Source organism: Mesorhizobium sp. C372A (genome assembly GCF_030323245.1).
GTDB lineage: Bacteria > Pseudomonadota > Alphaproteobacteria > Rhizobiales > Rhizobiaceae > Mesorhizobium.
Genome location: NZ_CP100475.1, coordinates 4,813,733 through 4,927,347 on the forward strand (window position 1 = coordinate 4,813,733; position 113,615 = coordinate 4,927,347).

The 113,615-nt window shown below is 61.1% G+C and carries 108 protein-coding genes and 1 pseudogene (2 of these 109 running past the window's edge); 49 read left to right on the plus strand and 60 right to left on the minus strand.

All coding sequences use genetic code 11. The features are described 5' to 3' along the window. Positions 1-391, minus strand: the beginning of a protein-coding gene (locus NLY42_RS23140) for an aldo/keto reductase (RefSeq protein ID WP_023754390.1). Its footprint begins 677 nt before the window's first position; the window shows 391 of its 1,068 coding nt (coding positions 1-391); the start codon lies at positions 389-391; its stop codon lies off the left edge, out of view. A 114-nt stretch (positions 392-505) separates the two neighbouring features. Next, on the minus strand, positions 506-973 hold the full coding sequence (locus tag NLY42_RS23145) for a hypothetical protein (protein WP_023684909.1): 468 nt from the start codon (positions 971-973) through the stop codon (positions 506-508). A 94-nt stretch (positions 974-1,067) separates the two neighbouring features. Here NLY42_RS23145 and NLY42_RS23150 point away from each other — a divergent pair, with 94 nt between their 5' ends. Continuing rightward, a complete protein-coding gene (locus NLY42_RS23150) occupies positions 1,068-1,538 on the plus strand; it encodes a hypothetical protein (RefSeq protein WP_198022194.1) in 471 nt (156 codons plus the stop codon). Between the two features lie 58 nt (positions 1,539-1,596). Here the strand turns inward: NLY42_RS23150 and NLY42_RS23155 are convergent, their stop codons facing one another. After that, positions 1,597-2,103, minus strand: a complete 507-nt coding sequence (locus NLY42_RS23155; protein WP_023690171.1) for a DUF1993 domain-containing protein — start codon at positions 2,101-2,103, stop codon at positions 1,597-1,599. Between the two features lie 125 nt (positions 2,104-2,228). Here NLY42_RS23155 and NLY42_RS23160 point away from each other — a divergent pair, with 125 nt between their 5' ends. Continuing rightward, on the plus strand, positions 2,229-3,287 hold the full coding sequence (locus NLY42_RS23160) for a DUF1176 domain-containing protein (RefSeq protein ID WP_023754388.1): 1,059 nt from the start codon (positions 2,229-2,231) through the stop codon (positions 3,285-3,287). A 36-nt stretch (positions 3,288-3,323) separates the two neighbouring features. Here the strand turns inward: NLY42_RS23160 and NLY42_RS23165 are convergent, their stop codons facing one another. The 8 genes from NLY42_RS23165 to NLY42_RS23200 all read right to left on the minus strand — a co-directional run bounded on the left by NLY42_RS23165 (position 3,324) and on the right by NLY42_RS23200 (position 11,135). After that, positions 3,324-4,529, minus strand: coding sequence for an epoxide hydrolase family protein (locus tag NLY42_RS23165; protein WP_245261342.1), 1,206 nt, complete (start codon positions 4,527-4,529; stop codon positions 3,324-3,326). A gap of 74 nt (positions 4,530-4,603) precedes the next feature. Further along, positions 4,604-5,515, minus strand: coding sequence for an alpha/beta hydrolase family protein (locus NLY42_RS23170; protein ID WP_245260151.1), 912 nt, complete (start codon positions 5,513-5,515; stop codon positions 4,604-4,606). 185 nt (positions 5,516-5,700) lie between these two features. Further along, the gene (locus NLY42_RS23175; protein ID WP_023726915.1) at positions 5,701-7,311 is read right to left on the minus strand and encodes an NTP transferase domain-containing protein; all 1,611 of its coding nucleotides are present in this window, start codon (positions 7,309-7,311) and stop codon (positions 5,701-5,703) included. Next, on the minus strand, positions 7,308-8,012 hold the full coding sequence (locus tag NLY42_RS23180; protein ID WP_023669076.1) for an XdhC family protein: 705 nt from the start codon (positions 8,010-8,012) through the stop codon (positions 7,308-7,310). Before NLY42_RS23180 ends, NLY42_RS23175 begins: the two co-directional genes overlap by 4 nt. A 2-nt stretch (positions 8,013-8,014) precedes the next feature. Further along, positions 8,015-8,353, minus strand: a complete 339-nt coding sequence (locus NLY42_RS23185; protein ID WP_023734542.1) for an XdhC family protein — start codon at positions 8,351-8,353, stop codon at positions 8,015-8,017. A gap of 58 nt (positions 8,354-8,411) precedes the next feature. Continuing rightward, complete coding sequence (locus tag NLY42_RS23190) at positions 8,412-9,677, minus strand: vWA domain-containing protein (protein ID WP_023754386.1); 1,266 nt, start codon at positions 9,675-9,677, stop codon at positions 8,412-8,414. Positions 9,678-9,681: 4 nt separating this feature from the next. Further along, a complete protein-coding gene (locus tag NLY42_RS23195) occupies positions 9,682-10,611 on the minus strand; it encodes an AAA family ATPase (protein ID WP_023734540.1) in 930 nt (309 codons plus the stop codon). Continuing rightward, entirely contained in the window at positions 10,608-11,135 is a 528-nt protein-coding gene (locus NLY42_RS23200; protein ID WP_023690179.1) for a flavin reductase, read from the minus strand. The genes NLY42_RS23195 and NLY42_RS23200 overlap by 4 nt, the downstream gene beginning before the upstream one ends. A gap of 180 nt (positions 11,136-11,315) precedes the next feature. On the opposite strand from NLY42_RS23200, the gene NLY42_RS23205 reads away from it, so the two are divergent. After that, the gene (locus NLY42_RS23205; protein ID WP_023754385.1) at positions 11,316-12,386 is read left to right on the plus strand and encodes a branched-chain amino acid ABC transporter substrate-binding protein; all 1,071 of its coding nucleotides are present in this window, start codon (positions 11,316-11,318) and stop codon (positions 12,384-12,386) included. Further along, positions 12,386-13,405, plus strand: a complete 1,020-nt coding sequence (locus NLY42_RS23210) for a P1 family peptidase (protein ID WP_023754384.1) — start codon at positions 12,386-12,388, stop codon at positions 13,403-13,405. The genes NLY42_RS23205 and NLY42_RS23210 overlap by 1 nt, the downstream gene beginning before the upstream one ends. 7 nt (positions 13,406-13,412) lie before the next feature. Here the strand turns inward: NLY42_RS23210 and NLY42_RS23215 are convergent, their stop codons facing one another. Beyond that, entirely contained in the window at positions 13,413-13,667 is a 255-nt protein-coding gene (locus NLY42_RS23215; RefSeq protein WP_023711484.1) for a DUF2171 domain-containing protein, read from the minus strand. A gap of 137 nt (positions 13,668-13,804) precedes the next feature. On the opposite strand from NLY42_RS23215, the gene NLY42_RS23220 reads away from it, so the two are divergent. Genes NLY42_RS23220 through NLY42_RS23235 form a run of 4 tightly spaced genes read left to right on the plus strand, consistent with a single transcriptional unit; the run spans position 13,805 to position 17,056 of the window. Further along, positions 13,805-14,530, plus strand: coding sequence for a DUF2259 domain-containing protein (locus tag NLY42_RS23220; protein ID WP_023754383.1), 726 nt, complete (start codon positions 13,805-13,807; stop codon positions 14,528-14,530). A 56-nt stretch (positions 14,531-14,586) separates the two neighbouring features. After that, complete coding sequence (locus tag NLY42_RS23225) at positions 14,587-15,051, plus strand: hypothetical protein (RefSeq protein ID WP_023726917.1); 465 nt, start codon at positions 14,587-14,589, stop codon at positions 15,049-15,051. A gap of 59 nt (positions 15,052-15,110) precedes the next feature. Beyond that, positions 15,111-16,412: an adenylosuccinate lyase gene (gene purB / locus NLY42_RS23230; protein WP_023754382.1), complete on the plus strand. Its 1,302-nt coding sequence runs from the start codon at positions 15,111-15,113 to the stop codon at positions 16,410-16,412. A gap of 8 nt (positions 16,413-16,420) precedes the next feature. Beyond that, on the plus strand, positions 16,421-17,056 hold the full coding sequence (locus tag NLY42_RS23235; protein ID WP_031244664.1) for a metallophosphoesterase family protein: 636 nt from the start codon (positions 16,421-16,423) through the stop codon (positions 17,054-17,056). A 108-nt stretch (positions 17,057-17,164) separates the two neighbouring features. Here the strand turns inward: NLY42_RS23235 and NLY42_RS23240 are convergent, their stop codons facing one another. Beyond that, positions 17,165-17,980 carry a VOC family protein gene (locus NLY42_RS23240; RefSeq protein ID WP_023754381.1) on the minus strand — a complete coding sequence of 272 codons (816 nt, stop codon included), beginning with the start codon at positions 17,978-17,980 and terminating at the stop codon, positions 17,165-17,167. Between the two features lie 195 nt (positions 17,981-18,175). On the opposite strand from NLY42_RS23240, the gene NLY42_RS23245 reads away from it, so the two are divergent. Beyond that, positions 18,176-18,730, plus strand: a complete 555-nt coding sequence (locus tag NLY42_RS23245) for an RBBP9/YdeN family alpha/beta hydrolase (protein ID WP_023754380.1) — start codon at positions 18,176-18,178, stop codon at positions 18,728-18,730. Between the two features lie 19 nt (positions 18,731-18,749). Here the strand turns inward: NLY42_RS23245 and NLY42_RS23250 are convergent, their stop codons facing one another. Further along, positions 18,750-19,523, minus strand: coding sequence for an HpcH/HpaI aldolase family protein (locus NLY42_RS23250; protein ID WP_023690189.1), 774 nt, complete (start codon positions 19,521-19,523; stop codon positions 18,750-18,752). A gap of 127 nt (positions 19,524-19,650) precedes the next feature. Continuing rightward, positions 19,651-19,971 carry a DUF1476 domain-containing protein gene (locus NLY42_RS23255; protein WP_023669091.1) on the minus strand — a complete coding sequence of 107 codons (321 nt, stop codon included), beginning with the start codon at positions 19,969-19,971 and terminating at the stop codon, positions 19,651-19,653. Between the two features lie 47 nt (positions 19,972-20,018). Between NLY42_RS23255 and NLY42_RS23260 the strand changes: the two genes are divergently transcribed. From NLY42_RS23260 to NLY42_RS23285, 6 genes are all read left to right on the plus strand, one after another. Then, the gene (locus NLY42_RS23260; protein WP_280790911.1) at positions 20,019-20,141 is read left to right on the plus strand and encodes a hypothetical protein; all 123 of its coding nucleotides are present in this window, start codon (positions 20,019-20,021) and stop codon (positions 20,139-20,141) included. A gap of 105 nt (positions 20,142-20,246) precedes the next feature. Next, positions 20,247-21,041 (plus strand): phosphoribosylaminoimidazolesuccinocarboxamide synthase, encoded by a 795-nt coding sequence (gene purC, locus NLY42_RS23265; protein ID WP_013532127.1) that lies wholly within the window; start codon positions 20,247-20,249, stop codon positions 21,039-21,041. A gap of 88 nt (positions 21,042-21,129) precedes the next feature. Continuing rightward, positions 21,130-21,372: a phosphoribosylformylglycinamidine synthase subunit PurS gene (gene purS, locus NLY42_RS23270; RefSeq protein ID WP_023669092.1), complete on the plus strand. Its 243-nt coding sequence runs from the start codon at positions 21,130-21,132 to the stop codon at positions 21,370-21,372. Position 21,373: 1 nt separating this feature from the next. Next, positions 21,374-22,042, plus strand: a complete 669-nt coding sequence (gene purQ / locus NLY42_RS23275) for a phosphoribosylformylglycinamidine synthase subunit PurQ (RefSeq protein ID WP_023690190.1) — start codon at positions 21,374-21,376, stop codon at positions 22,040-22,042. A gap of 41 nt (positions 22,043-22,083) precedes the next feature. Next, on the plus strand, positions 22,084-22,494 hold the full coding sequence (locus tag NLY42_RS23280; protein WP_023754379.1) for a hypothetical protein: 411 nt from the start codon (positions 22,084-22,086) through the stop codon (positions 22,492-22,494). 5 nt (positions 22,495-22,499) lie between these two features. Continuing rightward, positions 22,500-23,144, plus strand: a complete 645-nt coding sequence (locus tag NLY42_RS23285) for a Pr6Pr family membrane protein (RefSeq protein WP_023754378.1) — start codon at positions 22,500-22,502, stop codon at positions 23,142-23,144. Positions 23,145-23,156: 12 nt separating this feature from the next. On the opposite strand, the gene NLY42_RS23290 is transcribed toward NLY42_RS23285, so the two are convergent. Then, the gene (locus tag NLY42_RS23290; RefSeq protein ID WP_023700852.1) at positions 23,157-23,402 is read right to left on the minus strand and encodes a DUF1127 domain-containing protein; all 246 of its coding nucleotides are present in this window, start codon (positions 23,400-23,402) and stop codon (positions 23,157-23,159) included. Between the two features lie 93 nt (positions 23,403-23,495). On the opposite strand from NLY42_RS23290, the gene NLY42_RS23295 reads away from it, so the two are divergent. Beyond that, positions 23,496-24,905 carry an aminotransferase-like domain-containing protein gene (locus NLY42_RS23295; protein WP_023669097.1) on the plus strand — a complete coding sequence of 470 codons (1,410 nt, stop codon included), beginning with the start codon at positions 23,496-23,498 and terminating at the stop codon, positions 24,903-24,905. Positions 24,906-24,935: 30 nt separating this feature from the next. Here the strand turns inward: NLY42_RS23295 and NLY42_RS23300 are convergent, their stop codons facing one another. Further along, a complete protein-coding gene (locus NLY42_RS23300; protein WP_023731163.1) occupies positions 24,936-25,100 on the minus strand; it encodes a hypothetical protein in 165 nt (54 codons plus the stop codon). A 187-nt stretch (positions 25,101-25,287) separates the two neighbouring features. Here NLY42_RS23300 and purL point away from each other — a divergent pair, with 187 nt between their 5' ends. The 3 genes from purL (at position 25,288) to NLY42_RS23315 (ending at position 28,373) form a co-directional block, all read left to right on the plus strand. After that, complete coding sequence (gene purL / locus NLY42_RS23305) at positions 25,288-27,519, plus strand: phosphoribosylformylglycinamidine synthase subunit PurL (RefSeq protein WP_023754377.1); 2,232 nt, start codon at positions 25,288-25,290, stop codon at positions 27,517-27,519. Next, entirely contained in the window at positions 27,516-28,040 is a 525-nt protein-coding gene (locus NLY42_RS23310) for a hypothetical protein (RefSeq protein WP_023751454.1), read from the plus strand. Before purL ends, NLY42_RS23310 begins: the two co-directional genes overlap by 4 nt. 99 nt (positions 28,041-28,139) lie before the next feature. Further along, positions 28,140-28,373 carry a BolA/IbaG family iron-sulfur metabolism protein gene (locus NLY42_RS23315; protein WP_023751453.1) on the plus strand — a complete coding sequence of 78 codons (234 nt, stop codon included), beginning with the start codon at positions 28,140-28,142 and terminating at the stop codon, positions 28,371-28,373. A 12-nt stretch (positions 28,374-28,385) separates the two neighbouring features. Here NLY42_RS23315 and NLY42_RS23320 read toward each other — a convergent pair whose 3' ends face one another. After that, complete coding sequence (locus NLY42_RS23320) at positions 28,386-29,219, minus strand: phosphodiester glycosidase family protein (RefSeq protein ID WP_023754376.1); 834 nt, start codon at positions 29,217-29,219, stop codon at positions 28,386-28,388. Between the two features lie 160 nt (positions 29,220-29,379). Here NLY42_RS23320 and grxD point away from each other — a divergent pair, with 160 nt between their 5' ends. After that, on the plus strand, positions 29,380-29,715 hold the full coding sequence (gene grxD, locus NLY42_RS23325) for a Grx4 family monothiol glutaredoxin (RefSeq protein WP_023669102.1): 336 nt from the start codon (positions 29,380-29,382) through the stop codon (positions 29,713-29,715). A 118-nt stretch (positions 29,716-29,833) separates the two neighbouring features. After that, positions 29,834-31,102, plus strand: a complete 1,269-nt coding sequence (locus NLY42_RS23330; protein WP_023684881.1) for a multidrug effflux MFS transporter — start codon at positions 29,834-29,836, stop codon at positions 31,100-31,102. A 57-nt stretch (positions 31,103-31,159) separates the two neighbouring features. On the opposite strand, the gene NLY42_RS23335 is transcribed toward NLY42_RS23330, so the two are convergent. The 4 genes from NLY42_RS23335 to rpsD form a co-directional block, all read right to left on the minus strand. Beyond that, a complete protein-coding gene (locus tag NLY42_RS23335) occupies positions 31,160-31,570 on the minus strand; it encodes a UCP034077 family protein (protein WP_023754375.1) in 411 nt (136 codons plus the stop codon). Positions 31,571-31,655: 85 nt separating this feature from the next. Then, positions 31,656-32,483 (minus strand): inositol monophosphatase family protein, encoded by an 828-nt coding sequence (locus NLY42_RS23340; protein ID WP_023754374.1) that lies wholly within the window; start codon positions 32,481-32,483, stop codon positions 31,656-31,658. Beyond that, complete coding sequence (gene ttcA / locus NLY42_RS23345) at positions 32,473-33,360, minus strand: tRNA 2-thiocytidine(32) synthetase TtcA (RefSeq protein ID WP_023754373.1); 888 nt, start codon at positions 33,358-33,360, stop codon at positions 32,473-32,475. Before ttcA ends, NLY42_RS23340 begins: the two co-directional genes overlap by 11 nt. A gap of 106 nt (positions 33,361-33,466) precedes the next feature. Further along, positions 33,467-34,084 carry a 30S ribosomal protein S4 gene (rpsD, locus tag NLY42_RS23350; RefSeq protein ID WP_023669107.1) on the minus strand — a complete coding sequence of 206 codons (618 nt, stop codon included), beginning with the start codon at positions 34,082-34,084 and terminating at the stop codon, positions 33,467-33,469. Between the two features lie 386 nt (positions 34,085-34,470). Here rpsD and NLY42_RS23355 point away from each other — a divergent pair, with 386 nt between their 5' ends. Beyond that, positions 34,471-34,671: a hypothetical protein gene (locus NLY42_RS23355; protein WP_023690200.1), complete on the plus strand. Its 201-nt coding sequence runs from the start codon at positions 34,471-34,473 to the stop codon at positions 34,669-34,671. 83 nt (positions 34,672-34,754) lie between these two features. Here NLY42_RS23355 and NLY42_RS23360 read toward each other — a convergent pair whose 3' ends face one another. Further along, positions 34,755-34,943: a DUF3008 family protein gene (locus NLY42_RS23360; protein WP_023684876.1), complete on the minus strand. Its 189-nt coding sequence runs from the start codon at positions 34,941-34,943 to the stop codon at positions 34,755-34,757. Between the two features lie 160 nt (positions 34,944-35,103). Here NLY42_RS23360 and NLY42_RS23365 point away from each other — a divergent pair, with 160 nt between their 5' ends. Beyond that, complete coding sequence (locus tag NLY42_RS23365; RefSeq protein WP_023754372.1) at positions 35,104-36,486, plus strand: RNB domain-containing ribonuclease; 1,383 nt, start codon at positions 35,104-35,106, stop codon at positions 36,484-36,486. A gap of 84 nt (positions 36,487-36,570) precedes the next feature. On the opposite strand, the gene murI is transcribed toward NLY42_RS23365, so the two are convergent. The 3 genes from murI to NLY42_RS23380 form a co-directional block, all read right to left on the minus strand. Next, positions 36,571-37,359 (minus strand): glutamate racemase, encoded by a 789-nt coding sequence (murI, locus tag NLY42_RS23370; protein WP_023684874.1) that lies wholly within the window; start codon positions 37,357-37,359, stop codon positions 36,571-36,573. A gap of 145 nt (positions 37,360-37,504) precedes the next feature. After that, the gene (locus NLY42_RS23375; protein WP_023690201.1) at positions 37,505-38,113 is read right to left on the minus strand and encodes a DUF805 domain-containing protein; all 609 of its coding nucleotides are present in this window, start codon (positions 38,111-38,113) and stop codon (positions 37,505-37,507) included. Between the two features lie 81 nt (positions 38,114-38,194). Then, a complete protein-coding gene (locus tag NLY42_RS23380) occupies positions 38,195-39,043 on the minus strand; it encodes an RNA methyltransferase (RefSeq protein WP_023669113.1) in 849 nt (282 codons plus the stop codon). A gap of 216 nt (positions 39,044-39,259) precedes the next feature. On the opposite strand from NLY42_RS23380, the gene NLY42_RS23385 reads away from it, so the two are divergent. Genes NLY42_RS23385 through NLY42_RS23395 form a run of 3 tightly spaced genes read left to right on the plus strand, consistent with a single transcriptional unit; the run spans position 39,260 to position 41,713 of the window. Further along, entirely contained in the window at positions 39,260-40,471 is a 1,212-nt protein-coding gene (locus NLY42_RS23385) for an NADP-dependent isocitrate dehydrogenase (RefSeq protein ID WP_023669114.1), read from the plus strand. A 10-nt stretch (positions 40,472-40,481) separates the two neighbouring features. Beyond that, the gene (locus tag NLY42_RS23390) at positions 40,482-41,096 is read left to right on the plus strand and encodes a glutathione S-transferase family protein (protein WP_023684871.1); all 615 of its coding nucleotides are present in this window, start codon (positions 40,482-40,484) and stop codon (positions 41,094-41,096) included. Between the two features lie 14 nt (positions 41,097-41,110). Then, on the plus strand, positions 41,111-41,713 hold the full coding sequence (locus NLY42_RS23395; RefSeq protein WP_023684870.1) for a demethoxyubiquinone hydroxylase family protein: 603 nt from the start codon (positions 41,111-41,113) through the stop codon (positions 41,711-41,713). Positions 41,714-41,812: 99 nt separating this feature from the next. Here NLY42_RS23395 and alaS read toward each other — a convergent pair whose 3' ends face one another. Then, entirely contained in the window at positions 41,813-44,479 is a 2,667-nt protein-coding gene (alaS, locus tag NLY42_RS23400; RefSeq protein WP_286461055.1) for an alanine--tRNA ligase, read from the minus strand. Between the two features lie 271 nt (positions 44,480-44,750). Next, positions 44,751-45,854, minus strand: coding sequence for a recombinase RecA (gene recA / locus NLY42_RS23405; RefSeq protein ID WP_023684868.1), 1,104 nt, complete (start codon positions 45,852-45,854; stop codon positions 44,751-44,753). Positions 45,855-46,137: 283 nt separating this feature from the next. On the opposite strand from recA, the gene NLY42_RS23410 reads away from it, so the two are divergent. Both NLY42_RS23410 and NLY42_RS23415 read left to right on the plus strand, forming a co-directional pair. Continuing rightward, on the plus strand, positions 46,138-47,082 hold the full coding sequence (locus tag NLY42_RS23410; protein WP_023684867.1) for a carbohydrate kinase family protein: 945 nt from the start codon (positions 46,138-46,140) through the stop codon (positions 47,080-47,082). A 70-nt stretch (positions 47,083-47,152) separates the two neighbouring features. Further along, the gene (locus tag NLY42_RS23415) at positions 47,153-48,070 is read left to right on the plus strand and encodes a pseudouridine-5'-phosphate glycosidase (protein ID WP_023684866.1); all 918 of its coding nucleotides are present in this window, start codon (positions 47,153-47,155) and stop codon (positions 48,068-48,070) included. A gap of 203 nt (positions 48,071-48,273) precedes the next feature. Here the strand turns inward: NLY42_RS23415 and NLY42_RS23420 are convergent, their stop codons facing one another. Beyond that, positions 48,274-48,597 (minus strand): TfoX/Sxy family protein, encoded by a 324-nt coding sequence (locus NLY42_RS23420; protein ID WP_023669120.1) that lies wholly within the window; start codon positions 48,595-48,597, stop codon positions 48,274-48,276. Positions 48,598-48,680: 83 nt separating this feature from the next. Between NLY42_RS23420 and NLY42_RS23425 the strand changes: the two genes are divergently transcribed. Further along, positions 48,681-49,178: a GFA family protein gene (locus NLY42_RS23425; RefSeq protein WP_023669121.1), complete on the plus strand. Its 498-nt coding sequence runs from the start codon at positions 48,681-48,683 to the stop codon at positions 49,176-49,178. 144 nt (positions 49,179-49,322) lie between these two features. Here the strand turns inward: NLY42_RS23425 and sufA are convergent, their stop codons facing one another. From sufA to NLY42_RS23470, 9 genes are all read right to left on the minus strand, one after another. Beyond that, the gene (gene sufA / locus NLY42_RS23430) at positions 49,323-49,703 is read right to left on the minus strand and encodes a Fe-S cluster assembly scaffold SufA (protein ID WP_013532156.1); all 381 of its coding nucleotides are present in this window, start codon (positions 49,701-49,703) and stop codon (positions 49,323-49,325) included. Positions 49,704-49,808: 105 nt separating this feature from the next. After that, positions 49,809-50,195, minus strand: coding sequence for an SUF system Fe-S cluster assembly protein (locus tag NLY42_RS23435; protein ID WP_023684865.1), 387 nt, complete (start codon positions 50,193-50,195; stop codon positions 49,809-49,811). Between the two features lie 21 nt (positions 50,196-50,216). Continuing rightward, on the minus strand, positions 50,217-51,458 hold the full coding sequence (locus tag NLY42_RS23440; protein WP_023684864.1) for a cysteine desulfurase: 1,242 nt from the start codon (positions 51,456-51,458) through the stop codon (positions 50,217-50,219). Positions 51,459-51,590: 132 nt separating this feature from the next. After that, positions 51,591-52,859: a Fe-S cluster assembly protein SufD gene (gene sufD, locus NLY42_RS23445; RefSeq protein ID WP_023684863.1), complete on the minus strand. Its 1,269-nt coding sequence runs from the start codon at positions 52,857-52,859 to the stop codon at positions 51,591-51,593. Positions 52,860-52,902: 43 nt separating this feature from the next. Then, complete coding sequence (gene sufC / locus NLY42_RS23450; RefSeq protein WP_023684862.1) at positions 52,903-53,658, minus strand: Fe-S cluster assembly ATPase SufC; 756 nt, start codon at positions 53,656-53,658, stop codon at positions 52,903-52,905. Continuing rightward, positions 53,651-53,938, minus strand: a complete 288-nt coding sequence (locus NLY42_RS23455) for a hypothetical protein (RefSeq protein ID WP_155929798.1) — start codon at positions 53,936-53,938, stop codon at positions 53,651-53,653. Before NLY42_RS23455 ends, sufC begins: the two co-directional genes overlap by 8 nt. Before the next feature lie 4 nt (positions 53,939-53,942). Further along, positions 53,943-54,107 carry a hypothetical protein gene (locus NLY42_RS23460; RefSeq protein WP_156033695.1) on the minus strand — a complete coding sequence of 55 codons (165 nt, stop codon included), beginning with the start codon at positions 54,105-54,107 and terminating at the stop codon, positions 53,943-53,945. Between the two features lie 306 nt (positions 54,108-54,413). Then, positions 54,414-55,931 carry a Fe-S cluster assembly protein SufB gene (sufB, locus tag NLY42_RS23465; protein WP_023700863.1) on the minus strand — a complete coding sequence of 506 codons (1,518 nt, stop codon included), beginning with the start codon at positions 55,929-55,931 and terminating at the stop codon, positions 54,414-54,416. A 187-nt stretch (positions 55,932-56,118) separates the two neighbouring features. Continuing rightward, entirely contained in the window at positions 56,119-57,282 is a 1,164-nt protein-coding gene (locus tag NLY42_RS23470) for a cysteine desulfurase family protein (RefSeq protein WP_023754370.1), read from the minus strand. A 255-nt stretch (positions 57,283-57,537) separates the two neighbouring features. Here NLY42_RS23470 and NLY42_RS23475 point away from each other — a divergent pair, with 255 nt between their 5' ends. Next, on the plus strand, positions 57,538-58,212 hold the full coding sequence (locus NLY42_RS23475; protein ID WP_023669128.1) for an alpha/beta hydrolase: 675 nt from the start codon (positions 57,538-57,540) through the stop codon (positions 58,210-58,212). A 212-nt stretch (positions 58,213-58,424) separates the two neighbouring features. After that, a complete protein-coding gene (locus tag NLY42_RS23480; RefSeq protein WP_023690215.1) occupies positions 58,425-59,072 on the plus strand; it encodes an FMN-binding negative transcriptional regulator in 648 nt (215 codons plus the stop codon). Positions 59,073-59,110: 38 nt separating this feature from the next. Here NLY42_RS23480 and NLY42_RS23485 read toward each other — a convergent pair whose 3' ends face one another. The 4 genes from NLY42_RS23485 to NLY42_RS23500 form a co-directional block, all read right to left on the minus strand. Next, positions 59,111-59,971, minus strand: a complete 861-nt coding sequence (locus NLY42_RS23485) for a phosphatase PAP2 family protein (protein WP_245263520.1) — start codon at positions 59,969-59,971, stop codon at positions 59,111-59,113. Between the two features lie 66 nt (positions 59,972-60,037). Further along, a complete protein-coding gene (locus NLY42_RS23490) occupies positions 60,038-61,681 on the minus strand; it encodes an ArnT family glycosyltransferase (RefSeq protein WP_023754368.1) in 1,644 nt (547 codons plus the stop codon). Between the two features lie 58 nt (positions 61,682-61,739). Further along, on the minus strand, positions 61,740-62,072 hold the full coding sequence (locus NLY42_RS23495; protein ID WP_023669132.1) for a lipid-A-disaccharide synthase N-terminal domain-containing protein: 333 nt from the start codon (positions 62,070-62,072) through the stop codon (positions 61,740-61,742). Further along, positions 62,065-62,799 carry a glycosyltransferase family 2 protein gene (locus NLY42_RS23500; protein ID WP_023734516.1) on the minus strand — a complete coding sequence of 245 codons (735 nt, stop codon included), beginning with the start codon at positions 62,797-62,799 and terminating at the stop codon, positions 62,065-62,067. The genes NLY42_RS23495 and NLY42_RS23500 overlap by 8 nt, the downstream gene beginning before the upstream one ends. Before the next feature lie 254 nt (positions 62,800-63,053). Here NLY42_RS23500 and tyrS point away from each other — a divergent pair, with 254 nt between their 5' ends. After that, complete coding sequence (tyrS, locus tag NLY42_RS23505) at positions 63,054-64,307, plus strand: tyrosine--tRNA ligase (RefSeq protein WP_023754367.1); 1,254 nt, start codon at positions 63,054-63,056, stop codon at positions 64,305-64,307. A 17-nt stretch (positions 64,308-64,324) separates the two neighbouring features. On the opposite strand, the gene NLY42_RS23510 is transcribed toward tyrS, so the two are convergent. Beyond that, on the minus strand, positions 64,325-67,711 hold the full coding sequence (locus NLY42_RS23510) for a YhdP family protein (protein ID WP_023756450.1): 3,387 nt from the start codon (positions 67,709-67,711) through the stop codon (positions 64,325-64,327). A 162-nt stretch (positions 67,712-67,873) separates the two neighbouring features. Between NLY42_RS23510 and NLY42_RS23515 the strand changes: the two genes are divergently transcribed. From NLY42_RS23515 to NLY42_RS23525, 3 genes and pseudogenes are all read left to right on the plus strand, one after another. After that, positions 67,874-68,341, plus strand: coding sequence for a peroxiredoxin (locus tag NLY42_RS23515; RefSeq protein ID WP_023697549.1), 468 nt, complete (start codon positions 67,874-67,876; stop codon positions 68,339-68,341). Between the two features lie 164 nt (positions 68,342-68,505). After that, a complete protein-coding gene (locus tag NLY42_RS23520) occupies positions 68,506-69,789 on the plus strand; it encodes a M23 family metallopeptidase (RefSeq protein ID WP_023734514.1) in 1,284 nt (427 codons plus the stop codon). 93 nt (positions 69,790-69,882) lie between these two features. After that, positions 69,883-70,140 (plus strand): annotated as a pseudogene (locus tag NLY42_RS23525) (ABC transporter permease); the annotation flags it as partial. Between the two features lie 47 nt (positions 70,141-70,187). Here NLY42_RS23525 and NLY42_RS23530 read toward each other — a convergent pair. Beyond that, positions 70,188-71,369 (minus strand): M24 family metallopeptidase, encoded by a 1,182-nt coding sequence (locus tag NLY42_RS23530; RefSeq protein ID WP_023754366.1) that lies wholly within the window; start codon positions 71,367-71,369, stop codon positions 70,188-70,190. Positions 71,370-71,578: 209 nt separating this feature from the next. Here NLY42_RS23530 and NLY42_RS23535 point away from each other — a divergent pair, with 209 nt between their 5' ends. The 5 genes from NLY42_RS23535 to NLY42_RS23555 all read left to right on the plus strand — a co-directional run bounded on the left by NLY42_RS23535 (position 71,579) and on the right by NLY42_RS23555 (position 76,528). Further along, a complete protein-coding gene (locus NLY42_RS23535; RefSeq protein WP_023754365.1) occupies positions 71,579-72,745 on the plus strand; it encodes an ROK family transcriptional regulator in 1,167 nt (388 codons plus the stop codon). Beyond that, the gene (locus NLY42_RS23540) at positions 72,742-73,506 is read left to right on the plus strand and encodes an ATP-binding cassette domain-containing protein (protein WP_023754364.1); all 765 of its coding nucleotides are present in this window, start codon (positions 72,742-72,744) and stop codon (positions 73,504-73,506) included. The genes NLY42_RS23535 and NLY42_RS23540 overlap by 4 nt, the downstream gene beginning before the upstream one ends. 41 nt (positions 73,507-73,547) lie before the next feature. Beyond that, positions 73,548-74,588 (plus strand): sugar ABC transporter substrate-binding protein, encoded by a 1,041-nt coding sequence (locus tag NLY42_RS23545; RefSeq protein WP_023684845.1) that lies wholly within the window; start codon positions 73,548-73,550, stop codon positions 74,586-74,588. A gap of 160 nt (positions 74,589-74,748) precedes the next feature. After that, the gene (locus tag NLY42_RS23550; protein WP_023754363.1) at positions 74,749-75,744 is read left to right on the plus strand and encodes an ABC transporter permease; all 996 of its coding nucleotides are present in this window, start codon (positions 74,749-74,751) and stop codon (positions 75,742-75,744) included. Positions 75,745-75,757: 13 nt separating this feature from the next. Further along, positions 75,758-76,528: an SDR family oxidoreductase gene (locus tag NLY42_RS23555; protein ID WP_023690227.1), complete on the plus strand. Its 771-nt coding sequence runs from the start codon at positions 75,758-75,760 to the stop codon at positions 76,526-76,528. Here NLY42_RS23555 and NLY42_RS23560 read toward each other — a convergent pair whose 3' ends face one another. Next, on the minus strand, positions 76,529-77,350 hold the full coding sequence (locus tag NLY42_RS23560; protein WP_050595682.1) for a M15 family metallopeptidase: 822 nt from the start codon (positions 77,348-77,350) through the stop codon (positions 76,529-76,531). It lies immediately after the preceding gene. A gap of 87 nt (positions 77,351-77,437) precedes the next feature. On the opposite strand from NLY42_RS23560, the gene NLY42_RS23565 reads away from it, so the two are divergent. The 5 genes from NLY42_RS23565 (at position 77,438) to NLY42_RS23585 (ending at position 81,942) form a co-directional block, all read left to right on the plus strand. Next, entirely contained in the window at positions 77,438-77,989 is a 552-nt protein-coding gene (locus tag NLY42_RS23565) for a hypothetical protein (protein WP_031244669.1), read from the plus strand. A gap of 243 nt (positions 77,990-78,232) precedes the next feature. Then, positions 78,233-79,489, plus strand: a complete 1,257-nt coding sequence (locus tag NLY42_RS23570; protein WP_023754360.1) for a tyrosine-type recombinase/integrase — start codon at positions 78,233-78,235, stop codon at positions 79,487-79,489. 284 nt (positions 79,490-79,773) lie between these two features. Then, the gene (locus NLY42_RS23575; protein WP_198022190.1) at positions 79,774-80,037 is read left to right on the plus strand and encodes a MerR family transcriptional regulator; all 264 of its coding nucleotides are present in this window, start codon (positions 79,774-79,776) and stop codon (positions 80,035-80,037) included. Positions 80,038-80,221: 184 nt separating this feature from the next. Continuing rightward, positions 80,222-80,911, plus strand: a complete 690-nt coding sequence (locus NLY42_RS23580) for a hypothetical protein (RefSeq protein ID WP_156933808.1) — start codon at positions 80,222-80,224, stop codon at positions 80,909-80,911. A 158-nt stretch (positions 80,912-81,069) separates the two neighbouring features. Beyond that, the gene (locus NLY42_RS23585; RefSeq protein ID WP_031244671.1) at positions 81,070-81,942 is read left to right on the plus strand and encodes a hypothetical protein; all 873 of its coding nucleotides are present in this window, start codon (positions 81,070-81,072) and stop codon (positions 81,940-81,942) included. 71 nt (positions 81,943-82,013) lie between these two features. Here the strand turns inward: NLY42_RS23585 and NLY42_RS23590 are convergent, their stop codons facing one another. The 9 genes from NLY42_RS23590 to NLY42_RS23630 form a co-directional block, all read right to left on the minus strand. Beyond that, positions 82,014-86,096 carry a hypothetical protein gene (locus NLY42_RS23590; RefSeq protein ID WP_023756451.1) on the minus strand — a complete coding sequence of 1,361 codons (4,083 nt, stop codon included), beginning with the start codon at positions 86,094-86,096 and terminating at the stop codon, positions 82,014-82,016. Positions 86,097-87,155: 1,059 nt separating this feature from the next. Beyond that, on the minus strand, positions 87,156-87,401 hold the full coding sequence (locus NLY42_RS23595) for a hypothetical protein (RefSeq protein WP_156933809.1): 246 nt from the start codon (positions 87,399-87,401) through the stop codon (positions 87,156-87,158). A 213-nt stretch (positions 87,402-87,614) separates the two neighbouring features. Next, entirely contained in the window at positions 87,615-87,803 is a 189-nt protein-coding gene (locus tag NLY42_RS23600; RefSeq protein WP_156933810.1) for a hypothetical protein, read from the minus strand. A 259-nt stretch (positions 87,804-88,062) separates the two neighbouring features. Further along, positions 88,063-89,064, minus strand: a complete 1,002-nt coding sequence (locus tag NLY42_RS23605) for a hypothetical protein (protein WP_023754353.1) — start codon at positions 89,062-89,064, stop codon at positions 88,063-88,065. A gap of 542 nt (positions 89,065-89,606) precedes the next feature. After that, complete coding sequence (locus tag NLY42_RS23610; protein ID WP_198022189.1) at positions 89,607-91,148, minus strand: aKG-HExxH-type peptide beta-hydroxylase; 1,542 nt, start codon at positions 91,146-91,148, stop codon at positions 89,607-89,609. Positions 91,149-91,254: 106 nt separating this feature from the next. Next, a complete protein-coding gene (locus NLY42_RS23615; protein WP_031244676.1) occupies positions 91,255-92,547 on the minus strand; it encodes an HEXXH motif domain-containing protein in 1,293 nt (430 codons plus the stop codon). Beyond that, positions 92,516-93,670 carry an FxsB family cyclophane-forming radical SAM/SPASM peptide maturase gene (locus tag NLY42_RS23620; RefSeq protein WP_023754349.1) on the minus strand — a complete coding sequence of 385 codons (1,155 nt, stop codon included), beginning with the start codon at positions 93,668-93,670 and terminating at the stop codon, positions 92,516-92,518. The genes NLY42_RS23615 and NLY42_RS23620 overlap by 32 nt, the downstream gene beginning before the upstream one ends. Further along, on the minus strand, positions 93,667-94,185 hold the full coding sequence (locus NLY42_RS23625) for a DUF483 domain-containing protein (RefSeq protein WP_198022188.1): 519 nt from the start codon (positions 94,183-94,185) through the stop codon (positions 93,667-93,669). Before NLY42_RS23625 ends, NLY42_RS23620 begins: the two co-directional genes overlap by 4 nt. A gap of 208 nt (positions 94,186-94,393) precedes the next feature. Next, on the minus strand, positions 94,394-94,627 hold the full coding sequence (locus tag NLY42_RS23630; protein ID WP_156933812.1) for a hypothetical protein: 234 nt from the start codon (positions 94,625-94,627) through the stop codon (positions 94,394-94,396). Between the two features lie 400 nt (positions 94,628-95,027). Here NLY42_RS23630 and NLY42_RS23635 point away from each other — a divergent pair, with 400 nt between their 5' ends. After that, a complete protein-coding gene (locus NLY42_RS23635) occupies positions 95,028-96,143 on the plus strand; it encodes a hypothetical protein (protein ID WP_156933813.1) in 1,116 nt (371 codons plus the stop codon). A 602-nt stretch (positions 96,144-96,745) separates the two neighbouring features. Here the strand turns inward: NLY42_RS23635 and NLY42_RS23640 are convergent. From NLY42_RS23640 to NLY42_RS23660, 5 genes are all read right to left on the minus strand, one after another. Continuing rightward, entirely contained in the window at positions 96,746-97,663 is a 918-nt protein-coding gene (locus NLY42_RS23640) for a restriction endonuclease (RefSeq protein WP_023754346.1), read from the minus strand. Between the two features lie 123 nt (positions 97,664-97,786). Then, positions 97,787-98,557 carry a M48 family metallopeptidase gene (locus NLY42_RS23645; RefSeq protein ID WP_069202672.1) on the minus strand — a complete coding sequence of 257 codons (771 nt, stop codon included), beginning with the start codon at positions 98,555-98,557 and terminating at the stop codon, positions 97,787-97,789. Then, complete coding sequence (locus NLY42_RS23650; RefSeq protein ID WP_031244679.1) at positions 98,554-102,048, minus strand: type I restriction endonuclease subunit R; 3,495 nt, start codon at positions 102,046-102,048, stop codon at positions 98,554-98,556. Before NLY42_RS23650 ends, NLY42_RS23645 begins: the two co-directional genes overlap by 4 nt. Then, positions 102,039-103,388 carry a restriction endonuclease subunit S gene (locus tag NLY42_RS23655; protein WP_050591094.1) on the minus strand — a complete coding sequence of 450 codons (1,350 nt, stop codon included), beginning with the start codon at positions 103,386-103,388 and terminating at the stop codon, positions 102,039-102,041. Before NLY42_RS23655 ends, NLY42_RS23650 begins: the two co-directional genes overlap by 10 nt. Beyond that, entirely contained in the window at positions 103,378-106,029 is a 2,652-nt protein-coding gene (locus tag NLY42_RS23660; protein WP_023754342.1) for a type I restriction-modification system subunit M, read from the minus strand. The genes NLY42_RS23655 and NLY42_RS23660 overlap by 11 nt, the downstream gene beginning before the upstream one ends. 862 nt (positions 106,030-106,891) lie before the next feature. Here NLY42_RS23660 and NLY42_RS23665 point away from each other — a divergent pair. Next, positions 106,892-108,625: a DUF262 domain-containing protein gene (locus tag NLY42_RS23665; protein ID WP_023754341.1), complete on the plus strand. Its 1,734-nt coding sequence runs from the start codon at positions 106,892-106,894 to the stop codon at positions 108,623-108,625. Further along, entirely contained in the window at positions 108,622-109,509 is an 888-nt protein-coding gene (locus NLY42_RS23670; RefSeq protein ID WP_023754340.1) for a hypothetical protein, read from the plus strand. Before NLY42_RS23665 ends, NLY42_RS23670 begins: the two co-directional genes overlap by 4 nt. Positions 109,510-109,722: 213 nt before the next feature. Here the strand turns inward: NLY42_RS23670 and NLY42_RS23675 are convergent, their stop codons facing one another. Beyond that, on the minus strand, positions 109,723-110,748 hold the full coding sequence (locus NLY42_RS23675; RefSeq protein ID WP_023754339.1) for a J domain-containing protein: 1,026 nt from the start codon (positions 110,746-110,748) through the stop codon (positions 109,723-109,725). Positions 110,749-111,325: 577 nt separating this feature from the next. Here NLY42_RS23675 and NLY42_RS23680 point away from each other — a divergent pair. Then, positions 111,326-113,615 carry the 5' portion of a TM0106 family RecB-like putative nuclease gene (locus NLY42_RS23680; protein ID WP_023754338.1) on the plus strand. Its footprint extends 1,109 nt past the window's final position, so only the first 2,290 of its 3,399 coding nucleotides appear in the window; it begins with the start codon at positions 111,326-111,328; the stop codon falls past the right edge of the window.

Below are 113,615 nucleotides of genomic sequence, written 5' to 3' on the forward strand. Positions count from 1 at the left end.
TCTGATAGAGATCGAGATAGTCGGTGCCGAGCTTGGACAGCGATTTGTCGATGGCGTCAAAGATATCGGCGCGCACCAATTTCGACGGACGGTCGCCACGAAACCAGCTGTTGGCGGTGCGGCCGACCACCTTCGAGGCCAGGATCACCTTGTCGCGGTTGCCCTTGGCCTTCATCCAGCTGCCGATGATCTTTTCCGTGCGCCCCTGCGTCTCGGCCTTGGGCGGGATCGGGTAGAGCTCGGCGGTGTCGATGAAATTCACGCCGCGCTCAAAAGCCAGATCCATCTGCGCATGGCCATCGGCCTCGGTGTTCTGCTCGCCCCAGGTCATCGACCCCAGGCAGATCTGGGTCACAAGAAGATCGGTCCGACCGAGACGGCGTTTATGCATCGAATTTTCTCCGGCGGGAATTGCGCGGCTACGCGGGAAGGAAGCCGCATCTATAGGGAAAGCGGCGCCGCTCTCCAACCCTTAGCGGACCGACTTTTGCGTGAACCCTGGAAGTCAGCGCCGGACGCCAGCCAAAGCCCGCCGCTTGGCTTCGTCGATCAACATGTTGGCCACCTGCATGCGGATCATGGCGCGCTGGCGCAGATGCGGCGCGACACGGTCGGGATGGTTGGCGAAAGCGAAGCTGCGGCGCATGCGGCCGAGATCGGCGTTCTTGACGGGATGATCGAGGCCGAGTTCGACCGCGATTGCGTCAGGATCGATCGGTGGCAGCTTCTCCTCGGGCTTTGCTTCCTCGCCGGCCAGTGCCAGCTTGGCCTGGTCGAGAAGGGCTGCGAATTCGGCGGCAAGATCGGACCCCGCTTCGCGATACTCGGCCGTGAAGGTTTCGCCGGAGACCTTGATGCGGCCGGAATGAAGCTCGTCGGCCACGGAGAGATAGTCGAACGGGATCGACGGCCGCGCGCCTGTCTCCCCGCCAGCCTCGTCCTTGTCGGAGGCGACGAACAGATCGTCGAGCAAGGAAGCGAAATCCCGCTTGGCGCCGATGTCAGCCTCCCCCTCGTTTTGCGCATGCGAACAGAGCCGGTCGCACCATAGAACCGGCTCGTTAAAAATGAATGCCACTGATCTTAACCAGTTTAGGCGTTCGCCGGGCTTGCGCGACCGGTTGATGGTGCAGCTCAACAAAAAGCCGGACTGCATTTGCATGCAGTCCGGAAATTCGCCAGGAGTGGCGAGGAAAAGCCGGCCATGTGCCAGCGTCTATGCATACGGTGGGGATGCGCCACAAGTTTCAGCGCACGCGGCAATTGTGCCGAAAAAAATTCGCTTGGAATGGCTGCCATGCAAATGCTGCACTGCACAATCTTCACAAATTTCCTATACTCGGCGCCGTGGAGGATCAACAAGGGGCCGAATCATGGGGTTCTTCACTGAAATGTTTGCCCGTCCGCGTCCGCAGGAGCATCTGCGTTATCGTTCCGCACTGGCGTTGCTGCATTCGATGAGCAATGCCGACCGCGCCGACATCGGCATCAAGCCGGCCGACTTCCCGCGCATAGCCAGCGAAATGTCCGTGCGCTGAACCAGCGCGAGACGAGGTTTCCCGGCAGCGACCGGGAAACCTCGGAATGCCGAATTCGTCAACGATTCCCGAGATAGGCACCCTTGGTCAGCGGCACGCCATTGTGGCGCAGGATGTCGTAAGCCGTGGTCACGTGGAAATAGAAGTTGGGCATGGCGACATGCAGCAGATACTGCATGCCTGGCATCGAGGCTTCGCGCTGGCCAAACTTCAGTTCGACCACCCTTTCATCCGAACCCTCGAATTCGGCGGCTGAGAATGACGCCAGCAGATCGAGCGTCTTGGTCAGGCGCGCCTGCAACTCGGCGAAGGTCGCTTCATTGTCTTCGTATTTCGGCACCTCGCGACGGGCCAGCCGTGATGGCGCGCCCTTGGCGTGGTCGGTGGCGACCTGCACCTGCCTGACCAGCGCGTACATGTCGGGCGCCAACCTCGCGGTCAAAAACACCTGCGGGTCGATCTTGCGCTCGGTTGCATTCTGTTCGGCCGCCGACAGCACGCCGGACAGCGCCTTCAGCCTGGCCGAAAACACCGGCACCGAGGCTTCATACATCGATAGTGTCACGTTCAAATCTCCATTGCGGCTGAAGCGCCGACGGCGGGACGTAGCGCCTTCCCGGAGGATTTTTCAAGCGTCACCACGTCGCCGCAATCTCTATGATAGACTCCTTTCGTGGTGGAGATTCTCCGATGAGACGCGTCTTTCTGGCAGCGGCCGCCTTTTGCTCCCTTGCCGCATCCGGCCAGGCTGTGTTCGCCGACGATGAACCGGCAGCCGATGACCAAGCCCCTTACGTCGATGACAGGTCGGACGCCGCAGCCGTCATCCGCTCGCTCTACAGCGCCATCAACCGGCACGAATTCGCCCGCGCCTGGGCTTACTACGGCGATACCAAGCCGGCAAAGGATTTTGATACCTTCGTCAAGGGCTATGACGGCACCGACAAGGTCGACGTCGAAACCGGCGCCATTTCCGATGAAGGTGCGGCCGGCAGCATCTATTACAGCGTTCCGGTCGCCATCCGCGCCACCGACAAGGACGGCAAGGAAGCAGTTTTCGCCGGCTGCTACACGCTGCGCCAGGTCAGCGCTCAGATCCAGGCCCCGCCGTTCCGACCGATCTTTATCGACAAGGGCGCGCTGAAGCCATCCAAGGCCGATTTCGAGGGGGCGCTGCCGCCAAGCTGTGGTGACGGGCCGCCGCCGCCGAAGAAGGACACCGCACTCGAGCACGTGAAGAAACTGTTCGCCGCTGATTATGGCGATCAGTGTGACAAGCAATTTCTCGGCGAGGAGCCGAACATCTTTTCGATCAAATACAAGGCAAAGGACGCGGCTGCCAGCGATCCCGACAAGGAAACGCGGCTTTTCGAGTTCTACTGCCAAGCGGCAGCCTATAACGCAAGTTCGGTCTACTACATGACCGACGAAGTATCGGGCGTGCGGCAGTTGCAGTTCACCGAGCCCGAAATGGATATCCGTTACGAGAACAATGACAGCGACGGCAAACTGCTGGGCATGGATATCATCGGCTTCCGCACAACCGGCTGGGCGGCCAATTCCGAATATGACGAAGAAGCCAAGACGCTGACCACGTTCAACAAATGGCGCGGCATCGGCGACGCCTCGGACAAGGGGATATACCTGTTCCGTAACGGCGATTTCTCCCTCGTCCAATATGATGTGGACGCGTCTTACGATGGCGAGGAGAACCCGCGGACGGTGGTCGACTACAACACCGCGCCGTAGGGGTCTTAGCAGGAACCGCCGCGCTCAAGCAGTCCTTCACATTCGCCTTCTCGTTTCAGGCCGGGAACGCATCGGCCGGAAGAAGGCGCGAATGTCTTCGACCAGAAGACTCGGTTCCTCCAGCGCAGCGAAATGGCCGCCTCGCGGCATCGATGTCCATCGCTGAACGTCAAAGACCCGCGCCACCCAGGATCGAGGCGGCATCGGCAACTCGCGAGGGAAAAGCGCTACCCCAAATGGCGGCGAAACGCGTTCCAGCGTCTCGAACGCAAGAGGGAACAGTCGATTCTCCTTGTAGAGCCGCAAGGACGAGGTGAGCGCGTTGCTGAACCAATAGAGCGAAACATCCGTAAGGAGCGTGTCCATGCCGAAGGTGCGCTCCACGTCACCGTCGCAATCGCTCCAGCTACGGAACTTCTCGATCATCCAGGCTGCGAGACCGATCGGCGAGTCTGTCAGAGCATAAGCAAGCGTCTGAGGCTTCGTGCCCTGCAGATGGGCATAGGCGCCCTCCGTTGCCGTCCAGGCCTCGGCGTTGTCCAGAAAGGCCTGCTCCTCAACGGTGACGGGTGGCAGACCTGCACCCAAGGGTGGCCGATAGCTCCCGGGAATGTAATTGACGTGGACGCCAAGCACGCTTTCGGAATGGAGCCGTGCCATCCAGGCGGAAACGCCCGCCCCGATGTCGCCTCCTTGGGAAGCGAAGCGGTCGTAGCCGAGCCCCCGCATCAACTGTACCCATAACTCCGCGATGCGGCCGGAATGGAAGCCTGGTTCCGTCGGCGCCTGGGAAAAGCCGTATCCGGGCAAGGAGGGAACTACCACGTGGAAAGCGTCGGCCGGGTCACCACCATGGGCAGCTGGGTCTGCCAGCAATGGAATGACGTGTTCCATTTCGATGAACGAGCCGGGCCAGCCATGCGTTATGATCAGCGGCAGCGGCGCCGGTCCGTTGCCTGGCTGGTGGACAAAGTGGACATCTAGGTTGTTCAGCCTCGTCAGATATTGCGGCAGCCGGTTCAGCCGCGCCTCTTGCACTCTCCAGTCGAAGCGGTCTCGCCAGTAATCCGCAAGGCGCTTGATGAACGGCAGGTCGGCCCCATCACTCCAGCCCGCTTCGCTTAGCGGAATTGGCCATCGTGTTGCGCTAAGCCGGCGCTGGAGATCTTCAAGTTGTTCGTTCGGAATTTGGATCTTGAAGGGGTGAGCGTCCATCGCTGTGCTTCCGATCTGTTGGATCATATCAGCCTACCCCAGTAAGGATATCGGCCGAACCATGATCGCCAAAACCAACGGGCACCTCTGGGCCATATGCCTCAGGGCGCTTTTGACAGCATCCAGTTCAACGTTTGGCGCCAGTCCACCATGCGGATCGGCGTGCCGTGGGTGCCCGTTTCAAAACGGACGAACCGGGTCGGATAGGCTTTCGAGTTCGCAATGATGGAGCGGAAGAAGGCTTCCTGTTTCTCCACGGGAAAGACCGGGTCCTTGCTGCCCTGGCCGAAAAACACCGGCACGTGACGCCTGTAAGCCGGGCTCGAAAGGAAGCTGTCATCCCATAGCGAGCCGAGCAGCAGCAGCCCGCTGATGCGCCGTCCGGTATCGTCGCGGCCGGCAAGTTTCCAGCACAGCGCACCACCCATCGAGCCGCAGGCGACGAAAATCTTCGCGTCCGGCGAGGCCTCGGCATAGTGGCCGATCAGGGCTGCGATCTGCGCCGCGCCCTTGTCGCCGAAATCGGTGAAATCGGGTGAGAGATAAAGGCCGCCATTGCCGGCCATCAGGTTCTTGATGCGGTTGAAATTGCCGCCGAAGGTGAAGTCGTCGACACCCTGCTTGCGGCTGCCGCCCTGCCCGTGCAGGTAAAGCACGATGATGCCGGCGCCATCGGTCTTGCCGACAGCGACATGCCTGACATCGCCGGCATCGGTTTTCAGCATCAAATCCTGCTGCACCTTGCGCACGCCGGTGTCGGTATACTGCGCATGCACGCGCTTTTCCGGCACTTCGTCGCGGTCGTTGATGTCGCGCATCTCGCGATAGTCGATGACGGTGTAGGCGCCTTTGTCCGTGGACGAGAGCGTCGCCGGATAGGCGAAGAGGTCATCCTTGTAGGGTTTTAGTTCGAGCGCGTCGGCGTGGGCGGCAGAGAACAGGAAAAAGAGCGAAATCAGAAGGCTATGGAGCGCGGCCGCCCCCCTCTGGGCTGCCGGCCATCTCCCCCTCAAGGGGGGAGATTGGATATCACGCCGCCTTCCGCCAATCTTCAAAGCTGCAGGATAGACGCCGCCATCGAGGCTGCTGATCTCCCCCCTTGAGGGGGAGATGGCCGGCAGGCCAGAGGGGGGTAGAAGCGCTGAGGCAAGTAAAGAGAGAGCCATGCTAAAGGCATGCGTTTTTCGGCTTCGCTTTGTCAATCCTGCAGCACGCCGCCGGCGTCTTCCAGCGCCTCGCGGGTGTCGACATCGATCGACGCGCCGTCGCCGATCTCGACGTCGATGACATCCAGTCCCTCGGCCTCGACCAGATGGCGGGCGCCGGTGTCGCCCTCGAGGTGAGCGATGCCTCCAAACAGCGCGCGTGGCAGCAGCACCGGATTGCCGCGGCGGCCGTCATGGGCGGCACGCACCACTGAGCGGCCGCCGTCCCTACGGAAGGCCTCGATCAACCGGTCGAGATCGGCCGATGAGATACCCGGCATGTCGCCGAGGACGATCATGGCGCCGGCCGCCTCGGCTCCAACGCGGGCAATGCCGGCTTTTAGAGACGAGGACAGGCCGTCGGCAAAATCCGGATTGTCGGCGAAGATCACGTCGAGGCCGGTCAAGGCTTGGTGCACCCGCTCACGCTGGTGGCCGGTGACGACAACGGTGCTGGTTGCCTTCGAGGCCAGTGCGCGCTCGACTGTCCGGCGCACCAGCGGTTTGCCGTCGAACAGCGCCAGAAGCTTGTTCGGCCCGCCCATGCGGCTGGAGCGACCGGCGGCCAGAAGCACGATCTCGACCTTCAGCCCGGCTCTCGCCGGCAGCGGCTCGCGCGGCTGCGGCCGGGTCGGGATTTCCATCAAGAGGCCGCCAACGCCCATGCCGGCGATGTCCTTGGCGGTGACGTCGAGGCCGGCGATCAGCCTGTCGAGCACCCAATCGAAACCGTTCTCCTTGGGGCTGCGGGCGCAACCGGGCGCGCCGATGACGCGCTTGCCGTCGAGCGTGCCCAGCACCAGCAGATTGCCGGGATCGACGGGCATGCCCGCGCGGATCACCGTGCCACCTGCTGCCTCGATCGCCGCCGGAACGACATCGTTGAAATCGCTCATCGCCGAGGCGCCGAAGATCACCACCATGTCGTTGTCGCGCGCCAGCGCGGCCGCTGCCTCGGCTACAGGCGCGATCTCGTGCGGCGTGCGGCGCTCCGTCGTCAGCCGGCCGCCGGAGCGTGCCAGCCGGGCCTCGGTGACGCGCAGCGTCTTGTCGAGCACGCTGGCCTTAATGCCGGGCAGCATCGTCTGAATGACGCCGATGCGCACCGGATGGTAGGCGTTGACGGCGAAGATCTCGCCGCCGGCGCAGATCTTCGTCACCTTGTCGACCAGAGCCGTGGCAACAGCGAACGGGATGATCTTGACCGTCGCCACCATTTGCCCCGTCTCGACAGGTGCGTGCTGCGCCAGCGTGGCGATGGTGATGGTCGGGTCGACCGCATTGATGGCGTCGATCATGGCGGCATCGACGGTGAAGAGACCGGCGGCCTTGGCATGGAGGTTGACGCGGCCGGTCGCGGCCGGTTTTGCCTCGATGTTGCGGTGGGCCATGCTGGCAGCAATCTTTTCGGCCGCCGCATCCTCGCTGAGGTCATCGGCGGCAAGCACCGCCACGACGATCTCGGTAATGCCGGCCGCCTTCAGCACCGCCACGTCCTGCGTGCTCAGCCTGTGCGCCTTGCGGAAACGCCGCTCGCCCGCCGTCGTGGCATGCGCCAGCACCGCGCCTTGCGCCTGATCGATCGGGATCGGCCCGAACTTCACGCCGCCGCGCCTTTGGCTTCGAGACCGCGCGAGCGAAAGGCGTGGATCGTCTGCGCCAGGATGGCGACGGCGATCTCGGCCGGGCTCGCCGCGCCAATGTCGATACCGATCGGTGCGTGGATGCGGGCGATCTGGTCGGCGCTGGCGCCGAGCGCCAGCAGGCGCTCGACGCGCCTGGCGTGTGTTTTGCGGCTGCCGAGTGCGCCGACATAGAAACAGTTGGCGTCGAGCGCGGCCTTCAGTGCGAAATCGTCGATCTTCGGATCATGGGTGACGGCGGCGAGCGCCGTATAGCTGTCGAGCGGCTGGCGTTTCAGCACATCCTCCGGCCATTCGGCATGGAGTGCTACATCGGGAAAACGGTCCGGGGTGGCGAAGGCGGTGCGCGGATCGACGATCTCCAGGGGATAGCCGGCGATCCTGGCCATCGGCGCCAGCGCCTGACTGATATGGACGGCGCCGACTACCACCAGGCGCGGCTGCGGCAAATGCGCGTTGAGGAAGAAGGTGCGCCCTTCAGCCTCGACCGAACCCGAATTGCCGGTGCGGAAAGCCTTGGCGATCGCTTGCCCGAGATCGCCGGCAACCTGGTCGCCTTCTCGCACGATGCGGTCGCGGCCGTCGCCGAGATCGGTGACCAGGATCGCGGCGCGGCGGGCCCGGCGTTCGGCATTGAGGGCTTTGAGAGCGTAGGGATCCATGCCTAACCGAGCCGCTCCACATAGACCTTGATGCGGCCGCCGCAGGATAGGCCGACCTGCCAGGCGGTCTCGTCGGCAACGCCGAACTCCAGCATTTTGGCCTTACCGCTGTCGATGACGTCGATCGCCTCGCTTACCACGGCGCCCTCGACGCAGCCGCCCGAGACCGAGCCGTGGAAATTGCCTTCGGCGTCGATGACCAGATGACTGCCGACCGGCCTCGGCGCCGAACCCCAGGTCTCGACCACAGTGGCGATGGCGACATCCTTGCCGTCCTTCATCCAGCCCTCCGCGATAATCAGCGGATCGCGGGCTTCATCGAGATAGATGCTGTTGTCCATGATCGCTTGCCTCAAAGTCTGTTTTTCTCTGGGAGCCTGTTTTCGGAATCCAATATGGCTATGCGGCGCGCCTGACACCAGCGTCCAGCCAGCGACGCGGATCGACCGAAGCGGCGGATTTCTTGTCCAGCGAGGCGCAGAGGTCGGCCAGCGCATCGAGATTGTGTACCGAGCGGAACTCGTCGACATGAGGCAGCATCGCTCTGACGCCGCGGGCCCGCGCCTCGAAGCCGCCAAAGCGCAGAAGCGGGTTGAGCCAGATCAGCCGCCGGCAGGATTTGTGCAGGCGATCCATTTCTTGCGACAGGCCGGAAACATCGTCGCGCTCCAAACCGTCGGTGATTAAAAGCACCACCGCGCCCTGCCCGAGCACGCGGCGTGACCAGTGCTTGTTGAACTCCGCCAGCGTATCGCCGATGCGGGTGCCGCCCGACCAGTCCTTGACCGCCGCCGAGCAGTCGGCAAGGGCGGCATCGGGGTCGCGATGGCGCATCTGCCGCGTGAGATTGGTCAGCCGCGTGCCGAAGACGAAGGTGTGCACGCGCCGCCGTTTTTCGGTCAGCGCATGCAGAAAGTGCAGGAAGATGCGCGTGTACTGGCTCATCGAACCGGAGATATCGGCGAGAACCACCAGCGGCGGATGCACTTCGCGGGCTGAGCGGAATTTCGGCAGGATCAGTTCGCCGCCGGTGCGCGCGGCCGAGCGCATCATGGCGCGTGGATCGATACGGCGGCCATGCAGGTCTGCCTTGAAGCGTCGGGTACGGACCATGTCGAACGGCAGCCGCAGCCGGGCAATCGCCTTCTTGGCGTCTGCCATCTCGTCGGCATTCATCTGGGCAAAGTCCTTGCCGCGCAGCACTTCATTCCCGGAGAAGGTTAGCCGGGCGTCGACTTCGATCTCCGGGATTTCCCTGACCGGCCGATTCTTCTCGTGGCCTTCGAACATGGCCTGGCTGACGCGGTTTTCTGCCGCGCGCGGCTTTTGCTTCTCCCTGGTGTCGGGCGCCACAGGCGAGAACATCGCCAGAAGTTTCTCGATCAGCTCGCGCGATTTCCAGAACAGCCGGAAGGCTTCGTCGAAAACAGGGTGATCCTCGTGCCGCGACACCAGCACGGCATGCAGCGTCCAGTAGAAATCGTCGCGCGAACCGATGCCGGCTGCCAGCACCGCCTCGATCCCATCCTTGACCGAAGCCGGCCCGACCCGCATGCCGGATTTGCGCAAGGTGCGGGCGAAATAGACGATGTTGTCGGCGATGCGCCCGTCTTCCGTCGCCTCTCTGGGGTCGGTCTCTTTGGGGTAAGCACCCGGCGCCTTCACTGCCCTACTCCGCCGCCGCCAGTTCGGCCTTGACCTCATCGAGGATGCGCCGGCCCTCGCCCGCGCCGATGCGGGCAATGTCGTCCTGGTATTTCAACAAAACGCCGATCGTGTCGGAGACGGTTTCGGGATCGAGCGCCACCTTGTCGAGTTCGGTCAGCGCGCCGGCCCAGTCGATGGTTTCGGCGACACCCGGCGCCTTGAACAGCTCGACCCGGCGCAGCTTCTGGATGAACGACACCACTTCCGCGGAAAGTCGGCTGTTGGCCTGCGGCACCTTGCGGCGCACGATCTCCAGCTCGCGCTCGGCATTGGGATAGTCGACCCAGTGATAGAGGCAGCGCCGCTTCAGCGCGTCGTGGATTTCGCGGGTGCGGTTGGTGGTGATGATGACGATCGGCGGCTCCTCCGCCTTGATCGTGCCAAGCTCGGGCACCGTCACCTGGAAGTCGGACAGAATTTCGAGCAGGAATGCTTCGAAAGCCTCGTCGGTGCGGTCGAGCTCATCGATCAGGAACACCGGGGCCGCACCCGCCTTGCCGGTCAGCGCATCGAGCACCGGGCGGCGGATCAGGTATTTTTCGGAAAAGACATTGCGCTCCATGTCGGAGGGGTCGACCGAGCCTGCCGCCTCCTCCATGCGGATCTCTATCATCTGCGCGGCGTAATTCCACTCATAGACAGCGGACGAGACGTCGAGCCCCTCATAGCATTGCAGGCGGATCAGCCGGCGGCCGAGTGCCTGCGCCAGCACCTTGGCGATCTCGGTCTTGCCGACGCCGGCCTCCCCTTCAAGGAACAGCGGCCGCTGCATGCGCAGGGACAGGAACAGCACCGTTGCCAGCGAGCGGTCCGCGACGTAGTCCGCGCCGGTCAGGAGATCGAGCGTTTCGTCGATCGTCCGCGGCGCGGGGCGCGGTTTCAGCTCGGTCATTCTTTCTCCGTTGCCGCCTCTGCTCCGCTCTGCAGCACGTGGTAGTCGCGGGCGTGGTAGATCAGCGGCCGCAAATTATCGCCCATGCGCAGGCCTGTCACCTTGCCAAAAAGCACACGATGGGTGGCGAGATCCTTGGTGTCGATCAATTCGCAGTCGAAAACCGCCAGAGCGCCCTTCAGGGTAGGCGCGCCCGTCGATATGACATCCCACTCGCCAAGCGCGAAACGCTCATCGGCCGACAGCCCGGTCAGGCCTGAAAACGCCACCGATAGCGGCTGCTGGTGCGAAGCCAGCGTGTTCAGCGCAAACCGGCCGTTTTGCACGAACAGCTCGTTCTTGGCATTCTCGCGGTTGAGACAGACGAGAACCGTCGGCGGCGTGTCCGACACCGAACAGGCGGCAATCACCGTCGTGCCGCGTTTGCCGGCGGGCCCGTCGGTGGTCACCACATGGACGTGGCCGGCAAAATGCGCCATCGCGTCGCGATAGGCCTGAGGCCCTATGTCGTTCAACTTCAACACCGATGATTTTCCATAAGCGGGAATCCAAGCGTTATATATGGCGGCACACAATAGGCCACAAGCGAAGTGGTTGACGCCAATCCGCAAATTCCCGTGTTGCGCCTGGGGCGGGCAGCCTTTAGGTCTTGGCGGAAGAGACGCTGGAAGCATGCGACCGGCACGGAGGAATTCGTCGTCAGAATGCGACCCCCAACAGCTGTAATAGCGGCACTGCTCTGGCTGCTGCCGGCAAGCGCCGGCGCGCAGACTTTGCTTGTCGGCGTCGCCGCACCCCTGTCCGGTCCGTCGGCGATCCTGGGCAAGCAGATCGAGGCGGGTGCTGCCCTGGCAGCAGAAGCCAACGGCGCCGAGATCAGGACGGTCGACGATGCCTGCACCGCCGATGGCGGGGCTGCCGCCGCCAGGGAATTCGCCGCTGCGAAGGTCGATATCGTCGTCGGCTTCCTCTGCACCGAGGCGATCCAGGCGGCGCTGCCGATCCTGAAGGATGCCAACATACCGGTCATCACCGTTGGCGTGCGCACCGAAAGCCTGACCGACCGCCGCGCCAAGACCGGCTGGCCGGTCTATCGGCTGGGGCCGCGCGGCGACGACGAGCGCAATGCCGTGGCCGGCATCCTGACCCGGCTGTGGCAAAGCGAATTGTTCGCCATCGTCGACGACGGCACCATCTATGGCCGCGAAATCGCCGAGACGCTGCGCGCCGCGGCCGAACAGGCGGCGCTGAAGCCGGTCTTCACAGACACGTTCCGGCCCCAGCTCGACAACCAGATCGGGCTGATCGGCCGGCTGAAGAAGGCGGGCGCGACGCATGTCTTTGCCGGTGGCGACGGCGACGACATCGCCATTATGGGCCGCGACGCCGGCCAGCTCGAGGCCGGCATCGTCTTTGCCGGCGGCGAGAATTTGCGCACGCCACCCGGCGATGTGCCTTACGCCATCGGCACGCTGATGATCGCGCCGCCGGAATGGGCCGATGTCGCCGATCCCAAGGTGCTGGCGGCGTTTACGGCCAAAAACATCGCGCCTGATGGCTATTCCTTGCCTGCCTATGCGGCGGTGGAGATCGCCAAGACGGCCTCGGCGGTGTCCGAGGGCTCCGGCAAGGGGCTGGCCGACGCGCTAACCGGGCATGATTTCACCACCGCGATCGGGCCGCTGCGGTTCGACGACAAAGGCGATCTGAGCCAAAACCTCTATCGCGCCTTCCGCTTCGACGGGACGCGTTTCGTGCCGGCGGAGACGAACTGATGTTTCGCACCGGACCGCGCAATCTGATCACCGATGTCGCCGGCCTGCGCGTCGGCAACGCGTCGGACGCGAGGTTGAAATCGGGCGTCACGACCGTGCTGTGCGATGAACCGGCGGTCGGAGGCGTGCAGATCCTCGGCGGCGCGCCGGGCACGCGCGAGACCGACCTGCTCGAACCGCACAATTCCATCGAGGCGGTCCATGCCGTGGTTCTCTCGGGCGGCTCGGCCTTCGGCCTCGACGCCGCATCGGGCGTGCAGGCGGCGTTGCGTGAAAACGGCATAGGGATCGATGTCGGCGGCTTTCGCGTGCCGATCGTGCCGGCAGCGATCCTGTTTGACCTGCGCAATGGCGGCGACAAGGATTGGGGCCAGTACCCCCCCTACCGTGACCTTGGCTACGAAGCCGCCCAGGCGGCAACAGTCGACTTTCCGCTCGGCACAATCGGCGCCGGCACCGGCGCGCTAAGCTCCGGGCTGAAGGGCGGCCTCGGCTCGGCCTCGACCGTGCTCGACAGCGGCGTCACCATCGGCGCACTGGCCGCCGCCAACCCGACCGGCTCGGTGACGATTGCGCGTACACGCTATTTCTGGGCGGCGCCATTCGAGATCGGCGATGAATTCGGAGGCCTCGGCTATCCCTCGCCGATGCCGGACGACGCCAGGCGGATCCTGTTGAAATACCGCAACAAGCGTGTCGGTGGACAAGCCGAGGCCGGAGGCAACACCACCATCGCCGTCATCGCCACCGACGCCGTGCTGACCAAGGCGGCAGCCAAGCGGCTGGCCATTTCAGCGCATGACGGCTTCGTGCGCGCCATCTGGCCGGTGCACACGCCGGCTGACGGCGATCTGGTGTTCGCGCTGGCGACGGGCAAGAGCGGCATAGAACTCAGCGCCGACGATGCCGTCGATTTCTTTGCCGCCGCCGGCGCCACCATGGCGCGCGCCATCAGCCGCGGCATCCATGCCGCGACGCCGGCCGAAGGCGATCTGTTTGCGGTGTGGTCGTCGCGCTGACTTTCAATCAGGTCGGGTCGGACTCTTCTTCCTCGAAGCTGACCGCGACATCCGAATTTGCCGACAGCCAGACTTTCTGGCCCTCGACCTCGGCAAGCAGGCTCAAGGGAATGTAGTGGTGATGCCCCTGATGGGCGCCCTCGCCGCTGTCGGCCTTGGTCAACTTGATCCGCTCGCCATCGACCCGGTCGACGGTGCCGATGTGAACGCCGTCGGCGCCGATCACTTCCATATGCTCGCGAATCTTGCTGGCCTCATTCATGGGGTGTTCTCCTTTTGAAAACGATCGACGATAACAAACAGAGGCGAAATTGGATGCATCGCCTTTTGAATAGCACGATGTTTTGACTGTCTCGTGATAGGGAACGATCGAACCAGGGCAGGCGGAGCGGAACCCCGATGCGAAATCTCGTCCTGATTGGCGTTTGCCTGCTGGTCCATCTGGCATCCGCCATGGCCGCCCGAGCGGGCGATGTCGCCGAGCTTGAAATCCTCGGCTTCAGCAAGGATGGCAGCGTCTTCGCCTTCGAGGAATATGGTGTGGCAGACGGTTCGGGCTTTCCCTATGCCAATCGCTACTACATCAACACCGCCGACGACACGTTCCTGAAGGGCACGCCAATCCGGGTCCGGCTGGAGGATGAGACCGCCTCGCTCGAGACGGCCCGTCAGCAAGCCAAGCAAAAAGGCGAAGCAATCATTGCCCAGGCCGAGCTTACCGCCAACCGCGGCATCACCGCCGGCTTCAACCCGGTGACCGAATTGTCGGCCGACCCGTTCCGCATGGTGGTGAACCCACGGCCGATCTTTTCGCCGGTCGACCCGCCGCTGGAATTCCGGCTGGACGAGATCGGCATGAATGACACCGAAAGCTGCCAGAGCCAGGGCGAGGTCAACGGTTTTCGCCTGCTGCGGATCGAGGCCAGGGATGGCGGCCGGACCCATCTGCTGCATGAGGATAAATCGATCCCGAAAAGCCGTGGCTGCCCGAACGGCTACAGGATCGGCGCGGTGCAGACGTTCTCGATGGACAGCATCAGCGCCTATGCGGTGCTGATCGCGGTGCGCCAATACGGCTTCGAAGGGCCGGATTTTCGCTGGATCGCCGTGACCGGACGCCTGTGACAGCGCTCGATCAATCCAGCTGGCGCAAGCGCGCCGGAAATCGCGTCAGCCGCGCCATACCATCGACGGGCGCGGCGCTTGTCGGCGCCTTGCTGTGGGCGATGGCCATGGGCGCCAGCGCGCTGACCGGTCTTTGGCTCGACAATTGGGAGACCCCGGAAAAGATCCGCTTCGTCGCCCTGCTGTTTGCGACCGGCGCGGCATTGGCCTTTCCCGTCGGGTTGTTCGCGGCGCGGCTGGTCTCGCTCGACCGGCACTGGGAAGTGGCGTTCGCCGCCGCCTTCGTCTGCCTGCTTGCCACGACGCTCGCCTTCACCGGCGGGTTGTTTGCGCTGCAATACCGCTCCTACTATGCCGAATGGCACGCGGAGGCCTTCACCGCCCGGTGGGCGTTCGAACTGGTCTTCACCTCGCTGACGGCGCTCTACCAATTCGTGGTGCTGGGTATCAGGCTCTATTTTCCGCTCGGATTCATCGCGCTTGCCGCCGCCAGCGTGTGGTTTGCGCGCCAGCAGCGTTGAGCATTCGGTCCGCCTCTGTTAGGACGCGCACTTAACCACGGACACATCAGGACTGACGGATGATCCCTCGCTATTCCCGGCCGGAAATGGTCGCCATCTGGTCGCCGGAAACCCGCTTCCGCATCTGGTTCGAAATCGAGGCCCATGCCTGCGATGCGCTGGCTGAGCTCGGCGTCATCCCCAGGGAAGCCGCCAAGACCATCTGGGAAAAGGGCAATGCGGTAAAATTTGACGTCGGCAAGATCGACGAGATCGAGGCCGTGACCAAGCACGACGTCATCGCCTTCCTCACCCATCTCGCCGAATTCGTAGGGCCGGATGCGCGTTTCATCCACCAGGGCATGACCTCGTCAGATGTTCTCGACACCTGCCTTGCGGTGCAGCTCGGCCGCGCCAGCGATATCCTGCTGGCCGACCTCGACGGCCTGCTCGCCGCGCTGAAGCGCCGGGCCTTCGAGCACAAGGACACCGTCACCATCGGCCGCAGCCACGGCATTCATGCCGAGCCGACCACGTTCGGCGTCAAGCTGGCGCAGGCCTATGCCGAGTTCTCGCGCTGCCGCGAGCGGCTGGTGCACGCGCGAGAGGATATTGCCACCTGCGCTATCTCGGGCGCGATCGGCACCTTCGCCAACATCGACCCCTATGTCGAAGAGCATGTGGCGAAAAAGCTTGGGCTGAAGCCGGAACCGGTGTCGACGCAGGTCATCCCGCGCGACCGCCATGCCATGTTCTTTGCCACGCTCGGCGTCATCGCCTCGTCGGTCGAGCGGCTGGCGACAGAGATTCGCCATCTGCAGCGCACCGAGGTGCTGGAAGTGGAAGAGTATTTTTCGCCGGGCCAGAAGGGCTCGTCGGCAATGCCGCACAAGCGCAACCCGGTGCTGACCGAAAACCTCACCGGCCTTGCCCGCATGGTGCGCTCCATGGCGCTGCCGGCGATGGAGAATGTGGCGCTCTGGCACGAGCGCGACATCTCGCATTCCTCGGTCGAGCGCATGATAGGGCCGGACGCCACGGTAACGCTGGATTTCGCGCTGTCGCGGCTCACCGGCGTCGTCGACAAATTGCTGATCTATCCCGACAACATGCTGAAGAACATGAACAAGTTCCGTGGCCTGGTGCATTCGCAGCGCGTGTTGCTGGCGCTGACCCAAGCCGGCGTCAGTCGCGAGGATGCCTACCGCCTGGTGCAGCGCAACGCCATGAAGGTATGGGAACATGGAGCTGATTTCCTTGAGGAACTGTTGGCCGACAGGGAAGTCACCGCAGCGCTGCCCGAAGCCGAGATCCGCGAGAAATTCGACTTGGGCTATCACACCAAGCATGTCGACACGATCTTCAAGCGGGTTTTCGGATAGGTTTTTCGATGCGGCTGGCCGTCCTTTCCGACATCCATGGGAATCTGCGCGCGCTTGAGGCGGTTCATGCGCAGATCAAAGACGCTTCTCCCGACATAATCGTCAATCTGGGCGATTGTCTTTCCGGGCCGCTATGGCCTGAAGAAACCGCGCAATATCTGATGGCGCAGAATTGGCCGACCGTGCGCGGCAATCACGACCGTGTGCTGGTCGAGCCGCCTGCTTCCGGGTTGGAAGACGTCGATGCTTTCACCCACCAACGCCTGTCCCAGGCGTCATTGACCTGGCTCTCCGCATTGCCGGTCACCCTGTCGCCTGCCCAGGACATCCTGCTTTGCCATGGCAGCCCCAGTGACGACGACGTGTTCCTGCTCGAGGAAGACGGAGGCAGCCACTTCCACCCGTCCAATGAAAAGCAGATCAGGCACAAGCTGGGCAGCGCCGGCGCCGGGCTGACCTTGTGCGGCCATACACATACGCCGCGCGTTGTGCGCTTGTCGGACAACCGGACAATCCTCAATCCCGGCAGTGTCGGCGTCCAGGCATTCCCAGGTTTGACTGTGACCGGCAGTCCGGATGCCCGCTATGCCCTTGCCACGCGCAAGGACAGACAATGGTCGTTCAGCCATCATACGGTCAGCTAGGACTGGACCGAAGCATCCGGCCGCGCCACGGCGACCGGATTCGACAGCTGGGCGCATGGGCTGCTGACGGGCTACGCCGCCAATTCCTTGTAAGAACAGAGCAGACGCTCAGCCTGGGGCGCCTGGTACGGTGCGGATCACCGTGCCCCACGGATCCTCCCGTGTGATGTCAGCGGTTGTCTTGTCCGAGCGCATCTCGACCCAGGCCAGCCCTGAGCGGGACGGATCGCGGCGCCCGGCGCCGGCGCTGTGCCACGAATTGCCACCGATATGATGGTGGTAGCCTCCCGACGACAGGAACACCGCCTGCCCTCCATACTTAGCGACCGTGTCGAAGCCAAATTCGTCGTGCCACCAGGCCTCGGCATCTTCCGGCCGGCCGACGCGCAGATGGACATGGCCGATAATGCTGTTTTGCGGCGCGCCCTGCCAGCCGGCGTCACCGGCCGGCACGCTGCCAACCACGGCGGCCAGATTCAGCCGCTCGGTCGCCATGGCGATCTTGTCGCCGTTCCACTTCCACTCCTGCGGCAGACGGTCCCTATAGATTTCAATGCCGTTGCCTTCGGGGTCGGTCAGATAGAGAGCCTCGCTGACCAGATGGTCGGAGGCGCCCTCGATGCGGATCTTGTTGGCGGCGGCATGGTTTATCCAACGGCCGAGATCGGCGCGGCTGGGCAGAAGGAAAGCGGTGTGGAAAAGGCCGGCGCTGCGCGGATCGTCGGGCTTGGCCGCTGCGTCAGGCTCGATGACCAGCAGCGGGCGCTCGGCAGCGCCCAGCGTGATGGCGCCATCGGCGCGGCTCAATTCCTGCAGGCCGACAACAGCCCGGTAGTAATCGGCAAGTCCTTCGGCGTCGCGCGCCTTCAGGCCCACGCGTGACACGCTGACGGGGGTCGTCGCGGCAAAAGGCAGTTCGCTCATAAGACTCTCCGTTCAGCGCGTTATCCCTAGGGCGCGCCACCAGCCTATTCTGTTGTCCATCTCTCCCCGCCTCAAATCGTCGATCCTGATCGTTCACACAAGATGGAAAGAATCGAACAGGTTGTTCACGATTGTGATGCACCGCATGCGTCAGCGCGGGTTGCACGAGACACGGCCGCTCGCTATCTCAGCGCCATGAAAGTCAAAGACGCAGATATTCTGATCGTGCCGGGCTACACCAATTCCGGCCCCGAACACTGGCAGACACGCTGGCAATCGAAACTGTCGACGGCGCGCCGGGTCGAGCAGGCGGAGTGGTCGAAGCCGGTGCGCGAGGACTGGACGACGAGCGTGGCGAACGCTGTCAACGAGGCCGAGCGGCCGGTGGTGATCGTTGCCCATTCCCTCGGTGTGGCGGCCGCGGTGCAGGCCATTCCGCAGTTCAGGAAGCCGGTCGCCGGCGCGTTTTTTGTCGCGCCGCCCGACGTCGCCAACCCGGAGATAAGGCCGCGTCACCTGATGACCTTTGGTCCCTATGCGCGCGAACCGCTGCCCTTCCCGTCCATCGTCATCGCCAGCCGCAACGATCCGTTCTGCGCCTTCGAGGTTGCCGAGGACATTGCCGCTGCCTGGGGTTCGCTGTTCATCGATGCCGGCGAAACCGGTCACCTCAATGAGGAGGCCGGCTTCGGCCCGTGGCCGGAAGGGTCGATGACCTTCGCCAAGTTCCTGACCGACCTCAAGGCCTGACCGGGCAAGGCACCACACCTCAGCCCTTGATCGAATCGTTCATGCTTTTGATGAGTGTCTTTGCGCCGAGCGAAATCAGCGCATGGTCCGAGCCCATCGCCAGCAGCCGGTAGCCCATCGCCACGACGCGGCCGGCAATCGCCGGCTCAACGACGTAGATTGCCGCATGCTTGCCCGCCTTGCGCGTCCGCTCGGCGATGGAGGTGACGGTTTCCATCATGCTTTCCAGCGTCGAATTGACGGTGGCGCCATTCGACCAGGCGATGGAGAAATCCGATGGGCCGAGGAAGATGCCGTCAATGCCCGGCGTGTCGAGGATGCCGTCCAGCGCATCGAGTGCGGCGCGCGTTTCGACCATAGCAAAGGCCATGGTGCGTTGATTGGTGTCGCGCAGCCATTCGGCGTGGTCGCCTTTGCCATGGCGCGGAAAAGCATAGGTCGGGCCCCAGGAGCGCTCGCCCATCGGCGGATATTTCATCGCCGCGGCAAAGAGTTTTGCATCGGCCACCGAATTCACCATCGGTGCAATCACCGCCTCGGCACCGAAATCGAGGGCGCGGCTGGCCATGTCGAAGCGGCCGACCGGAATGCGCACCAGCGCCGGCTTGTTGGCGGCCAGCACCGGCACCAGGCCGCGCAAGACCGAGTCTTCGTGGTGTCCGCCATGCTGCATATCGAGGGTGACGGCGTCAAAACCCTGCTTGGCGATGATTTCGACCGTCAAAGCGTCCGGAACGCCGGACCAGGCGGTGAACAGCGTTTCATCCGCCGCCAGGCGTGACTTCAGGGACATGGGTGCTTTCCTCGTTGGGTAGAGCCTTGTAACAGGCCTACGCACAGTTTCAGCCGGAAAAGGCTGAAAAGGCAAAGAAAAACCGCCCGGCTGGACCGGGCGGTCGATTGGTCCAGCGCTACTCGCTCTAGGTGTTCTTGATCTGCTCGATCGCCTGCGCCATCAGTTCGTCCATGGTGCGGCGGATCTGGTGATCCGACTGGTCGACGCCGGCGGCGTCGAAATCCTTGCGGATCTTGCGGAATACGTCGTGATCGCCGGCTTCCTCGATATCGGAAACCACAACTTCCTTGGCATAGGCGTCGGCGTCAGTGCCGGATTTGCCCAGCTTTTCGGCGGCCCACAGACCGAGCGCCTTGTTGCGGCGTGCGGAAGCCTTGAAGCGAAGTTCTTCGTCGAAGGCGAATTTGCGCTCAAAACCCTCTTCGCGGTCTTTCATGCTGCTCATGGCTTCCCTCCGATGAAATCGATTCGCGTTGGCGATGGATATGTGTGTTGCCGCAGCACAAACCAAAAGGGCGCGGGCCGGTCAATATGCTACATCACTTGCTGCGCTGCGGCATTTCATTCCTGAAAGCGGTCGATGGAAAGGATTTGCCGATTGAGCAAACGCTGTGATTGGGATAGACCCGGCATTGAACCCCACCCGTCGCCGCACCAATTTAGGCAGACGGACAGGAACTGGTCGCTTGCCGCCTGCCCGCAAATCCAGAGAAAAATCAGATGAAAAATCGCCGCCGTATTTATGAAGGCAAGGCCAAGATCCTCTATGAAGGACCGGAACCGGGCACACTTATCCAGTTCTTCAAGGATGATGCGACCGCATTCAACAAGAAGAAACATGAGGTCATCGACGGCAAGGGTGTGCTCAACAACCGCATTTCCGAGTACATCTTCAACCATCTGAACCGCATGGGCATTCCGACCCACTTCATCCGCCGGCTCAACATGCGCGAGCAGCTGATCAAGGAAGTCGAGATCATTCCGCTCGAAGTGGTGGTGCGCAATGTCGCCGCCGGCTCGCTGTCCAAGCGCCTCGGCATCGAGGAAGGCACGGTTTTGCCGCGCTCGATCATCGAATTCTATTACAAGGCCGACGCGCTCGACGATCCGATGGTGTCGGAAGAGCATATCACCGCTTTCGGCTGGGCCTCCCCGCAGGAGATCGACGACGTCATGGCGCTGGCCATCCGCGTCAACGACTTCCTCTCCGGCCTGTTCATGGGTGTCGGCATCCAGCTCGTCGATTTCAAGATCGAATGCGGCCGCCTGTTCGAGGGCGACATGATGCGCATCGTCGTTGCCGACGAGATCTCGCCGGATTCGTGCCGGCTGTGGGATGTGGCGACGCAGGACAAGCTCGACAAGGACCGTTTCCGCCGCGACATGGGCGGCCTCGTCGAAGCCTATCAGGAAGTTGCCCGCCGCCTCGGCATCATGAACGAGAACGAGCCGCCGCGCCCGACCGGCCCGGTGCTCGTCGCCTCGACCGATGGCCTCAAAGGCAAGCCGCACTAAGTCTTCATTTCTTGACGCAATTCCGGACGGAAAGCCGCTTCACACATTTCCTGGAATTGCTAAGTCTTCGAACAGGAACCTGTCCAGCATGATCAAGGCCCGCATCACCGTCACCCTCAAGAACGGCGTGCTCGACCCGCAGGGAAAAGCCATAGAGCACGCTCTGTCCGGACTGGGGTTCGGCGGCGTCGGCCAGGTGCGGCAGGGCAAGGTCTTCGACCTCGAGCTCTCAGAGACCGACAAGGCCAAGGCTGAAGCCGATCTGAAAGCCATGTGCGACAAGCTGCTGGCGAATACGGTGATCGAGAATTACGCGGTGGAGATCGCTTGATATGAAATCAGCTGTCGTTCTTCTCCCCGGCCTCAACCGCGACCGCGACATGATTGCGGCGCTGACCAAGATTTCCGGGCAGGCGCCGGCGACCGTCTGGCAGACCGACACCGAAATCCCCGATGTCGACCTGATCGCCATTCCCGGCGGCTTCTCCTTCGGCGATTATCTGCGCTGCGGCGCGATTGCCGCGCGGATGCCGGTGATGCGGGCAGTCGCTGAAAAGGCCGCCAAGGGCGTCATGGTCATTGGCGTCTGCAACGGGTTCCAGATTCTGGTCGAGGCCGGCCTGCTGCCCGGCGCGCTGATGCGCAATGCTTCGCTGAAATTCGTTTGCCGTGAGGTGAAGCTGCAGATCGCCAACGCCAACACCATGTTCACCCGCCGCTATCAGCCGGGCCAAATCATCCGCACGCCGGTTGCGCATCATGACGGCAATTATTTCGCCGACACCGACACGCTTGCCCGTCTCGAAGGCGAAGGACAGGTGGTGTTTCGCTATGCCGAGGGCACCAATCCTAATGGCTCGATGAACGACATTGCCGGTATCGTCAGCGAGAAGGGCAATGTGCTCGGCCTGATGCCGCATCCGGAAAACCTGATCGAGGCCGCGCATGGCGGCAGTGACGGCCGGGCGCTGTTCGAAGGCGCACTCGGCATCGCCGCCTGATATCTCTTCGAATTCCTTTAAAAACGCGGGGGCGGTTGACCATGAGACTGACGACTGTTCGCCTAGGTCCCCTGGCTGCTGCCGGCTTGGCGTTGGCGTCCTGCCAGTCCAGCCCGAAGAGCGCGCCGGTCCCCACGGGCAAGAGCGCTTCGCTGCTGGCCATGGAACAGGTAGCGATATCGGCCCACAAATGCTGGATCGCCAGCAAGGATCCCGCCTTCAAATCCTATCAGATGGCCAATGAGCTGAATTCGTTCAGCGGCACGCCCCGCTTCCTGCTGGTGCCGGCCAAGCATTATGGCGGCAAGCCGCTGCTGGTCGTCCAGGCGCAAGGCAATTCCAGCCGCGTCGACGTGTTCGGTCCGCTGATGGACGATCCGCTCGGCGCGCGCATCGGATCCGACGTTGCACGCTGGCAAACGGGCAATCCGTCGTGTAACGCGGCCGCCTGACGCCAGTGGGCCGCTTCCTGCAGATTGCGGGATTGATCATCGGTCTGGCCGGGCTTGTCCTGCAAGCGTGCATCACCATCCCGGCATCGATGGAAGCCGGCCGCAGTTTTCTCGGCTCCATCGTCTTTCTGTTCAGCTTCTTCACCATCCTGACCAACATCGGTGCGGTGCTGGTCCATGTTTCGCTGCTGTCGCCTTCGGGCTACGCCTGGCTGCCGGCCTTTGCCGGGCCGCGGATGCGGGCCGGCGTCGCCGTGTCCATCGCGCTTGTCTTCATCGTCTATGCGACGGTTCTGGCGCAGCTCTGGCAGCCGCAGGGGCTGTTGCTGCTCTGTGACGTGCTGCTGCACTATGTGACGCCGGTGCTGTTCGTGCTGTGGTGGCTTGTTGCAGGCGCTGACGGCAGGACACGCTGGAGCGACATTTCGTGGTGGATGGCCTATCCGATCGCCTATCTCGCCTATGCGCTGGCGCGCGCACCGATCGCAGGCGAAGTGCCCTACCCGTTCCTCGACGTTGCGAAAAACGGCGCGGCCAACGTCACCCTTGCGGCGCTGGCCGTCACCTGTGTTTTCCTGGTGCTGTGCATCCTCGCCGTGCTTGCCGATAAGGGCGTCTCACGCCTCAGGGCTCCGGGCACACGCCGCTGACCAGACTACAAGTTAGTCCCAGAATCGCCTGATGCCTTCGCGGTGAGCGTCGTCACGCGACACACCGATATCCCTGAGTTGCTCGTCGGTCATTTCGAGCAAAGCCAGGCGGCCGCGACGGCGCTCGATCAGCACGTCGATCCATCGCGCCAGCGATCTGACCACATGCACGATCCGGCCGACAAAGCCTCGCCGGCTGGACGGGCGCGGCCCGACCAATTCAATGCCCGCGCAGCGGATTGTCTCGATTGTATCCATTGTCTTTCTGCCAACCTTGCAAATTGTACCCATCTTGGTACGGTTCTGATATGCATTGACACCCGATCTGGTGCAATATACAGAATTGTCACCATGACAAATTGGCTCCCTGACCTCACCATCGGTTCCGGCCCGCTTTACCAGCGCCTTGCCGACAGCATCGAGTCGGACATCGACAAGGGCGTCATCGATGCCGGGGCAAAATTGCCGCCGCAGCGCGATCTCGCCTATGATATCGGCACGACGGTCGGCACGATCGGCCGAGCCTATCAGCTGCTGCGCGAGCGCGGCCTGGTGAGCGGCGAAGTCGGTCGCGGGACCTATGTGCTGGCGCAGCAATCGGAAGCGTCACCCGAATTCGCCGAGCCTGCCGTGCAAGGCACGCGCTATGTCGATGCGCCGCCCGGCAAACTGCGTTTCGACAGCACTGCCGCGCCCGACATCGGCCAGGGCGCCATTGTCGCTGACATGCTCTCGCGCACGGTGCAGGAACACCCGCACGAGATTTCGAGCTACACCAGGGATTTTCCGGAGCGCTGGTTCGAGGCCGGCGCCCGCTGGCTGTCGCGCAATTCGTTCCGTCCGGCGGCCGACACCATCGTTCCCACGCTTGGCACACATGCCGCGGTGATGGCGGCGATTGCGGCACTGACCACGCCGGGCGACTATGTCGCCTTCGAGCACCTCACCTATTCGCAGATCGCCCGCAGCGCCGGGCTGATCGGGCGGCGCATAGCACTGGTGGCATCGGACGAAGAAGGCCTCGATCCCGAGGATTTCGAACGCGTCTGCGCGCAAAAGCACCCGAAGATGATCTTCCTGATGCCGACGGTGCAGAACCCGACGCTGGCGATCCTGTCGGTTTCGCGCCGCGAGGCGATCGCTCGTGTCGCGCGCGCGTACAATGTCATCGTCATCGAGGACGATCTCTATGGCGGCCTGACCGAAGATCCGACGCCGCTCATCGCCGAATATGCACCCGAGCGCACCATTGTCGCCGGCGGTCTGTCGAAATCGGTCGCGGCAGGTGTTCGCGGCGGCTGGCTCTCCTGCCCGCCCGCCTATCGCCATCGCATCCGCGTCGCCCACAAGATGATGACCGGCGGGATGCCGTTCCTGCTGGCGGAGGTGAATGCGCGGCTGGTGCTGTCAGGGCAGGCTGGCGATATCCGCAAACGCAGCATTGCCGAAATTGCCGCCCGCATCGCCATCGTGCGCGAGACACTGGCGGGTTTCGCCTTCAAGTCACACGGCAGCGTGCCCTTCGTCTGGCTGACGCTGCCCGATCCCTGGCTGTCCGGCACGTTCAGGAGCGCATGCCTCGAAAATGGCGTGCTCCTCGACGACGAGGACGAGTTCAAGGCGGGGCGTTCCGAGCAGGTTTTTCACGGCGTGCGTTTCGGCGTCTCGCAACCAAGGCGGCGCGAGGACATCACCGGCGGCGTCGCGGTGATCCGGCGGCTGCTGGAGGAAGGCCGCGCCGGCTACGACAGTTCGTCCTGACTGGGTCCTCCTGTATCCCGATCTTCGGGTTCAGCCCTCTGCCTTGAAGTTTTTGGCTTCCTTTGCGCCCTTGTCCTTGCCGTGCTTCGCGGCCAGGTCCTTGGCCTGCTTGGGCGAAACGTCGGTGGTCTCGGCAATATGCATGGCCTCCTTGTCGGAGAGGCGATTGTCTTTCTTGCCTTGCTTGGTGGCCATGTCGAAATCTCCTGATTGGTTTGAGGCCTAACGGCCGGGATGCCATAGCGTTCCCCAACGGCGCCCCGCTACCATCGTCGCCTTGTGTTTTCCGGCGTTTTTCGTCATCCGATGGGGTGTATCACGCCAAAGCTTGCGATATGAGGGGACTCAAATTCCCCTCTCCCATGGACACCAATCGCCGCCCATGACCATTTCCAATTCCGTGCCGATCACCCCGGAACTCATTGCCGCGCATGGGCTGAAGCCCGACGAATACCAGCGCATCCTCGACCTGGTCGGGCGCGAACCGAGCTTTACCGAACTCGGCATCTTCTCGGCGATGTGGAATGAGCACTGCTCCTACAAATCCTCGAAGAAATGGCTGCGCACGCTGCCGACCACCGGGCCGCAGGTCATCCAGGGTCCGGGCGAGAACGCCGGCGTGGTCGATATCGGCGACGGCGATTGCGTCGTCTTCAAGATGGAGAGCCACAACCATCCCTCCTACATCGAGCCCTACCAGGGTGCGGCGACCGGCGTCGGCGGCATATTGCGCGACGTCTTCACCATGGGCGCGCGGCCGATTGCGGCGATGAACGCTCTGCGCTTCGGCGCACCCGACCATCCCAAGACCAGGCACCTTGTCAGCGGCGTGGTTTCCGGCGTCGGCGGCTACGGCAATGCGTTCGGCGTGCCGACGGTCGGCGGCGAGGTCAATTTCGACGCCCGCTACAATGGCAACATCCTGGTCAACGCCTTTGCCGCGGGCCTCGCCAAGACCGATGCGATCTTCCTGTCGGAAGCCAAGGGCGTCGGCCTGCCGGTCGTCTATCTCGGCGCCAAGACCGGGCGCGACGGCGTCGGCGGCGCCACGATGGCCTCGGCCGAGTTCGACGACAAGATCGACGAGAAGCGCCCGACCGTGCAGGTCGGCGATCCCTTCACCGAAAAATGCCTGCTCGAAGCCTGTCTTGAGCTGATGGCGTCTGGCGCCGTTATCGCCATCCAGGACATGGGGGCGGCCGGCCTCACCTGTTCGGCGGTCGAGATGGGCGCCAAGGGCGACCTCGGCATCGAGCTTCACCTCGACCAGGTGCCGGTGCGCGAAGAGCGCATGAGCGCCTATGAGATGATGCTGTCGGAGAGCCAGGAGCGCATGCTGATGGTGCTGCGCCCCGAGAAGGAAAAGGAAGCCGAGGCGATCTTCCACAAATGGGGCCTCGACTTCGCTATCGTCGGCAAGACCACCGACGATCTGCGTTTCCGCGTCATCCATCAGGGCGACGAGGTCGCCAATCTGCCGATCAAGGACCTTGGCGACAAGGCGCCGGAATATGACCGCCCCTGGGTCGAGCCGAAGAAGCCGGCGGCGCTCGCAGCCGGCGATGCGCCGAAGGCCGACGTTGCCGATGCGCTGTTGAAACTGCTCGGCGGGCCGAACCTGTCGTCGCGCCGCTGGGTGTGGGAGCAGTACGACACGCTGATCCAGGGCAATTCGCTGCAGCTTCCCGGCGGCGACGCCGGCGTGGTGCGCGTCGAAGGCCATCCGACCAAGGCGCTCGCCTTCTCCTCCGACGTCACGCCGCGCTATTGCGAGGCCGACCCGTATGAAGGCGGCAAGCAGGCGGTGGCCGAATGCTGGCGCAACCTCACCGCCACCGGCGCGCTGCCGCTGGCGGCCACCGACAACCTCAATTTCGGCAATCCGGAACGGCCTGAGATCATGGGCCAACTGGTCGGCGCGGTGAAAGGCATTGGCGATGCCTGCCGGGCGCTCGGCTTCCCGATCGTGTCGGGCAATGTCTCGCTCTACAATGAAACCAATGGCCAAGGCATCCTGCCGACGCCGACCATCGGCGGCGTCGGGCTGATCGCCGACTGGTCGAAGATGACCCGTATCGGCTTCGCCGCCGAGGGCCAGATGATCCTGCTGGTGGGCGCACCCGCAAGCTGGGGCAGCCATCTCGGCCAGTCCGCCTATTTCAGGGACATTCATTGCCGTACCGACGGGCCGCCGCCACCCGTCGACCTCGCCCACGAAAAGCGCGTCGGCGACCATGTGCGCGCGCTGATCGCGTCGGGCGTCGTGACCGCGGCCCATGACCTTTCCGATGGCGGCTTGGCGATAGCCCTGGCCGAGATGGCGATGGCGTCCGGCATCGGCGCCACCATTCCGGGGCTCGCCGGCACCGACCCGATCCCGGTCTGGTTCGGCGAAGACCAGGGCCGCTACCTCCTGACGCTGTCCGTCGATCCGCAGAGCAAGGAATGGGACGCCATCCGCGAGGAACAGAGCAAGCTCGGCATCTTTGCGCCATGGATCGGCTCGACCGGTGGAAACGAACTGAAGCTCGGCGATGCCAGGGCGATCCCGGTCAGCGAATTGACCGCCGCCCACGAAGGCTGGTTCCCGAACTTCATGGACAAGTCCAGTTGACCAGCCTGGCAGCCCGGACGCTGATCGCAGTCGTCTTCTGGCCGTCGCTGTTCTTCTTCTGGTTCCTTGGGCCGTTCGTCTTTTTCCTGCTGTCGACGACCTCGAGCGAGGTCTGTCCGCTGCTGGAAAGGCGTGACCAGTTCCTTGAGGCGGCCAATGGCACACTGCAGATGCTGGCCTTGCAAAGTCTGATCTATGCGATCCCCATCGTCTGCCTGGTGCTGTGGAGCCGCCTTTTGCCGAACCCGGCGCGCGCAAGGCATGTCGCCACCTGCATCAAGCTCTTTGCCATTGCGGTCATTACCGGCGCGCTGTGGGAATACGGGTCATCGCTGATCTGCGACGGCTATGGCCAACCATTCTTTTCGCCCTTGTGGCAGATGACCAGCTATCTCCCGATTATCAACCTGGCGCTCAACATCCCGCTCTATGTCCTGGTGTTCAGCCTTGGCCGGGGGTTCTCGACCCGCGACGACATCACCGAAGATGGTGTGGTTCACCCGCGGCAGGATGGCCCTTAGACACTGCGTCGCCGACAGAACGGCTTCAACCCGGACCAGAAAGGCTTTAGGCTGCCGTGCGAGTCACTCGTGCCTAGCCGCCCAGAACAGGATTTTGCCATGGCAATGGATGCCCACGACATCGAAAAACTGATCAAGGACGGGATTCCGGACGCCAAGGTGACGATCCGCGACCTCGCCGGTGACGGCGATCACTATGCAGCCGAAGTGGTGGCCGAAAGCTTCCGCGGAAAGAGCCGCGTCCAGCAGCACCAAATGGTCTATGATGCGCTGAAGGGCAATATGGGCGGCGTGCTGCACGCGCTGGCCCTGCAGACCAGCGTGCCGGAGTGAAGCCAGACTGGCCTACTGTTTCTGCGGCTGCTTCGCCGACACTGACGTGATCGGCTTCGCCGACACTGAGATGATCGGGCCCGCCGGGTATTTTCCGCCGACGATCATTCTTTTCCCATCCGACAGCGCGGAGACCGCGCCGTCGAGGAACAGCGCGTTGTGGCATTGTAGCGCGTCGCGAAACAGCCGCGCAAAGCTGCCGAAACTGACCTCAGACCGCGAGATCGCCAGCACAACGGTGTTTTCATCGCGCACGCCGACACCGTTGCGGATGTAGCGCGAGGTTCCGTTCCGCTCGAAGCGTGGATGAATCTGGCCGTCGATCACCAGCATCGGGCCCGACTGCGTGGCGAAGGCGACATCGGGTTTGGCGACGGCGTAGGCGTTGCTTTCCATGACAGCCGCCTTGCCGTCATTGCCCACCAGAAAGACGCCGTTCGGCTTCAGGAAGAAATTACCTTCGCTATCGGCAAGGTTGAGCGGCGACTTTTCGCTGCCGTTCTCGACCAGCAGGCCGACCGGCGACAAATCCTCGTGATACATGCCGCCATTCATGGCGAGCAGCACCGGCCTCCCCTCGCCCGCAACCGCCTTGCCGAAGGCCTCCAGCGAGCCGAAGGGCTTGGCGTCGGCACCGACGTGAAAGACAGCGAGGTTGTAGGTCCGCAGGTCGACCGTGCAGACGACATAGGTCACCGCCTCGAAGGCGACATTCCGGCAAGGCGCGGGCAGGTCACCGCCAATGACCAGCGGCGGCGGCTCCGGGCGTCTCGGCCACCAGACAACGGCAATCGCGGCCAGCAGGATGGCGATCAGAAGGGCGGCGCCATATCGTCTTTTCATCATGTCCCGGAGGCTGCAATCGGCAGGGATGCTTGGCCCAAGACAGGCGATCCTTTGCGCCATTTCCGCGACGGCGGCGCAAACATCTTGTTTCGGCCCATCTATGGGTTTATTTGATGGCTATGCTTCGAGCCTGACTCCCACAGGCGTGAAAGGATATCTCATGAGCGGCATCAACGACTACATCGACAGCGAAGTGAAGGGCAACGACGTCGTCCTTTTCATGAAGGGCACGCCCGGTTTTCCGCAGTGCGGCTTTTCCGGCCAGGTCGTCCAGATCCTCGATTACATCGGAGCCGACTATAAGGGCGTCGACGTGCTGACCTCGGCCGAACTGCGCCAAGGCATCAAGGAATATTCGAACTGGCCGACGATCCCGCAGCTTTACGTCAAGGGCGAATTCGTCGGCGGCTGCGACATCATCCGCGAAATGTTCCAGGCGGGCGAGCTGCAGACGTTGCTCGTCGACAAGGGCGTCAGCGTCAAAGCGACAGCCTGATTCTGAGTTGAGACGGGGCAGCCCCGCCCCGGCAAAATGTTACCTCCCCCTATCGGAGTGAGGACGAAGTTATGCGCCGGCATGCCGGCGCATATTCGTTTTGAAGATCGGACCCGCCGTGGACCAGCCAGCAAAAGCGCCGCAACAGGCACGCAAATTGCCTATTCCGCGCTGGGAATTCATCGCGCTGTGCGCGGCACTGATGGCGTTGAACTCGCTGGCCATCGACATCATGCTGCCGGCACTGCAGCAAATCGGCGCCACGCTTGGCGTTGAGAATGAAAACCACCGCCAGTATGTGATCACCGCCTATATATTGGGCTTCGGTGGCGGACAGCTTTTCTTCGGACCGATCTCGGACCGGTTCGGGCGCCGCGCGCCGCTCGTTGCCGGGCTGGCGATCTATGTCGTGGCGGCGGCAGCTGCCGCCATCGCCCCGTCATTCGCCGTCCTGCTGCTGTGCCGGCTGGTGCAAGGCATCGGTGCGGCGGCGACCCGCGTCATCGCCGTCTCGATCGTGCGCGACACGTTCGACGGTCGGCGCATGGCCGAGGTGATGTCTCTGATCTTCATGGTGTTCATGGCCATCCCGGTGATCGCGCCTGGGATCGGCCAGTTCATCATGCTGTTCGCAACATGGCACTGGATCTTCGTCACCATGGCCGTCGGAGCGCTGATCGTGTCGGCGTGGTCGCTGCTGCGGCTGCCGGAGACGCTGCATCCGGAGTACCGCCGGCCGCTGACAGTCTCATCCGTCGTCGGTGGTTTCCGCATCGTGCTCACCAACCGCATGGCGCTTTGCTACGCCTTTGCCAGCACCTTCATTTTCGCCGCCATGTTCGGCTTCATCGCCTCCGCACAGCAGATCTATGTCGACATTTTTCATGTCGGCGAATTGTTTCCTGTCATCTTCGCGGGTGTCGCCGGCGTTCTCGCTTTTTCGAACTACCTCAACTCGCGCCTGGTCGGCCGCATCGGCATGCGCCGCCTGTCGCAGAGCGCACTGCTGTTGTTCCTGGTGATCAGCCTTGCCTGGCTCACCGTTTCGCTTCAAATGAAGATGCCACTCTGGCTGTTCATCACCTTCTTCGCCAGCGCGATGCTCCCGTTCGGCGCGCTCGGCGCCAATTTCAACGCGCTCGCGATGGAGCCGCTCGGCCAACTGGCGGGCACCGCGTCGTCCATCCTGGGCTTCATGCAGACTTTTCTCGGCGGCATCCTCGGCACGCTGATCGGCCAGGCCTTCAACGGCACGGTGACGCCGCTTGCCGCCGGCTTCTGCAGCGTCTCGGTCGCGGCCCTCCTGATGATCCTGATCGCCGAGCGCGGCAAGATGTTCCAGCCGCACAACCCACCCATTTCAGGGCACGTCACCGACCTGCATTGAGCGACGCGCCTTGAGATTGTTGGTCTCAAAACCGCATCCACCTTTATGCGACGCGTTTCAGGATGCGCCGCCAATCACTGCCGTGAAACGAGGGAACAGCGGGCGCCCTGCGATGGCGCTACCCATGCTGTCCGACAGCGGCATCGGCAGAGCCTTGTCGAGCGCTTCGAGCACGGACGTGACAAAGACCCGGTTGAGCGAGGCATCATCTCCCATATGGGAGAAAGTGGCGCGCGGTTTGCCCATCAGCGTGCCGTTTTTGCGAATTGAGAAACTCAGCGTCAGGGTCATGCCAGCACTTCCAGGCGGCGGCTGCCAACAGGCAAAGATCGCGGAAAACATCTCGTCTATGGTATCGACGGGATCGCGACTGCCGCACGCGCGTTCCTGCGATCTTGCCTCAGTGGCGCCAGCGGCGGCCAAGGCAAGTGCAAGCGCCGTTGCAACAATTGCGGACCGATGTTTCATTTCGCAGCTTCCGACTTCGCGAGAGATTGGACACTATAACAGAGCCAATATACTTGACGAAAGCCTCTACCAGCAGTTGGGCCGATTATTGCGCCCAGAGTTCCCTGCGCAACTCCTGCCAGCTTTCCTTGTCCGGGGCGACAAGAATGCCGCCGTCGATATGCGAGGGCAGATAGGCGCTGCCGTCGATCCGCGCGGTGTAGCCGCCGGCCTCGGCGTGGATCAGCACACCGACCAGATGGTCCCACGGCATCAGTTTGTTGTAGACGACGAAATGGGCATGGCCGCTGGCCAGAAGACGGTATTCATGTGCCGCGCAGCGATAGCCGAACTGCGACAGGGTCTTGGTCTGGTTGCGCGCCAGGAGCGAGCGTTGCGGTTCCGCCAGATATTGCCAGGAGACGGAGCCGGTCATCTGTGAGATCGGCACGGCATCGGCGACGTGCACCGTCTCCAGCGCGCCATGCGCATGGCGGATATGGCTGCCGGCGCCCTTGGCGCCGATCAGCCAGTCCCGGCCTACGGGGTCATGGATGATACCGGCGACGGTTTCGCCCTTGACGACGACGCTCAGCATGACGCCGAACAGCGGCACGCCGGAGGCGAAGTTGAAGGTGCCGTCGACCGGGTCGACGACGAAGGCGAGGTCGGCATCACCGAGCCCCTGAAGCAGCGCCGGATTGTCGGAACAGGCTTCCTCGCCGACGATCATCGCCGTGGGATAGCGCTGGCGCAGCCTGGCCGTGATCAGCCGCTCGGCGTTGATGTCGGCCTCGGTCACCAGGTCGGCAGCCGAGGTCTTCTGTCTGATGTCGCCCTCGCCCAGCCGGCGAAAGCGTGGCATGATTTCGGCCCTGGCTGCATCGGCGAGAAGCTCCGCCAGCCAGTCGATCGCTTGGTCGTCAAATATCATCGGAAATGTCTTGTCCTGTGCTGAGGCTGCCATTGAGGGCGGCAAAGTCGAACAGCTTTCTGTCGAGCAGATGCGACGGCCTGGTGTTGGACAGCGCGCGCAGCATCGTATCCTTGCGGCCCGGCATGCGCTTTTCCATATCGTCCAGCATCGCCTTCATGGCGTTGCGCTGCAGGCCTTCCTGGCTGCCGCAGAGATCGCAGGGAATGATCGGGAATTTCATAGCGGCCGCGAATTTTTCCAGATCGACCTCGGCGCAGTAGCTCAGCGGCCGCAGCACCATGACGTCGCCGTCGTCGTTGAGCAGCTTTGGCGCCATGGCGGCAAGGCGGCCGCCATGGAACAGATTCATGAAGAAGGTTTCGAGAATGTCCTCGCGGTGGTGGCCGAGCACCAGCGCCGAACAGCCCTCCTCGCGCGCGATGCGATAGAGATGGCCGCGCCGCAGCCGCGAGCACAGCGAACAATAGGTGCTGCCCTGAGGCAGCTTGTCGGTGACCACCGAATAGGTGTCCTGATACTCGACGCGATGGGCAATGCCATGCGCATCGAGGTAGTCGGGCAAAATGTGCTTCGGAAAATTCGGCTGGCCCTGGTCGAGATTGCAGGCCAGCAGCTCGACCGGCAGCAGCCCGCGCCATTTGAGATCGAGCAGCACGGCCAGCAGGCCGTAGGAATCCTTGCCGCCGGACAAGGCCACCAGCCAGCGGTCGCCGGGCCTCGCCATGGCGAAATCATCGACCGCCTGACGGGTCAACCGCAACAGCCGCTTGCGCAGTTTGTTGAACTCGACGGAAGACGGCACGTCGGCAAACAGCGGATGGAAGCCGCCCTCAGCAATCGGTTCAACTGTTTCGATGTCTGCCAGCATGTTCATGGCTTGTCGCTTTCCATAGCCGAGAGTGCCGGATTAGCGGACATGGCCGACAAAGAAAAGGCCGCCTCGACGGGCGGCCCTTTCCGGTATCGCAGAAAGCGATCGATCAGCGCGAATAGAATTCGACGACCAGGTTCGGCTCCATCTGCACGGCGAACGGTACGTCGGCCAGGCCGGGGATGCGCGAGAAGGTCGCGACCATCTTGTTGTGATCGACTTCGATATAGTCCGGCACGTCGCGCTCGGCGAGGCCGACCGCTTCCAGCACGATGACCAGCTGCTTCGACTTTTCGCGCACTTCGACGACGTCGCCCGGCTTGCAACGGTACGAGCCGATGTTGACGCGCTTGCCGTTGACGTTGACGTGGCCGTGGTTGACGAACTGGCGAGCCGCGAAAATGGTGGGCACGAACTTGGAGCGGTAGACGACCGCGTCGAGACGCGACTCGAGCAGGCCGATCAGGTTCTCGGAGGTGTCGCCCTTGCGGCGATCAGCCTCTTCATAGACTTTGCGGAACTGCTTTTCGGAGACATCACCATAGTGACCCTTCAGCTTCTGCTTGGCGCGCAGCTGCAGGCCGAAATCGGAAAGCTTGCCCTTGCGGCGCTGGCCGTGCTGGCCGGGGCCGTATTCACGCTTGTTGACCGGGGACTTCGGGCGGCCCCAGATGTTTTCGCCGAGACGGCGGTCGATCTTGTACTTCGCGGATTCGCGCTTGCTCATCGCATTCCCTTTCAAAACAAACCACCCGGAACCTCATGGTCCGGGTGAAGGAAACGCGCCCTCCTCTGGCCTCCGTTTTCGAGGCCTGACAGGGTTTTCCCACGCAACGCGGCGGAAAACCCACGGGACACGTCAGTCTAGACAAAACCCAGGAAACGATAAACCTGCTTTCCCGGGCTTGCCATGCAAAAGAAACAACCGGGCATTGCGGCCCGGTGTTGGTGCGCTCGATAAACGGAGATTTGAGCAGAGTCAAGCGCGTCGCTGGCGCTGGGCCCGGCAACCATATCACGTCTTTGGCGTTGAGTGCCGTGCCGGATGCGGCGGGAGGTTGTTGCGCCGACGGCATTTAGGAAGGGACTGGAGCCAAAGGAGCCCGAAGTCGCATGAAGAAGTTTTTCCTCTCGTTGGTCGGTGCAGCCGTCCTGGCCGGGACGATGTCGATCGCCGTGCCCGAGCCAGCGATGGCCAAGCATTGGCAGGGCCACAAGCATCGTCAGACCTGCCATGTCGTGGTGAAGAAGAAGGTCATCTGGCGGCATGGCCACAAGAAGGTCATCCGCTACAAGGTGAAGCGCTGCTGGTGACGTCAGGGGTTTCGGGCTTGGCCTGAACCGAAGAAGCCCGTGGTTTCGGCCACGGGCTTTGTTTATCGACTCGGTTCAAGGTTTCAGTCTGCCGATTTCTTCTCCGGCAGGCCTTTGCGCTTGGTCTCTGCGAATTCCTCGAGCTGTTTTTCGCTCATCGAATTGTACATCGACTTCGACGCGCCTTGAAGTTCGCTCTTCCTGGTCTCGCCGCGCTTGGCCGACAGGGCTGCTCCAGCGGCCTTTTGCTGTGCTTTTGAGGTTGCAGGCATATCGGCACCTCCTTTGCTGACAGAGGAAGAAACGTTGCGCTCCGGCGACGGTTCCAGCGCTGGCGGTCAACTTCCGTTCCGCGCTCATGCCTGCCCATGGTCGGCCAACTGCCGGCAAAACCACCTTCCCGTGCCCGCAACGCCGGTGTAGGACGGCGCCATGAAATCGTTGAACGATCCCTCGCAGGCACTCGCTACCGGCCTCGCGAAAATCCGCACCGAGTTCCATGTGCCGGAGGCATTTCCCCCTGATGTAATGGCCATGGCACAGACGGCGGCCAGGCGCGTGCCCGACCAGCATGCCGACCGCACGGCGATGCCCTTCGTGACGCTCGATCCCGCGGCTTCCACCGATCTTGACCAAGCGTTTTCGATCGAAGCGAGCGGTAGCGACCTTCTGTTGCACTATGCGATTGCCGACGTAGCCTGGTTCGTCGCGGACGGCGACGCGGTGGATCGCGAAGCCTGGGCGCGAGGCGAAACCCTGTATTTGCCGGACGGCAAGGCCGGGCTCTATCCCCGGGTGCTTGCCGAGGGCGCCGCGAGCTTGCTGCCCAGCGGTCCGCGTCCGGCTGTCATCTTCACGGTCCGGATCGTCGACGACGGAGCGGTAAGGCTGGATGGCGCGGAGCGGGCAATCATTCAAAGCCGCGCCAAGCTCGCCTATGACAGCGTGCAGGCCGCCGACGTCCCAGTCGGCTTCGCCGAAATCGCGCGGCGCATGGCGGCGGCCGAAGACCGTCGCGGCGCTTCGCGCGTCGACCCGCCCGAGCAGGAGGTGGAACAGCTTGCCGATGGCACGTTCCAGCTTGCGTTCAGACCGCTGCTGCAATCCGAGCAAGACAACGCAGCACTTTCGCTGGCCGCCAACATGGCGATTGCCGACGCCATGCTGGCACACCGGACCGGCTTGTTCCGGGTGATGGCGCCGCCCGATGCTTCCAAAGTGCAAAGACTGCGCAGCGCGGCACGGGCCTTAGGCCTGTCCTGGCCTCCTTCGACCAGCCTGCCCGACTATCAGCGAACCCTCGATCCTGCCAACATGCAACAGGCAGCGCTGATGCTGGAAATCCGCCGCGCCGGCTCCGGTGCGTCCTACCAGCCCTATGAGGAAGGCGTTGTCCCCTGGCACGAGGCGATGGCCGCGACCTATGCCCACGCCACCGCACCCCTGAGGCGGCTGGCCGATCGCTATGTCGTGCGCTGCGTGCTGGCCATCGTCAACGGCCAGCCGGTGCCGCAAGTCGTTAACGAGGCGTTTTCCAGACTGCCGAAGGTGATGGGCCGCGCAGGCGCCCGCGCCTCGCAAATCAACCACGCGGCCATCGACCTTGCCGAGGCGGTGATGCTGAGGGGGCGCGTGGGTGAAACATTCAAGGCCGTCGTCACCGACGTCGGTGATCAGCGTGCGCGCGTTCAGCTCTCGGACATGCCTGTCGTTGCGAATGTGAAGGCCTCAGGGTTCAGGCAGGGCGATGGCCTGACGCTAAGGCTTGTTTCGGCCGATCCGGATCGGCGCGTCATTGTCTTCGAACCTGTCTAAAGCGCGTCGGCGACGCGCTTTAGTTTTTTTGTTTTTATGCATGTCCTTGTCCCAAAACCGCTGCGCACTTTTGGGCGACATGCATTAGCGTGCGCTCAATCCAAAACCCTGCATCAGCCGGCTGATGGCGAAGTCCGCCTTTCCCGAGGTAAAGACGGCGATGTCGGGCTCGCTTTGCGGCAATGGCCCGTCGACAGCCGGAAGCAGCGACAGAGCGCGCCGCGCAATCGCCTCGGCCGGGTCGATCCAGTCGACCGGCCAGGGCGCGGTCTTGCGCATGCGATTGGCCAGGAACGGATAGTGCGTGCAGGCGAGCACGACGATGTCCGTGCGCAAATCGTCATGCTGGACAAAACACGGTGCGATCTCGGCACGCACGGCCTCCTCGTCGACAAAGCCCTCGCGCATGTAGGCCTCGGCCAGTCCGGCGAGATTGTTGCTGCCGACCAGCCGGACATGGCATTTCTGCGCCCATTTGCCGATCAGGTCGCGCGTGTACTGGCGCTTCACCGTGCCCGGCGTCGCCAGCACCGAGACCAGCCCGGACCGGGTGCGCTCGGCAGCCGGCTTGATTGCCGGCACCGTGCCGACAAAGGGATGGCCAGGGAATTTTTCCCGCAAGGCATCGATCACCAGCGTCGAAGCGGTATTGCAGGCGACGACCGAAATTTCCGGATCAAAACGGTCGAGCAGCTTGGCGAAGAGCTCGACTATATGGGCCTGCAGCGCCGGCTCTTCCCACGCGCCGTAGGGAAAGGCCTTGTCATCGGCGACGTAGACGAAGCGCCTGTCGGGCATCAGCACGCGCGCTTCGCGCAGCACGGTCAATCCGCCAACGCCGGAATCGAACATCAGGATCGGACGGTGGCTCATTGATATCGGACCATGAAAGAGGCTGGATCAGAAGGCTTGGCGGTCATTGGCCAATGCCGTTCTTCTATCTGCAACCATCATGGTCTTGAAGTGGCGAATGTCAGCAAGTTCTATGCAAAGCCGGCGAAGACGACCTTGCCTCGGTCTAGAGCCCGCGCTTGCCGAAGCCGGCGGGCCTCGGGCGGCCCATAGGCTGGGCGGACGGCACCGAGCGCGTGGCCGGTGTGGCGTTGCGCATGGAAGACTGTGCCGTGCTGCTGGCCATCCGACCGGATCCCGCAGGCATGGGCGTATCGCCATCGAAATCGAAAACCGATGTCAGTTCGTCGATATTGATGCCCGCCACCGGCTTAGCCACCAGGATCGTGCACCAAAGGCCAAAGATCGACAGCGCCAGCAGGTTCAAACCGCTGGACGTGCTTTCCGGGTTCTTGAAATCGATGACCAGCAGCGTGCCTGCCTGCAGAAAGGCGTAGATGGCGCAGAACACGATGTAGGACCACAGGATCCAGGCTTTGCCGTTGGCGTCGCGGCTGCGTCGCCAGGCGATGTTGGCACGCATGACCACGGCTAGGAGGGAAACGACCAGAACCGCGCCTGCCATGCCTTGCCGCGATGGACCGGGCGCCGAGTTGACCAGCCCCTCAAAGCCGATCGTGCCAACGATGCACAGCACAGCTAGAACGGCCTCGAGCAGGGCTACGCCGAGCGAATAGAAGAAGAAGCGCATACGGCCGATTTTGGACGTGAACATTTGCCACCCCACCGTTTTGACAACAATGGATGAGAGGCAAATAAAATTCGGTTACTTCAGCCGTTCGAAGCTTAGCGATTTCTAATCTTCTTTGTCTGCCTGGCGTTTTCGCGCAGCGGCCGGCAAACGCCTTGGATCGTCTCCCGGCGAGCCGTCACCGCGCGGCATGGCCGGCGAAAACCGGTCGAGCGACGAGATGATGCCACGCAGCACTTTCAGTTCCGGCTCGGCGAAACCGGCGCGCGTCAAGACGGCGCGCAGATTGTCGACCATCTTGGGTTTCTTGGGCGCCGGGCGGAAATAACCGCGCGCTTCGAGCGCGCCTTCGAGATAGGCAAACAGGCCGTGCAACTCTTCCTTGCTCGCCGGCTTCATTTCAGGACTGGAGAAATTGGTCGCCGTCTCGTCCTCCAGGCCGGATTTCATCCATTCATAGGACATCAACAGCACGGCCTGGGCGATGTTGAGCGACGAAAAGCCGGGAACGACCGGGAAGGTGACGATCTCGTCGGCCAGCCCGACCTCGTCATTGTAGAGCCCAAAACGCTCGCGGCCGAACAAGATGCCGGTGCGCAGGCCGGCCATCTGACGCGCCCTGAGCGCCCTGCCCGCCTCGACCGGACCACGCACGGGTTTGAAGCCGTCGCGCTCGCGCGCCGTGGTGGCGAAGACGAAGTTGAGGTCGGCGACGGCGGACGCCAGGTCGCCGAACACTGTTACGGCATCGATGACATGGTCCGCGCGGCTGGCGGCGGCGCGCGCCTTCTCGCTCGGCCAGCCGTCACGCGGGTTGACCAGTCTCAGTTCGGCAAGGCCGAAATTGGCCATGGCGCGCGCGACCATGCCGATATTCTCGCCGAGCTGCGGCTCGACCAGGATGATCGCCGGCCCGGCGGCGGATGCGTTTTCAGGATGATCGACGGCGGACATGATCTCAATGAACTGCTATTTGCGGCATTTCAGCGTTCCCTGCCACATCCGCTCGGCAAAATGAAGCTTTTGCAAACACCGGTCGCGGCACAGACGACCCATTCTGCACGGATGGTCGTTTGCGCGGCCAAATAGGCTTTGATATACGCTCCGCATACCCGGCCGAAGCCATGCGGGCGAGGCCGTTTTGTTCCCCAAAAGCGAGGCATTCTTTTCATGGCGAAGATCAAGGTGGCGAACCCGGTCGTCGAGCTCGACGGCGACGAGATGACCCGCATCATCTGGCAGTTCATCAAGGACAAGCTGATCCACCCTTATCTCGACCTGAAGCTCGAATATTACGACCTCGGCGTCGAGCACCGCGACGCCACCAACGACCAGGTGACCATCGATTCGGCCAATGCCATCAAGAAATGGGGCGTCGGCGTGAAATGCGCGACGATCACGCCCGACGAGCAGCGCGTAGAGGAATTCAAGCTGAAGAAGATGTGGAAGTCGCCGAACGGCACCATCCGTAACATTCTCGGCGGCACCATTTTCCGCGAACCGATCATCATGAAGAACGTGCCGCGTCTGGTGCCGGGATGGACCAAGCCGATCATCGTCGGCCGTCATGCTTTCGGCGACCAGTATCGCGCCACCGACTTCCGCTTCCCCGGCAAGGGCAAGCTGACCATCAAGTTCGTCGGCGAGGACGGCAAGGTGATCGAGCACGACGTATACGACGCACCCGGCGCCGGTGTTGCCATGGCGATGTACAATCTCGACGACTCCATCCGCGAATTCGCCCGCGCCTCGCTGAATTACGGCCTGCTGCGCAATTATCCGGTTTATCTCTCGACCAAGAACACCATCCTCAAAGCCTATGACGGCCGCTTCAAGGACATTTTCCAGGAGGTCTACGAGGCTGAATTCGAGGCCGAGTTCAAGGCGAAGAAGCTGTGGTACGAGCACCGGCTGATCGACGACATGGTGGCCTCCGCCCTGAAATGGTCTGGCGGCTATGTCTGGGCCTGCAAGAATTATGACGGCGACGTCCAGTCCGACACGGTGGCGCAAGGTTTTGGCTCGCTCGGCCTGATGACCTCCGTGCTGATGACGCCGGACGGCAAGACGGTGGAAGCGGAGGCCGCGCACGGCACAGTGACGCGCCACTACCGCCAGCACCAGAAGGGCGAGGAAACCTCGACCAATTCGATCGCCTCGATCTTCGCCTGGACGCGCGGCCTCGCCCACCGCGCCAAGCTCGACGATAATGCCGAGTTGAAGCGATTTGCCGACACGCTGGAGAAGGTCTGCATCCAGACGGTTGAGAGCGGCTTCATGACCAAGGACCTGTCGCTCTTGATCGGTCCCGACCAACCATGGCTGTCGACCACCGGCTTCCTCGACAAGATCGACGAGAATTTGCAGAAGGCGATGGCGTAAGCCGGCAGCCATGGCCAAGCCGGTCGTCTACGGGGCGGACTACAGCGTCTATGTGCGCATCGTCCGCCTCGTGCTGGCGGAAAAAGGCATCGACTACGACCTTGTGCCGGTCGATGTCTTTGCCGCCGAGGGCACTCCCGCCTGGTACTTCGAGCATCACCCTTTCGGCCGCATTCCGGCCGTCGAGCATGACGGGTTTCGCCTGTTCGAAACCAGCGCAATCGCCCGCTATGTCGACGAGGCGTTCGACGGCCCGGCACTGCAGCCAAAAGACGCCCGCACCCGCGCAACGATGAACCAGATCATCGGCATGCTCGACGCCTATGCCTACAGATCGATGGTCTGGGACGTCGCCGTCGAGCGGCTTGAGAAGGAAGCGCCAGACGAGGCACTGGTCGCCAACGGGCTGCGCCAGGCGGAAACGGTGCTGCGGGTGCTCACCGCACTCAAGCCTCCCGGGCCGTGGCTGCTCGGCGACCAGCTGACGCTGGCCGACCTGCATGCGGCATCCATCATCGCCTATTTCGTCAAGGTCGCCGACGGGCAAAAGCTGCTTGCGGCGTTCGCCGACATCCAGGCCTGGTGGGACGGCATCGCAAAACGTCCGAGCCTGGCGGCGGGCTGATATGGGTTCGGGCCATGGCTGACCCATCTCGCCAGGACGCGCTCACCATCGCCAGAATTGTCAGGGTCAACCACGCCGGTGAGTTCGGTGCGATCAGGATCTATTCGGCGCAGATTCTTGTCGCCAGGCGCTTCTGGCCGGATTGCGTGCCATCCTTGTCGGAGATGCTCGGGCACGAGCGCACGCATTGCGCCGCCTTCCGTGCCGCCATGCCGGCGCGGAAGGCGCGACCGTGCCGGGTGATGCAATTCTGGAGCTGGGGTGGCTGGCTGCTGGGTTCTGTCACCGCCCTGCTCGGTCCGCAAGGCATCTGGGCCTGCACGGCGGCGGTTGAAGCGGCGGTGCATCGCCATCTGGACGATCAGCTGTTTTTCCTCGCCAATCGCGACCACGACTTGCAAGGCATCATCCTGGCGATCCGCGAGGAAGAGCTCGCCCATCTCCATCACGCCGAAGAGCAGCTGAAATCGCCCGGCCCGGCGCTGAACTTTTTACGGTCGCTGATTTCGATCGCCACGGACGTGCTGATCTGGCTGTCCACCTGGGGCGATTCCAGCAGAATGACGCGCGCCCTGAAGGCGGCGAAAAGAACTAGACTAGCTAGACGGACCGTCTAAGAGCTGATTGCCGGCTTGCCACTATCAGCCACAGAATGGCAAGCACGGCGGCGAAGGCCGGAAAGCCGCACACGAACCAGATACGACATAGGGTGGCTTTCAGGCTGCCTCCAGCGCCGCCCTCACCGCGGCGATCGCATCATTGGCCTTCGAGGCGTCCGGACCGCCGGCTTGCGCCATGTCGGGCCGTCCGCCGCCGCCCTGCCCGCCCAATGCGGCCGAGGCAACGCGCACCAGATCGACAGCGCTGAAGCGGCCGACGAGATCGTCCGTCACGGCGACCACGACGCTTGCCTTGTTGTCTTCGCCCGCACCGACGAAGACGACGACGCCGGAGCCGAGCGATGTCTTGCCGGCATCGGCCAGCGGCTTCAAATCCTTCGGCGACACGCCGGAAACCGCTTTGCCGAGGAAGCCGATACCGGCGACGGTTTCGGTGGTGGCCGGAGCATCGGCCGCGGCACCACCGCCCAGCGCGAGTTTCTTGCGCGCTTCGCTCAGCTCCTTCTCGAGCTTCTTGCGCTCCTCGAGCAGCGTCTCGACACGCGCCGGCACGTCGGCCGGCGAGATCTTCAGCACGGCCGCAGTTGCCTTCAGGCGCCTGTCCTGCTCATCGAGATGTTTGCGCGCGGCTTCGCCGGTCAGCGCCTCGATGCGGCGCACGCCGGCGGCGACCGCGCTGTCGGAGACGACACGGACCAGGCCGATATCGCCGGTCGCCCGGACATGGGTGCCGCCACAAAGTTCGACGGAATAGGGTCTATTGGCCTTGGCGCCATGCACGCCGGTGCCCATCGAGACGACACGCACCTCGTCACCATATTTCTCGCCGAACAGCGCCATGGCGCCCTCGGCAATGGCGTCATCGACCGACATCAGGCGCGTCGTCACCGGGCTGTTCTGGACGACGATTTCGTTGGCCATGCGCTCGACCTCTTCGAGATCTTCGGCCGAGATCGGCTTGTTGTGCGAGATGTCGAAGCGCAGGCGCTCGGGCGCGACCAGCGAACCTTTCTGCGCGACATGGGTGCCCAGCACCTCGCGCAGCGCCTCATGGATCAGATGCGTTGCCGAATGGTTGGCACGCAGCCGGGTGCGGCGCGCATGGTCAACCTTCAGCTCGACGGCTGCACCTGGCTTGACCGTGCCGTTCGTCACCTTGCCCAGATGCACGAACAGGCCGTCGGCCTTTTTCTGCGTGTCGGAAACCTCGATCGAGAAACCTTCGCCGGAGATGATGCCGGTGTCGCCCATCTGGCCGCCCGACTCGCCATAGAACGGCGTCTGGTTGACGACCACCGCCACCGCGTCGCCCTTGCCGGCGCTATCGACTGTCTTGCCGTCCTTGACCAGGGCCTGGATGAGGCCTTCCGCCTGTTCGGTCTCGTAGCCGAGGAATTCGGTGGCGCCGGCCTTCTCGCGTACAGAAAACCAGATGGTCTCGGTGGCCGCGTCGCCGGAGCCAGCCCAATGCTTGCGCGCTTCGGCCTTCTGCTGCTCCATCGCATGGGTGAAGCCGGCAAGGTCGACCGAGATGTTGCGCTGGCGCAGTGCGTCCTGCGTCAGATCGAGCGGGAAGCCGTACGTGTCATAGAGCTTGAACGCCGTCTCGCCATCCAGCATATCGCCGGCGTGCAGCGTATCTGTCGCCTCCGAGAGCAGGCCGAGGCCGCGCACCAGCGTCTTGCGGAACCTGGTCTCCTCGAGCTTCAGCGTCTCGGTAATCAGCTGTTCGCCGCGCAGCAGTTCGGGATAGGCCTGGCCCATCTCACGCACTAGCGCCGGCACCAGCTTCCACATCAACGGCTCCTTGGCGCCGAGCAACTGCGCATGGCGCATGGCGCGGCGCATGATGCGGCGCAGCACATAGCCGCGGCCTTCGTTCGACGGCAGCACGCCGTCGGCAACCAGGAAGGAGGACGAGCGCAGATGATCGGCAATGACGCGGAAGGAGGCGACCGTCTCCTTGTCCGGGCCCTGCCCGAGCGCTGACGAGGCCGCATCGATCAGATGACGGAACAGGTCGGTCTCGAAGACGCTCTCCACCCCTTGCAGGATGGAGGCCATGCGCTCCAGGCCCATGCCGGTGTCGATCGACGGCCGCGGCAGGTCGATGCGCTCATCCTTGGTGACCTGCTCATATTGCATGAACACCAGGTTCCAGAATTCAAGGAAGCGGTCGCCATCCTCCTCCGGGCTGCCGGGAGGGCCGCCCCAGATGTGCTCGCCACGGTCGATGAAGATTTCCGAGCACGGCCCGCACGGTCCGGTGTCGCCCATAGCCCAGAAATTGTCGGAGGTCGGGATGCGGATGATGCGGTCATCGGAGAAACCGGCGATCTTCTTCCAGAAGCCGGCCGCCTCGTCATCGGTGTGATAGACGGTGACCAGCAGCTTGTCCTTGTTCAGCCCGAACTCCTTGGTGATCAGGTTCCAGGCCAGTTCGATGGCGCGCTCCTTGAAATAGTCGCCGAAGGAGAAATTGCCGAGCATTTCGAAGAAGGTCAGATGGCGCGCGGTGTAGCCGACATTGTCGAGGTCGTTGTGCTTGCCGCCGGCGCGCACGCTTTTCTGCGCGGTGGTGGCGCGCGAATAGGACCGCTTCTCCAGGCCGGTGAAGACGTTCTTGAACTGCACCATGCCGGCATTGGTGAACATCAGCGTCGGGTCGTTGCGCGGCACCAGCGGGCTCGAGGCCACGACCTCGTGGCCCTCCTTGCGGAAATAGTCGAGGAATGTCGACCGGATCTCGTTCACGCCACTCATGACTGCTGCCTTTTCGCGAAAACCGCCGGCACGGCCGGCGGACACTGGTCTCTGCTTTTTAGAAGATTGACTTGGCCTTTTAGCGGGCACGCCCCACCCTGTCCAGAAACACGGAATTGGGCCAATCCGGCAACTGCCAAGCCGGCTTCACGCTGCCCAAAAACGAAAACCGCCGGCGCGAAGGCCGGCGGTTTGAAACGCAATACTAAAGAACTCGGTTACTTAAGCATCGGGTAATAGACCGGATTTATGGCCGAACTCTGGCCGTACCCTACATGGCACCGGATTCTTCCTCGAAGCCGTCGTCGCTTTCGCCGCGCTCGGGGCCGCCATTCTCGAGAAACTTCTCGGCAATCAGCCCGGCATTCTGCCGCAGTGCCAGTTCGATCTCGCGCGCCGTGTCGGGATTGTCGCGCAGGAACAGTTTGGCGTTTTCACGACCTTGGCCGAGACGCTGCGAATTGTAGGAGAACCACGCGCCCGACTTCTCGACAACGCCGGCCTTGACGCCGAGGTCGACCAGCTCGCCGGTCTTGGACACGCCCTCGCCATACATGATGTCGAACTCGACCACCTTGAAGGGCGGCGCCAGCTTGTTCTTGACGACCTTGACGCGGGTCTGGTTGCCGACGACCTCGTCGCGGTCCTTGACCGAGCCGATGCGGCGGATGTCGAGGCGCACCGAAGCGTAGAATTTCAGCGCGTTGCCGCCGGTCGTGGTTTCCGGCGAACCGAACATGACGCCGATCTTCATGCGGATCTGGTTGATGAAGATGACCATGGTGTTGGAGCGCGAGATCGAGGCGGTCAGCTTGCGCAGCGCCTGGCTCATCAGACGAGCCTGGAGACCGGGCAGCGAATCGCCCATCTCGCCCTCGATTTCAGCGCGCGGCGTCAGGGCGGCCACCGAATCGACCACCAGAACGTCGATGGCGCCGGAACGCACCAGCGTGTCGCAAATTTCCAGCGCCTGCTCGCCGGTGTCGGGCTGCGAGATCAGCAGGTTTTCGAGGTCCACGCCGAGCTTGCGGGCATAGACCGGGTCGAGCGCATGCTCGGCATCGACGAAGGCGCAGATACCGCCCTTCTTCTGGGCTTCGGCAACTGTGTGCAGCGCCAGTGTCGTCTTGCCCGAGCTTTCCGGCCCGTAGATCTCGACAATGCGGCCGCGCGGCAGGCCACCGACGCCAAGCGCGATGTCGAGGCCAAGCGATCCGGTCGGCACGGTTTCAATCTCGACGACCTGCTCGTTGGCGCCCAGCCGCATGATCGAGCCCTTTCCGAAGGCGCGCTCGATTTGCGACAGCGCCGCGTCCAGAGCCTTTGATTTGTCCACCGCTTTGTCCTCTACAAGCCGCAAAGTATTCTGAGCCATGATACATCACCCCTTGGTCGTCAATGAAGGCCGGACAATCCGTAATCCCTGCCCTATTTGTACCTTTTTTGTTCTCGTTTGGCAAGAGGGGTCAAATATCTGAAAAGCAATCTTTATCCGGATTTGTTCTTTTTTTGTCTCATGGTTTCGTTTCCGGATGTATCCACCATTGGGCCAGGCGCTCCGGCGGTTTGGCTCCGCCCGAATCGCTGGCTTGCTTGCGAAGCTCCGTCGCACAGCCTAGCGCTTGTCTGGTTCGAATAACAAAGGTCATATCGCCTACATGGTGAAATCAGCAAAAATACTGGCGGTGGGCGGTGCCCATATCGACCGGCGCGGTCAGGTGTCCGGTGCTTACGTGCCGGCGGCGTCCAACCCCGGCACGATGCGCGAGGATGTCGGCGGCGGCGTCTTCAACGCGCTGCGCAGCCTCGTGCGGCGCGGCGTCTCGGCCTCGCTTTTGTCGGTGCGCGGCGGCGATGCCTCGGCCGAGACGGTTGCGCGCGCCATCACTGAGGCCGGCATTGCCGATCTGTCGGCGGTGTTCCTCGACCGCACCACGCCGAGCTACACGGCGCTGATCGATCGCGACGGCGAGCTGATCACCGGCTTTGCCGATATGGCGCTCTACGATTTGGCGTTCCCCAAGCAGATCCGCCGCTCCAAGGTGCGCGAGGTGGTCGCCGAGGCCGATGCGGTGCTCTGCGACGCCAATCTGCCATCAACGGCGCTGGAGCGGCTGGTGGGGCTCGCCGCCGGCAAGCCGGTGTTCGCCATCGCCATTTCGCCGGCCAAGGTGGTGCGGCTGATACCGGTGCTGAAGGAACTCGCGCAGGTCTTCATGAACCGGCGCGAGGCCATGGTGCTGGCCGGCGTCGATGCCAATGCCACCGAGCGCGAGACCGTCGACGGACTGCGCTGCAGCGGCCTCACCAGTGGCGTGGTGACGGCGGGCGACGGCCCGGTGCTGGGATTCGACGAAGCCGGCGCCTTCTCTATCCTGCCGCCGGCGCCGAGAAAAGTCGCCGACGTCACCGGCGCCGGCGACGCGCTGGCCGGCGCCACCATCGCTGCCCTGCTGCGCGGCCTGCCCCTGCGCCAGGCATTGCGCGAGGGCGTTGCCGCCGCCACGCTGGCCATTGAAAGCGCCGACGCGGTTCCGGCCTTCACGATTGCGACCTTCACCGAGGCACTGGCTCTTGTGCCCGACGCGCAGGAAATGGCATGAGGGCGGCCAATTGCCATTGCCGGAGCGCGACGTCCAAGCGGACGCGCGGATCTCCGGATCGGAGACCATCATGACACCGCAAAGCGCCCGCCCCTTCATCGACCTCCACGCGCCCGTGGCCGAGGCGCTCGCCGCTGGCCGCCCCGTCGTGGCGCTGGAAAGCACCATCATCACCCATGGCATGCCTTACCCCGACAATGGCGCCATGGCCGCCAATGTCGAAAAGATAATCCTGGACAATGGCGCGGTGCCAGCGACGATCGCCGTGGTCGCCGGCCGCATCAAGATCGGGCTTTCCGACGGCGAGCGCGAGTCGCTGGCGATGACCGGCGACGCCATGAAGCTGTCGCGCGCCGATCTCGGCTTTGCGGTGGCGCAAGGCCGCACCGGCGGCACCACGGTCGCCGCCACCATGATCGCGGCCGACATGGTCGGGATAAAGGTGTTCGCCACCGGCGGCATTGGCGGCGTCCACAAGGGCGCGGAAAAAAGCTTCGACATCTCGGCCGATCTCGACGAGTTGGCGCGCACCCCGGTCATCGTCGTCTCGGCCGGCGCCAAGGCGATCCTCGACATCGAAAAGACCCTGGAAGTGCTGGAGACGCGCGGCGTGCCGGTGATTGGCCATGGCTGCGAGACGATGCCGGCCTTCTGGTCGCGGCATTCGCCGTTCCGCGCGCCGCTGACCCTGCACAGACCGGAAGAGATCGCGCATTTCTACAAGACCAGGGCGGCACTTGGCCTGGTCGGCGGCACGCTGATCGCCAACCCGGTGCCGCAGGACGATGAAATCCCGGCCGACGAGATGGCCGGCTATATCGAGGCCGCGCAGAAGGCGGCGGAAGTGCAGAATGTGACCGGAAAGGCGGTGACGCCGTTCCTGTTGGGCAAAATCCTCGAACTGACCGGCGGCCGGAGCTTGAAGACCAACATCGCGCTGGTCGAGAACAATGCGCGGCTGGCGGCGAGGATTGCCAAGGCGCTGTAGGATCGCCTACGTCGGCGGGACAGCACCCCCCTCTGGCCTGCCGGCCATCTCCCCCGCAAGGAGGGAGATTAACAGCTTAGCCGCAGGCTCCCATTTTCAACGATGGTGATTGGCGAAGGCCAATGTGACAACTGATCTCCCCCCTTGCGGGGGAGATGTCCGGCAGGACAGAGGGGGGTGGGAAGAAACGCGACGGTCCCGGTTCACTTCCCCGCCCGCCGCCCCGCCTCATACGCCCGGCGCGCCCACACCCTCATCTCGTCAGGATCATCAAACGCGTCGTCGGGAATGCTCCAGTACGGCATCGCGACCAGCTTGCCGTGGCGGGTGCCGGTATAGGTCCATTGCTTGCAGCCGGCGGCTTCGAAGTCGGGCGCGCTTTGCTCGTCAGCCTTGAGCAGCAATTCGCCGCGCAGCACGATAGCGACGATGACGCCGTCGAAATAGATACCCTTGCCGCCGAACAGTTTTCGGATACTGACCGGGCCGAGGCCTTCGAACAGCTCTTCGATGCGTTCATTGTCCATGCCGCAATCATGTCACCGGGCTTGCCATGGCTGCAACCAAAAACCATGCTGGCAAGTTGAGAGCCATCCGTCGGAGTTTTGTCATGCCGCTGCTGCTCAAGGGATCCTGCCGCTGCGATGCCGTCCATTTCGAGGTGGAGAGCAACACGCCGGTGCCGTTCATGCTGTGCTACTGCTCGATCTGCCGCAAGCAGCAGGGCGGCGGCGGCTTCGCCATCAATCTCGGCGCCGATTACAAGACGCTGAAAATCAAGGGCAAGCGCAATCTCGGCGTCTACCAGGCCGAGATCGCGGACGACGAGCATCCAAAGTGTGAGATTTCGACGGGCGAGCGCAATTTCTGCAAGAAGTGCGGTTCGGCGCTCTGGCTCTACGATCCGACATGGCCGGACCTGGTCCACCCCTTCGCCTCGGCAATCGACAGCGAGTTGCCGAAGCCGCCGGAGAAGGTGCATCTGATGTTGAAATACAAGGCGAGTTGGGTCGAGCCGGTGATCGGCAAGAAGGACAATGCGTTCGACGTCTATCCCGAGGAATCGATCGCCGACTGGCACAAGCGGACGAAGATGTGGGTGAAGTGAGGACTCGGAGCGCGACTTCCGATGGTTAGCGCTGCCCCTCATCCGGCCCTTCGGGCCGTTCGTCATTCGAAAAGCCAAGCAATTGGCTTTTCGCCCGCTGCGCGGACCATTCCTCACCTCCCCGTGAACGGGGCGAAGGAAAGATCAGGCGGAAGCGCGCGCTTCAGCCAGCGCCTTCAGGTCGGCGGGCTTCAGTTCGACGGATTCGCCGCAGCCGCAGGCCGAACTCTGGTTCGGGTTGTGGAAGGTGAAGCCGGTGCGCAGCGTGGTCTGCTCGAAATCCATCTCGGTGCCGAACAGGAAAAGGGCAGCCTCGGGCGCGACATAGACATGCGCGCCGTCGCGTTCGATATGGTCGTCCTTGGTATTGGGCTCGGTCACCAGGTCGACCGTGTATTCCATGCCGGCGCAGCCGCCCTTCTTGATGCCGAGGCGAATGCCATGCGCATTGTCGCGCGTGGCGACGATCTCGCGCACCCGGTCGGCGGCCTTTTCGGTCATCGTGATGACGGCGAAGCGTCCCATTCTTTTTCCTCTTCCATTCCATGCAGGTTCAAGGCCTGCCGAATGATTCCTCACCTAAAATGGTGAAGTTTTACCACTGGTGCAAGTGCACCAACCTCAGTCAACCTAGTACCAGCCCACCGCCACCTGCGCCTCTTCCGACATGCGGTCGGGCGACCAGGGCGGGTCGAAGGTCATGTTGACCTCGACGCCGGAGACGCCTTCGACGGCGCCGACGGCGTTTTCCACCCAGCCTGGCATTTCGCCGGCCACCGGACAGCCGGGCGCGGTCAGCGTCATGTCGATCTTGACCGCGCGGTTGTCCTCGATGTCGATCTTGTAGATGAGGCCGAGCTCATAGATGTCGGCCGGTATTTCCGGGTCATAGACCGTCTTCAGCGCCGAGACGATGTCGTCGGTCAGCCGCGCCAGCTCGTCGGCGGGAATTGCCGAGGCGGAAACCACCGGATTGACGGCCGCTTCCGGCGCGGTGGTGTGGCTCGCATCATCCATGGTCGTCATCCAAAGAACCTGTCACCCGAAGAACTTGCGCGCTTTTTCCAGCGCATCGGCCAAAGCGTCGACTTCGGCCCTGGTATTATACATGCCGAACGATGCCCTGCATGTGGAGGTTACGCCAAAGCGTTTCAACAGCGGCTGGGCGCAATGGGTGCCCGCGCGGACGGCAACACCTTGCCTGTCTATCACCATCGACACGTCATGGGCATGAATGCCCTGCAATTCGAAGGAAATGATGGCGCCCTTGTCCGGCGCGTCGCCGAAGATGCGCAGCGAGTTGATGGCGCGCAGCCGTTCATGCGCATAGGTCTTGAGATCGGCCTCATGGGCGGCAATGCGCTCGCGGCCAACCTTTTCCATGTATTCCAATGCTGCACCCAGGCCAATCGCCTGCACGATCGGCGGCGTGCCGGCCTCGAAGCGGTGCGGCGGCTCGTTGTAGGTGACGATGTCTTCAGTCACCTCCTCGATCATTTCGCCGCCGCCCATGAAGGGGCGCATGCCCTGCAGAATGTCCTTCTTGCCGTAGAGCACGCCGATGCCGGAGGGCCCGTAGACCTTGTGGCCGGTGAAGACGAAGAAATCGCAATCGAGGTCCTGGACGTCGATCGGCATGTGCACGGCGCTCTGGCTGCCGTCGACAAGTACGGGAATTCCACGCGAATGCGCGATGCGCACGATCTCCTTGATCGGGGTTACCGTGCCCAGCGCGTTCGACATATGCGTGATGGCGACGAGCTTGGTCTTGTCGGTCAGCCGCTTTTCGAATTCCTCGATGTGGAAGATGCCGAGATCGTCGACCGGCACCCAGACCAGCTTGGCGCCCTGCCGCTCCCGGATGAAATGCCACGGCACGATGTTGGAGTGGTGCTCCATGATCGACAGCACGATCTCGTCGCCCGCGCCGATATTGGGCATGCCATAGCCGTAAGCCACGGTGTTGATCGCCGCGGTCGTGTTCGAGGTGAAGACGATGTTGTCGGTGCTTGGCGCATTGAGGAAACGGCGCACCGTCTCGCGTGCCTTCTCATAAGCGTCGGTTGCGGCATTCGACAGGAAATGCAGGCCGCGATGCACGTTGGCGTATTCCTGGGAATAGGCGTGCTGGATCGTATCCAGCACCACCTGCGGCTTCTGCGCCGAGGCGCCATTGTCGAGATAGACCAGCGGTTTGCCGTAGACTTCGCGCGACAGGATCGGGAAGTCGCGGCGGATCGCCTCGACGTCGTATGGGGTTGTTTCGATCTTCTGGTCCATTACAAGCTCTCTTGAGGCACCGCCTCACTTCGTCACGCACCCCTCACCCGACCGAGCTTCGCTCGGCCACCGCCCGGGGCGTGTCACTTGCCTCGCCCGTCCTTCGGACCCACAAGGGGAGAAGGGGAGGCGCTACCCATGCGCCACGAACCAGTCGTCCAGCCTTGTTTCCAGGGCCTCGACGATGGTTTCGTCGTCCAGTTCCTCGATCACTTCGGCGACGAACGCCTTGACCAGCAGGCCACGGGCGCTCTTCTCGTCGATGCCGCGAGCCATCAGGTAGAACAGATGGTTGTGGTCGATCTCGGTAACGGTCGCGCCGTGGCCGCAGATGACGTCGTCGGCGAAGATTTCCAGCTCCGGCTTGGTCGAGAACTCGCCATCATCCGACAAAAGCAGCGTGTTGCAGGCCATCTTGGCGTTGGTCTTCTGCGCGTATTGGTGGACGTTGATGCGGCCCTGGAAGACGCCGCGCGCCTTGCCGGTCACGACATTGCGGATCACTTCCGTCGATGTCGTATGCGGCACGGCATGGTCGAGCACCATGGTCACGTCGGTGTGGGTGTCGCCGGCGAGCAGGTTGATGCCGCGCAGTTTGAAGTCGGCGCCTTCGCCCGTGGTCTTCACCACGATCTCCTGGCGCACAAGCTTGCCGCCGGCATTCATGAAGAACAGCGTCAGCTTCGAATTCTTGCCGAGATGCGCCTTGAACTGCGCCAGATGGGTGGCCGTTTCCGGCTGTTCCTGGATGATCAGCCAGGTCACCTCGGCGCCCTCGCCCAACACCAGCTGGCTGACGGAGCTGGCCAGAGCCGCGCCCTCGCCCGCCTGACGCTCGACGATCGCAGCCTTGGCGCCGGCGCCGACACGCACGGGAAAGCGCACATGGGTCTGTCCGCCGGCTTGCAGGTTCTGCAATTCGATCGGCTTCTCCAGTGCTGCGCCATCGGCGATGTCGACGAAATAGCCGTCGGCGACGAAAGCAGTGTTCAGCGCGCCGATGGCGTCATCGCTGCCATAGGGGTCGAGGCCGGGCGCAATCGAGCCGTCGGTCAGCTTTTCCGACAGGCGCTGGACGGTCACGCCTTCGATGGCAGGGAATTTCGCACTCGAGACGCCGTTTAGAACTGCCAGCACGGCGGAACCTTCGACGATGGGCGCCAGCCCCTTAGCGGCGGCCGTCGGATCGAACGCCGGCACCGCAGTCAACAGCCGGCGCAGGTCAGTGTAATGCCAGGATTCGATGCGCCGCGTCGGCAGCCCGTGCTTGATTGCCTCAATGGCGTCGTCGCGCTTCAGCATCACCGCGCCGTCACCCGGCAGCAACGACAGACGCTCGCCAAAGGCGTCGATCAGCGCCGTTTCGGCCTGCGTGCGCTGGGGTTGTGTATGCATATTCATCAGTTTTGCCCCGCCTTTCAGCATAAAATGGCCTTCTGGCGTCTCACGCGGCTTCGCCGATCACGCCGGCATAGCCATTGGCTTCGAGATCGAGCGCCAGCGACTTGTCGCCGGACTTGATCACCTGGCCCTTGTATAGGACGTGCACGCTATCGGGCACGATGTGCTCGAGCAGGCGCTGGTAGTGGGTGATGACGATGATGGCACGGTCGGGCGAACGCAGCGCGTTGACGCCGTCCGAGACGATCTTCAGCGCATCGATGTCTAGGCCTGAATCGGTCTCGTCGAGCACGCAGAGCTTTGGCTCCAGCAGCTTCATCTGCAGGATCTCGGCCCGCTTCTTCTCGCCGCCGGAAAAGCCGACATTGAGCGGCCGCTTCAGCATCGCCATGTCCATCGAGAGCGAGGCTGCCGCCTCTTTCACCCGCTTCAAAAATTCCGGAATTTTTAGCGGCTCCTCGCCGCGCGCCTTGCGCTGCTCGTTCATCGCCACCTTCAGGAACTCCATGGTCGCGACACCAGGTATCTCCATCGGATACTGGAAGGCGAGGAAGATGCCCGCGGTGGCGCGCTCGGCCGGATCCATTTCGAGGATCGACTGGCCATTATAGAGGATATCGCCTTCGGTGACCTCATAGTCCTCGCGGCCGGCGAGGATATAGGACAGCGTCGATTTGCCCGAGCCGTTCGGGCCCATGATGGCGGCGACCTCGCCGTTTTTCACCGTCAGGTTCAGGCCGCGGATGATCTCGGTGCCGTCATCGACGATGCGGGCATGCAGGTTCTTGATCTCAAGCATTGTTCTTTTCTCTGAAATAATCGTCGTAGGTGACTGTGTAATCGGTGTGCCGGCGCTGCAGGGTTTTGAACCGCCAGAAGGACAGGCCGAACCCCACCGCGAAAACCGCAAGGCCGACCATCGGATGGACGAACGCCGCCAAAACGGCGCCTACCAGGGCCGAGGCTACTGCGGCCGCGGCGTATTTCATCGTGGCGATGTTGCCCTCGCGACGAACCGCCCACAGCCGCCGCCAGCGAACCGCAAACCAGATCTCGTCGCGAGACAGCGTCATGGTCATCTCTTCAGCCATCAACCAAGTGGCGCAGAAACGGCAGTATAATTGCCGAGACCAGCCCGGTCACGGCGCCCGCCGCCATCCGGCGCGGCGTCGACTGGATAGAGGGCGCGACAGCGCAGAGCGCGCCGCACACCAAAGCGTAAAAAACGATCGGAACCGTATCCATCATTTCAACTTCCTTTCAAACGTTCAGTTTCAATCCCATGCCTTGTGCACGGTCCTGAACGCTTGGCGGGTCGCTATCCTTCCAGTGTCCATCGCATTGCCTATCCGAGCGCCTACGCCCGGTTATTCTACATCTGCGTCAGGGCTTGCCAAAGTCCTCGCCAAAAGCCATCCGGCGAGTAGGCCGCGCCGAGCAGCACTATCCCTATCGCGCAAAACCAGAACGCAAGGCCCAGGCCCGCTTCCCAGTTATCCACTCGATCCCGCAGATAGACATGTTTTTCCACGGATTCGCGTTTGCGCGCCCTTGTCACCCCACGCTACCCTCAAGGCTGATGCCGATAAGCTTCTGCGCTTCGACCGCGAACTCCATCGGCAGCTGCTGGATAACATCCTTGACGAAGCCGTTGACGATCAGCGCGATCGCCTCTTCCTCGGGAATGCCGCGCTGCATGACGTAGAATTTCTGGTCCTCGGAAATCTTCGACGTCGTCGCTTCGTGCTCGAACTGCGCCGTCGAATTCTTGGCTTCCATGTAGGGCACGGTGTGGGCGCCGCACTGGTCGCCGATCAGGAGACTATCGCAATTGGTGAAGTTGCGGGCGTTGGTCGCCTTGCGGTGCGCCGAAACCTGGCCGCGATAGGTGTTCTGCGAGAAGCCGGCGGCGATGCCCTTGGAGATGATGCGGCTCGACGTGTTCTTGCCGAGATGGATCATCTTGGTGCCGCTGTCGACCTGCTGGTAGCCGTTCGACACGGCGATCGAATAGAACTCGCCGGAGGAATCGTCGCCGCGCAGGATGCAGCTGGGATATTTCCAGGTGATCGCTGAACCGGTCTCGACCTGCGTCCACGAGATCTTCGAACGGTCGCCGCGGCAGTCGCCGCGCTTGGTGACGAAATTGTAGATGCCGCCCTTGCCCTCGGCATCGCCGGGGTACCAGTTCTGCACCGTCGAATATTTGATCTCGGCATCGTCGAGCGCCACCAGTTCGACGACGGCGGCATGCAGCTGGTTCTCGTCGCGCTGCGGCGCCGTGCAGCCTTCGAGATAGGAGACGTAAGCCCCCTCCTCGGCGATGATCAGCGTGCGCTCGAACTGGCCGGTGTTCTTCTCGTTCATGCGGAAATAGGTCGACAGCTCCATCGGGCAGCGCACGCCCTTGGGCACGAAGACGAACGAGCCGTCGGTGAAGACAGCCGAATTCAGCGTGGCGTAGAAATTGTCGGATGTCGGCACGACCGAGCCGAGATATTTCTGGACCAGCTCCGGATGCTCGCGGATGGCCTCCGAGATCGAGCAGAAGATGACGCCGGCCTGCGCCAGTTCCTTCTTGAACGTGGTGACGACGGAAACGGAATCGAACACCGCGTCCACCGCGACACGGCCCGATTTGTAGACGTTGTCGCTGGGCTCCTCGAGATCGGACGCGTCGGTCTTCTGCACGCCAGCGAGGATTTCTTGTTCCCGCAGCGGAATGCCGAGCTTCTCGTAGACCTTCAACAGCTCGGGATCGACGTCGCTCAGCGAGGTCGGGCCGGGCGTGCTCTTGGGCGCCGCGTAGTAATAGAGGTCCTGAAAGTCGATCTTCGGATAATGGACGCGCGCCCAGGTCGGCTCTTCCAGCGTCAGCCAGCGCCGATAGGCTTCCAGACGCCATTCCAGCATCCAGGACGGTTCATCCTTCTTGGCCGAGATGAAGCGAATAATGTCTTCGCTCAGGCCCTTGGGGGCCTTGTCCATCGCGATCTCTGTCTGGAATCCGTATTTGTACTGGTCGACGTCGATCTTTCGGACCCGATCGATCGTGTCCTGCACAGCAGGCATAAGCGTTCTCCATCCACGCCGGGGTCAAGGCCCGACAGTTTTCAAACTATGGCATCGCCGAGGGCTGCCCATGAGGCGCCGAAGGCGGCGTAAGTTTCATATAGTGCGTCTCGGCCGGGAATTCACCCGGCCACTTGCAAACGCACGGCTCTACCAGGCCGCGAGGCCTGAATTCTTTGTCGCCGCCTCAGGCGGCTTGTTCCCTGCCCGCCCGGCGCTGGGCAATACCGGCCAGCGCAGCACGGAACAGTTCGATATCCCCGGCACTCGTTGCGTGGCCGATGGACACGCGCAAAGCGCCCAGGCTGTCGCCGTAACCCATGGCTTTCAGCACATGGCTCGGCCCGACCTTGCCCGACGAACAGGCCGATCCCGCCGACAGCGCCACGCCAGCCAGATCGAACGCGATCTGCGCCGTCTCGGCCTTGATGCCGGGAATAGCGAAGAATGTCGTATTGGCAAGCCTTGGCGCGCCGGTTCCGAAGATTTCTGCGTCCGGCACCAGCGTTTTGAGTGTTTTCTCGACCTCGCCGCGGCGTTGCGCGATCGCTTCGACGTCTTTCAGTCCAGCCAAAGCCTGCCGCGCCGCGGCGCCAAAGCCGGCGATGGCCGCCAGGTTTTCGGTGCCGCCGCGATGGCCCTTTTCCTGGCCGCCGCCATTGATCAGCGGCTTCGGCATCATCAGATCGGCTGCCGCAACGACGGCGCCGACACCCTTGGGGCCGCCGATCTTGTGCGAAGACAGAATCAAATAGTCGGCGTAAGCCGCTGACATATCGATGGGACCACGGCCCGCAGCCTGCACCGCGTCGACCACCAGAATGCCGCCCGCCGCCTTGACGATTGCAGCGATTGCCTCGATCGGCTGGATGACGCCGGTCTCGTTGTTGGCGGCATGGATCGCGACCAACGGCAGGCCTTCGGCCTTGTCATGCGCGGCCAGAGCGGCTGTCAGCTGAGCGAGGTCGGCAATGCCATCGGCGTCGACGCCGATCCGCGAAACCTGTGTTGCCGGGAAGCGGCCGCCGTTCAACAGGCAAGGGTGGTCGGCCTCGCACACATAGAGCCGGCTCATGCGCACCGTGCCACGGCCCATCCGCCAATCCGGCGTCAGCAGCGTCGATGCGGCTTCCGTCGCGCCCGAGGTGAAGACGACATGCTCGGCCTTGGCGCCGACAAGTGCTGCCACATCGCGCCGGGCAGTGTCGATCAGGCGCCGCGCCGCGCGCCCCTCGGCATGCACCGACGACGGATTGGCGACGAGATCGAGCGCGGCAATCATCGCCTCGCGCGCCTCGGCAATGAGCGGCGCGCTGGCATTGTAGTCGAGATAGGCGCGTGCTGCGGCCATTTTCACCCAATCGATCCCATCAAGACCCTTTCCGCAAGGATAGCGCGTTATTTCCTTGAAATTGCAAGGCAAGACGTCCTATTTACGCGGCTTGCGGCGAGGATGGCCGGGCCGTCACGGCTGGCTATCCAGTTTTGAACAATTCTAAACTAGCTTCTAAGAAGACGCTTGCCCTGCGTCAAGGCCCGGAAGGGCTGGGGCTGGAGTAAGAATTGTTCCGGGCGCCGCGCATTCGTATGCCATTTGGAGTATTTCATGCCTGAGGTCATTTTCACCGGTCCGGCCGGCCGCCTGGAGGGCCGCTACCAGCCTTCCAAGGAGAAGAGCGCGCCGATTGCCATCGTGTTGCATCCGCATCCGCAATTCGGCGGCACGATGAACAACAAGATCGTCTATGACCTCTTCTACATGTTCCAGAAGCGCGATTTCACCACGCTTCGCTTCAACTTCCGCGGCATCGGCCGCAGCCAGGGCGAATTCGACCACGGCACCGGCGAATTGTCGGATGCCGCCGCAGCGCTCGACTGGGTGCAGTCGCTGCATCCGGATTCCAAGAGCTGCTGGGTGGCCGGTTATTCCTTCGGCTCCTGGATCGGCATGCAGCTTCTGATGCGCCGGCCCGAGATCGAGGGCTTCATCTCGATCGCGCCGCAGCCCAACACCTATGATTTCTCGTTCCTGGCGCCCTGCCCGTCATCGGGTCTGATCATCCATGGCGATGCCGACAAGGTGGCGCCGCCCAAGGATGTGCAGGGCCTGGTCGACAAGCTGCACACGCAAAAGGGCATCACCATCACGCAGAAGACCTTGCCAGGCGCCAACCACTTCTTCGCCAACGACGCCGATCTGCTGCTCGAGGAATGCGCCGACTATCTCGACCGACGGCTGGCCGGCGAATTGTCCGATCCGCGGCCGAAGCGGCTGCGCTAAGAGCAATTCCAGGAAAAGTGTAAACGGGTTTTCCGTCCGGAATTGCGTCAAAACAAAAACTCCCGGTCCGATGCCGTCACAGTCGTGCCCATCATGGGCGCGAAAATGCCATTTCGGCTGATCCAAACGGTGAAGCCAGCCTGACATGTGGCGCGGCTCGGCTGAACGGTGCACAATGCCGGTTCAGCCAGTGCAAGAAGGCATGACCGATCATGTACCAGCCTCCCCATTTCCAAGAAACGCGGCCGGACGTCCTGCACGGGCTGATCCGGACGCATCCGCTGGGGTTGCTGATCTCCAACGGCACCGATGGCCCGGTCGCCAATGCCATTCCCTTCCTGCTTGATGCAGAGGTTGGGCCGAATGGCCGGCTGCGCGCCCATCTGGCCAGGGCCAACCCGCAATGGCGTCAGCTGGCCGACAATCCGACATCGCCGGTGCTGGTCGTCTTCCAGGGCGCCGACGCCTACGTGACGCCGTCCTGGTACGAGACCAAGCGCGAGACCGGCAAGGTCGTGCCGACCTGGAACTACGCCATTGTCCAGGTGCGAGGAACCGTCAGAGTGATCGAGGATTCCGCCTGGATCGCACAGCAGATCACCGAGCTGACGCTGTCGCAGGAAGGCGCCCGCGAGGCACCCTGGGCGGTGACCGATGCGCCGCCGACCTTCATCCAGTCGCAAATCAAGGGCATTGTCGGGCTTGAGATCGAGATCGCCGAAATCAGCGGCAAGTGGAAAGTCAGCCAGAACCGGCCTGTCGCCGACCGCGTCGGTGTCGCCGAAGGGCTGGAGAAGGAAGCCGCCAGCGCGCCTGACATGGCTCGGCTGGTGCGGAGCTGGGGTGGCATCGACAGCTAGCTGGGGTGGTCTTAGATGGTTCCAAAGGCGTCAGCAATTCAGTTGCTTGCCGGCGCTGCTCCAATGCCGAAATTCGTCTGTCTCGGCGCATCGTTTTGGTTTGGTTTGCGAGCCCGACGGAATAGGCGGAACGTAGTTTTTGCCACCGGCAACCCCGACGCCGTGTAGCGGAAGATACATCCCAGCCGGCCAAGCACCATCGCGCAGACGATGGCAACAGCACAGCCAAGGCCGAAGCCGGCGACAGTGTCGCTCGGATAGTGCGCGCCGATAAAGATCCGGGTCGATGCGACCGACAAGGTTGCAGCCAGCAGCACCCATCTGCGCTGGGGCAACAACAGCAGTGCAATGCCGAAAATGACGCCCATGGTCGTGGCATGGCCGGACGGGAAGCTGGCAAAGCGCGCCTCCAAGGAAAAAGGATGCAGCGACAGATCGCCGAGCTTGTCGAAATTCATCGGCCTGGCTCTGCCCACGCCATATTTCAGCACGTTGACGACCATGGCCGAGAGTGCGATCGAACCCAGCACCATGAAGGCAAAGCAGGTCCAGTTGTAGAAGGTCATCCGCGCGCGCCGGGAAAGGCTGCGCCAATCCGTCAGATTCGCGGCAATCAGCACCAGTACCGACGGGACAAGATACCAGCCGCCTAGGCCGAAGAAGGTAAAAAACTCGGCGATGCGGAAGATATTGGTCGAGCCTGAAGCCCACTCCCTCGCCATGGTCCCTGCAAGATGGTCGAAACGGAGCGACACCGCGATCGTCAGCAAAAGCCAGGCCACAACCCAGACCGACCACAGGATTTTCGGGTGGCGCGCCGGGCGCGTCGCCAGGCGATGCCGTACAATCCCGAAAGTATCGCGGAAATTATCGACAGACTGCCGGAGCATGGCAGGCATAGCGGCACGCGCCGGTGATGGCGACTTCGTCAACATGCGGAGCTCGAAGCGATCATCGAAGAGGTATCAGTTCGCCACACGGTACAGGCCGAGCGACAATTTATCACCTGACGAATAGTTGATGCCGTCGATCTCGGCGACGCGGCTGGCCTTCTTGCCTTGCCCTGCCAGAAGGTCATCCAGCCGTTTTTGATCGCCGACCGGCGCCAGGCCCAGCGCGCAGGCCGGATCGTCAAGCAGATGTTGCGCAACCCCGTCGACATCGGTCAGTACCGTCTTTGTGCCCACCAGAAATACCAGGCTCGGTTCGTGATATTGCGCGGAGGCGAGCACGCTCATCTCACAGGGACGATCGGCGCGAACCGCAGCCTCGATTTCCCGGCTCATCCAAATCGGTTTCAGTGACGGCACGATGACACCGAACAGCAGGGCGTAGGTTATACCGGCGCAAACCGCAGCCCCGCCGATGCGGACCAGCGGCACCAGCATCTGGCGCGAAACAGCGAGGTAGCCGGCGCCCAATGCTGCCGCGGCGGCCGGAACGCTCCACCATGAAAATGTCTTCATGAGATAGATCGGCGCACCGACGCAAAGCACGGCGAGACCGACTGTCACCAGAACGGTGCCGAATGCGGTCGCCCACCACAGCCATGTCTGCCAGCGCCTGAGCGGCGCATTTGCCTCTTGCGGTGTCAGCGTCAAGAGCCAGCCGATGAGCAGGGCCATGCCGGGATAGGCCGGCAGCACATAATGCGGCAGTTTCGTCGGGATCAATTCGAAGACGAGCCAGAACGGAACGTACCAGGCGATGCAGAAACGCAGGCGCGGATCGTCGCGCAATCGGTTGAGCGCCTGCAGTCCGGCGCCGAGCGCCATAAGGCCGAACGGCCACATGAACAGGCAATAGGTCAGCACGTAGAAGCCCGGCGGAACGCCGTGCGACTCCTCGCCTTGCGCGACCTTGCCGAGCATATCCTTGCCGACGGCCTGCTGCAGGAAGGCGCCGTTGCTCTTCCAGGTGATGAGGGCGAGCCAGGGCAGCACGATCAACAGCACCAGAATCAGCCCACGCCCGGCTTTCAGCCTCGCCAGCCAGCGCCAGTCGCGCTCGAAGGCAACCAGCGTGAGCACCGTCAGCGCCGACAGCAGCGGTGCAATCGGCCCCTTGATGAGGATCGCCGCGCCCTGCGCAGCCCAGAAAATCCACGGCAGATGGCCGGCGACCGGCTCGTTGCGGCGCGATGCCAGATAAATCTGCGCCAGCGCGCCTTGCGCCAGAACGCAGCAGGCAAGCAGCATCGCGTCGGTCTTGGCGTCGCGGCCTTCGAAGGCGGTGGCGAAAATGGCCGCCATGACCAGGCCGGCGGCAAGACCGGCATTGGCGCCGAACAGATTGGCCCCGGTCCAGGCGATTGCGACGACGGCGATGGCGATGCCCAGCGCCGAGATCAGCCGGTAAATCCAGATCGGCGCCTGTGCCCCCTCGCCGCTCAGCGTCACCGCCGCCGATTGCAGCCAGTAGATGCCGATCGGCTTTTGGTAGCGCGACGCATCCTGGAAGCGGATGTCGACATAGTCGCCGGTCTCCGTCATCTGCTTGGTCGCCTGGACGAAGCGCGGCTCGTCGCGGTCGAGCGGCGGCAAAGAGGCCAGTCCCGACGCCGTCATCATCAGGCTGAACAGGAAGAGAAAGATGTAGTTCCTGCTCATTTCGACACCGGACAGACTGGTCAACACCGGACAGACTGGATTTGGCGGGACTGGTGGCTCAGTCGACCTTGGTCATCGCCGCCTTGCGCTCATTGGCGATGAGCCATAAATTTCTGACATAGATCACCATGCCCATGGCCTGGCCGGCGATGAACACCGGATCCTCACGCTGGATGGCGTAGACGAGCAGCAGCCCGCCGCCGAACAGCGAGAAGAACCAGAAAGCGATCGGCACGACGCTGCGCTTGGCCTTTTCCGAAGCGATCCACTGCACCAGGAAGCGCATGGTGAAGAAGAACTGGGCAACGAAGCCGAGCAGAACCCAGGCGTCGAACTGCTTGACGAAAACCTGGTGCAGCCAGGTCGCCAATTCCTGAAACACGTTAGCCATGCGTGATTTCCTCTACCTTTGGCATTCTGCGGCGCCGGCGCCGAAGCCACCAGACGCCGGCGAGATCGAGCGCGCCCTGCAGGCCGCGATCGAAGATGCCGTAATTCGACTTGCCGTGGCGGCGCGAGCGGTCGACGACGTCGCAATGGACGACGCGGTAGCCTTCCTGGATGACCAGGGCCGGAACGAAACGATGCGTGCCGTCGAAGAAGGGCAGTTTGCGCAGGATATCGGTGTGGATCGCCTTCAGGCCGCAGCCGGTGTCGCGGGTGTCGTCATGCAGGATCGCGCCGCGCAGCCAGTTGGCGAAACGCGATGCCAATTGCTTGATCTTGCTGTCGCGGCGCTTCAACCGCTGCCCCTGCGCGGCGCCGAAATCGGGCCCTGCCTGACGCAGCGCATCGACCAGCACGGGGATATATTGCGGGTCGTTCTGGCCGTCGCCGTCGATGGTGGCGATTATCGAGCCGCGCGCCGCCCAGGCGCCCGAGCGCACCGAAAGCGACTGGCCGGCGGATTTTTCGTGCCGAAGCTGCCGAAGCGGAAACGGACGTTTGGCGGCTTCAGCGGCAAGCACCGAAGCGGTGTCGTCAGTCGAACCGTCATTGACAACGATGATTTCGAAGTCGCGCCCGGTCATCGCCGCCTCGATCTCGTCGATCAGCAGCGGCAGGTTCGCCGCCTCGTTGCGGCAGGGAATGACGATGGATATCAATGCGTCCGGCATATCGCGTCGGGCTCTGTCACAAGATATGGCATTCGGTGGATGCCGTGCGGTGCCGTTCCAGCGGATCGAACCCGTTGGCGCGGCGCCTCATTACGCCAGCCGACAGGATGAAGCAAGCATGCGCGGCAGTGCAGAATAGGCTGTCCATGCCGGCGCAAAATCGGAAACCACTTTTGCTTGACGCGCTTGGATGCTAAACGCCCGCGTTCAGGCCATGCCGGGCCTTTCGGACCCGGCGCTTTCAGGAAGAAACAATGCCCGCCTTCAAGTCCGATTTCCTGCGCGTCATGAGCGAGCGCGGCTTCATCCACCAGATTTCGGATGAGACCGGGCTGGATCAACTTTTCGCGAAGGAAACCGTGACCGCCTATGTCGGCTACGACGCCACGGCGACCAGCCTGCACATCGGCAATCTGATATCGGCGACCATGCTCTACTGGATGCAGGAGACCGGCCACCGGCCGATCGCACTGATGGGCGGCGGCACCTCGATGATCGGCGACCCGTCCTTCCGTGACGACCAGCGCAGCCTTTTGACGCCCGAGGCGATCGCCACCAACATCGAGGGCATCAAGCGAATTTTTGGCCGCATCCTGCGCTTCGGCGACACTGGCAACGACGCCATCATGGTCAACAATGCCGACTGGCTGATGAAGCTCAACTATGTCGAGTTCCTGCGCGATGTCGGCCGCCACTTTTCGGTCAACCGGATGCTGACCTTCGACAGCGTCAGGCTGCGGCTCGAGCGCGAACAGTCGCTGTCCTTCCTCGAATTCAACTACATGATCCTGCAAGGCTATGATTTCGTCGAGCTCAGCCGCCGCCACGACTGCCGGCTGCAGATGGGCGGTTCGGACCAGTGGGGCAACATCATCAACGGCGTCGATCTCGGCCACCGCATGGGCACGCCGCAGCTTTATGCGCTGACCACGCCGCTGCTAACGACATCGTCGGGCGCCAAGATGGGCAAATCGGCCAAGGGCGCGGTGTGGCTGAACGGCGACCTCTTCTCGCCCTATGATTTCTGGCAATACTGGCGCAACACCGAGGATGCCGACGTCGAGCGCTTCCTGAAGATCTTCACCCGGCTGCCGCTTTCGGAGATCGCGCGGTTGGCCGCCCTTGGCGGCTCGGAGATCAACGAGGCCAAGAAGGTGCTGGCCACCGAAACCACGGCCATCGTGCACGGCCGCGAGGCGGCGCAACAAGCCGAGGAGACCGCGCGCAAGACCTTCGAGGAAGGCGTGACAGCCGAAACGCTGCCGACCGTGGAAGTGGACGGCGCCGCGCTGGAAGCCGGCATCGGCATCCTGTCGCTGCTGGTCAGCGGGGGCCTTGCCGGGTCCAACGGCGAGGCAAGGCGTCACATACAGGGTGGCGCCGTGCGCCTCAACGACCAGCCGGTGGCGGACGACCGGCGGATGGTGACGCCTCGGGATTTGAGTCCGGAAAACGTCGCAAAGCTTTCAGTGGGCAAGAAAAAGCACGTGCTTGTGCGGCCTGCCTGAGCCGTCTTCTGGGATCCTCAGCGATACTCGAAGATCGACCGGAAAATGCCCGGCGCGATTACCGATAGCGGGTTGATGTCCAGCACCGGCTTGTTGGCGTTGCCCTTAAGCCGGTAGGTGACGCCGATCAGGCCTCGGTCGCGGCCGTTGCCGAGCAGAACGCCGACCAACGGCAACTCGCCGAAGATGCGGTTGAGGCCATAGGCCGGCATGAAGGTTCCGGTCATGTCCATATTGTTGTTCTGGTCGTAGAGCGTGCCTTGGAAGGTGGTGCCGATGCGCGGGCCGCGCAGCACGCCATTCGCCAATTTCAAATAGCCCGACCCCTTGTCGATCTCGGTAAAGCCGCGCTCGAATTTTACCCGCGAGGTGTCGATCTTGCCCTTGACCGCTTCGTTCAGGCTGCGGCTGTCGCCGGTTGGCGTGGTCGATACGATCGACGCAAGCTTCGGTTCATTGACGATGAAGAAGTTGCTCGAATCGACCTGGCCCCGCATCGGGCCGTCGGCTGCGCCGCTGAGCGCCAGCGTGATCGATCCGCCTTCCATATGCTCGTAGATGTTGAGGAAGCGCAATATGGCGCCTGCGTCGGCCGACTTCATGGTGAGCGCGCGAGCACCATTGCCTGCCGTATTGCTGATGGTGATGGCGGCGCCGGAACTTGCCGCGGCGCTGACCTTGAGCCTGTTCACCCTGGAGCCGGCGGCACTGTAGTCGAGCTTCAAATTGGACAGGACCTCGTTATGGAACCCGGTTAGCGAATTGACGTCGGCGCTGACCGAAACCGCGTCCGTGCCGGTGGTTTTGGTGGCGGTATCGACATCGGAGGTGAACTGCTTGATCAGCGAGCGGGCATCGAGCGCGTTGCCGCTGACATCGACGGCAAAGCCCTTGCCCGACCGCTTCACCGTCACGGCGACATCGTCGCCACGGTTCAAGGCGACCTTGCTGAAGCGGGCCGAAGACAGCGCGCCCTTGACCAGGACGACATCGCCTTCGACCGAAAAGCTCTTTCCGTCGAGGTCGAAGTCGGACAGCGTCGTGGTATCGCCGGACTTGCTCATGGTAAAAGTGGCATTGGCGGGAATGCCCGGCCCCTTGCTCCAGCCTGCCCAGGGAATGTCCAGCCTGGCGCTCGTCAGGTCGACGTCGACGTTCTGGCTGCCGCCTTCGCCGCTCTTGTCGATTGCCACCTTGATGGTGCCGGAAATCAGCGGCGACAGGCCAGGCATGGCGATGGCGCGCGTCTTGTCGTCGAGCACAAGCGCCACCTTGCGGCTGCGCGGCGGGCCGCCATCCCTGAGCGGCTCGACCAGATCGAGCTCGGCTGGAATGCCGTTCAGCCGCGCCTTGGCAGAGATCACCGCCTTGTCAGGCCCGACTTCGATCGAACCGTCGGCATCGGTCACCATCTGGCCTTCGAATGGCTTGGCGAGCGACAGGTCCTTGTAGTCGAGCGATACCAGCCAATCGAGCTTCGACGTGTCGACGCCGGATTGCAACGGAATGTCGGCCTTGACGTGGCCGGTCACCGTGCCCGACAGGTCGTCCGGCAAGATGCCGACATGGCGCATGGCGTTGATCGGTTCGTAGGAGGCAAGTTCGGCGATGGCCGGCGCCTCACCGGCGACGTCGATGTCGAGCGCGCCGATCACCGGCGGGTGGTTTGCCGCCTTTACCGACAGTGTGCCATTGCTTGCCGCCACGGTGCGGCCGCTCGGCATATAGACGCTGCCCGAGGACAGCGCGACGTCGACATCGTTGCCGTGGAAGGAAACGACGCCGACGGCATCGCGTATCGGCGGGATGCGGCCGGCGGTGTCGAAACGCGAGCCCTCGACCTGGAAGCGGCCGAACACCTCGTCGGCCGAAAGCGGCACGCCGTTGCCGAGACGTCCTGGCACGACCTGGAACTGCAGGCTGGCATCGACGACGCGGCCGCCAAACAGGTTCTGCAGCACCCACAGCCGCGCGTTCTTGGCGGAGAACCAGGGCCACAATTGCTTGACGTGCGAGACCGCCATGTCGTGGACGTTGAGCGACACCGAGATACCCGGCGGTCCGTTGTCGATGAAGGAAACCGCAGCGGTTCCCAGCACTTCGCTCCCCGATCCCGACCTGATGCCGATCTGGTCGGCGACAAGCTTGCGGCTCTTGATCTGATAGACGCCGGCGATGCGGGCGAAGAAATTCAGCGCCGGCTCGGGCGATTCCGAAGGCGCCAGCGTCGAGCCGTCGCTGGTCAGGTCGTAACGATAGGAAGGCTCCTCGCCGGCCGCGCCGGTCGACGGCTTTGGCCCGATCGAGCCGGCGAAATTGAACGCCGAGCGCCCGGTCTTTAGAACCAGCCTGCCGACATCGATCTTGTTGGAGCCGGAGACAAGGGCGGCGTCGACATCGACATCGGCCGGCAACAGCCCGCGTGTGCCGAGGTCGAGCACCGAGCCGGTTAGCGACAGCGAGCCCGTCAGCCGCGAATCGGTCTCGCCCGAGCCTTCGGATCCGGTGAGCTTCAAAGCAATCGCGCCGGTTCGCCCGCCGGCCGCCGGCGTTGTCTCCGCGACATCCGCCATGTCGATGGCGGCGTTCAAGGCGGTGACGCGCATCGAGCTCGTATCGCGGGTGGCGGTGGCCGTGACGGTGAGCGCGCGGCCATCGACATCCGCCTCGGACGAGAACTCCACGCTGCCGGGGCCCGACTGCAGCACCGTCGCGTTGGCGATCATGACCAGCTTGACCGATCCGGCCTCGGGCAGCTCGAATGCGACATTTTTGAGATCGATGCGGCGCATCGAATCCTCGCGCACGGCATCGAGTGCACGATTGACGTCACTGAAGACGGCGGCGGCCAGTTTTTCCGGATCGATGAGACCGTCTTGATTGCGCAGACGCGCTGTCCAGTCACCACCCGACGGCATTGCCGCGGTGACGATATGGGCGTCGGAAATCCTGGCGCTGGTCAGCCGAACCTCGCCCGAAAGCAGCGGGATCAGCCGGATGCCGAAGCGGACGCGCCCGGCATCGGCCATCGGCTTGCCGTCGGCCGTCTCGACGCTGACATCCTTGACCTGCAGCGCAATGAAGCTCGATCCGTCAAGTGTCAGGCTGGCAGGACCGACGGCGACTTTGACGTCGAAACCGGCCAGTTTCTCGATCGCCGTTTCGGCTTCCAACCGCAGCCGTTCGTTGCCGATGCCGGTGGCGCCGATGACGTAGACGGCGGCCGCTGCCAGCAGCACAAGGGCTCCAATGCCGGCAAACAGCCGGGCAAGGATGCGAAAGCCGCGGCCGATCCGTGCCTTGCCGAGCGGCGGCACGCGGCAAGCGGACGGGAAAGCCCCCAGGTCGGTGATCTCGTCACGCCTGAACCGGATTTTCTCGTGCTGCGGTTCTTCCTGATCCACGCAATTTTCCGTTGTGCGAATTCGATCGTGGACGAATCCCCGCCCGACACTATAACGACGCAGGCTAGAGCATGATGCCGAAAAGTGTGAGGCGGTTTTCGGACGACATCATGCTCTATCTCTTTGATTTAGGGCCGCGTAACCTCAAACAAGGGCATCGATATGGCTGATCTCGACGTTGGCGACGTTGCGCCGCAATTCGATCTTCCGCGCGACGGCGGCGGCTCACTCAGCCTTGCCTCGATGCGGGGGAAGCCCGTTGTACTTTATTTCTATCCGCAGGACGACACCACAAGTTGTACCAATGAGGCGATCAGCTTTTCGCAGCTGAAGCCGGAGTTCGAAAAGGCCGGCGCCGTGGTGATCGGCCTGTCGCCGGACAGCGTGAAGAAGCACGACAAGTTCAAAACCAAATACGACCTCACCGTCGACCTGGTTGCCGACGAGGAGCGCAAGGTGATCGAGGCCTACAATCTGTGGGTCGAGAAGACGATGTATGGCCGCAACTATATGGGCGTCGAGCGGGCGACGTTCCTGATCGGCAAGGACGGGCGGATCGCCGGGATCTGGCGCAAGGTCCGGGTGAAAGGCCATGCCGAAGCAGTGCTGGAGGCGGTCCGCGCGCTCTGAGGCGCCACCGATCTGGCCAACGCCGCGCAGTGCATTAGGGGCATAAGACGTATATGCGGTTGGCTGACACCGTTGGTCACTAGCGCGCCCGCGACGGCAAAACTTTGTTAACCCTAATAATGTGTAATCGGGCTTCGTTGGTGTCGTAATGAAAGCTTGGTCCCGTGAACCTAACCGGTCAGTCAGCGGTCTTCGGCAGGCGCAAGGAGCCGCATACGGTCATCATTGCGCGGGGCAATGAAATACGGCATTTCACCATCCGGCCGTGGCTCGTCGCCTTTCTCGGCTCGGCACTGGCGGCGATCGCCATCGGCTATCTCTTGGCGACCTCCTATCTCGTACTGCGCGACGATCTGATCGGCGCCACCACGGCCCGGCAGGCGCGCATGCAGCAGGCCTATGAAGATCGCATTTCCGCATTGCGCGCGCAGGTCGACCGCATCACCAGCCGCCAGCTTCTCGACCAAAAACTGATGGAAACCAAGGTCAGCGAATTGATCGAGCGGCAGAGCCAGCTCAGCCAGCGCCATGGCCGCCTCGGCCCGATTCTCGAGCGGGCCGAAAACGAAGTCGGGACGCTGCCAACCGCTGATGCCGCAGCGACAACAAAACCCGACGAACATGCCGAACTGACTGGCGGCGAGCCACTCGCCTATTCGGTCGCCAGCCTCGGTTCGGGCGACACCAGGCCATTCTCGCTGTGGTCGACACGCTCCGACCCGCTGCCCAGCGAAACGGCTGCGGACCGCGCCGACAAATTGTTCGTCTCGATCAATGATTCACTGAAGGCTATCGAAAGCCAGCAACTCACCCGCATCGAGACCCTGGCCGACAATGCCTACAAGAACGCCGACGCCATCACCCAGGCGCTCCAGGCGGCCGGCCTGCCGGTCGACAGCGATTTCGGCAAGAACGAAAGCGATGTCGGCGGGCCGCTGATCCCGCTTGACAGCTCGATGATGTTCGACAGCAAGGTCAAGGAACTGGACGAGGCGCTGGATACGCTCGACCAGTTGAAGAAGGAGGCGCGGCGGCTGCCGCTCGCCAACCCGGCGCCGGGCCACTCCGTCACCAGCCCGTTCGGCGTGCGCACCGACCCCATCCTCGGCACCGCTGCCCTGCACTCGGGCATGGATTTCCGCGCGCCGGTCGGCATGGCAGCCAAGGTCACGGCGGCCGGAATCGTTACCAAGGCCGGCTGGAACGGCGGCTATGGCCGCATGGTCGAGGTCGATCACGGCAACGGCTTTGCCACGCGCTACGGCCATCTGAGCGAGATCGACGTTGCCGTCGGCCAAAAACTCGCAGCCGGCGACATCATTGGCAAAACCGGCAGCAGCGGCCGTTCGACCGGCCCGCACCTGCACTACGAAGTCCGCCACAATGGCGAGGCCATCGACCCGCTGCGCTTCCTGACCGTCGGCAAGAAGGTCGAGCAGTATCTGTAGGGTCAAGCCAGGCGGCTGGTTGCACGCCCCCGCCTCCTTCACCCGTTGTACCATCCTGTTGTTTGGCAATCCGACATCGCGTGCTCCGGCGTCACGTTCTGGAGCCTGCGGCTGCCGCGCGCTTTGCCGATGCTGTTCTCATCGCTGAGGATTGCCTCGGCCACCGCCGTGATCGGCGCCATTGTCGGCGAATGGATCGGCTCCGACCAAGGACTTGGCGCGCTGATCGTCCAGGCGTCCTTCAACTACCAGTCGGACCGCCTCTACGCGGCGATCGTGCTGTCATCGGGCCTGTCGATCGTCCTGTTTTGTCTTGTGGTGCTGATCGAGCGCCGGACGATCCAATATTGAGCAGATGCGTCAGGCGGGTCGCGGTGGCGTCCGTCGTGGCTGACCGGTCAGGATTTGACATGGATGTCTCGCGGGAATTTGGTCAGCGTCTCATGGCCGGTCTCGGTCACCAGAATGGTCTCGCTGATCTCGATGCCCCAGCCATCCATCCACATGCCAAGAATGGAGTGCAGGACGTTGCCGGGTTGCAGCGCGGTCTTGTCGCCGGGCCGCAGGCTGATCGTGTGCTCGCCCCAATCCGGGGGATAAGCGACGCCGATGGAGTAGCCGATGCGCGATTCCTTCTTCAGCCCGTAGCGCTGGATAACCTTGCGCCATGCGGCCTCGACCGCTTCGGCTGTGGTCCCCGGCCTGACCGCGTCGAGCACCGCATCCATGCCTTCGATCACCGCCTTTGCGGTGTCGGCGACACGGGCCGGCGTCTTGCCGAGCTGCATCGTTCGGGCGAGGCCTGCGGCATAGCGGCGGCAGACACCGGCAAGTTCGAGCGCAATCGTTTCGTCCTTGCCGAAGCGCCGATCGCTCCACATGATGTGCGGAGCCGATGCATTCTCGCCGCCGAGGATGGTCGGCGGCAGTGCCGTGATGTCGCCGGCGAAGTCTGGACTGCCGGCAATCTGCGCCGCCTGGATCGCGGCAATCGCATCGCATTCGCGCACGCCTGGCGCGATGACTTCGAAGGCCCGCGAAACCGCCGATTCGGCAAGTGTCGACGCCTTGCGCAGATAAGCAATTTCGGGCGCGGATTTGACGGCGCGGATCCAGTTCACCAGCAGATCGGCGTCGTGCCATTTCGCATTGGGCAGGCCGGCGACGAGCCGGGCATGCGCCTTCGGCGAGAAATAATAGGCTTCGAGCTCGATGCCGATATGTCTCGCGCCCCAGCCCTTGGCGACGATGCAGGCCGCTATCCAGTCCATCGGATGGCGATCGGCGCGCTGCACGTGGTCCTCGGGGAAGCCGACCACATTCTCCGGCTTCATCCAGGCCGTCAGCAAGCCGCCTGCCGCATCCATGGCGCGGCCGATCCAGACCGGCTCGGCCTCGTCTTCGATCGGGACCAGCACGACCTGCGGCGTGTAGAACGACCAGCCGTCATAGCCGGTGATGTAATGCTGGTTGGCGACATCGTTGACGACCAGCAGTTCGAGCCCACGCGCCGCCATCTCGGCGCGGATCTTCTGGAGCCGCCGCTGGTACTCATCGCGCGCAAAAGGCAATTCGATCATCGGTTTTCCTGCTGGATTGTTGGCCGGCGAGCCCCGCGCCCGCCTGACGTCATTCACCATTGCGGTGGTTTCAGCCCGGCTGCAATCGGCCAGCGCGACGAATGGGACAGGTCCTGCACCGCGTTCGGAACCGTCACGAATTATTTTTGAATTCCATTTGACTGAATAAATTGCCTGTGCAAGTCTTGGCCTTCCTAAGGGGCGCGGACATGGCACTGCGGGGGACCAATCAGGAGTTCGGGCGGCCTTACAATCGGCGCATCGTGCTGGAGTCCATCCGCCTTCACGGTCCCATCGCTCGCGGCGACATTGCCAGCCGGGTCGGCCTCACCGTCCAGACCGTATCGACCATCGTTCGCGAACTCGAAGAGCATGGCTATGTGCTGTCGCTGCGCGAGGAGCCGCGCGGACGCGGGTTGCCGCCGGCGACGCTCAGGATCAACCCCGAGGGCGGCTATGCCGTGGGCGTCCACCTCACCCCGCTGGGGATCGACGCGGCGCTCATCAATCTCAGCGGCGATGTGATCGAGAGCATGCATCGCGAGGCGCCGCATGCAACGCCCGACCATGCCTTCGAGCTGATCGGCGCGATGGTGCCCGAGCTGACCGCGCTGCGGCCCGGCGGACGCGTGCTCGGCATCGGCATGGCGCTACCTGGACCGTTCGGCGTGGAGTCGATGAGCTTCGTCGGCCCGACGACCATGGCCGGCTGGAAGGATGTCGCGCTGCCGGAACGGCTGGCCGCGTCGACCGGGCTGCCGGCCTTCTTCGAAACCGACATGGCCGCGGCGGCCATGGGCGAACGGCTTTACGGTCTCGGCTCCGGTTATTCCGAATACTACTACCTCTATTTCGGCGTCGGCCTCGGCGGCGTCATCGTGCATGACGGCGCGGTGATGCGCGGCGCCTGGGGCAATGCCGGCGAAATCGGACACATCCCTGCCGTTCCGGGCGGCGAGCCTTGCCCATGCGGCAACAGCGGCTGCCTCGAACGGTATCTCTCGCTCGAAGCACGTCGCCGCCGCAACATCAGCGACGCCGCCTGGGTGGCCGAGATCGTACCGATCTTCCGCAACGCCATCGTCACCATCGAGAATGTGTTCGACCCCGAAACCGTCATCCTCGGCGGGCTTGCCCCCACCGACCTGCTCGAAAAGCTGGTCGGCGCGGCGGGACAGCTTCCCAATTCGGTCTCGGCGCGGCGCGACCGCAAGACACCGCGCGTGACGGTGGCGACCGGCGGCAAGCATTCGGTGCTGCGGGGCGCTGCCGCATTGGCCGTTTCGGGCGTGCTGTCGCCGCGCTTCGGCCAGATGTTCATTGCCGAGCGCGAGCGCCGGCCAGACCTCATGCACAGCAAGGGAGTGGCGGCATGACCGAACCGCTGCTGGTACTCGAAAACGTCACCAAGAATTACGGCGCCATCCATGCGCTGAGAGGCATCAGCTTCTCAATCGGCAAGGGCGAGGTCGTGGCGCTGCTCGGCGACAATGGCGCCGGCAAGTCGACACTGGTCAAGATCATCGCCGGCGGCCTCGAGCCGAGCTCCGGCCGCATGCTGTTCGAGGGCAAGGAGTTCCTGGCGAAATCGCCGGCCGAGGCCAAGGCTGCCGGCATCGAGACCGTCTACCAGGACCTGTCGCTGTGCACCAATGTCGACGTTGTCGCCAATTTCTTCATGGGCCGCGAGATTACCCGCAAGGTTCTCGGCATCCCGATCCTCGACGAGCGCGCCATGGAGGCCGTCGTCGGCAAGGCGCTGGCAAGTGCCGGCACCCGCATCCCATCGCTACGCACCAATGTCGAGCACCTCTCGGGCGGCCAACGCCAAGCCATCGAACTCAACCGCTTCGTACATTGGGGCGGCAAGCTTGTGCTGCTCGACGAGCCGTTTGCAGCACTCGGCGTCGAACAGACGCGGCGCGGTCTCGAGATGATCCGCCAAGTGGCCAACCAGGGCATCGGCGTCGTCATCATCACCCATATCATGCAACAGGCTTTTCAGGTCGCCGACCGGATCGTGGTGATCCGGCAAGGCGTCGTGGCCGGCGATGTCGCACGCAACAAAACAAGTCCCGATGCGGTGATCAACATGATCACCGGTGAGACGCTTGCCGGTGCCGGACCGGCAGGTTGAGGGACAAAAGAGGGGTCCGGTATAAAAGAGGAGCGAACGACATGAAGCGAATACTGGTTCTTGTCTTCGGTATCCTGGCACTGGCTCTTGCCTCGCTCACGCCGGCAATGTCCCAGACCAAGGGCACCGTCTATTATATGGTCCCGACCCTGCTCGATGAATTCCAGACCGGCTCGGTGAGCGCGCTGGAGCTGTTCCTCAAGCAGGTCGGCTATGAGGTGAAAACACTCAACGCCGACAACAAGACCGACGCGCAGCAATCGCAGATGAACGACGTCATTGCGCTGAAGCCGGCGGCGATCATCCTGGCCGCCGTCGATTTCAACGCGCTGAAGCCGTCCATCGAAGCGGCGCGTGCGGCCGGCATCCCGGTGGTCGAGTTCGACCGCCAGATCACCTCGACCCCGTCCGATTTCACCTCGGTGGCGGGCACGGTCGAGATCGGCTACGTCGCCGCCGAGCAGGCGCAAAAGCTTCTGACCGCCAAGAACGGTTCTGTGAAGGGCAAGATCCTGCAGGTGCTCGGCGATCCCGGCGATCCCTACACGCTCGACATCCAGAAGGGTTTCGAGGAGAAGTTGAAGGCGTTTCCTGACGTCAAGATCATCTCGCTGCCGGCCATGCAATGGGAAGCCAGCAACGCCGGCACGATCGTTGCCGACCAGATGCTCGCCAACCCCGACATCGACCTGATCTTCAGCCATGCCGCGCACCTGTCGGTCGCAGCCGTCGCCTCGCTCGAGGCCGCCGGCAAGAAGCCGGGCGACGTCATGCTGATGAGCTCGAACGGCGCTCCGGTCGGTCTCGACCTGATCCGCAAGGGCTGGCTCAATGTCGAAGTCGAGCAGCCGCTCTACGCGCAGGCCGCGGCCGTGGCGATGTTCATGGACAAGATCGCCGGCAAGCAGGAAATCAAGCCTGGCGAGTATGACGTGCTCGGCTTGAAGTCGACCGTGACCAAGGAGAGCTGGGGCCCCAACATCAAGATCCCGGGCGCCGCCATCACCAAGGAAAACGTCGACAATCCGGCCTTCTGGGGCAACCAGAAGCCGCCGACGGACACGATCAAGTCTGTCGAATAGTCGCCTAGCGAAGCGCTCCGGGCCATTGCGGCCCGGAGCCTGCCCATTCACGACGCCGCGTCCCAGGACACCGTGGCGAACCTAAACCCGCGCCTGAACCCGACGAAATCGAGTTGATTTCTCAGCCTGATTTTCTCGGGGGCGCCAACCGGATCAGCCCATGAACCCGCGCAGCCGCAAAGCCCTGGAGTTCGTCCTCGACAACCTCGTCTGGTTCATGCTGATCTTTGTGCTGGTTGTCTTTTCCGTCTTCATCCCCAACTACTTCCAGCTCGGCATCTTCGCCAACATCATCGAGGCCTCGAGCGTTCTCGGCGTGATGTCGATCGGCCTGTCGCTGGTCATCATTGCCGGCCATATGGACCTGTCGGTGGAATCGGTGGCCGCACTCAGCGCCATGGCGGTCGGCATCCTGTTCTGCTCATCGGGCATCGGCATGGGCATACAGCTCAATCCGCAATGGCTGATGGTTCCGGTTTCGCTGCTGGTTGCGCTGGCCGTCGGCGGCCTCATCGGCGCCTTCAACGGCTATCTCGTGGTCAAGGTGAAGATGAGCGCCTTCATCATCACGCTGGCGTCCTACATCTGGGTGCGCGGCCTGGTGCTGGTGATTTCCGGCGGCCGCTCGGCACAGGATCTGGCGCCGGCCATCCGCTGGTTCGGCATCCAGCGAATGGCCGGCCTGCCGCTGACCGCCTGGATCGCCGTCGCCTGTTTCGTCCTGTTCTCGCTGATCATGGCCAAGACGCCGTTCGGCCGCCACCTCGTGATGATCGGCGGCAACGAGACCGCGACCTTCCGCGCCGGCATCCGCGTCAACCGCAATCTGATCATCGCCTTCGTACTTGCCGGCGCCATTGCCGGCCTCGCCGGCTGGCTGCTCGCCATCCGCACCTCGGGCGCCACCGCCAATCTCGGCACCGGGCTGTTGTTCAACGCCTTTGCCGCGGTCGTCATCGGCGGCGTCAGCCTGAAAGGCGGCGTCGGCACCTTGCCCGGCGTCTATGCCGGCGTGCTGCTGCTCTCCTCCATCAACACGGCAATCAACCTGATGGGCCTGCCGGCGAATTTCACCCAGGTGATCCATGGCCTTTTGGTGCTCGCCGCCGTGCTGCTCGACGCCTTCAAGCAAACCATTCGCCAAAGACTCGCATGACAGGACAGCTCACATGACCGGACGGCTGCAAGACAAGGTCGCGCTTATCGTCGGCAGCGCGCGCGGCATCGGCAAGGGCATTGCGCTGCGCTTTGCCGAGGAAGGCGCAAGGCTGGTCCTGGCCGACAGCGAGGCCGAGGCCGGCCAGGCGACCGCGGACGAGCTCGGCGCGGATTTCATTCGCACCGACATCTCGCAAATGGCCGATGCAGAAGCTGCGGTGGCGCTGGCGCTGAGCCGCCATGGCCGCCTCGACATCGTCGTGCAGAATGCCGGCATCTATCCCTGGCAGCTGATCGAAAACACCAGCCCGGACGACTGGGACCGGGTGATGGCGGTCAATCTGCGCGGCACGTTCAACGCCACGCTGGCGGCGCTGGCGCCGATGAAGGTGCAAGGTTACGGGCGCATGCTCTACACCTCGTCGATCACCGGTCCGCACGTCACCAGCCCCGGCCACGGCCACTACGCCGCCAGCAAGGCCGGCATCAACGGCTTCATCCGCTCGGCGGCGCTGGAATTTTCGGGCTACGGCATCACCGTCAACGGCGTCGAGCCCGGCAACATCCTGACCGAAGCGATCGAGCTGCATCGCGGCGCCGCCTACATCAAGAACATGGAGGATTCGATCCCGCTCGGACGCCTCGGCAGTCCGCGCGACGTCGCCAACGCCTTCCTGTTCCTCGCCTCCGACGATGCCAGCTACATCACCGGCACCACCATCGTCGTCGACGGCGGCCAGTTGCTCCCCGAAGGCAAGGATTTCCGGCTGCTGCCGCCGTGATCAGCCGGATTTCTTGTAAAGCAGCAATTCAGGCCGGTACTCGAAATGCATGGTGTCGTAGTGATACCAGCGCCCGCCCCAGATGAAGCCATTTTTCTCGAACAGTTCCACGATTTCCAGCGGGATCCGGTTCTTGAAGGGAATGGGGGCCTTCGGGTTGGTTTTGTTCCTGTTGTTGTACCAGTAGTCGGAGAAGCCGACATTGATATCGAAGGCCGCCCCGAAGGAGTGGACGCTCAACCGGTCCGTGCCGGCGATGGGCCGCCAGACAAAGCCGCCGCCGGGCTTGAGCCCGTAACGGCTCAGCTCCGCGGGCATCGCCTCAAGCGCAGCGGAGACCTTGCCCAGCCGGTCGTTGATGGCAAACACCTTGGTCACCTGCACGGTTTTCTTGCCGAGCTTCGGCAACCATTTGACGTTGGCGATGTGCTTGCCCACCTCGGCGGCACTTGCCCCGTAGAGCTTTTCGAAGAAAGGTTCGTTCCGGATGCGGCCGGGATCGAAATCCTCCGCTGGGACCAGGGCGCCCTCCGCTGCTCCGGGATAGGCGTAGCGAAACATGTCTTCGATGTCGGGGCTCTCAAGCAGCGCGTCGGCGTCGCGCGCCTTGCCGTCGTTCCACACCATGGTGGTGCCGTCGGTCCAGGTCAGGACATTGCCCGAAATGGTGAAAAGGCCGGGATAGGCCTTGAGCAAGGCTGCCTTGGCGGCGGGCTGGTCGACGCCGTCGCCCACATTCCCCGCATAGGCGAAGCGCCCAATACCAGAGATTGCCAATGCCGATAGCAGCTGTAACATCAACCGCCGTGGATAGTCGATCATTGTGCTGCCTCCGCGAGGGCTTTCATTCATCGTGCATTTAACAAGGCAGCTGTACCATGCTGGTCGAATCGAACGGGAGACAAAATCATGTCAAAAACCTTCACTGCTTTGATCCGGATGACGTTTACATTCATTTGCCTGGTCGGCCTGGCCTCGTCAGTTTCTATCCTTTTCCCCGCCACCGCGTCGGCCCAGCGCATGCAGAAATGCGCCGACGAAGGCGAAATCTGCCGCCTGCCCTACCCCTCGGAAGTGGTCTACGGCGCGCGCGGGCAGACCACTTCGCGCTTCATCGATCGCCGTGCCGTGCCGTGTACGAATCGCGTCTTTGGGGACCCGGCGCCCGGCCGCGACAAGGCTTGCTATATCGTGAAGCGCGGGGGCGGTAACGACTATGGCGACAATGACGACGACGGCGACAATTACGGCGATGATGATTACGGCCAGGGCCGCGGCAGATGGGTGGCCTGCGCCCGGGAGAATCAGTTCTGTGATTTCCGTGGCCGCCAAGTGGTCAGATACGGAGCGCGCGGTCGGTTCACGCAAGGCGTTTTCAGGAACGGCGTGCGCTGCGGCAACGATGCCTTTGACGAGGATCCCGCTCCCCGTGCGAAGAAGACCTGCTACATCAGGAAGTAGACTGGTGCCGGCATGAAAGGGGGGGCGGCTCTTTGAGGCCGCGCCCGGAATCCGGGATCTTGGTGGGCGATGACGGGCTCGAACCGCCGACATCTTCGGTGTAAACGAAGAGGACTGGCTACTCCATGCTTCCTCCGCCTCCTCTCCTACACTGTTTTCATTCAATTATTTCATGCCACGCTACCTTGTAGCCCCTGCTGTTTCCCGCGATACTAGTTGCTAGTTTGTAGCTAGGGGGCGGCCATGGCTATCACGAAGATGGATGTAGACACACTCCCCGGGAACTCCGTCCTTTGGGATTCCGGAAAGGGAAGCGTTGTCGGCTTCGGTGTTCGCAAACAGCGGCGAGATGCAGTGTTCGTGATCAAGTACGCGATCAACGGCCACCAGCGGTGGTATACGATCGGACGGCTTGGATCTCCGTGGACCGTCGACCAGGCGCGCCAAGAGGCCAAAAAGCTTTTTGGTCAGATCGCATCCGGAGTAGACCCTAACCAAGCCAAACGCGATGCCAAAGTCGAAACGCCTGCACTGTCGATTTCGGACCTTTGCGACAGGTATATGGAAGTGGCAAACGCTGGTGCCATTCTGACAAGGTTCAATAGGCCCAAGAGGGCGTCTACGCTACAAATTGATATCGGTCGCATCGAGCGACACATCAAGCCGCTGATCGGCGCAAAAGCAGTCACGGAGGTCGATCCCAAGGTCGTTAAGCGCCTTATCCAAGATGTAGCCCTGGGCAAGTCGGCAATCGACATCAAAACAAAAGCAAGAGGTCGTGCAAGGGTTACAGGTGGAGCGGCCACCGCAGCCCGTGTGGCCGACCTGTTGTCGGGAATAATGACCTGGGCCGTCGACGAAGCCATCATTGACAAGAACCCAGTTCATGGGGTCCGACGGTTCCGCAGCGAGGCAAAACAGCGTTTTCTCAACGATGACGAATTAGCTGCGCTGGGAACCCAGCTCCGAAAAGGCACGGACCGGGCCGACAAAGCCTTTCACCCTTATGCGCTGGTCATTATCGAGCTACTCAGCCTTACGGGCTGCCGATCAAGCGAAATCGCCAAGCTCGTTTGGTCCGAGTTCGACCGCGACCAGCATTGCCTCCGACTCTCTGACACGAAATCAGGATACAGTTTGCGGGCCATCGGAAGTCGGGCGTCGGACTTAATTAGTAAGCAGGCGGTCATTCAATCGTCCCCGTTTGTCTTTCCTGGAGCGAAGGGAATTTCAAGCTACCAAGGACTCAACAAGGAAGCTCCACGCCTGTTCGCATCCACAGCGCTGGTAGGCGTGACGTGTCATGTCCTCCGTCACACCTACGCTTCGGTCGCGTCAGGACTGGGGTATTCCGATTCGACGATTGCCGGATTGTTAGGTCACAAAGGTCGCGGCGTAACTTCTCGATACATTCATCGACCGGACGCAGCGCTGGCATCCGCTGCAGAAGCCGTCGCAAATGAAATTTCTGGAAAAATGAAAATTGAAATTAGGCGCTGACGCTTTTTTTGCGCGCATCTACATGAGCGCAATTTGAGTGATTTACCGACCTGATTTTTTGCCACCGTAAAGACGGCTTTCTCTCGCCTGATCGGAGATGCGTCGCGCGAATTTCGATGTGCCGCGTAATTTGTGATCAACGAAATTTTCGTCGAAAATTTGCAAGCTCGATTGCATTCCGATGCGCTTCGCACGGATTGATGCGTGCGTGAATTTCCGCGCGTGACCTGCGCGATTTTCACCACCGTAAAGGACGTGTGCACTCGAACAAAGGAGTACACGTTGTGCAGAAAATTCAGTCACAAAAAACTCAATTCGGCTCGGTTGAAAACGCTTTGTGCGATCGTCTGATTGACGAAAAAGCGCTTGCTATTCGCTGGGGTGTTTCAACACGTACGCTGCAGAACAAACGCGTCTCGGGAAACGGAATCCCATTTCTGAAAATCAGCTCTTCAGTGCGATATCGAATGAGCGATGTGATTGCCTTTGAAAACGCATCGTTGCGTTTTTCAACATCAGATTCTTCAGACGCAAATCAATCAGAATAGCATCGTGAATGTGGGTCATTGAGTCTCACCTGCGCGTGTGCACTTCGACGCGCAATTCGGTTTACCGGTAGCTCAACCGACGCAAATTTCCTCATCGTAAAAGATCCACGCCGAACGACATTTCGTGCGCTCGGCGCCCTCTAACTTTTTCAAAAATTCACATCAGCATCGAAAGGAAACTGTCGTGAAATCACGTCAGAAGAAGATCCATCTCGCACCCCTCGGCGCGGAAGCAAACAGCTCGAGGTCCATCTTTCGGACCTCGAAAAATAATCGCAAAGATGACGAGATCCGGAAGCTTGGCAAACGCTTGCGAAAGCGTGATGGCGTTGCGAAAGTGCTGATCAAATGCCGGTCAGAGTTCAGCGCCCTGTCGCAGGCCCACCATAACCACGTCCGGGAATCGACGATTGCCATCTACGCGGCCGCACTACTCCTCGTAGAAGACAGATCGTCATGGGCCGAGTTTTGCCGGCATAGAGATTGGCGAAAGCGCAAGCGGCTTGCACCGCGCGTGGGTCACCCAGAAGATGCACTGCGCGCCTCCGTCAGGCTCGCCGTCGGGTTCAAAGGCAAACGCGCAACGAGAAGATCCAGCCGCCTCTACAAGCTCCTGGAACCGTTTTTTGCCCGTGCCACCCCCATGCGCGAAGTGGCGGCCATTGCCAGAGATCGCGGCCTAAAAGGGCTCGCCGAGGTAGGCACGACGTTCAAAGACGAAAAAAGGTTGCGTCGAACGAAAAGAGGCGCCCAGCCTGCCGGTTTACGTTGGAAAACGGCAAAATGGCGACGAAATTTTCGTCAGTGGCCGCTGGTACAAAATTCCAACTATTCGGAAGAGTCAAAAAGTCGAAAAGCGGCGCGGTCGAGATAATAATTTACAAGATAAAATCGAAGTAACCCCTTGTAATACACTAATTACATTACCTGATTATCATCAAAATGGTTATATAGATCATAATGTATACAAATTATATTTATGTAACCATTGTTTTTTTAGGGAATACCGAAATGAAAAGAGAGCCGGTACTGATGAAACGCGTATTTATCAACGCGCATGAAAAAATCGAAAAGGCCATCACGAAAAAGCTTCACACCCCTTTAGGTGCACAACTTCTGACCATTGCGTTGCGCGATGCGCTGCTCGAACGAGAGGCCAAACACCTATATGCCATCAACAAAAGGTCGCGGATCGCTTTCGCCAAATCTGTTCACAGAAGCCTCAAGGGCCTGATCAACAAGCAAGGCAAGACAGCCAAGTATCATTTCGTCACTTTGACTCCATTGAAGTTTGCGGTTCCAATCTCACAGGCGTCAGCGATGGATGTCGGACGCATTATCCGATGGGCCAGACGGCACCTTGGTAAATGTCATTTCATCGCCTGTGTCGAAGCTGCTATTTATCCCAACTTGGCAAAGGCCGGCCTCGCCAGGGAGACAACGGTGTCGTGGCATGTCCACGCCATCGTATGGGGATGCAAACGCGACGCCGTTAGACACCTGGTGAACAAGGTCACCAAACAATACCCCTCGCTCCTTCCTGGTGCTCCGTCAGGTCATGCCGAGGCCTTTTCGGCCAAGGATATCCTCGGACGGGTCTGGTATTCGTTCAAGGCCCCCTGCTCCGAGCACAACGTCTATCCGATGAAGAGGGAGGATGTAGATAGGCAGACCGGGGAGGTCTTCACGGTAGCTACCGGGCGGTTCAAGCAAAGAAAGCGAGAGATCCGCCCCGGTCATGCCGTCCGAATGGTTGAGGTCATGGGAACTCGAACAATTCCAGAACTTGCCTTCGGTGGTGGGAAGGGTGCCGCGCTCCTAGAGCGGGCTACGAAGGTAGCCAAGCGCACATTAAAGAAGGGAGATGAAGAAACCAGGTGTCGTCTTACCCGGCTCTTTGACTGAATACGACCGACGATAGTTCGCCTGTTTGGAGGACATATTTGCTTTGGCCTGCATTCTAACACCGCCGACCTTCAGCTCGGCGCCATCTTCAACCAATAGTCTCGATGCCAATTTGTGAAGAATATGGGAATCCGCTCGCCTGATACTCGATCGATCGCCTGCGCGATCCCACCTTCTAGCCAAGTCGATCCATCTGCTTGCTCGATACGGTGTGGGGTCCACCGGTCGCGAAGTGCCTTCGTAACGTCAGCGCGGCTCAGTCGCGTGCCGATCCCATCGTGGTTCACCTTCGAGAGGATAAGCAGGTTGCCCGCATGGCGTGCGCCACCAGACGACGTCTTGTCAGGGTGATGACCTTCGAGCATGCGGATACGGTTCTCTGCATGTTGCGCATAGGATCCGACCGGTGCCAGTTCATTTGGCGGACGGCGGGCAAGCTCGATCTGACAATGCGAAGCATAGTGATCGGTCTTCAGTTGCACGCGCTGGATGTCCTCGGCGACCACTTGCGGCCGATTGCTTCCGCCGCTTCGCGTAGAGTTTCGGATACCGCCGCCGGAATATAGCTCGCCCGGTTTCGGATAGTTGCGTTTCGAATCTGGCTCCGATCCTGGATGCGGCTGGGGAGACTCGCCGGTTTTTTCCTCGGCCGATTTCTCATCATAGCCGTCCTGCTCGTAGCTGTCCGGTTCCTGCGTTGCCCGAAAGTCGCGGGTACGGTGGCGGAGCGCGTCCTTCAGGACCGAACTCAGCCATCGAAGCCGGGGTTTCAGGAATACCATGTCTGCGATCGCCTTCATCAGCAGGTCGTCGAGGTCGCCGTCGCGATCGAGCCAGATTTCGTTCGGCAGTACTACCCATTCGCGCGCCGCTCGATATTGGCGGCCCCGCACCTTGAACTGGACGGTCAGACCGCTCGCGATTACCACCCGCTTGATTGCGAGCAGACGGCGCTGGAACTGCAGTTCGATCAGGTTCTGAGAAACATCGAATTCCTGCAGCTGCTTCCGGAAGAGCTTGCCGGCGTTCGCACCTGCCATCGCATGGACGGTCTCGAGAAAGCTCTCCGTAGCCGGTTCCTGGTCACGGCCAGCGGGGTTGACGGGTTCTGTTGCGAGCGACGAGAGGGCGGGGATCTGCCAGTGCCGTAATTCATCGGCGATCGGGTTTCGCACGTTAGGGACGCTGTGGATCGCCAGCCGCAATTTCCGATTGAGCATGTCGCCGCGGATCGCTGCGGCGAGCTCGGGCAGGTCGTCGACGACCGCTACACGGCGTGCCGCCGTGGCGGCGAGCAGTTCGACCCCGCCATTGTCTTCGACCGGGATGCAGCCCAGTTCGGGCGGCTGCATCAGCCAGCTGTCGACGGCTTTCGGGTGGTGGAGGTGCCGCATGATGCAGCCGATCTGGGCGGTTCGCGTCGCCTGGGGCTGCGCGTTGAGCCATTCGAAATAGGCGCGCGACGTCTCCGGTGTCGGGATGCCGCGGATGACGCCAGCCTTGCGATAAAGCTCCTGGACATTGTCGGCCAGCCCTTCGCCGCTGATCTGGAGCTTCCACCCGCCCCAGAGTTCGCCGAGATTGCCCTTGAACGCGAGACGATCCGGAGCGACTAGGCCGTTTCCGAAGGGGAGGCACGGGATCTGGCGGACCTCCGAGGCGATCTCGGGATCATCGGCCTCGGTGATGACCACCAGCCGCGGCAGAAGCGCGCGCTCATTGCCGGGGTCATCGCGCAACGCGTCAAGGGCCATCTGCGCGGTCGGATTGCGCGCGGGCGGCAGGACCGCATCGAGGTCGAGCGTCGGGCGATCGATCAGGTCCTTCGGCTGAAGCACCAGCCGAGCCGTCTCGCCGCTGCCGCGGACGAGCACATTGGCCGGCTTTATTTCGCCCGCGAGGCTGAGTCCGACCGCGCTCGCGCGTAGCGAGCGCAGCACCCCTGCTACTCGCTTCGAACTGGCGAGTGCCGCGAGCGCAGATTCGAGCGCATGAAAGGCGGAGCGCTCATTTGCCTCCAGCGGGCGGGCGGGCGGAAACGCCGCGAGCCGATCCGAATAGAAGGCCATGACCTCGGTTGTACTTGGTTCCTCGCGCAAGGTCAGCCGGGCGCGGCTGCCCTTGAGCTTGTTGCAGAGCACGCGCACTTCGCGCGTCGGTCTAGCAATATGGTCACCGAGCAATGTCGCGACCTTGCCTTTCGGCAAGCACAGCTCATCGAAGGCGTAGACCGTGCCGTCGACCGCAGGCCAGATTGGCAGGTTTTTGACCGCGGGCCAGTCGTCGCGGGCAAGCTCATCCGGGTTGGCGGCGAGCCAAGTGAAGAAGCGCTTGCGGACCGCGACCGATTTGTTCGCGAGGTCGCCATCGCGAAGAAGATTGCGCAGCGCATAGCCTTCGAGATGCCAGCCTTCGAGCTTGAAGACAGGATGCCCGCGCAGATCAGGATGGATCGTGGGAGGGACATCGAGCTGGAGCTCGGATGGAATCGAAGCGCCACGCTTCAGCCTTGACAGGGGATTGATTTTGCCCTCGCCGTCCGGCAGATGCGCGGTAGCGCCGCTGGGGCGAGCAGCCACGGCGAAGCCGCTCAAAAAAGGGTGCAGCGCGTCGAGATACACTCTCGCGATGGCCGGATCGCCCAGCGATCGAAGCCATTCCGCCTCGTTGCGCCATGGGAAATGCTCGGCGTCAGAGGCTTCTAGGCGATCCAGAACATCTTGTCCGTCGTATCTCAGGTGATCATTGCCCCATCCGGTACAGCTTCCGGTTGCGAGCAGCTGGACCAGCGCTGCAGGGGTCTTGGGATCGAGGATAGGCAATGAGGCAGGCGCGACTTTAGCGAGCGCAGCGGACCAATCGCGCTCCCTGCCCTCATAAACCGGGACGGCCAGCAGCGATCCTTGCTTGTGGCGGACAGGCTTGCCCTGCGCGTCGATTGCCGGAAACGCGCGAGCCGCCAACAGGCGGTTGGCAAAGGACAGCAGCCGTTCGCCTGCAAGGGTACCAAGCAAGTCGAGCGCCCTCGCGCCGTGGCGTGGGATGAGCAGCTTGGCGAGGACGTCGGCAAAGAGTGCATCGCATGCCCCGATGATCGCATCATTCCATGCGCCCGATTGCGCCGCGAGTTCGTGCCGTTCGGTGTCGGAGACAAACGCCCCTGAGTAATGCGCGTTGGTTCCACTCGCTGAACCGGTGTCATTCCCCGGATACGCGACGGGATAACGCAGGCGTCCCATACCCAGTATGAGCTTGCCGCCCGCGTCCACGTCCCAGGCAACTTCGACGACGAGACCGCCGCGGGAAAATAGCCGGTTGCCTGCCGATCGGTATTCCGCCGCTTGGAAGAAGCGAGCCTTGCCGAGCGACCGCTCGGTCGATAGCGTGAGGCAGGCCTGCTCGCGTTCGAGCTGCCGCTCGCCATTGGCGAGGATCTCGCTGCACTCGCGGAAGTAGGTGACGAGCCCTGACTCCCGGCGCACGCGGCCGGCGCTGAACGCGAAAGTGTGCGAGCCCAATTTGTGGTGCGAGAGGACCACCTCGTATCGCTCGAGCATCCCGGGCCGTATGATGCCCAGGAGCCGTTTGGGCAGCGTAGCCACAGCCTCTTTGAAAACGTGCTCGATCTGCGGGTCGGTCACGGCCGCGAATTCGATGGCCTCGCCATGCGGCACGGAGAAGCGTCGGCGGCGATAGGGAACTTCGATCTGGGTGCCGCGCACAGGTGCGCCCGAATCGTCGCGCGGCGGGACGCGCACGCCGGGATAAGGAGGTTTGTTGTTGCCATCCTTGAACAGCGTTTGCAGGATCTGCTGGCCAGCGGACCGCAACGTGATGCTGTTGCCGAGCGTAAAGCACGCCTTGAGGCCGTGGTTCTTGACCCCGAACATGCCGACTTTGGCCGCGACTTCGTGGCCTGCGCCCTTGATGTAGCTCAGCCGCTCCCATCCAGGCGCGTCGATCGGATCGCCGTTTCCGAGACAGACCAGTTGGTCGGGTTCGAACCGGATTTCGGTTCGCGATGAGCGTGCGTCGAGCTCATTGACGATTAACTCTAGAAGCAGGTCGTCGCCACGTAACCCATTCAGGAACTGCCAGAACTCAGGCGCCTGGTCGGTCTTAAGTACGAATTCTTCCGCCTGCTCAGAAGGCATTGTTTGCTCCGATCGATCGAGAGTGCGCTTGAGCTTGCGATGGGTCACGCAATGGCAATTGCAGCAGAGGCATCCAAGGCCGACGACCTTGCGCCATGGCTCTGCCGTGCGCAGGAAATGCGTGCCCAGTGATGAAGGCGCGAAGGCGTTCTATTTCTGGTCACTCTGAACCCTCCTGTAGAATGCCGGCAGAGTCGGTGCATAGCCGACTTCGAGCCTCCATTCAGCTGTCTGTATCTCGTCTAGGATCAGCCGTCTTCTGCGAACGACTGCTTACGTCAAACTTCCTCTCGAAAACAGAAAAGCAGCGAGCGGCCTACTAGCGGCAGCTTTTGAACACCCGATAGTGTGAAAATCGTATTTTACCCTGAGGGAAAGGACCGGCAGGATTACAACACCGCTCTCCAGGGCGATCATACGCGGCCGCCTCGAACCTCGTTCCTTGCCACGTTAAGCGCGTCAGCCACTCGCTCTAGCTCCGAGATCTTGAAATGGCGCTGGCTCGCTCCTGTGTGACAAACGACGTGTGGCTCACTGCCGGAGCGTGTGTCCGCGTTTGCTTCGCACAGTCCATGGGCAAGGCAATTTCGTACATCGACGAGCGTCTCAATGTTAGTTCGGATACGCTGGCACGCGTCCGGCTCAACTTCGCGCCAGTGGACCCATACCGATCGCTCAGACAACTGGCGATCTGGGTCGACTGCCTTGATACGCGTGCGGACTTCTTCCTCCAGCCAGCCCCAATGCAGTAGCACATTTGCGACCGCGGCCATCAAATCCCGCATGTTCGGTTCGTGAACCAAATCGTCACCCATAGTTGTCACTCGACGTGATTGCTCCGTCAGCCAAAGGCTGCGAACTGGCGCGGCGACTAGAGACTTTGCGGACTTGGGGACGGGGCTCTCTCAAAGCGCGATTTCCTGGATGGCTTTCTGCAGCTCGACATCCAACTGCCGCTCCGCGACTCAAACCAGTTACACAGCTCGGTTACCTGCCTCCCAGCTTCATGCTGGTCATTTGACGCCCGAGTAGCTTACTATCCGGCCGACCTGGTCGAGATCAATAAACGCCCGTTTCCTGCGCCGGCCAACAGCCATGAAAATTGAGACGATTTTGTTGAGCCTCAAGGAAGCGGAGCGCTTTGCCACTGTCATCGTAGTGACTGATGTCGTCCCCGTCTGTTTCCCGAAACCCATTTTCCTCCAAGAAGCGCCCGTTGAACTTGCCTACGGCAGTTGCCTTCAGCCGTTTAGGTCGCTGAACAATGTCAACCACAATCCCCATTCCCGCGAAGAGTGCGGTCACCACAAACGCGCCCAACAGGGCAGGAGGAAGGGGTTGTCAAGTTTTCCGTCGGTGACAAGCATGAGGACCCCGGACATCAGGAGGGCGGCGGCCCACCAATTCGATGTTCTTCGTCGTTTTCTTATAGATATCCCTGCTGAAGGCGTTCCGAAGCCTGCGACCGCGGTTCTACCAATCCCCGCCTCACCAGCGCCAGTTTTTAACGCCTCGAAATCACGCAATCTCCCCCTTGTGCCCGATCAAGCGGCGAGAGGTGCGGATTAAAGAAAACACGAACCACGAGGCGCCAGCGAACCAACCTACTACGGCAATCAAAACCGATACGACCAGATAAACCAGGCCGCCGAGCTTGATCGCGCCTTTGCTCAACACTTTCAGGACCGCGGAGGTTTTCTCACCCATGCGCCTTGCCAAGGATCGGAACCGGGAGAGCTCCTTGGCATCGTCCGCATACTCGAGGGCTCGAAATGTTGCCTTTATCCCTCCGGCCGACGCTATTCCCGTTGAGGAACTAGCGAGTAAACCCACCTCCCCGACCACCTGAAGCGCCCCGCTGCCGGGGCCCGCGGGCGTCAGCGCCGGCAGCTTCATCAATGGCATACCGTCGCGTACGGGGGAGCCGACTTTAGCGCGGCAAACGACAATCCGATACATCCTGACACTAGCGACTGCTGCCAACTTCATTTAACTGAGATGTAACTGACAAAATATCACGCGAAATCGCCTTTGGTATTGTCATACCTGACATTTTCAATCGGCTCTGATCTGTATTCCACCTGCTCCGAAGCGTGTATTCTATAAAAGGCTGGTATTCTTCGTCGGAGTCTGATTCTTGGATAAACACAAAATTAGCATTCTTAGCCGCGCGTAGAACACTCTCCTTGGTCACTGCATTTGCATCCTCGGTATTTATGTCAAGCCTGACCTGCAATGACTCAAACTGATCCTCACTTAGGGGGTATTCTATGGTCACAGGAAAGACGATTCCTCCCGTAAATGAAATATCAAATCGCACACCGTTGTGATTACCAAATGTGTCGCTGAAACTAAAATCTGGGGCCGCCCCCAAAGGAATTACGTCTGGAAGAATTTGACCCATCACCGCCACGTTGAGATCATCTATGGTGTCTTTCATAATGATATATTTTTTTCGGAGTTTAAAATTACTCGTCAACAATCTATCAACGGCGTAAATGTCTAAACCGGATAAATCGTCTTCAATTGCAAGTTTAAGGTCCTTTCTCAACCCAAAAACGACATCAATCAAGTCAACATGATCAACGTCTTTGAGTAAGTGACCTCTAAAATACTTTGCAATTAAGTCTAGTGTGTCAGAAGAACACAGTAGGGCCATATTATATATTTTTCTGCGCATATTCTGCGCCTCGGCCTCATCGAAATTACCGTCTTGTTCTGCCAATATAGCGATTTCGATGAATCCGTCATACGCCTCAACTCTGCGCTTAAATAATTCAACATTCCTTTCTTTTATCTCTTCACCCGCTGTTTGATGTTTGAGAAGGACTGTTGTAATTGTCACAGTAAGAATCGTTGCGATTAGCGCCGCGATAATCTCTCTAAAATAATCATTTGAAACGGACGCCTGGAAGAGCATGTAAAATATCAAAAAACTCACCAGAGCAATTACCAAAACGGTGACCATTTGGAAATTGTTTCCACTGCGGACGAACGTCAGAATATTCTCTAGTGATTTTCTCAAATAACCCTCCCTCTTTATTTTTAAATTCGTTTCGCGTCATGCCCGCAGATGATCGCGGTCGATACAGCCATCATTGTTTAGCATGGTGTGGATTTTGTGTGATCTTTGCAGCTGAAATCGTCCCAATCCGTCGCGCTGCCATAGCCCGTTCTGAACCTGCCCTCGAACTCTCGGGCGCTCTCCCTTGCGTACCACTACACGAACAAGTTTCGGACCATGGATAACATAAGCCCCTCAGCGCCGGGAAAAAAACTCAACGCAGCCCGGGGTTCAACGGGCGTGGCTACTTCCGGAATGGATTCCTATTCTGCGGCACGTGACATCACTGACAACCGAATGGGTCGGGCGTGAAAGAGAATCTGTATCTACTTCGAACCTAAAGACCGGCGAAGCTGAGGAAAGCCCTAGGGCGCGAATGCCAATCTGGTCGATCATTTCGGAATTGAGGCACGCCCGACGCACGTTTGAGGGGCGCCCACCCAGCCTCATTTGAAGTGGACAATCACGGCGTTGTGCTCGCTCGTCGCATGATCGACATAAGTCCCATCCTCGCGAATTGTGACGGTGTATCGATAGGCTGTTTCGAGTTCCATCAGCAGACTTGGATCCGATCTCATCAAACGCTCCCGCCGTTCACGCACGATGCGGATGGTTTCGGGACAGGATGGCGAGCAAGGAAAGTGCCAGCAGAGCCCTCCACCCCTGTACATTGCAGAAGCGTCGCATTCGGACGCGACGATAACCGTACCTCCACTTGCGGCCTGATTGATCATCACTGCAAAGGCATCGCCGCCTGCCTGGCGTGCGGCCGGCCACTCACGTAAAAACCATTCGCGGCAACAAGTCGGGATCCCCAGCAATTCGCCGGCCTGATCATCCATGTCGAGAATTGCGGCCTCCCGAGCAAGTGCCGGATCCCGATGAAGATAAAGATGGACCTCGCTTCCGGAATCAGCGTCCAGCACATGGGCTACGTCACCGGAAATATTGCTGAACTGACCGATCCTTGGGTCGGGGACAGATCGGATGACCCAACTTGAGGCCACGACAGCCAGCGACGAGACTAGGGCGAATCCGTCCTTCGAAATGTCAGCAAAGGGCAGAGTAACGCGCGAGACTTTGTCGCCGCGCGTGGCTGCGCCAAGTTCCGCACGCTGAATGGCGCCAAGACCAGCTGGTTTGACGGGATATCCGGCGGCTGTGACAACTTCGCGGCGACGGGAAACCAACTTGGTGGGGTGATCGAGTTCTGTCTCTAGTAAATCAGCAGCCAGATCGACTAAGAGGTTACAGACTTCAATCCCTGCTGCGTCAAAGAGACAAATCATTGCCAAGGCGAGGCGTGCATCTAGCGTACGCAGACGTCGAGCCACGAGGTCACAAGCCTTTTCACGATCCTGCAACTCCATCCAGAACTCAGGATTAACTTCTAAGGCAACAGCTCGCCACAAGTGACGAACAGCCGCATAACTGAGGATCCCATGCGAGACACGCTCGATTGTTCGTACCGAATTGGTGAAAGGCGAAAGGATGCCGACCCGCTCGTCAGTCAGGGGCATGAGATTTGTATCCAGCGCAATCCGCGCCGCAAGCGTCACATGTGCGGACTCGTGCACCGCTTGCTCAGCGAGGATAAGCGGTGGATTTTCTACGCCAATAGCGGCAAATCCAGGGAACTGCAAACTCGAAAGGGATCGAATTTCTCCGCGTGGCCCGTGCAGTCCAGCGATAAGATCAACAGCCTGAACGACTGGAATGAGCCTATGGAGACTCAGTCGACCAAGCAAGTATTCAACCGTCATCCATGCCGCACCAACTACCTCCGGATCAGCGACGAGCTGCGACTCTAGGCGAGGACCGACAATGCTTTTCAACGATTTCGTCACGGGTAGAATGTTCGCGCCACCGTTCGCGCCACGGGCAGAGGTAATAATCCGCAATGCGGTTCGTGGATCGGGAGGGCTGCCGCTAAGGGACATTTCTGCAGCCCAAGTGCGGAACGCTGGATCAAGACAGGCCTGTTCCACAACGTTCGCCCTCAGAGATCGAAGCAAGCCAGAGTCATCACTGGGTTCCGTCAGTGCACGTCGCAACACCGAGAGCGAATGCGCCCTCGCGTGAGCTTGCACAAACTCAGCGGGAGTAAGCGACATAGCGCTCGCGGTGCTCCGTCAACTCAGCCTCAACTTCCGCCCGATCGGCATTGGACGGCACTGCCGCGTCAAAAACCGCTGCAAGATCGTATGCAATCGCCTCAACAACGATCTTTCCGAATCCGGTCAGGGTCGCATTACTTAGAACCGTTCCAAGGGCCTGCTGCACTTGTTTCGCCCTGTGATAGGCGCGCCGAATGCATTCGCTTCGGTCAAGTTGAAAAATCTGCGGGGCATTTTCCCACAGATAAAGGTCAGCGACGGCAGCAAAGACGAAAGCCCCATGCAACGTCATGCGCAGCGGACGCGCATCTGTACGCCAGGGCGAATAGTATCTGTCATTGACGTCAGTGTCGTCAGTGTCGTTCGTAAACAGGGCCCCGCACTCCTCTATGCGGAAAAGGTACTGGTGCATCGCCTCGTGCAACAGGCATTCCGTCAGTTGATCGGGCCGTGATGAGGCAGGTAGAAACACAAGCCCAAGTGCCTGTTCACGACTGGCGCTGCCAATCACCTCGTTCCCCCCGACGAGGGGGACCACGCATCGCACGAACTCCTTTACGGATTCTGCCGCCAGCGGTGAATAATCTCCGATCGCTTCTGCGGCACGCTTCAGGACCGGAGCCCACGTAACCGAGTAACCGCGAGATCGGACCATCGGGAATTCCTGGAAATCCCGATTCATTAAGGCCATGGAATTCAGTGGAACGAATGCGTCAATTCCCAGACCCGCGACACGAACATTGGGTTTCCAGAAAAGGTCAGAAGTCGAGGTTCCAACAAAATCCGGCCCGATCAAGGATGTATCTTGGCCACTTGACAACCTCCAGCGACCGGATGTCGGCCATGGGTCTCCCACAACAAAGGCGCCCTCTACACCGATCGAAAACAAGCTAGGCGGAGCACTGGGAAGCTCAACATCCCAGCTCGCAGCGAGTTGACAGGCCCCCACTCCCTCCCAGCAAAGCAGTTCGAAGAGCCTGCCTGAGTCCGGGCCGTCGGCTTCGACATGACCCAGCGAGAACGCATCCGGCACGGGTTGCTCTCGAGCGCCTGGCTGCGTCAGATATCTTATTGTATGCACCCACGCGCGTGTCGCGGGGGTGTCGGGTGCGGTTTCAGCAAGGCCTTGAATCGCTTCGCTGAAGGCGCGATCCAGCCGTGGCGAAATCAGGTCAGCGTAGCTATCCGCGGCCTCTGACATCGATTTTCGAAATTTGAGCGCGGTAACGCGCGCAAGATCAATGGGCCGTGCGATGGAGTAGAGCTTCACGTTTCCTCCTGCGCGCAGCGAGATCGTCCCTAATTTGCGAGACAAGCCAGAAAAGATCAGTGCAATACACGCTGGGATTATTGAAGCCGCCCCCACGACCCCATCGATGCGGGAAGTAACCTCCGGCGCACTCATTCTTAAAAGCACATGCGCGACACTCGGAGCATAGCTGGGCTTCACCGGCTTGGCGGATACTGATGAGCGGGTCCTCCAAAGCGGCGTCGAAACTGTCCTTATCTATGTTCAATCCAATCTGCTGAATTCCGCTGGCCGTACTTTTGATGCTGTCTACAGCCTCCAGACTACCGTCGGTCGCGACAGTAATCAGTGTTGCAGGAGCCAGCGTCATCTCTTCGAAGATAGATGTGCCACCAGCGAGCTGGCTAACGATGTTGGCCAGAAATCTCACCTGTATGTCCGGGTACCTATCTGAGGTCCAAGCCTTGTACAACTCCCAATACCATTGCCCGTAGGCGATGGGATCACCGTTCGGACGTGGCGGGGGCGAGTCCCAGTTATGGTGCGGCAACAGGAAGTCGACAAACTCAACCCCGTGTGAGGCGATAGCATCAAAGGTAACTATCGGGTCATTGGCTACGTCGATGACTGCGAGCAAGCCGGTGAAAGATTCGGGCACGGAACGGCTTAGCAACTCGATCCCGCGTGCGACGCGGTCGAAGGAGCCGCGACCGCGGTGATCGGTGCGGTGTCGATCGTGAGCCGCTTTGGCGCCGTCTACGCTGACGCTGACAGCAATCTGGCGCCTCCGAATCACTTCGATGAAATGTTCATTGAGGAGCGTCGCATTGGTTTGCATGCTAAGTTGCACTTCCGCGAAAGGCGCAACCTCTTCGAATAAAATTCCGCAAATCGCATCCAGCTTCTTCGGGCCAAGCAGTAGGACTTCGCCACCGTGAAGCGAAACGAAGACGCTAGGTAAGGCGTGGCGAGCGGCATGTTCTGCAATCCTCCTCCCGAGCGCGCGCGCCGTCTGCTCGCTCATCGTCTTCGGTTGAGTCTTCCAGGTGTGGTCACCGAGATTGTATTCGTAACAATAATTGCAGTTCAGATTGCAACGGGATGATACTTTGACAATAAACTCATTGAGAGGTCGAAAGGTCACCAGTAGAACTCCACGGTTCCTTTGGCTTTTGCCCGCGATATGCGGCCGAGTGGGCTAACGCTCACACTGGCGAGCGCATCAGATTTCGCCGCCTCGGCCAATCGACAGAGCCCGAGCGAGATCGCTGAATTGTACAACGATTGTGCATAGCAGGCAGCAGCCGCGCAATGCAGCGAGCAAGGGAATAGTTCCCCAATTAAGCCAATCCCTCCCCACTCAGCGGCAAACCGGTTTAGGCGCGCGTTGATAGGCTTGTTTGCGTTTTCTAAAAGATGAAGCGCCCATTGGTCGGCGGCAGCAGCGATTCCCGAAAGCGCTCGTACGCAGCATTCCGGGTAGCCGAGCAGGAGGCCCGCCTCGACGGCGTCGATCAGTTCGGCATCGAGAAGTCTTCCGGCGCTATTGTCTCGGGTGATCACAATAAGCTCTTGGGAACTCTCGGTCGGGCCGGAAACGATCTCGTTCCAGCCGTTTCCCTTGGACGAGAGGAATATCGGTTTCGTCCGTACATCCAATCTCAGCCTCGTTGCAGCTGCATGCAAGCGCGTTGCGTCGCTAGGGCTGACGACAAATCGCAGCGCTGGCTTTGCTCCGTTCGCGAAAGCGGCGATCTCTGGAAGCACCGCGAGTCGTAAAGATAGACATTCAGCCGACGCCCGAAGGAGCTCGACCGCAACGTGGGAAGCTGACATCACCGCTCATTTGTTTTCAAGGGTGTACACCTCAATCGTCGAGCGGGTTTTCCACTTTTGCACTCGTATGCGAGCTGTGAGTCCCAGACGACCGATGGCCTGTAGTTGAACTGTAGTGTCCAGCCATCGTCCGCTCAGGACCGTAGTCACGACCAACACGGTTGAGAACTTCCGATTCCGCATCGAGAAGATCTTGTAGTGACAACGCCGGCCGACCGTTTTCTTCGTTAACCTGCTCGCCCGCCTCGTTCTCGCCATTAGACATGATGGGCATTCCCCTTCCGATCCGTCATCGCAATTCGAGACGGTGCAGGTTATGCTGTAGACGGAGTCAGTGCAACAGTTCTAAGCACTTTCTAGTCTAATCCAGCGGATTCAAGCCGTCCCGTAACGTGGCATGTTTCGTGTCCACACCTTAACGTCCATCTGCTCCCTGCACCCGAGTAAATCAGTAGTTTGCGGTATTCGGCCTGATCGGACTACGAAAACGCACGATGCCGCAGAAGTTGGAATGCGTGGAGGTCGAGAACGAACCCTCCACGAGTAGCAACTTTTTAAGTCGAGAAATTTCATAGGCGAGTGAGTAGCAGCATCCGGGAGCGCTTGTTTTCAATCCAACGCTGCCTGCTATGCTTCCAGCAGCATGAGAAAATATTCGAGTAAGAATGACCGGCCACAACCATCATTCAAATTGCACCTGCGGCTGGTGCGTCAACAGCGGCAGGACGCGAAGCGACCGAGCGCAGGCCGCAGCCGACCTGCGCGTGCACGGCGCGCGCCTTCTGCTTGGAAGAAATGCCGTCCGGACTGTTAGCGCTTGCTATATTAACCCGAACGCGCGCTGTCCGGTGTGCGGTGACGCAGTCTTTTTTTACGCCAACCGGCAAGGCAGCCGTGTCTATTTCGACGAACTCGGGCATCCGTGGCCCAAGCATCCCTGTACCGACAATCCGTCGTACAGGATTGCACCTGGACCCGTTGTTGCCTCCCCGCCCATGAGGAGGGCGCGCGGGCTGACCCTGGAGCTTGTCGCCGCAGCCGGGACCGCCAGATTGTTCGATGCCGCCTCACCCGGTAATGCGGGGTGGCGGCTAATGGTGGTGGTTTCGACAGAGAGTCGGGACGAACGACATGTGGTTGTAGCGGAAGCTGTTGACCAGGACAGCGTAAAACGGATGTTCGGCTACGTGGCACCTAAAGCTTTAATCGCCGATGGTGCCTTCGTCAGCGTGAAGGGGGACCTCATTTCGTTCCTTCATCCTGAAACCCTGTCACATGTCACCGTTATGGACGGGACGACCTTTGGCCAAGCAGTCGATGAAAATGTGGCTCCTCATCGGCCGGCGCCGGAACGAGCGCGGCCGGTGCCCACTACCATTATTAACAAAGCGCGGCTCATCAAGAAGGCGACCCTGAGGCAAGGCGAGCGCCCCGACATGACCGAGGCGGAGACGATCCATTTTCACGGACCGAAAATCAATGTCGCACAGATTTGCGATCGCCTGGGACCGTCGTTAAAAGCTATGCCCGGTTGGGGATCCGTAAGCCCCGGGACGTGGCCATGCACCTCAACAAGGATGGGTACAAGACAGCCGCGGGCGCCCCTTGGACGCCGCGTCTTGTCCATTTTCTTCTCGCCCTGGTTTTTTCAGATACATCCGGGCGTATTGGCAAAGAACCGACGTTACCATCGCTGCGGCCGCAATTGCTCACCGATCACAACACTGGTCCGCTTACTCAGGAGAACATCGCCAGCCGCCTTTCGGCGTTGGGTCGCGTGACAGTCAGAGGAAAGTAGGCCGACCGGTCCGCGTAATGCTGTCTTTTGTCATCTGGACGTTAGGCCCGAGAAGCGCCCACGTAAACTACCAGACTGTCGACAACATAGAGCACAACGCGAATGCGGTGATCCATCTCAGGTTTTCCGACTTATGAGGCACCCTAGGGTGAAGTGCTTGTTCCGAAATCATTCGCGCTACGCCAGATTGTAACACACCTGCACCGAACGCAGTCGAGGCCGCATCAACTTTGAATTTGATCGTTTCGTTAGCCGTATTGGTTTCGCTTCATAGCGATGCCAGTGATCGTCGAGACCTTCGTAGCGGCAAGGACAATCTGCAACCCCTTATGCACGCCGAGAAAACAGCGTTTTTTGAACGCTTGACGGCCGCACGATTTGCCTTTCACAGCCTGAGACACAGAGGGTGACCTCAATTATGGGAAGAGACCTGGTCTGCGATAGATCGCTGCAGTGCTCGATAGTGACGGGCAAATCTCTCAGTGTGAAAATGGTGTTTTACACTGAGGGGTGGTCGCGCGATCAGAATTTCGATCCCCTTCCGCCATTGCGGAATATGCCCCACGAATAGCAATCAATCCCACGCTATTCCTCGGCGAAGAAATCCTCGTCCAGACGCTTGAACTCAACGGCTCGACTGACGCGAACTCCGACGCCATGCTCGATCATCAAGTCGGCAAGTTGGCGTCCATCGAGCAGAATGACACGTTGAGATAGGTGCTTCACGAAGTCGCGGGCATGTGGGCTGAATGTCGAGGTGGTCACGAAGACACCCTTCGTCGCTCCTAGCCCCACGAGACTGCCAACGAATCCTTGTACATCAGGTCGCCCGATAGCGTTTGCGACAGCGTAACGCTTCGCTTGAACATATACACGATCGAGGCCGAGCCGATCCTCGCTGATTACGCCATCAACCCCGCCGTCGCCCGAGCGCCCAAGCTGGGCGGCTGCGTTCTTATGCGATCCGCCATAGCCCATGGCGACAAGCAGATCGACAATGAGCCGCTCGAAGAAGGCCGGACTGTTTTGGCCTATCCTGTCCAAAATGTCTGCCCGCAAAGCGGTTAGTACCGCCTGATAGGCAGTTTCGATCTGCTCTTCCGGCGTCGCCTCCGTGGCGACGTCGGATGGCGTCTCCCCTGCACTATCGTTTTCGGAGCCATTGCCTTTGTAAAACCTCCGAAACTCTGGATGTTTCAAAAGCATCTTCACGTCGATACGGTCGGGGCCGCTGGTGAGCAGTGACCGACCTGCTTCGGTCGCGACGAACCGACCTCGCGCAGGAGAAGCGAGCAGACCCGCTTTGCTCATATAGAACTTCGCCCAGTGGATACGGTTGTGTAGCACACGCTGCTTGCCGCTTGGCAACAGCTGCTCACGCTCTTCATCGGTGAGACCAAACCGTGCAGCAATCTCGGCCTCGGCCAGTGGAACAGAGGTTTCGCCCTTTGAAGCGACCTCAAGAACCGGAAGCATGAGCGATTGGTAGTCAGGGATCGGCATCGTGCTTTCAACCCTCCAATGAGCGTGATGCAGTTGAGGCGACGAGCGCTGACAAGTGGGAATGTCGCCGACTGTCGGGGGCATTGCTGTCGATCGGCTTCGCTGAACGGGACTTGCGGCAACTCATCGCCGCGATACCTTGCTCGTGGAGGCAATCCCACCGTTACCGGCAGCTTCCGACGGAGGCGTGGCCAAAGCGAAGCGCGCAAACCTACCCCAATCGCGTTCCAATTCTTGCTTACGAACAGGCCAATCTGGAAGCACGCTGTCCATCGCTTTCCAGAATTGCTTAGAATGGTTGTGATGAAGCAGGTGCACCTGTTCGTGCAGCACCACGTAGTCGATAACCTTTACCGGCAGCTGTAGAAGTCGCCAGTTGAAATAGAGTGTCCTATGCTTTCCGCACGAACCCCAGCGGAATCCAAGATCCCTCACGATCACCTTAGACGAAGCCTGTCCGCTTAGTCGTTCAAGCTCGGCCGACCGCGAGCGGAGCCATGCCGTCCCTTCGTCCATGAACCATCGCTGAAAATGTTGCGCAGCCTTCGGCGTTGCACCGCGCCTGAGCTCAAACCACTCACCGTCAAATCGTAGCGGCGCACGCGCCTTGTCCACTATGCGAAGTCGGTAGCTGCGGCCGAGATAGAAGATACTTTCGCCACTGACGAACTCTGGAGGATGTACGTCCCGCACCATTTCGCGCTTCTGAGCGAGCTTCTGGTGGACCCAAAGAAGCTTGCTAGTCACCCATGTGCGCAACTCCGGTTCGAGAGTGGCGACGGGTGCGTGCACGACCAGTTCGCCAGATCGGTCGACTGTGAGGCCGAGAGATCTCCGGCGGGGACCGTGGCGGACCTCGAAAATCAACCCCGAGATTTCGATGTGGGAGGTCATCCCTGGGTCAAGCTCTCGTGGTTCTCTTTTGCTAGCGCGACTAACCGCTGAGCTATGTCACGCGCTTTGCCGGGAGGGCATACGCCCGAGCCGTCGAGATCGCGGACTAGCTGGCGTGTTAGAAATTCTCGCATCGAGGCATTCTTCCAGAACCCGACCTTGCTAACCTCCTGCCGCACACGATCTACTACGTCGAGCGCGACGCTGATGGCCGCCTTCCGCCGATCCGGGTCTTGGTCTCCCTCTAGGAGACAAGTCTCCAGTACCAGCCGCACAAAAGGCACTTGCACTTTGGGGTCCAGATCGGGGAAATCAGCGGTGTCCCCACGGCGCAGCTCGTCAATAAAGCGTCGAAGTTCCCGTTCCAGCGCGTCCCAGTCGTCTTTGAACCTCTGAAGGATTTCCTCAAGCTTCTCGCTCATTTTGCGGGCGAAGGCCGGATTGTTATTCGTGAAGCCGATGATGTGGTATCGGGCCGCATGCTGCATTTGAGCGGCCTTTGCGCGGCTGCTTGTCTGAGCCCGCAGGACCTTCTCGAACTCCGCGTCCGTGATCGTTGTGGGAGGAATCTTTGGATCGACGCCTCTTGCGGAGATGTGATTGTCGATCAGAGCCTTCACCTTTTCGGCGACGCCCAAGAGGTTCAAGGCCGCGTCGCGATAGAGATTGGCCGCGACTTTGTTGATGAAGCCAAGGAGCTTGGCGTCCCGAAACACGTCGGGCGGAACTTCCGGACGATGCTCAACGATGTTGAGCGTCTCGTAGAACATCCGCAGCTTGTTGATGAACTCGGCGCGGATGGTCAGGTCGGCAAGCAGGTCGACGCATTCCTGAACCTGGCCGAACATATCCGTGATCCCTCGATCTGTAAATACGGCAACTGCGCGGGCCCGACGGTCCAGCAAATTGGGAAGCTCGACGGTGATGTCGAGCATGCTGCCGTCGGTATCTTCGCCGTCGTACTCCTTTAACGCTTCATTGAGGTGCCGCGCGACGCCGATGTAGTCGACAACATAGCCGCACTTCTTTCCCTCTTTGGTTCGGTTCACTCGTGCAACCGCTTGAAGCAGATCATGCGCGACCACCTTGCGGTCGAGGTACATAACCTGCTCCACGGGCGCATCGAACCCAGTGATCAGCATGTTGTTGACGACAAGTATGGAGAGAGGATCAGTCTTGTCGGTGCGCTCGGCGGCGAGGCGGCGCTTGAAGCGAGTTGTGTAATCCTTCTGCTTATCTTTGTCCGACCAATCACGCCACGACTCTGGGTCGTTGTGATCCCCGGAGATCACGACCGCAATGTCAACGGCCCGGAGGACGTCGAGCGACGAACGGGCACGCACGAGCCACCTTGTCTCGTCATCAAGCTTCGCGAGCTCGTCTTCCCCCAACGCGAGGGTTGCCACGGGAATCGTCTCCAGTTTGCCCACCAGCTCGTCACGAGCCTTCAGCAGCTTCTCCCGGTATGTCACCGCGGCCCGGCGTGTCGACGCCACGACCTGAGCCTTGAAGCCTTCAGGCATGACGACCCCGACGTAGTGCCGCACGACATCCTTCGCTTTGGCCTCGATCAGCATTGGCGCCTCGAGCACGCCGCCTTCGGTGCCGTACTTGGCCTTGATCACCGCCAGCTCGCCGGGCGTGTAATCCCGGAATAAATCCTCGAATAGCTGGTCCAAGCTGTCGGCGTCTTTCACGACCCCATCGGCAGTACGGCCCTCATAGAGGATGGGCACGGTTGCGCCGTCGAGCTCGGCGTCTTGAAGCAGGTACTTGTCGATGAAGTTGCCGAAAATCTCCCGCGTCTCGGTCTTTTCCTTGCTCAGGATCGGTGTGCCGGTAAAACCGATGATCGCCGCGTTCGGCATCGCTCTCCGAAGGTTCCGGTGAAGGGATCGGGTGTGCGAGCGGTGCGCCTCGTCGACGAGGACAAGGATTTCCTCACTCTCGTTGAGCACGGGGAACTCGTCGAATCGGATCATCTCCTGGAAGGTGACCTCCCGCTCGACAATCGGTTCCTCCTTCCCCGGTTTCTTTTCCCTGCGTACGATCGTCATGGCGAGCTTCTCGCCCCAGACCGCCTGCTTGTCCTTGTCCTGGTACTTCTGGAGCATCGCAAAGACGATGTCCGGAGTGCGTTCTGCCAGAACACGCTGCGTAAGCCCGGTGGCGGATTCGCGCGTCCGCATATCATTGTCAGTCGGTCGAACGGCTTCACCGCTGAGCGCTGCCGTCTCTCGAAGCTGGGCTTCCAGATCGGTCCGGTCGGTGACAACCACGATCTTGAACTTATTGAGCCTCTCCAACGTCCGCATCTTGCGGACAAGGAACACCATGCTGAGGCTCTTACCCGATCCCTGAGTATGCCAGATGATGCCGCCGCGCTCGTCCCGCTCGGCGCCCTGCAACTTGGTCTTGCCTTCCTGCAGTTTGCTGACGGCCTTATGAACAGCACGGAACTGCTGGTAGCGCGCAACAACCTTGCGCGTCTTGCCGTCAGCTTGCGCGAAGGCTGTGAAGTTTCGAACAACATCTAGCACATGTGCCGGGCGGAGGGTTCCTGCCACAAGTACCTGTTGGCTGCTCAGTCCCGCACCGGGGCCTGCCCGCATAGCCTCTGGTCGCTGTTCGGTTTCGCGGAAGAACAAAGGGGTGCCGGCGCGTCCGGCTTCCTCGGGGCCTACGGTAGCGAGTGTGTTTGCTGCTTCTGCGACCTCGGCGGGCGGCGCGATGAGCCCTAACTCCTCGGCGACCGTTGACATTGGTACGGGCGACGTGTCTGCCCATTCCAGATAGGCGTCCGGCGGCGCACCGATCGTGCTCGCCCGCGCTTCAAAGTAGTTGCTGGCAATCAGAAGCTGGTTCGTGTGGAACAGGCGCTCAACGCCCTCATTCTCATGGTAGAGGGTCGGCCAGATCTCGCGGCGCTGGTTCGAATAGCGAAGCAGCTGGTTGATTGCCGCACTGATGGGGCTCTCGATCCCAGGGCTCTTAAACTCCGCAACGACGATCGGCATCCCGTTGACGAAGCACACTGCGTCGGGAATGACGTGCCCCCGGCCACTCGTCAGTTCGACCTTGAACTGATTGATGACGAGGAAGTCGTTATCCGACGGGCGATCGAAATCGATGTACCGTATCGGCTGCGGCCGTCCGTTATCCCAGTCTGGCAACCCCTCGGCCACGGCGCCCTTGAGCAGGAGCTGTGTGGTCGACTGATTGACCTCCATGAGCCGGTGACCGGCGGCACGCTCAAGATCATTGATGGCCTTATCGATTCGGGCGTCATCGAGCCACGGCTGTCCATCACGGAGGTTGATCTTTCTGAGTGCAGCCGAGAGGCGACCACGGAGTATCACTTCCCGTGAGTTGGTGCGCTCGGTAGTTTCCGGCAGGTCCGGATCGCCCTCTATCCACTCCCAACCCATCGCCTGGAGTTGCCGGCAGAAGGGCTTTTCGACGACCTCATACTCCCACGCGATCACACCCATGGCCCGGTCCCCTTATCGCGGTGATCAATCGCCGCATAGCTCTCTCCAAACAGATCCGACATGAGGGCTTTTCTCAAATCACGCTGCTTAGCGAGTTCCAGCTCGAGCGAGTGCTGCTCTTTATCGATGGTGTCCAGAATCTGGGCGATCCCAAGCTGTTCCTCAGTCGGAGGCCATGCAAGGTAGTACTCTGCCAGCTCAGTACGATTGATTTTTGGAAAGCCACTGCGCATCGAGACCGCAGAAGCAAAACGAGTGAACTTATCGCCAAGAATTATGGCAAGTAGGAACCGCGGGACTACGCCGTTTGTCGGCCGAAGCGGGTACATATCAGCACTGCATAGGCCTCTCTCTCCGGCCAATGTCGCCTTGCAGAGATAAGGTCGAATCTTGCTGTAAATCACGTCATTTTCTTCAAACATATACTTGCCGCTGATCGCCTCTTGCTCGGAAGCCGTCTTCCTATCAATTAGCCTCCCGGTGGACGATTCGATGTGGTCGGGCGCGACCAGAATCCAATCTTTGTAGGGCCTACTCCGAGGATCAACCTGGCCTTGGGGAAGAGAAATCCGACTGACTAACGCAGCAATCTGCCAGGTCACGGGAACACAGCCTACTGGAGAATCTTTGAATAGGTCGGGCCTGGCGATCGGATCTCGAATGTTACCGTTGCCATCAATGCCATACGTAAGGAGATCATGAATTACGCCAGCTCGAAGCTGCGCGAGTTTTGCGAGTCCGCCGGTTGTCTCTTCGATCGACGCATCTAGCAGACGCGCGACCTCGCCGATTTCTTGCTGCTTCTTGATACAAGGGAGCCAGATTGGTGCGCGCTCGATTGCCGCAATTGACATGCCGTATCGTGTCGAGCCATTTGCCTGTTGACCGAAGTATCGAGCCATTCGCGGCTGAGCCAGCTGTTTGGCGAGGAAGGTCGGATCAATCTTGTTAGACGCAGGTCGAATCATCGCGAGGTGATAACCGCAAACGAGATCAGAGCCCGCGCTATCGACAAGCGACGGGATTCCGATGTCGTCCGGCGTTTCGGAATCCTTGGTGATGATCACGTCGCCGACGCGAAGTCCGAATCTTGCGATCTCCGCGCGGCTCGCGGTCGCGCGCATAAATTCCAAGTCGTCGCTGATGTAGTCGCTCTTGTAGACGTCCGTATAATTGCAGAGACGAACTGGGAGCTCTCCGGGCTCCGACTTTTTGTCGACGTTGCTAACACGAACCTCCGAAACCGCGGACAACGGAACCATCCGGGAAGCGGGCGCATCATGCACCAGTTCGATGGGTGGCGCATCGTCAAGCGCAGGGAGCACTGCCTCACGTGGCATAGCCGAGCTCCTTGAGCGACTGCGCGAGGACCTTCTGCAACTCCTCCTTGCTTGCCTGGATCACCGTCAGCGGGCGGGCGTATTTGTCCCAAAGATTCTCGATAACGCGAATGAGCAACCGGCGCTTCACAGTTGTGGCGGTGTCGAGGCCCTCGTGCAGGTCCTGTTCGAACAATTCCATTACAAGCGCCTGCTTCTCATCGGGCGATAGCGCATCGCAGCGGGACCGGAGCTCGGCAACGAACTGCGCGACGAGGTTCCGATAGATGGCCCGTGCGGCTGCCAAGTCGGTCTTGATCTGTTCGTAGGGCTCCAATTCGGCGCCAACGCTCTCGATCTGATCGAACACGGACTCGAGCTCGGCTTCGGCAGATGCGCTGGCGCGGCGGTTGTGATCCGTTGAGCCCCTTTTAGCCGCAGCCTTCTGCAGCTTCTTTAGAACTTTGATAGCTTCGCTGTTCTCGGACTTCAGGTCCTTGATCTGGCGTTCGAGGTCTTTAGCGTAGTTCCAGGTTTTAAGCTCTTCATCGTCGGCGTCCTCCGGCGGATTGGACTGTTCGAACGCCTCTTTCTCACCCTTCAGACGCGCGATTTCAGCCTTCGCATCATCGATCCGGTGAAGGTAGTCGGCCATGGTGTGCCGAACGAGTTTGTGGCTGAACGGGTCGAATGCCGGACCCACGTTGTCGTCGTCCATGACCGCATCGGCGATCGCGTCCAACCAGCCATCAATGACACCACGGAAGCCGTTCTCGATCAGTGTTTTCAGATCCGGCAGGGTCTCAGTCCACCATGTGGCGACAACGCCAGCGAGCTTAAAACGATCGAGCATCGCCAATGGTGTGAGAGCCGTGGTGAAGCTCTTGAGTAGTTCTGCCCGCGCCGCATTTAGCGCCCGGGTCTGGGGCAGATCGGCCAGACGGGGCGAGTGCTCCGCCCACCAGGCCGCGAAAGCATTCAACAACGCCTGTCGGCGTGCGGCGACGCCTCCGTCCCACTCGATCAGTGGGCCCATGGCCTTGCGATCGGGAACCGCCGGACCGAAGTCGTAATATTTCGAATCGTGAGCACGCCCCGTGAATGCACGGCTTGGCTCGAAACCGAGCGCTTCGAACAGGAGGCGGTTGGCCTCGACTTCGGCCACCGGCACGCCGCCCACAAGGTGGGCGCGCACGTCATGCGGCTCTGGTTGGGGCGAGTTGTCCACGTATCGCCGGATATTCAGGTTGAAGTCGTTCACCGCATCGGAGATTTCATCAAAAGACACACAGCGCGCGTAGCTGGGGATGTCTTCAAAACGCTCGTAGGTCGATGCGATCTTCTCGACGTGCTCGGGCAACAGATAGTTCTGCGCTCGGCCTGCGAAGTACTCCGCGTCGGCATTGATAAAGAGCACCTTGCCTTGTCGCGACGCCGGTTTATTGGGATTTGGATACCGGCTGGTCCGATTGGGGCGCATCACCAGAAGGCAGGCAGGAATGCCCGCGCCATAGAACAGGTTCTGAGGCAGCGAGATAACTGCTTCTAGCAAGTCTTCCTTCAGAAACTTCGTGCGGATTTCTTTTTCGGCGCCGCCGCGAAATAGGACGCCGTGGGGCATAACCGTGCAGACCATGCCGCGATCCTTGCAGGTCGCAAGCATGTGCTGGGCAAACATAAGGTCGCCCTTCTTGCCGCTTGTCGGAGGCCAGCCCCAGCGGAACCGCTCTGGATACTCCATATTGCTGCGGCTGTAGTTTTGGCTGAACGGCGGATTGGCGATGACCCGATCAAAACGCTCAAGCTCGCCGGCTTCCCGGTGCATGGGATGGAGCAACGTATCCTGTAGCTGGATGTCGGCGCCGCGAATGCCGTGTAGGAGCATGTTGATTTTGCATATCGACCAGGCCGAGGCGTCATTCACCTGGCCGCAGAGCCGCAGGTTCGTCGCGTCGCCGCCGGACTGCTCAATGTATTCTCGGCTGATGATGAGCATGCCGCCCGAGCCGCACGTCGGATCGTAGATGCTTATGCCGGGCGTAGGATTAAGAATGCGGACCATCAATCGGATGACGTCGCGCGGCGTGTAGAAATCGCCGCCCTTCTTGCCCGCCGACTCCGCAAACATGTTAATCAAAAATTCGTATGCCGAACCCAGCAGATCAGAGAATTGGAAGTCTTCTGTTCCCAGCCGATAGCGCGAAAAATGCCTGACAAGGTCCTTGCACGCGTCATCAGAGACGACTCGCTTGTTGCCTTGCACCCGCATGAAGTGGATGTGGTCCAGTACGTGTTCCAGCGTGCTGTTCGCTTGGCTAAGGCCTACCAGAGCTTGATCGAGAACGGAACCGAAAGGCACCGACGCATCGTTGAGCCGGTCCTGAATGTGAGGCCACCGGGCGACCGGGGGAACGAAGAATTCGTCGTAATAGTCCGGATTCTCCCCGTAGTTTGCCTCGGCATCGGCCTCCGGCATTCCTGCATTAACTTTGGACTTGATGAGTTTGTCGCGCGCAGCAAGGAACACATCGGAGCTCCGCTTGAGAAACAGCATTCCGAAGATGAAGTCCTTGTAGGTGGCAGCGTCCATCCCCTCACGGCGTAGGATGTCAGCTGCGCCATAAAGGTGCCGTTCGAGCTTTGATAGAGAGAGCTTGGCCATTTCCGTTACCTGATTGAACGTTGATTCGAGTCAAGGCTGACCGTTCCGTGTCGAACATCGCCGCGCGCAATGCCGAAACCCTGAATTTTTGGCATGCTCATCCCTGTCATGCGACTCCTCTTCCATCTGCGGGCCGAAATCCGGACCAGGCCATCTAACATACAAGGTGCCCCGCAAATTACCTTTTTGGCCGCGTCCCGCTGATTCCTCAATGCTCGCTCGTACGGCGTAGGATGGGTCGGCATTTCAGGATCAGACGAGCCGACGATACCCCGACCATCCTAACAGCGGCCCGATCGGTACACCGCAAAGGCCATCAGTTTTCAGCGCACCCGGCCGGTAGCCTTGGCAAAGACGACGGGGACGCGAAAACCTGCCCCGCCATCTCAAGATCTTGAGAACAAGGGCTGAACCTGATCCAGCCTAATCCGCATCATCGGGTAGCGGCCAAGATCGTTCTTGCAATGCGTTAGAGGACCGCGCTCGCAAATGTCCTTCGAACGTTGGCGACGGCTGCTTCCGACCTGGATATAAAACCCGGGATGAGGGCTGCGCAAGTTAAGCTCGCCTTGAGTCGTGGTGGATCATGCATCCGATTCGATAATGGAGACCCACAAGCCGCTTCGCTCTACGGAAGGATCCCTGCCGCACCGGGCGTGTTCCATAGAAACACCAGGCGTTACCGACAACGATCTCAGTGTGAAATTGGGTTTTAGCACTGAGTCCCGTCGCTTTCGGCGCAGTCCAAGGTTACACAACAACTGCGATCTGATTGCCTTGGCCGAGATCTAGATGCATAGCTCGAAATTTATTGATCCCACCATCGCAGGTTGCCCACTACACACCCGAACTCGAGGCCAACATGAACGAACTCTCCGCGCTGCGCATCGAAGCAACGCACAAGACGATCGGCGATATCTTCTGCGAGGCCTACGCCTTTTCTATCCCACCCTACCAGCGCCCGTATGCTTGGGAACGTACACAAGTAGAAGAACTGCTGAATGATCTTATCGAGGCCATGCGCCCACAAAAGCAGGCTGATGGGTTCTACTTCCTCGGTAGCGTGGTGCTGGTGAAGAGCCACGGCTCGCCTGAGGCGAAGGTAGTAGATGGACAGCAACGCCTCACCACGCTTACGATTCTCTTCAGTGTGCTGCGAGACCTTACTGACGACATTCAGGCCCGCCTCAAGCGCGAGCGCTATGTCAAACAAGCTGCCGACGAGGACATGGGCTTGCGCGAGAAGCTGCGGCTGCAAATGCGCCGTCAGGACCAACCTTTCTTTGAAAGACATGTCCAAACGACGGGAGCAACTGCCGCACTTCCCGCCAGTGCCGGGCTGGATGGAAGCGAGGCGCGCATCATCGAAAACGCCGGTGTCATACGTGCGCGTCTTGAGCCGATGAGCGAGCAACAACGTAGCGATTTCATACGTTTCCTGCTGCTCAGTTGCTACCTCGTTGTCGTGGAAGTGCCCACGGATGCCGCCGCACGGCGCATCTTCACCGTGCTCAACGCGCGCGGCATGGACTTGTCAGCCACTGACATTCTGAAGGCCAACCTCCTTGAACGCGCAGGCCACGCCGAACGGACGCTGGGCGAACGCTGGGAGGAATGTGAGAGCGCCCTCAACCGGGACGGCTTCATTGAACTTTTCACGCACATCCGCATGATCTTTGAGCGCGACAAACCTCGTAATTCTCTTGAGAACGGTTTCGAGGAAAACGTGCCTCCGTTCAAGGGTGATCCCACCGCGTTCATGGATCAGGTACTAGAGCCTTATGCCGACGCTTTCGCACTCAGCCTTGACGATGGGCGGCTGCGCAAGCAATTCGGTCCCAAGACCGCCGCCCTAATCCAGTCTTTGCACCGTCTGGACAACAAGGATTGGCTGCCGCCCCTACTCTTCTGCCTGCGACGCGCGGCCGATGGGGCCGCTGTAGATGTTTCCTCGGTCGTGTTCAGCCTGGAGCGGCTGGCCTACTTCCTGTTCGTCACACGCGCGGACGTAAACACCCGTATCGCGCGGTATGCTGACGTGCTCGATACCCTAGACCCAGCCACGGCGTCGCGAGATAGATCAGCTGGGCTGGCCGTTACCGGAACCGAAGCCTTCTCCATGTTTTCGGCGATGAACGGGCCGGTCTACCTTGCCAGTCGTGTCGTCAAGCCTCTGCTGCTGCGGCTCGAACAGGCGTCTACCGATGGGTCAGCTACCTACGATTACCCCACGATAACGGTCGAGCATGTGTGCCCGCAAAACCCTGCGGATAAATCTGACTGGAAAACGAGTTTTCCCGACCCAGAGGTGCATGCCGACTTAGTTCACCGAATCGGAAATCTTGTCCTTCTCGCACACCGCAAGAACGCGGCTGCAAGCAACTACGATTTCAATCGCAAGAAAGAGACTTACTTTGCACACGGCGACTCCTCCGCCTTCACTTTGACCGCCGAGGTTCGCGGGAAGACGAGGTGGGATGAGCAACAAATCCGCGAACGTCAGATCCAGATGCTCGGTCGCCTAGCCAGCGCATGGCACCTTACTGATGTTTTCGCCAGGTGGCATGAGCAGCAAATCATGAAAGTGATGGCATGACCACCAAACTTCCCGTACTTCGCAATGGATCGATCGTGACGGCGTGCGACATAATCGAGTTAATAATACGGACCAACGCCGAACTCGAAAGCCTCATCCTCGAATACGGTTTTGCAGAGGCGGTTCAACCGAGCGGCTCAATTGCGAAGACTGTATTGAACCTCAAGAGATTCGCCGTCCAGAATCCTAATCATCTGGTCATGACAGATCGAGGAGAGCGGCCAATCGCAGCTGTTCTCATAGACAAGGCGATCCAAATCGCCCGCGGGGATCGCCGAGCGGAGTCCCTGTTGGACAAACTTGAAAGGCATCTCAATCTGGACGGATACGCTTTTGCCTATGAGGTCGTCGATGGCCTCCTAGAACCGAGCCACGAATTGGTAGGCTTCACGATCAGTATGCCCGAATTCGTCGCGCTGCCCGAAAGCTCCAGCGAGGTTGAGCGGCTGTTAGATGAGAACTCCTTTGAGGTCGCCAGGCGACATCTGAACAGCGCGAGGGAAAACATCACTCAGGGAGACTGGGAGGCGTCGAACAGTCAGTGCCGGACGTTCCTCGAAGCGTTGACGGACGCAATCGCAGACAATCTCTTTGCCAATGAGTCAACGGGGCGGCGGAGTGGCCTTGAGAAGCGCCAGTTGCTCGCCGAGAAGGGTTTTCTCTCACGCGACAAACATGAGTTTGGTGACGGTAACGGACAAACGTTCCTTCCAGGCTTGGCCAAATTTCTCCATCCAGATGGCGCCCACCCAGGCATCTCGAACCAGCACGATGCGCTTTTTCGACTCCAAGTTGTCGTGGTCACCGCTCGGTGGCTTTTGAAGCGCCACGAGGTAGCTCTAAGCAACCGCACACTCCGAACGCTTCCAGAGAGCATGTCGTAACGGCCGACACATTACCGTCGGCGGCGCATTACTCAATGCTTTCAGCGAGCGGCAGCAGGGACGCCCCTCCGCAGCGTGGTATAGGCACAAAGCTGCCCCTCGCCCCGTGAACGCCCATCGCAGATCGGGATCAAAGTGGATCGAAACCAGCGTCTTAGTGTGAAATTAACCTTTCACACTGAAGGAATAGCGGGTCGAGAACGAAACGATGGATTAGGGCGTTCCAGTCCTCGCCCGCAGGGCTTCTGCTCTGGCTCGATTAAGAAGTTTTGCCCGAGATTCCGCCAGTTCGCGAAATTCGTCGTCGAGCTCAGCGACTTTGTCGGGATGATTCTTCATCATCTTCGCGCGATACGCAGCGTTGATCTCGGAGGTGGATGCGCGAGACGATACACCTAGTATCTCATGCCAGGCGCGGTCATCGACTGTGGATTTCCGTTCACGCTCGCTGCGTTCAGTCCTATCGCCAACATTTTCGTCGGCATGCTGGTATTCGAGAATTGGATCAACCGTAAACTCAGCGAAATCAGACCAGCATTGATGAACGTCACTTCGCGCGGCCAAGATGCTGGCTTTCCGGCTTCGCAGCATGAAAAAAAGAATTGCGGCACTCGAAGCTCCCGACAGCATGGCGCTGCCATAGATCGCGTCACTTATGTCGCGAGTGCGAAAAATTACGTGACCGGCAGTGAAAGACCCGAGGTCTTTCCATGGACCTGCAACGACAAAATAGAATCCGGCTAGCAGCACCGCGTAAACTAAGAGTGTTCGCAAAACTGCCGATCGCATTGCATTGACTTCGACCCATTTATGAAAGCTGATAAGCGGTGCGGCACGGAGTTCAGCGGCCGCCATTTCTAATTCGTCGATGCGTGGACCGAGCTGCTCTTTCTCAGCGTTCAACTGCTTGCCCAACCTGGTGCCCCGATGAAAGGTACCGTCGACGTTAACGGCAAGATCGGCGACATCGGCCTCATGTTTGATCTGGTGCCAACGGCCCAGATATGCGGCAAGTTCGCGTTCGATTGCGCCCAAACGTGCGAGCGTGGGCTCGTCTGGTTCGTTGACCATCCGCCGGCTACTTGCCTTGATTTGATAGATCGGGAGACCGACCAGCAACAACACCGGCATATATACGGCCGCAGTGAGCAAAATGGTGAGGACAACGATGCCCACCACAACGATCGCGAAGAAAACGAAGGTTATACCTCCGTCCTGATTTTTGCTCCGTCTCGCCATCACCGTTGCTCATTCAATGTTTTGAGAACAACAAAAACCCGAGCAGAAGCACAGCGCCACCGTAGAAGGATAGACTGTATAACACTTGTACCAAAGGTACATTGCGGCGCCGCGCGCTGCCGAACGGGCCCGATCCGCGTTCGGGCCACATGTACTGAACCCAAAGAATGAATTTTCCTGGGCCGAGTAAAATCCACCACCACAACGACCGCGCACTCAACTGTGTTTCGTCAGTTTTCGGAAGCGCAGCGATGCCCAACCTGTCAAGAAACTTGTTTCGTCTCATTGCGCACTCGTCCCCGTCTGAACAGGTTGGCTATAGCAGAGGGCTACAACGAGTTCCACATTCACAAGCGCTTGTTCGCTGCCGAAGATAGCGCAGCTGGCAGACAGGTAATCTGACGACGCTGACAATCTGGCACACCTAGCAAGGAGACCCTACACACACACCTGCCTTCGGGTATGCGCCGCCGGGGACGACCTTGTGTTCGACCGCGGTGTCTTAATCTGCCAAAATTACTTTATGTCATCGATTGTTGATAGATTACGCCGGGTTTGATTGATAGAATTCGATCCGATGAGGAAAATCCACGACCAAGTACTGTTAAGCGCTACCGATTTGATCGGCCACATAAACTGTGGACATCTAACCAATCTAGATATTCAGGTCATCAATGGCACGCTCGCTAAACCGTCTCGTTGGGATCCGCTTCTTGAAATCCTAAGAGAGCGGGGGTTCCGGCATGAGCAGGCCTTCATCGATTACCTACGGTCCAGTGGACTAGACGTAATCGCAATTGAAGGCGTCGATAATGCGGGAGCAAGTGTCAAAGAGACCCTTGATGCCATGAAAGCTGGCCGGGAGATCATCGTCCAGGGATCGCTGCGCAGCGGCCGCTGGGCCGGCCGCGCAGATATTCTACGCCGGGTCAGTACCCCAAGCGTCTTCGGCGGCTGGTCGTATGAGGTTACCGACACGAAGCTCGCGCGTGAGACAAAGGGCGGCACGGTCCTTCAGCTTTGCCTCTATTCCGAGATGCTGGCTGCGATGCAGCAGCACCAACCTGACTTTGCCCATGTCGTCGCGCCTTGGACCAAATTCGTCCCGCATTCCTATCGAATGGCGGACTTTGCCGCCTATTTCCGTAAGGCGAAAGCTGCAGTGGAGCGCGTCACGGAAGGCCAGCCTGGACGGGACACTTATCCGGAACCCAACGATCATTGCGATGTCTGCCGCTGGAGTGACAGCTGCGACAAACAACGCCGAGCAGACGATCATCTCTCCTACGTAGCTGGAATATCGCGCAATCAGATCACAGAGCTGCGCGAAAACGGCATCGACACCCTGGCGGGGCTTGCTGGCCTACCAAACCCGATGACCTGGAAGCCGAAACGTGGCGCGTTACAATCCTATGAGAAGGTGAAGAGCCAGGCGCTTCTCCAATTCGAAGCTAGGAAATTAGGTGAGCGTCGTTATGAGCTCTTGGGCGTGCATCCAGGTTTTGGCCTTTGCGCGCTTCCTGAGCCTTCTCCCGGTGATATCTTCTTCGATCTAGAAGGAGATCCCTTTGTTGGCGAGCACGGCCTCGAATATCTGTTTGGATATCACTTCCACGATGAGAACGGCAATCCGCTCTACCAGGCCGACTGGGCGTTCAATCGGACGGAGGAGAAAAATGCCTTCGAGCATTTCGTGGATTTCGCTACGGATCGCAGGAGCACTTATCCTGACTTGCACATTTACCACTTTGCGCCGTACGAACCCGCGGCATTGAAACGCCTGATGGGCCGCTACGCGTCGCGTGAAAATGAGATCGACGATCTCCTGCGGGGCCTCGTGTTCGTCGACCTTTACAGCGTCGTGCGCAACGCGCTTCGGGCCAGTGTGGAGAGCTATTCGATAAAGCGGCTCGAAGCCTTTTACAGCTATGAACGGGTTGTTCCACTCAGTGATGCAAACATCGCACTCGCCAGTCTCCAAGCGGGGCTCGAGCTCGCTGACAAGGACTCGATCTCGCCCAAGGACAGGGACATCGTCCAAGGCTACAATCAGGATGACTGCGTTTCAACCGAAGCGCTGCGAAACTGGCTGGAAACACTGCGGTCGGAGCTTGAATCCAAAGGGACAGTCGTCCCGCGCCCGACACCTGGTCAAGACGGGCCGAGCGAAGAGATTTCGGAAAGACAGGAGCGGGTCAACCGACTAGTGGAGCGTCTCACCAGCGGTATCCCGGTCGATCCTGCCGAACGCAACGAAGATCAACATGCCCAGTGGATCCTCGCCAATGTTCTGGACTGGCATCGACGTGAGGACAAGGCGACATGGTGGGAGCATTTCAGGCTCAAAGCACTAAGCGCTGATGAATTGCTGGACGAGCGGGCTGCGCTGTCTGGTTTGGAGTACATCACCGAGCTGCCAAAGACTGGAAAGGTAAGTGTACCGACGCATCGATACACCTTTCCACAGCAGGATACGGATATCCGGGCGGGTAAAAAGCTGCGTTCGATCGGCGGCGATCCATTCGGTGAGGTCGTCTCTATCTCAACAGAGATGCGAACGCTCGACATTAAGAAGACAGGTGCGGCTGCAAACATTCATCCAGCGGCCATTTATGTTCACGAGATCGTTCCATCAAAGGAACAGGCCGCGTGTCTGCTCCGCATCGCCGACCATGTCGCCTATAACGGCCTCAACGGAGCCGGCCCGTATCTCGCGGCAAGGGATCTTCTTCTGCGCATCCCACCCCGGGTCAATGGTCAACCTATCCAGAATGAAGGTGAGTTTACGCTCGACGCCGCATTGCGTCTAGCGACCCATTTCGAAGGCGGCGTCCTGCCAATCCAGGGCCCGCCCGGCACCGGAAAAT

What these genes read in the sequence shown, in the direction of transcription:
- NLY42_RS23150 (WP_198022194.1), top strand. Translation starts at nt 1,068, where the DNA reads ATGAATGCCACTGATCTTAACCAGTTTAGGCGTTCGCCGGGCTTGCGC.
- NLY42_RS23160 (WP_023754388.1), top strand. Translation starts at nt 2,229, where the DNA reads ATGAGACGCGTCTTTCTGGCAGCGGCCGCCTTTTGCTCCCTTGCCGCA.
- NLY42_RS23165 (WP_245261342.1), bottom strand. Translation starts at nt 4,529, where the DNA reads ATGATCCAACAGATCGGAAGCACAGCGATGGACGCTCACCCCTTCAAG.
- NLY42_RS23180 (WP_023669076.1), bottom strand. Translation starts at nt 8,012, where the DNA reads ATGGATCCCTACGCTCTCAAAGCCCTCAATGCCGAACGCCGGGCCCGC.
- NLY42_RS23185 (WP_023734542.1), bottom strand. Translation starts at nt 8,353, where the DNA reads ATGGACAACAGCATCTATCTCGATGAAGCCCGCGATCCGCTGATTATC.
- NLY42_RS23195 (WP_023734540.1), bottom strand. Translation starts at nt 10,611, where the DNA reads ATGACCGAGCTGAAACCGCGCCCCGCGCCGCGGACGATCGACGAAACG.
- NLY42_RS23205 (WP_023754385.1), top strand. Translation starts at nt 11,316, where the DNA reads ATGCGACCCCCAACAGCTGTAATAGCGGCACTGCTCTGGCTGCTGCCG.
- NLY42_RS23210 (WP_023754384.1), top strand. Translation starts at nt 12,386, where the DNA reads ATGTTTCGCACCGGACCGCGCAATCTGATCACCGATGTCGCCGGCCTG.
- NLY42_RS23215 (WP_023711484.1), bottom strand. Translation starts at nt 13,667, where the DNA reads ATGAATGAGGCCAGCAAGATTCGCGAGCATATGGAAGTGATCGGCGCC.
- NLY42_RS23220 (WP_023754383.1), top strand. Translation starts at nt 13,805, where the DNA reads ATGCGAAATCTCGTCCTGATTGGCGTTTGCCTGCTGGTCCATCTGGCA.
- purB (WP_023754382.1), top strand. Translation starts at nt 15,111, where the DNA reads ATGATCCCTCGCTATTCCCGGCCGGAAATGGTCGCCATCTGGTCGCCG.
- NLY42_RS23235 (WP_031244664.1), top strand. Translation starts at nt 16,421, where the DNA reads ATGCGGCTGGCCGTCCTTTCCGACATCCATGGGAATCTGCGCGCGCTT.
- NLY42_RS23240 (WP_023754381.1), bottom strand. Translation starts at nt 17,980, where the DNA reads ATGAGCGAACTGCCTTTTGCCGCGACGACCCCCGTCAGCGTGTCACGC.
- NLY42_RS23245 (WP_023754380.1), top strand. Translation starts at nt 18,176, where the DNA reads ATGAAAGTCAAAGACGCAGATATTCTGATCGTGCCGGGCTACACCAAT.
- NLY42_RS23250 (WP_023690189.1), bottom strand. Translation starts at nt 19,523, where the DNA reads ATGTCCCTGAAGTCACGCCTGGCGGCGGATGAAACGCTGTTCACCGCC.
- NLY42_RS23255 (WP_023669091.1), bottom strand. Translation starts at nt 19,971, where the DNA reads ATGAGCAGCATGAAAGACCGCGAAGAGGGTTTTGAGCGCAAATTCGCC.
- purC (WP_013532127.1), top strand. Translation starts at nt 20,247, where the DNA reads ATGAAAAATCGCCGCCGTATTTATGAAGGCAAGGCCAAGATCCTCTAT.
- purS (WP_023669092.1), top strand. Translation starts at nt 21,130, where the DNA reads ATGATCAAGGCCCGCATCACCGTCACCCTCAAGAACGGCGTGCTCGAC.
- purQ (WP_023690190.1), top strand. Translation starts at nt 21,374, where the DNA reads ATGAAATCAGCTGTCGTTCTTCTCCCCGGCCTCAACCGCGACCGCGAC.
- NLY42_RS23280 (WP_023754379.1), top strand. Translation starts at nt 22,084, where the DNA reads ATGAGACTGACGACTGTTCGCCTAGGTCCCCTGGCTGCTGCCGGCTTG.
- NLY42_RS23290 (WP_023700852.1), bottom strand. Translation starts at nt 23,402, where the DNA reads ATGGATACAATCGAGACAATCCGCTGCGCGGGCATTGAATTGGTCGGG.
- NLY42_RS23295 (WP_023669097.1), top strand. Translation starts at nt 23,496, where the DNA reads ATGACAAATTGGCTCCCTGACCTCACCATCGGTTCCGGCCCGCTTTAC.
- NLY42_RS23300 (WP_023731163.1), bottom strand. Translation starts at nt 25,100, where the DNA reads ATGGCCACCAAGCAAGGCAAGAAAGACAATCGCCTCTCCGACAAGGAG.
- purL (WP_023754377.1), top strand. Translation starts at nt 25,288, where the DNA reads ATGACCATTTCCAATTCCGTGCCGATCACCCCGGAACTCATTGCCGCG.
- NLY42_RS23315 (WP_023751453.1), top strand. Translation starts at nt 28,140, where the DNA reads ATGGCAATGGATGCCCACGACATCGAAAAACTGATCAAGGACGGGATT.
- NLY42_RS23320 (WP_023754376.1), bottom strand. Translation starts at nt 29,219, where the DNA reads ATGATGAAAAGACGATATGGCGCCGCCCTTCTGATCGCCATCCTGCTG.
- grxD (WP_023669102.1), top strand. Translation starts at nt 29,380, where the DNA reads ATGAGCGGCATCAACGACTACATCGACAGCGAAGTGAAGGGCAACGAC.
- NLY42_RS23335 (WP_023754375.1), bottom strand. Translation starts at nt 31,570, where the DNA reads ATGAAACATCGGTCCGCAATTGTTGCAACGGCGCTTGCACTTGCCTTG.
- NLY42_RS23340 (WP_023754374.1), bottom strand. Translation starts at nt 32,483, where the DNA reads ATGATATTTGACGACCAAGCGATCGACTGGCTGGCGGAGCTTCTCGCC.
- ttcA (WP_023754373.1), bottom strand. Translation starts at nt 33,360, where the DNA reads ATGAACATGCTGGCAGACATCGAAACAGTTGAACCGATTGCTGAGGGC.
- rpsD (WP_023669107.1), bottom strand. Translation starts at nt 34,084, where the DNA reads ATGAGCAAGCGCGAATCCGCGAAGTACAAGATCGACCGCCGTCTCGGC.
- NLY42_RS23355 (WP_023690200.1), top strand. Translation starts at nt 34,471, where the DNA reads ATGAAGAAGTTTTTCCTCTCGTTGGTCGGTGCAGCCGTCCTGGCCGGG.
- NLY42_RS23360 (WP_023684876.1), bottom strand. Translation starts at nt 34,943, where the DNA reads ATGCCTGCAACCTCAAAAGCACAGCAAAAGGCCGCTGGAGCAGCCCTG.
- NLY42_RS23365 (WP_023754372.1), top strand. Translation starts at nt 35,104, where the DNA reads ATGAAATCGTTGAACGATCCCTCGCAGGCACTCGCTACCGGCCTCGCG.
- murI (WP_023684874.1), bottom strand. Translation starts at nt 37,359, where the DNA reads ATGAGCCACCGTCCGATCCTGATGTTCGATTCCGGCGTTGGCGGATTG.
- NLY42_RS23375 (WP_023690201.1), bottom strand. Translation starts at nt 38,113, where the DNA reads ATGTTCACGTCCAAAATCGGCCGTATGCGCTTCTTCTTCTATTCGCTC.
- NLY42_RS23380 (WP_023669113.1), bottom strand. Translation starts at nt 39,043, where the DNA reads ATGTCCGCCGTCGATCATCCTGAAAACGCATCCGCCGCCGGGCCGGCG.
- NLY42_RS23385 (WP_023669114.1), top strand. Translation starts at nt 39,260, where the DNA reads ATGGCGAAGATCAAGGTGGCGAACCCGGTCGTCGAGCTCGACGGCGAC.
- NLY42_RS23390 (WP_023684871.1), top strand. Translation starts at nt 40,482, where the DNA reads ATGGCCAAGCCGGTCGTCTACGGGGCGGACTACAGCGTCTATGTGCGC.
- NLY42_RS23395 (WP_023684870.1), top strand. Translation starts at nt 41,111, where the DNA reads ATGGCTGACCCATCTCGCCAGGACGCGCTCACCATCGCCAGAATTGTC.
- alaS (WP_286461055.1), bottom strand. Translation starts at nt 44,479, where the DNA reads ATGAGTGGCGTGAACGAGATCCGGTCGACATTCCTCGACTATTTCCGC.
- recA (WP_023684868.1), bottom strand. Translation starts at nt 45,854, where the DNA reads ATGGCTCAGAATACTTTGCGGCTTGTAGAGGACAAAGCGGTGGACAAA.
- NLY42_RS23410 (WP_023684867.1), top strand. Translation starts at nt 46,138, where the DNA reads ATGGTGAAATCAGCAAAAATACTGGCGGTGGGCGGTGCCCATATCGAC.
- NLY42_RS23415 (WP_023684866.1), top strand. Translation starts at nt 47,153, where the DNA reads ATGACACCGCAAAGCGCCCGCCCCTTCATCGACCTCCACGCGCCCGTG.
- NLY42_RS23420 (WP_023669120.1), bottom strand. Translation starts at nt 48,597, where the DNA reads ATGGACAATGAACGCATCGAAGAGCTGTTCGAAGGCCTCGGCCCGGTC.
- NLY42_RS23425 (WP_023669121.1), top strand. Translation starts at nt 48,681, where the DNA reads ATGCCGCTGCTGCTCAAGGGATCCTGCCGCTGCGATGCCGTCCATTTC.
- sufA (WP_013532156.1), bottom strand. Translation starts at nt 49,703, where the DNA reads ATGGGACGCTTCGCCGTCATCACGATGACCGAAAAGGCCGCCGACCGG.
- NLY42_RS23435 (WP_023684865.1), bottom strand. Translation starts at nt 50,195, where the DNA reads ATGGATGATGCGAGCCACACCACCGCGCCGGAAGCGGCCGTCAATCCG.
- NLY42_RS23440 (WP_023684864.1), bottom strand. Translation starts at nt 51,458, where the DNA reads ATGGACCAGAAGATCGAAACAACCCCATACGACGTCGAGGCGATCCGC.
- sufD (WP_023684863.1), bottom strand. Translation starts at nt 52,859, where the DNA reads ATGAATATGCATACACAACCCCAGCGCACGCAGGCCGAAACGGCGCTG.
- sufC (WP_023684862.1), bottom strand. Translation starts at nt 53,658, where the DNA reads ATGCTTGAGATCAAGAACCTGCATGCCCGCATCGTCGATGACGGCACC.
- NLY42_RS23455 (WP_155929798.1), bottom strand. Translation starts at nt 53,938, where the DNA reads ATGACCATGACGCTGTCTCGCGACGAGATCTGGTTTGCGGTTCGCTGG.
- NLY42_RS23460 (WP_156033695.1), bottom strand. Translation starts at nt 54,107, where the DNA reads ATGATGGATACGGTTCCGATCGTTTTTTACGCTTTGGTGTGCGGCGCG.
- sufB (WP_023700863.1), bottom strand. Translation starts at nt 55,931, where the DNA reads ATGCCTGCTGTGCAGGACACGATCGATCGGGTCCGAAAGATCGACGTC.
- NLY42_RS23470 (WP_023754370.1), bottom strand. Translation starts at nt 57,282, where the DNA reads ATGGCCGCAGCACGCGCCTATCTCGACTACAATGCCAGCGCGCCGCTC.
- NLY42_RS23475 (WP_023669128.1), top strand. Translation starts at nt 57,538, where the DNA reads ATGCCTGAGGTCATTTTCACCGGTCCGGCCGGCCGCCTGGAGGGCCGC.
- NLY42_RS23480 (WP_023690215.1), top strand. Translation starts at nt 58,425, where the DNA reads ATGTACCAGCCTCCCCATTTCCAAGAAACGCGGCCGGACGTCCTGCAC.
- NLY42_RS23485 (WP_245263520.1), bottom strand. Translation starts at nt 59,971, where the DNA reads ATGCCTGCCATGCTCCGGCAGTCTGTCGATAATTTCCGCGATACTTTC.
- NLY42_RS23490 (WP_023754368.1), bottom strand. Translation starts at nt 61,681, where the DNA reads ATGAGCAGGAACTACATCTTTCTCTTCCTGTTCAGCCTGATGATGACG.
- NLY42_RS23495 (WP_023669132.1), bottom strand. Translation starts at nt 62,072, where the DNA reads ATGGCTAACGTGTTTCAGGAATTGGCGACCTGGCTGCACCAGGTTTTC.
- NLY42_RS23500 (WP_023734516.1), bottom strand. Translation starts at nt 62,799, where the DNA reads ATGCCGGACGCATTGATATCCATCGTCATTCCCTGCCGCAACGAGGCG.
- tyrS (WP_023754367.1), top strand. Translation starts at nt 63,054, where the DNA reads ATGCCCGCCTTCAAGTCCGATTTCCTGCGCGTCATGAGCGAGCGCGGC.
- NLY42_RS23515 (WP_023697549.1), top strand. Translation starts at nt 67,874, where the DNA reads ATGGCTGATCTCGACGTTGGCGACGTTGCGCCGCAATTCGATCTTCCG.
- NLY42_RS23530 (WP_023754366.1), bottom strand. Translation starts at nt 71,369, where the DNA reads ATGATCGAATTGCCTTTTGCGCGCGATGAGTACCAGCGGCGGCTCCAG.
- NLY42_RS23535 (WP_023754365.1), top strand. Translation starts at nt 71,579, where the DNA reads ATGGCACTGCGGGGGACCAATCAGGAGTTCGGGCGGCCTTACAATCGG.
- NLY42_RS23540 (WP_023754364.1), top strand. Translation starts at nt 72,742, where the DNA reads ATGACCGAACCGCTGCTGGTACTCGAAAACGTCACCAAGAATTACGGC.
- NLY42_RS23545 (WP_023684845.1), top strand. Translation starts at nt 73,548, where the DNA reads ATGAAGCGAATACTGGTTCTTGTCTTCGGTATCCTGGCACTGGCTCTT.
- NLY42_RS23550 (WP_023754363.1), top strand. Translation starts at nt 74,749, where the DNA reads ATGAACCCGCGCAGCCGCAAAGCCCTGGAGTTCGTCCTCGACAACCTC.
- NLY42_RS23555 (WP_023690227.1), top strand. Translation starts at nt 75,758, where the DNA reads ATGACCGGACGGCTGCAAGACAAGGTCGCGCTTATCGTCGGCAGCGCG.
- NLY42_RS23560 (WP_050595682.1), bottom strand. Translation starts at nt 77,350, where the DNA reads ATGATCGACTATCCACGGCGGTTGATGTTACAGCTGCTATCGGCATTG.
- NLY42_RS23565 (WP_031244669.1), top strand. Translation starts at nt 77,438, where the DNA reads ATGTCAAAAACCTTCACTGCTTTGATCCGGATGACGTTTACATTCATT.
- NLY42_RS23570 (WP_023754360.1), top strand. Translation starts at nt 78,233, where the DNA reads ATGGCTATCACGAAGATGGATGTAGACACACTCCCCGGGAACTCCGTC.
- NLY42_RS23585 (WP_031244671.1), top strand. Translation starts at nt 81,070, where the DNA reads ATGAAACGCGTATTTATCAACGCGCATGAAAAAATCGAAAAGGCCATC.
- NLY42_RS23590 (WP_023756451.1), bottom strand. Translation starts at nt 86,096, where the DNA reads ATGCCTTCTGAGCAGGCGGAAGAATTCGTACTTAAGACCGACCAGGCG.
- NLY42_RS23600 (WP_156933810.1), bottom strand. Translation starts at nt 87,803, where the DNA reads ATGGGTGAGAAAACCTCCGCGGTCCTGAAAGTGTTGAGCAAAGGCGCG.
- NLY42_RS23605 (WP_023754353.1), bottom strand. Translation starts at nt 89,064, where the DNA reads ATGGTCACCGTTTTGGTAATTGCTCTGGTGAGTTTTTTGATATTTTAC.
- NLY42_RS23630 (WP_156933812.1), bottom strand. Translation starts at nt 94,627, where the DNA reads ATGTCTAATGGCGAGAACGAGGCGGGCGAGCAGGTTAACGAAGAAAAC.
- NLY42_RS23635 (WP_156933813.1), top strand. Translation starts at nt 95,028, where the DNA reads ATGACCGGCCACAACCATCATTCAAATTGCACCTGCGGCTGGTGCGTC.
- NLY42_RS23640 (WP_023754346.1), bottom strand. Translation starts at nt 97,663, where the DNA reads ATGCCGATCCCTGACTACCAATCGCTCATGCTTCCGGTTCTTGAGGTC.
- NLY42_RS23645 (WP_069202672.1), bottom strand. Translation starts at nt 98,557, where the DNA reads ATGACCTCCCACATCGAAATCTCGGGGTTGATTTTCGAGGTCCGCCAC.
- NLY42_RS23650 (WP_031244679.1), bottom strand. Translation starts at nt 102,048, where the DNA reads ATGGGTGTGATCGCGTGGGAGTATGAGGTCGTCGAAAAGCCCTTCTGC.
- NLY42_RS23655 (WP_050591094.1), bottom strand. Translation starts at nt 103,388, where the DNA reads ATGCCACGTGAGGCAGTGCTCCCTGCGCTTGACGATGCGCCACCCATC.
- NLY42_RS23660 (WP_023754342.1), bottom strand. Translation starts at nt 106,029, where the DNA reads ATGGCCAAGCTCTCTCTATCAAAGCTCGAACGGCACCTTTATGGCGCA.
- NLY42_RS23665 (WP_023754341.1), top strand. Translation starts at nt 106,892, where the DNA reads ATGAACGAACTCTCCGCGCTGCGCATCGAAGCAACGCACAAGACGATC.
- NLY42_RS23670 (WP_023754340.1), top strand. Translation starts at nt 108,622, where the DNA reads ATGACCACCAAACTTCCCGTACTTCGCAATGGATCGATCGTGACGGCG.
- NLY42_RS23675 (WP_023754339.1), bottom strand. Translation starts at nt 110,748, where the DNA reads ATGGCGAGACGGAGCAAAAATCAGGACGGAGGTATAACCTTCGTTTTC.